Here is a 113324-nt window from a genome sequence, read left to right as displayed (position 1 = left end):
AGGTCTATGTCTTCGACAACCCGCAGCCGAATGCCTTTGCGACAGGGCGCAACCCGCAGAATGCAGCCGTTGCTGCTTCCACCGGACTGTTGCAGCGGCTCAGCCCGGAAGAGGTCGCAGGTGTCATGGCGCATGAGCTTGCCCATATCGAGAACCGTGACACGCTGACCATGACCATCACTGCCACACTGGCGGGTGCGATCTCGATGCTGTCGAACTTCGCATTCCTGTTTTCCAGCGGGCGTGACGATCGCAACAATCCGCTCGGCTTTGTCGGTGTCCTCGTCGCGATGATCGTCGCCCCCCTGGCGGCCATGCTGGTCCAGATGGCAATCAGCCGGACGCGCGAATATGCGGCCGACCGCCGCGGGGCGGAGATCTGCGGTCAGCCCCGCTGGCTCGCATCGGCCCTGCAGAAGATCGCCGGCGACGCGTCTCACATCGAGAACGTGGACGCGGAGCGCAATCCGGCGACCGCCCATATGTTCATCATCAATCCCTTGAACGGCCAGCGGATGGACAATCTCTTTTCGACCCATCCCAACACGCGCAATCGTATCGAAGCGCTCATGGCGATGAGCGATATCCGGCCTGGGGGATCGACGCCGCCGGAGGCCCCTGTTAAGGCAACGCGCACTGCGCGTTCTGTTCCGACCACCGGTTGGGGACGCGGTAAAGCCGAACCACCCAAGGGACCATGGTCTTGAACGACACATCGACGGGCAAACCGAAAAGCAAGCACAATGGCAACAGGAAGCATGGAGATCATGCCTCTCGGCAGCCTTTGAAGCCGGGGCTCGAAGCCCGAATTGCCGCAAGCCGGATCCTGGCAGCGGTGATCGATCGGAAAACGTCGCTCGACGGCATGCTGGATTCAGAGCATGGCAATCCTGCATTTTTGCCGTTGAACGATGCCGATCGCGGCCTCGTCAAGGCCATCCTTCAGAGCGCACTGCGCCATCTGCCGCGGATCGAGGCGATTATCGCGGAACTGCTCGACACTCCGCTGCCGGACGGTGCCCGCTCCCTTCATCATCTCCTGATCGTGGCCGCAGCGCAGATGCTCTATCTCGATGTGCCCGACCATTCGGCTGTTGATCTTGCTGTGGAGCAGGCCAATGGCGATCCCAGAAGCCGTCGTTTCTCGAAGCTGGTAAATGCCATCTTGCGCCGCATCGGTCGTGAGAAGGCGGAGCTTCTCGCTGCCGTGGATGATCTTCCCTGCATGCCGGATTGGTTCATGGCGCGCCTGACGGCAGTCTATGGCAATCAGCGAGCGCTTGCGATCGCTGCGTCCCAGCTGGAGTCCCCGACGATCGATTTGACCGTGAAGTCGGATGCAGCCGGCTGGGCTGCGCGGCTTGGCGGACAGGTTTTGCCGACCGGCAGTGTCCGTCTCGAGCGGTTTCGTGGCTCGGTGACCGCGCTCGAAGGTTTCGAGGATGGTGAGTGGTGGGTGCAGGATGCCGCCGCCGCCATCCCGGCAAAGGTGTTCGGTGATCTCACAGGAAAACGGGTTGCCGATCTTTGCGCCGCACCTGGCGGCAAGACGGCACAGCTGGTGCTCGCCGGCGGCGATGTTCTGGCCGTCGAGCAATCTAAGTCGCGCCTGAAGCGTCTGGAGTCCAATCTCCAGCGCTTGGGAGTTTCTGTCGAAATCCGGTGTGCGAACCTGCTCGACCTCGACGAGAACGAGACGTTCGATGCGATCCTGCTCGATACACCCTGTTCGTCGACCGGTACGACACGTCGCCACCCGGATGTACTCTGGACGAAGAGTGCGGCCGATATCGCCAAGCTTGCCGAGCTGCAGGAGAAGTTGCTGCGTCATGCGGTAACTCTGTTAAAGTCGGGTGGGCGTCTGGTCTTCTCCAACTGCTCCATTGACCCTTCTGAAGGCGAAGAGATCGTTGCCCGGGTGTTGGCAGAGATCCCCGACCTGCGCCTGCAGCCGATCGACCCGGCCGACTGGCCCGGGCTGGAAGCAGCGATCACCGCCAAGGGTGAATTCAGGACCACGCCCGACATGCTTCGAGAAAATGGCGGGCTTGATGGCTTCTACGCCGCGGTCATTGCTAAAATTTAACTAATATCTCAATAAACCTGTTGGGAAGTCTGCGTGAACGTGGACCGTTGCTCCGCATGACCGGGGCACGGCGATATGACTTGTCATTTCGTGCCCATCGCCAGGAGCCCGAAGGCCCCATCCCTTCGTATTGCTCGGGCTCGGACAACCGGAATGGCTGGATCATCATGATCTGGTGACAGGAACCATTATGCGAATCAATGATCGCGTCCGACTGATTTCGCTGCACGTCGCCGAAACCTGGCGACGCATGCGGCAGGCGGCTGCCATCGTTATGCCTTCGGCGGTGCAGCGCGGGGCTTTCCGCATAAACCGAGTCGTCGTGGCTCCGACAGATCTCAGGGCGATCGACTCGTTTGTGGCGGATGAGATCGTCAACGGTCGCTTTCCACTCGCCGGGCGTGTTCTGGATACCGAGGGTCAATCTCCCTTCGAACTGGAGCTGCCGTCCGTCCAGTTTGCACGCCGCCTGCACGGTTTTGGCTGGCTGCGCCATATTCGTGCCGACAAGACCGCTGCCGCCTGTGACAATGCGCGATGGATCACGGACCAGTGGATCAGCCTGCATGGCGGCCGTAGCAAGGGTGTCGCCTGGGACAATGAGGTCGTGTCCCGGCGGATCATCAGCTGGCTTTCACATTCACCGATCGTGCTGCACGAAGCCGACGCTGGCTTCTACCGTCGGTTCACGTCCTCACTTGGACAGCAGGTGCGCCACCTTCAGCGCCGTGCCGATTCGATGCCCGACGGCCTCCCGCGCCTCAAGGCGCGCATCGCGATCGCCATGGCGTCGATCGCAGCCGAGGCGCGTCCGGCGGCAGTCCGCCGCGCGGGACGGTTGCTTGATCTGGAGCTTGAACGGCAGGTTCTGGCGGATGGAAGCCATGTCTCCCGCAATCCGCAGGCCTCTGTCGATCTGCTTTTCGACCTTCTGCCGCTGCGCCAAAGCTACATCAACCTCGGACATGAGGTTCCCGCCAAGCTTATTCCGGTCATCGACCGCATGTACCCGGCCGTGCGCTTCTTCCGCCACAGCAGCGGCGATGTAGCTCTGTTCAACGGGGCGAGTTCGTCGCTGGCAACCGATCTCATGAGTGTTCTTAGATATGACGAGACGGCTGGGCAGCCCTTCAAGGCCTTGCCGCATGGGGGCTATCAGCGGCTTTCCGGTGGTGACACGACGATCCTGGTCGACACAGGCAAACCCCTCTCGGCACGGCTTTCGAGCACGGCCCACGCCGGTTGTCTCTCGTTCGAATTGTCCTCTGGACGAAACCGGTTCCTCATCAACAGCGGCTCACCGCGCTTTGCAGGGGAGCGTCTCCGCCAGCTGGCGCGTGCTACGGCTGCCCATAGCACCGTGTGCATTGGTGACGTTTCCTCGGCGCGGATCGCGCAGTCGTCCCGCCTCGGCACGATCATGCTGTCGGGCCCCTCTAAAATCGAGGTCGAACGACAGACCGGTCCCGATGGCAGTGACCGGCTGTCCGCACGGCACGACGGTTATGTGAAGCGCTTCGGTGTCCTGCATGAGCGAGAGATCCGCATCAACGAGCAGGGCACCAAGATCGCAGGTCGTGATCGTCTCCTCTTGCCGGACGGGTTGCCGACACCCAATCTGCCGGGTGCAGAGGTCATTGCGCGTTTCCATGTTCATCCGACGATCACCGTTGAGCGTTCCGACGATCGGAAGATCAGGCTCGTAGCTCCTGATGGCGAGAGCTGGTCCTTCTCCATCCCGGTCGGCGAAATCGCCATTGGTGAAGATGTCTTCTTCGCCGATGTTTCGGGCATCCGTCCGTCGCAGCAGCTGGAGATCGTCTTCGAGGGGCCGGAAATACGCTGGTTTCTCGCGCATCACGCCTGATGGCGGGCATCTTGCGGTTTCCTCACAGGTGAAGCTGTGCTAGGCGGCGGCATCGCGCCCGCTGCCGCATTTCCGGGCGCCCGCCAGCTCGGAGTGAACCATGGCCGTCGTTTCCAAAAAGATCCCCGCCCCTGACCTCGTGCGCGTGCGTACCGCACTCCTCTCGGTGTCCGACAAGACCGGTATCGTCGAATTCGCGCAGGCGCTGCACCAGCGCGGCGTACGTCTTCTGTCGACTGGCGGCACCCACAAGGCTCTTGCTGCGGCCGGCTTGCCGGTCATCGACGTCTCCGAGATCACGGGCTTCCCCGAGATCATGGATGGCCGCGTCAAGACGCTCCATCCGCTGGTCCATGGCGGTCTGCTGTCGATCCGGGATGATGCAGACCATGTCGAGGCAATGAAGGCGCATGGCATCGAGGCCATCGATCTCTCTGTGATCAATCTCTATCCGTTCGAACAGGTTCGCGCCGCCGGCGGTGACTATCCGACCACCGTTGAAAACATCGACATCGGTGGACCCGCCATGATCCGCGCTTCGGCGAAGAACCACGCCTATGTCACCGTCGTCACCGATGCTGCCGACTATGCCGAGGTGATTGCCGCGCTCTCCGAAAATGACGGCCAGACGACCTATGCGCTGCGTCAGCGGCTCGCGGCCAAAGCTTATGCCCGCACCGCCGCCTATGACACTGCGATCTCCAACTGGTTTGCAGAAGCGCTCGAGATCGAGATGCCTGCCTATCGGACCGTTGGCGGCGTCTTGAAGGAAAAGATGCGCTACGGCGAGAACCCGCATCAGAGCGCGGGCTTCTATGTCACCGGCGACAATCGCCCCGGCGTCGCAACCGCGACGCTGCTGCAGGGCAAGCAGCTTTCCTACAACAACATCAACGATACCGACGCGGCGTTCGAACTCGTCGCCGAGTTTCCGCCGGAAAACGGTCCAGCCTGCGCGATCATCAAGCATGCCAATCCTTGCGGCGTCGCCACAGGCGCGAGCCTGGTCGAGGCCTACAAGCGAGCGCTCGCCTGTGACAGCACCTCGGCGTTCGGCGGCATCATCGCGCTCAACCAGCTCCTCGACGCCGAGACCGCGCAGGAAATCGTCAAGCTCTTCACCGAAGTGATTATTGCGCCTGAAGTCACCGACGAGGCCAAGGCGATCATCGCCGCCAAGCCAAACCTGCGCTTGCTCACCACGGGCGCCCTGCCCGATCCGCGCGCCCGCGGCGTCATGGCCAAGACGGTCTCCGGTGGTCTGCTTGTGCAGAGCCGTGACAATGTCATGGTCGAGGATCTCGACCTCAAGGTGGTGACCAAGCGCGCGCCGACTGCGATCGAGCTTGAGGATATGAAGTTCGCCTTCAAGATCGCCAAGCATGTGAAGTCGAATGCCGTCATCTACGCCAAGGATGGCCAGACGGCCGGCATCGGCGCCGGCCAGATGAGCCGCGTCGATTCCGCCCGCATTGCAGCGCTGAAGGCCGAGGACGCCGCTAAGGCGCTTGGCCTGGCGGCACCGCTGACCAAGGGCTCGGCGGTTGCGTCAGAGGCCTTCTATCCCTTCGCTGACGGTCTTCTGGCCGCGATTGCTGCGGGTGCCACGGCTGTCATCCAGCCCGGTGGTTCAATGCGCGACGAAGAAGTGATTGCAGCTGCCGACGAACATGGCGTGGCGATGGTCTTTACCGGTGTTCGCCATTTCCGTCACTGAGCGGGCGCGATCGCGGATGAAATGAAAGGCCGGTGGGGCGATCCACCGGCCTTTTTTTTACAGGCTCGTCCCCTTGTCCGTTGCCGGGTAATTCGTCCTCAAGAGAAGGACGAGGCCGCCAATCAGAAAAACCAGCAGTGTGGCCATGCCGGCGCGTGGCGAGCCGGACCATGCGGTGACTACCGAAAAGGAGAGCGTCGCGAGGAAGCTCGTCGCCCGACCTGACAGGGAGTAGATGCCGAAATAACGGCCGGCTTCGTGCAGTTCGACGCTGCGGGCGAGATAGGAGCGGGACGAAGCCTGGACAGGGCCGAAGGACATACCAATCAACAGGCCGTAGAGGACGTAGGCCTTTTCGGCGGGGGTGGCGAACAGTCCGTCGGTACCTGTGATTGGCAGGCTCACCATCCCGAAGAGGGTGAAGTCGACGCCGGTCGAGATGATCCCGAAGGTGGCAATGATCAGCAATCCCACGCTCACCAGGACGACCACCTTGGAGCCAAGTGCCCTATCCACCCGACCGGCCACGAGGCAGCCGAAGATCGCGACGATATTGAGGATGATCCCGTAGATGCCGATTTCCATGGTCGACCAGCCGAACATGGCGGCAGCAAAGACACCGCCCAGCACGAGAAGTCCGTTGACGCCATCCTGATAGATCATCCGGGCGATGAGGAAACGCAGGATGTTGCTGCGATGGCGCAATTCGCCAAGTGTCGAGCGGATCTCGCGAAGACCCGACCGGACGGCCGCACCTAAAGGTTTGCCTTTCGCTGCATCCGGGGTGAAGAGAAACATCGGCAGGATGAAGATCAGATACCAGACGGCGGAAATCGGGCCGGTGATGCGAGCATCCTCGCCCGCTACCGGGTCGAGCCCGAACAGTGGATCGAGCCCCATCAGCGTCTTTCCGGTTGTCGGGTTGCCGGCAAGGAAGAGCACCACGAAGATCAGGACGATCATGCCGCCCATATAGCCCATGCCCCAGGCGATGTTGGACACCCGCCCGACATCCTGCTGGCTGACGAGGCGCGGCATCATGGAATCGTTGAAGACGATGGAAAATTCCGCCGCGATGCTGGCGAGGATCATCAACAACATCACCAAAGCGACGGGCGATCCCGGAGCGGCGGTCCAGAGAAGGGCGAGGCAGGCGATCTTGATCAGCGCGAAGAAGGCGATCCAGGGCTTTCGCGACCCGGACTCATCGGCAATCGATCCGAGAATGGGTGCTAGGATGGCGATGATGATGCCCGCAATCGTCGCCTGATTGCTCCAGGCCGTCTGGGCGCTCACCGGATCATCGGTCATCCGCGAGACGAAGTAGGGCCCGAAGATGAAGGTCGTGACGACGGTGAAGAAGGGTTGCGCTGCCCAGTCAAAAAACATCCAGCCACGGACACCCCTGTCGATGGGGCCGTGGCTGGTCTTCACGTCTTCACTTGTCGTCACAGGCACCCCCAGAGGCTCTAAAACCCCGGGACAGTGTCACCTCACGTGGTCCTGTGCAAGATCACCCAGAAGTCCGGCAGCGACCGCGAGCTTGGAAATGCTCGGTTCGCCGCTGTCGACGATCGAGGCCAGTTCCTTGCCGATCCGCTCGACACGGTTCTTATCGGTCGCGATCCATGCCTGAACCGGTTGTGGATCCTTGCCGTGGCTCGTCAGCGCCACACAGACGATCTGTCTGCGTGCCTGACCGATCCGGTCGAGGCTGCGCGTCAGGGCCAGACTGTCATAGTGGTCCGTCGTCTGGATCCTTCCGGCATTCTCGATGATGCGGCCGATACGGAAGGCCTCGGAGACAGCGAAGAAGCCGCGCATGGCTCCGGCGAAGTCAGCGCCGGTGCGTTCGGCAATCTGCAGGATCTCGGGTAGCAGTTGCATGGTCTGTAGATTGACGACTTCGGTTGCCAGGGCTTGCGGTGCGCCAGCTTCGATGAGCGCGGCGATCTGGTCGTCGAAGTGCTGGCGAAGGGCGGCCGGAACCGTCTTCTTGAACACGGGTGATGCCGAAGCCACCGCAGCCTTCAACTGCGTCACGGCATCGCCGATCGATCCCTTGACGAAGCCGGTGTCGATCAGCAGCCGGGTCATGGCCGCATAGATCTCCGAGATGATCGCATAGAGCCTGTTCTGCGTCTGCCCCGGGATGCGGGCGTCCAGTGCATCGATCTTGTCCCAGAGCGGCGTCAGACCGAGCGCCTCGCGGGTGACCAGTGCGGCCTTGACGACGGTGTCAGGAGAGCTCCCCGTCGCGTCGCAGACCGAAACGACAAAGCCGGGGCCGCCACGGTTGATGGCGTGGTTGGCGAGAACCGTCGCGATGATTTCACGGCGGAGGCGATGACCAGCGATGTCGCTCGCAAAGCTATCGCGCATGGCGGCCGGGAAGTAGTTGAACAGCGTTGCCTCGCAATAGCTGTCGTCCGGAAGATCCGACTCGATCAGCTGATCGAAGAGCACGATCTTCGCATAGGAGAGAAGCACGCCGATTTCCGGTCGGGTCAGCGCCTTACCCGAGACGTAGCGCTCTGCGACGCCTGCGGAATCCGGAAGTGTCTCGACCTTGCGGTTGAGGCGCCCCATGCCCTCCAGGTAATCCATGAGCCGGCTCAGCTCTTCGCGGTTGCCGGCTCCCTTGGCCTCGGTGAGCGAGATCGACAGCGACTGGAGGTAGTTGTTGCGGAGCACGAGTTCTGCCACTTCGTCCGTCATCTCGGCGAGCAGCACATTGCGCTTCTCCCGTGGCAGACGCCCTTCCAGCATGGCCGGGCTCAGGGCGATCTTGATGTTGACCTCGACGTCCGAGGAATTCACCCCAGCCGAGTTGTCGATCGCATCGGAATTGCAGCGGCCACCATTCAAGGCGTAGGCGATTCGGCCTTTCTGGGTGACGCCGAGGTTTGCACCTTCGCCGATGACCTTGGCGCGGACATCCGTAGCGCTGACACGGATCGCATCATTGGCGCGATCACCGACTTCGGCGTCGGTCTCCGCCGCCGCCTTGATGTAGGTGCCGATGCCGCCGAACCAGAGAAGATCAACCGGCGCCTTCAAGATCGCCGTCATGATGTCCATTGGCGTTGCGGTGGTCGTTGCAAGACCGATGGCCTCGGCCGCCTCCGGGGTGAGTTTGACGGATTTCTCGGCACGAGAGATGATCATCGCCCCGGCCGACAGGGTCGAGCGGTCGTAGTCCTGCCAACTGGAACGTGGCAGGTTGAACATCCGCTTGCGTTCGGCAAACGAGATGGCCGGATCGGGATTGGGATCGATGAAGATGTCGCGGTGGTCAAAGGCCGCGATCAGCCTGATCTGTTCCGACAGCAGCATGCCGTTGCCGAAGACGTCGCCCGACATGTCGCCGACGCCAGCCACGGTGAACGGCGTCTTCTGGATATCGGTATCGATTTCACGGAAGTGACGCTTGACCGTCTCCCAGGCGCCGCGGGCGGTGATGCCCATCTTCTTGTGGTCGTATCCGGCGGAACCGCCAGAGGCAAAGGCATCGTCGAGCCAGAAGCCCGCTTCCTGGGCCAGACCGTTCGCCGTATCCGAGAAGGTCGCCGTGCCCTTGTCGGCGGCAACGACGAAATAGGGATCATCGCCATCCGGCCGGAGGGTCTCCGCTGGCGGAACGATCTCACCAGCAACGATGTTGTCGGTGATCGACAGGAGGGTGCGAATGTAGGTCTTGTAGGCTTCCGTGCCGGCTGCGAACCAGGCTTCGCGGTTGGTCGCAGGCGGGAGCTGTTTGGGGAAGAAGCCGCCCTTCGCACCGACCGGCACGATCACGGCATTCTTGACTTGCTGCGCCTTGACGAGGCCAAGCACTTCCGTGCGGTAGTCCTGCGCGCGATCCGACCAGCGCAGACCGCCTCGGGCAACCTTGCCGAAGCGCAGATGGACGCCTTCGACCTCGACGCCGTAGATAAAGATTTCGCGGAAAGGACGCGGTTCGGGCAGGCCTTCCAGCTTGTGCGGATCGAACTTGAAGGCAAGCATCGGGCGATCGCTCTGTTGATAGCCCTTCTGGTAGAAATTGGTTCTGAGTGTCGCCTCGATCCCATTGATGTAGCGACGCACGATGCGGTCTTCATCAAGGATCTTGACGTCGTTCAGCTTGCTTTCCAGCGCGTCAAGCAGTTCTGCGTGGCGGGTCTTGCGGCTTTTCTCAGCCAGCGAGACATCGAAGCGGTTCTTGAAGAGTGTCACCAGGTCGGCTGCGATGGCCGGGTGTTTGGTCAGCGTTTCCGCCATGTAGGTCAGGGGATAGACCGCGCCGGCCTGCCGGAGATAGGCGGCATAGGCCCTCAGTACCGATGCTTCGCGGGCAGTGACGCTTGCCGCCAGGATCAGGCGGTTGAATGCGTCGTTATCGACCGCACCCGTAAAGGCCGCAAGAAAGGCCTCTTCAACCTGTGCCGCATGTTGCTTGATGTCGAAGTTTATCCCGTCTGGAACCTGCAGTTCCATGTCGTGGAGAACGACAACACTCTGGTCGTCGTCGGAGCGACCGATGCCGATGTCGAAGGTGCGCTCGCTGATCACCCGGAAACCGAGGTTTTCAAGCAGAGGCACACGACGGGACAAGGGCAGATGATCACCCATGTGGAAGATCTTGAGATAGAGAAGCGGGCCGCGCTCGTCCGTCACCTGGTGGAATTCGAGCGACAGCGGGGCTCCTGCGATGCAGGCCTTGATGTGCTTGAGATCGCTGACTGCCTCTTCGGGGGTAAAGGCTTCCTCGAATGCCTGCCCCACTTCAAGCGTCGGCGCGCCTTTGCCGGCAAGGGCCGCGAACCGATCCGCCCAGCGAGCAGTGATCTGGCGAACCGCCTCTTCAAGCGTCGCCTGGGGGATCTGCGGCGTCGTCCCTTCGCGTCGGCCGATGATGATGTGCACGCGGGCCACGCCGCCTTCGGGGAAGGCCGGATAGAAGGCTGAAACATGCCCCTTGTAGACGGACTGGAAGTAGAGGCCGATCTTCTCGCGGACCATGGAGTTGTAGTCTTCACGGGGGACGTAAACGATCAGGGAGACGAAGCGATCGAAATGGTCGATGCGCGGCAAGACGCGCACCCGCGGGCGTTCGGAAAGATCGTTGATCTGTTCGCAGAACTTTGCCAGCAGGTCGGGTGTGATCTGGAAGAGATCGTCGCGGGGATAGTTTTCCAGCGTGTTCTGCAGCATGCGGCCGGAATGGCTGCGGGGGTCGAAGTCGAAGTGCGAGACGACCTTCTCCACCTTGGCGCGCAAGAGCGGGATCTGATTGACCGAGCGCGTATAGGCGGTGGCTGTAAACAGGCCGACGATGCGGAGCTCGCCTGCGACCTTGCCGTTCGGTCCGAAGCGCTTGATGCCGACATAGTCCATGTAGGCGCGGCGGTGGACGACGGATTTGACATTCGCCTTGGTGACGATGAGGTAGTCGGGACCTTGCAGGAAGGCGAGGATCTCGGGGGTCGTCGTGACTTGGTTCTGCCCCTGGCGAAGCACGCGAACATCAGGGTCCGAGAGAATGCCGAGGCCGCTGCCCTTGTCGCGCTCAACGGTCGCTTCGGCTCCATCGCCCGAATAGGTGTATTCCCGCATGCCGAGGAAGGTGAAATTGTTGTTGCGGAGCCACTCGATGAAGGCAACCGCCTCGTCGCGCTCGGCTTCGGTCCGCCCGGCAGACAGGTCCCGAAGCTCGGAAAGCGCTGTTTCCAGCAGATTGAGCATCGGCTTCCAGTCAGTCGCCGCCATCTTGACCTGCGCCAGCACGTTCTGGAGCCGCCCTATCAAATCGGCGGACTGCTCCGCTGAGAGCGGCGCCAGATGAAGTTGAATATAGCTGACCTTGATCGCACCTTCCGGATCGGAGTCCGGGTTCGACAGCGAGATGTCACCGCGCGGTGTCACGGCAAGGATAGGATGGACCGCCATATAGATGTCGCGATAGTGGCTGGTCACTTCGCCCATCAGCGAATCGTAGAGGAAGGACTTGTTGTGGTCGACGATGGAGAGAACGCTGACCGGGATGCCGTTCGGGCTCACGCCCTTGATGGTATCGATGCTGATATGGGGTGTCGTGCGATCCCAACCCGCAATGTCATTTGCGGCTCTCGAAGCCGATCGCGCCAGCATCGACGCTTCGTAGCGATCCAGATCGTCGTTGCTCGCTCTTCCGAATATGACTTTGGGCGACACATGGGCGCCGCCCTGTTCTCGCGCCATCTTCTCCGCATTTTCCAGCAATTCGTCCCGCTTGCTGAACCCGGTCCTGCCCATGTACCCCTCCGTAAATCGCGCCTTTGCGCGTCATCTTCACGCAAATGGCTTGCAAAAGTATGTATGGAACAGAAATAGAAAAAAATCAGGCGAAAATATGCGGTCAAATTCGTAAAAATCAGGAAATTTTTGTACCATATGGTGCTTTTCCAGTTCGATTGCTGGGCGATAGGGTGAATCACACAAAATGCGCGAAATGAACAAGGGTGCAGTCATCGTCGTCTCGAGCCATGTTGTCCGCGGATCCGTCGGCAACAGAGCTGCCGTGTTCGCCCTGGAAGTCCTGGGTCGGCCAGTCTGGGCACTTCCGACAATCGTGCTTCCCTGGCATCCGGGACATGGTCCAGCGACGCGCCTACGATTTCCCGATGACGACTTCGACAGCGTGATCGATGACCTGATCAGGGCGCCCTGGCTCGGAGAGGTTTCCGCCATCTTGTCCGGATACTTCGGCAGCGCCCGCCAGCCAGCAGCCGTGGCCCGTCTCGTTGAGGCGGCCAAACAGAAAAACCCGGATCTGCTCTATGTCTGCGATCCCGTTATCGGCGATCTCGGGGGACTTTACGTGCCGGTCGAAACTGCAACGGCCATTCGAGAGCGGCTCATTCCCCTCGCCGATCTTGCGACACCCAATCGCTATGAACTGCAGTGGATGGCAGGACGTGAGCTGCCAAGCAATCAGGCGATCATCGAAGCGGCGGGCGATCTCGGACCGAAACGTATGCTGGTCACCTCCGCGGTGCCAATGATGGCCAAGGGGACAGGAAACCTCCTGCTCAGCGGTCGCTCGGCCCTGCTCGCCGAGCACCGGCTTATCGACAATCCGCCAAACGGTCTGGGCGATCTCCTGGCCGCCGTCTTTCTGGCGCGTCTTCTCGAAGGCATGGACGAAGAAAAGGCGCTGCAACTGGCGACGTCCAGTGTCTTCGAAATTCTGATGCAAACAGCCAAGCGTGGCGGTGACGAGCTGACCCTGGAGAGTGACGCATCCAGCCTTTCGACGCCCATCGCCATGGTACAGATGCGCCGCCTCTTGCATCCCGCCCTGCGGAGGCCCGGCAAAGGGTCCTGATTTCCCTGGCAATTCTCTGGCGGCACTCGGTTGCCAGGGCCGTTCACGCGCTGTAATCGGTAGGGATGAGCCATTTTCCCTCCGCACTTCTCAACGGTTACCGCAACTTCATGAGCGGCCGGTATCACGATCAGCGTGATCGCTATCGCGCGCTCGCCGAGCAGGGGCAAAAGCCCAATACGCTGGTGATTGCGTGCTGCGATTCCCGGGCTGCGCCCGAGGTAATCTTCGATTCCATTCCGGGCGAGCTCTTCGTTGTCCGTAATGTCGCCAACATGGTGCCGCCCTACGAGCCGGACGGACAGTACCACTCGACCTCGGCGGCCCTCGAATTCGCCGTTCAGGCCCTGCGTGTGCAGGACATCATCGTCATGGGCCACGGGCGATGCGGTGGTATTCGTGCAGCCCTCGACCCTAACGCAGAGCCGCTCTCACCGGGTGACTTCATCGGCAAATGGATGAATCTCGTCGCGCCCGCTGCCGAGCAGATCCAGGGTAACTCGACCATGACCCCCGCCGAGCGGCAGACGGCGCTTGAGCGCATCTCCATCCGCAATTCGATTGCCAATCTGCGGACATTCCCGTGTGTGAAGATCCTCGAGGAGCGCGGCAAGCTGCGCATCCACGGTGCCTGGTTCGACATCAGCAATGGGGAATTATGGGTCATGGACCCTAAGACGAAAGACTTTGAACGCCTCGGGGCAGAGCCTAATAGCTGATCACCCGGTCAGGCGCTTGTATCACCTGAAATGCGAAACGGCGGCTCGTGGCCGCCGTTTGCTTGTCGATTATTCGGCGTCGATCTGCGCGCCGATATAGGCAATTGCCTGCTGGTAGACGCCTGCGGCATTCCAGCCCTGGATGGCGGCGTAGTTCGGCTCACCCTGCTGATAGCCGGCGCCTGGCTGCCAGCCGTGGCCGCGCAAAAAGTTTGCGGTCGATGCTAGAGCGTCGGTGCGCGAACGGACCATGTCGATATGGCCATCGCCGTCGCCGTCGACACCGAAGCGAATGACGTTGCGCGGCAGAAACTGTGTCTGGCCGATTTCGCCGTGGGCTGCGCCCTTGGCGTTCACATCGAGGTTGCCAGCCTGAACGAGTTCCAGTGCTGCGTAGAACTGATCGGTAAAGAATGCGCTGCGGCGGCAATCGAAGGCGAGCGTGGCGACGGCTGAGAGGGTGTGCTCCTTGCCGAGGAATGAGCCGAATCCGGTCTCCATGCCCCAGATGGCGATCAGCGGACCGGCTGGTACGCCATAACGCTTCTCAAGCCGTGCGAAGAGAGCCGCGTTGTTCTTCTTCATCGTCTTGCCGCGGTTGATGATGGTCTGCCCGCCACGCTTCTGCATGAACTGGTCGAAGGACAGCTTGAAGCTCTTCTGACCGCGGTCGGCACTGATCGTGCTGCGGCTATAGTTGATGGAGGAGAAGACCCGGTCGAGCATGCGCGGGCTGAAACCCTGGGCGGCAGCCTGTTGCTTGAACGCGGCGCTCCAATCTTCAAAGCCTGCGGATGTGTTGCTGCAAGCAGCGGCGGCGGCGTGTTGCGTGCCGGCGAACAGCGCGACGACGGAAACGAGAGCCGCCGACAGAGTGGAAGTCAGTCGCATTGAAGCCTCATAACGGACTGTGGAGGGGCGATTCGGCCGAACCATGCCAGTGAAAGATGACTCTGTCATCCGGCGTTAGCTAATGTAGGGCCGCGAAGGTCTCAAATCGGATCACTTTCAGCTGAAAGCGCCGTGCGAGGCTTCCCGCGTTCAATCGGGAAGCCTCTGCTGCAATAGATCAAGCGGCTGCGCGGGGCTTGATCAAGCCGCGATTGACGAGCAGCTCGGCAATCTGGATGGCGTTGAGGGCTGCACCCTTGCGCAGGTTGTCAGAGACAACCCACATGTTGAGACCGTTCTCAACCGTCGCATCCTCGCGGATACGGGAGATATAGGTTGCATCTTCGCCGGCGCATTCGACGGGCGTGATGTAGCCGCCGTTTTCATGCTTGTCGATGACAAGGCAACCCGGAGCATCGCGCAGGATGTCGCGTGCCTGATCTGCGGTGATTTCATTCTCGAATTCGATGTTGACCGATTCCGAATGGCCGATGAAGACAGGAACGCGCACGGCTGTGCAGGTCACCTTGATCTTAGGATCGAGCATCTTCTTGGTTTCGGCCAGAACCTTCCATTCTTCCTTCGTGTAGCCGTCTTCCATGAAGCTATCGATGTGTGGAATAACGTTGAAGGCAATGCGCTTGGTGAACTTCTTCGATTCTACCGGATCGGCGACGAAGACGGCGCGGGTCTGCCGGAACAGCTCGTCCATGCCTTCCTTGCCGGCGCCTGATACGGACTGGTAGGTCGAGACGACGACGCGCTTGATCTTGGCGACATCATGCAGCGGCTTCAGAGCTACGACGAGCTGGGCGGTCGAGCAGTTCGGATTGGCGATGATGTTGCGCTTCTTGAAATCGACGATGGCGTCCGGATTGACTTCCGGAACGATCAGCGGAACGTCCGAATCGTAACGCCAGGCCGAGGAGTTGTCGATGACAACGCAGCCCTGCGCGCCGATCTTCGGCGACCACTTCTGGGAGATGGTGCCACCGGCCGACATCAGGCAAATGTCCGTGTCGGAGAAATCGTAATTGTCGAGGTTGGAAACCTTCAGGACCTTGTCACCGAAGGACACTTCCGTGCCCTGCGAGCGCGCCGAGGCAAGTGCCACGACTTCCGATACCGGAAAGCCGCGCTCCGAGAGGATGTTCAGCATTTCGCGCCCGACATTGCCGGTTGCGCCTACGACTGCAATCTTGAAACCCATGTCTATGCTCTCTTTCTGTCTCTCCTCGGGTGGTGAGGGGGAAGCTCGCGACGGGTGCGCAACCTTCCTTGTCCCCGGCCGTGCCGGGGAGAGAGCGGTGGCCGAAGACGTCAGACGGTTTTCGTCGTCGTTTTGGCCTTGGTCGTGGATGCAAGAGAAAGGCATGCGCCACCGGCAGCAGACTGCTGCAGGGGGTGGAAGACCGCAAAGGGTTGCCCGAAAGCGTGCATGGACCGAATTCCTCTTCGCGGCGAGGGATTACAAGGTTTTCAGCGCGAGTCAAGCCGACACACCCGCCGCTTCGGCGAAAAGCGAAGGTGGTGGGATCTATCGCAGTGTCACCGTGACACGCCGGCGCTTGTCTCGCCTGTCAGCACGTGGATAAAGAAGCAGGTTGACCGGAGTAGTTGCATGAAGCTCGAAATTCGCGATCTGATCCCTGACGACCTGCCGCAGGTGACTGCGATCTACGCAGACGCCGTGGTCAACGGAACCGCGAGCTATGAGCTCGTTCCGCCGGATCTCGAAGAGATGTCGGCGAGATTTGCCGCCCTCAAGGTCAAGGGCTATCCCTATCTCGCTGCGGTCGATGAAAAGGGAGCGCTTGCGGGCTATGCCTATGCTTCGGCCTTCAGAACCCGCCCCGCCTACAGATGGCTCGTCGAAGATTCCATCTACATCGCCCCCGCTGCCCGTGGCCGCGGTGTCGGGAGGGCCCTGCTCCGGGACTTGTTGACACACTGCGAGGCGCTGGGTTTTCGCCAAATGGTGGCGGTCATCGGCGGTGCGAGCGAGGCGTCGATGGCCGTGCACCGCAGTTTTGGCTTCGAGCCCGCCGGACGCCTGGTGGGAACCGGTTTCAAGCACGATTTGTGGCTCGACACCATTTTCATGCAGAAGGCGCTGGGCGAGGGCAATTCGACCATGCCCGATCTGTCGCGCTATCCCGGCACGATGCTTTGAGCCTCAGTCGAGGGCTTTCAGAGCCTTGTCGAAAACCTTGAGGACCTGGCGAAGGTCATGGCCGCGCTTCAGGATCCGGCCATCCGTTGCGATGACCGAAAATGCGCCCTGCTTGGCAGCAAGCTTCGGATTCTTTTCGATCCGGTAGAGCGGATATTCGCCTGACCTTTTGAAAACGGAAAAGACGGCGCGATCCTTGAGGTGATCGATCGCATAGTCGCGCCATTCACCCTCCCCGACCATGCGGCCATAGATCCAGAGGATCGCGTCCAGTTCGCGGCGATGGAACGTGACGGGAAGAGGGTCGAGGGATTGTCTGTACACGCCGAGATCGACTACGCCGGTGGCGCTTTTCTCGGCTCCCTCGTCTTCACGGCGCTGCCCTTCCGGCTGCTCTGTCATCAATGCTCCATGAGCTACGATTCATGACGGCTGGGTGACAGTGTGCCTGACATGCCCGAAATTGCAAGCTTATCGGGGTCCCGCGACCATGGTCTCAGCGCCCCCTGCTCAGGAATCGACTGAGCAGCAGCTCACGCAGCCGTGCGGCGATCGGCGACAGACGTTTGCCGTTCAAGGTGATCAGATGATAGGGCGTCACTTCGATCGGCGTGTCGAGCTTCAGCGTTGTCAGGTCGCCGACGGGCGTCTGGCGACAGAGAAGATCGGCGACTTCACGCGACATCGGAGCGATCGCGTTGGACGAAGCGAGCATCGCGATCATGACCAGAAGAGATGTGGTGTTGACGATGTTGCGCGGAATGGGGGCGCCTTCCTCGATGAAGACATTCTCGACCGCCTGGCGCAACGGGGTGCCGGGCGCCTGCATGACCCAGGGAAAATGGGCCATGTCGGAAATGTTCAGCCGGTCCACGTTTCCAAGCGGATGACTGCGGTGCACGACGATCTCCACCTCTTCCATGGTCGCGCCGTCGACATGGAACTGCCGCGCGTCGATGCCGGCCGGGATGCGCCCGAGAACGAAGTCGTATTGGCCCGATAGGAGATCGCGGATCATCTCGCCGCTGGGTGCGACGTCGACGTGGATGTCGACCGTGGACGCTTCAGCCTTCAACGCTCTGATGGCAGGGACGACATAGCCGACCGCTCCGCCGGTCACGGCGCCGATCCTGACCTTTCCCGTCAAGCCGCGCTGGATTGCTTCCACCTCGCGTGCGGCTTCGCGCATTTCCTCCAGTACGTTCTGTGCCCGGCGAGCAAGCGCACTGCCGACCGCCGTCGGCTCCATGCCTTTGGGCGTTCGAACGAAAATCGGTGACCCGACATAGCGTTCGATTTCGCCCAACATGCGGGAAGCCGCAGGCTGCGTCAGTGCAAGCTCCTGAGCAGCCAAGCTTAATTGCCCGAGCTCTGCGATCGAGCGGATCAGGTTCAGATGCTTTGGTTGCAATCGGTGGACATGAATTTCGGCCATAAAGGACATATCAACTATGGTATGAAGAAAGTCAAAATAATCATTTGATCGGTATATTGGCCACGATAAGACTCGCCACGGAGCTGGGGGCTGCTGCGTCAGCCGCTCGTTCTTGTTTCAGCGAGTAGCCAGGAGGAGCTTGGCCTCGCACGGTATGACCAGGGAGGTTACCATGAAGAAACTTGGCGCCCTGATTGCGTCGCTCGCAATCGGCATCGCATCATTCGCGCCCGCGTCCTTCGCACAGGACAAGGGCATGGTCGGCATTTCGATGCCGACGAAGACGTCGACCCGCTGGATCTCCGATGGCGAGACCATGGAAAAGCTGTTCCAGGACGCTGGCTACACGCCGGACCTGCAGTTTGCTGACGACGACATTCCGAACCAGCTGGCTCAGATCGAAAACATGGTAACCAAGGGTGCCAAGGTTCTCGTGATCGGCGCCATCGACGGCACCACGCTCTCCGACATCCTGCAGAAGGCTGCCGATGCTGGCGTCAAGGTCATCGCTTATGACCGCCTGATCCGTGACTCGGGCAATGTCGACTACTACGCAACCTTCGACAACTTCCAGGTCGGCGTTCTCCAGGCAACCAGCCTCGTTGATGGCCTCAAGGCCAAGTTCCCGGACACCAAGCCGTGGAACGTCGAACTGTTCGGCGGTTCGCCTGACGACAACAACGCCTTCTTCTTCTACGATGGCGCCATGTCGGTTCTGCAGCCGCTCATCGACAGCGGCGACATCGTGATCAAGTCCGGCCAGCAGGGCATGGACCAGGTCGGTACGCTGCGTTGGGACGGCACGGTCGCCCAGGCTCGTATGGAAAACCTGCTCTCCTCGACCTACACCGAAGACAAGCTGCATGGCGCTCTGTCTCCTTATGACGGTCTCTCCATCGGTATCCTGTCGGCTCTCAAGGGCGTAGGTTACGGTTCGGGCGACATGGCGATGCCGGTTGTTACCGGTCAGGACGCCGAGCTGCCCTCGATCAAGTCGATGCTTGCCGACGAGCAGTACTCGACCGTCTTCAAGGACACCCGCGAACTCGCCAAGGTTGCCGTCTCGATGGTTGAAGCCATCATGGAAGGCAAGGAGCCCGAGATCAACGACAGCGAAACCTACAACAACGGTGTCAAGGTCGTTCCGTCCTACCTGCTGAAGCCTGTCGCTCTCGACAAGGCCAATGCCAAGGACGTTCTGGTGAATGCCGGCTACTACACGGCCGATCAGATCGACAACTGATCCTTCGGATCGCATCCGGGTCCGCGATCCGTCGCGGACCCCTTTTCTATACGCATTGAGGGAGCTCGCGCCTCCGGCTCGATCCAGATAGGATCGCTGGCTTGGCGCAGGGAATTCTGTACATGGACAACATCATTCTCGAGATGCGCGGCATCACAAAGACATTCCCCGGCGTGAAGGCGTTGGACAATGTCAATTTCAAGGTGCGCGAGGGCGAGATCCACGCGCTGGTCGGCGAAAATGGCGCCGGCAAGTCCACGCTGATGAAGGTCCTGAGCGGCGTCTATCCTGCGGGCACCTATGACGGTGATATCTATTACGATGGCGAAGTCCGTCGTTTCGGCCGGATTTCCGACAGTGAGGAACTCGGCATCATCATCATTCACCAGGAGCTGGCGCTCGTGCCGCTCCTGTCGATCGCCGAGAATATATTCCTCGGCAACGAGATCGCCGACAAGGGCGTGATCCATTGGCCCCAGACCTTCGCGCGCACGAAAGAGCTGCTGAGGAAGGTCGGCCTGAAGGATTCGCCCTCCACGCGCATCACCGACATCGGCGTCGGCAAGCAGCAGCTGGTCGAAATCGCCAAGGCCCTGTCGAAGAAGGTCCGGTTGCTCATCCTCGACGAGCCAACCGCTTCGCTCAATGAAACGGATTCGGACGCGCTGCTGACGCTTCTGATGGAATTCCGCAAGCAGGGGATGACCTCGATCATCATCTCCCACAAGCTCAACGAAATCCGCAAGGTCGCCGACCAGATCACCATCATTCGTGATGGCGGCACTGTCGAGACGCTCGACTGTCACACGCAGGAAATCACGGAAGACCGGATCATCAAGGGCATGGTCGGCCGTGACATGGAAGACCGTTATCCGAAGCGCGTACCGAAGATCGGCGAGATGCTTCTCGAAGTGAAGAACTGGAACGTCTTCCACCAGAACCACCGTGATCGTCAGTTCCTGCACGATGTTGCCTTCAACGTTCGCGCGGGTGAGGTCGTCGGTATCGCCGGGCTCATGGGCGCCGGCCGCACCGAGACGGCAATGAGCATCTTCGGCAAGTCCTGGGGTCACAAGATCACCGGTGACGTCTGGATGCATGGCAAGCCGGTCGACGTTTCTACCATCCCGAAGGCGATCGGTGCGGGCCTTGCCTATGTGACGGAAGACCGCAAACATCTCGGTCTCGTCCTGCAGAGCAACATCAAGGAAAACACCACGCTCGCCAATCTCGATGGCGTGTCCAGCGGCACTGTCATTGACGATCGCAAGGAAGCCAAGGTGGCTGCCGATTACCGGCAGAAGCTCAGAATCCGGTCGCATTCGATCTATCAGGAAGCGGTCAACCTGTCTGGCGGCAACCAGCAGAAGGTCGTGCTGTCAAAGTGGTTGTTCACCAACCCCGAGATCCTGATCCTCGACGAGCCGACCCGCGGCATCGACGTTGGCGCAAAATTCGAAATCTACACCATCATCAACCAGCTTGCCGCCGAAGGTAAGGGCATTCTGATGATCTCATCTGAAATGCCGGAACTGCTCGGCACCTGCGACCGCATCTACGTCATGAACGAAGGTCGCATCGTCGCGGAACTGTCCAAGGAAGAAGCAAGCCAAGAGTCCATCATGCGTGCCATCATGCGCTCTGGGGAGAAATACTAATGGCCATCGACACAAGAACCGAAACCCCCAAGGTCTCCGTGGGCGACTACCTGCGCAACAACATCCGCGAATACGGACTGCTGCTGGCGCTCGTCGTCATCATGTTGCTGTTCCAGTTCCTGACCGACGGCGTTCTCTTCCGCCCGGTCAACATCACCAATCTGGTGTTGCAGAACTCGTTCATCGTCATCATGGCGCTCGGCATGCTGCTGATCATCGTGGCCGGGCATATCGACCTGTCGGTCGGCTCGATTGTCGCGTTCATCGGCGGCATATCGGCGATCATGCTGGTCAAATGGGGCTGGCATTTCTCCCTCGTCGTTCCGCTGTGTCTGATGCTCGGCGGCATCATGGGTGCCGCCCAGGGCTACTGGGTCGCCTATCAGAAGATCCCGTCCTTCATCGTGACGCTCGCCGGCATGCTTGTCTTTCGCGGTCTGACCTATGTCGTCCTGCAGGGACGCCCGATCGGTCCGTTCCCGAAGGAATTCACGCTGCTGTCGACCGGCTTCATCCCGGATTTCCTGCCGCTGACGGATGTTGCGACGACGGGTATTGCCAACCACGTCGCAATCATCGTTGTCGTGCTGCTCGTTGCTCTCGCGATCTTCAACGGCATGAAGCACCGCCGCCTGAACGATGAGCATGGCACCGAAAACGAACCCTTCGTGTTCTTCGCCGTGCAGATGGGCATCATCAGCGTTGTCGCGATCTTCCTCGGCTATCAGCTCGCGACCTATCGCGGTCTGCCGAACGTGCTCGTCGTCATGGGCATTCTAATTGCCCTCTATTCCTTCGTGACCACCCGCACGACCATTGGCCGTCGCATCTATGCGCTGGGCGGCAACGAGAAGGCCGCAAAGCTCTCCGGCATCAATACCGAACGCCTGGTGTTCCTGACCTTCGTCAACATGGGTGTTCTCGCAGCGCTCGCCGGCATGATCATTGCGGCGCGCCTCAATTCGGCGACGCCGAAGGCCGGTGTCGGCTTCGAACTCGACGTCATCGCGGCCTGCTTCATCGGCGGTGCTTCGGCATCCGGCGGCGTGGGCAAGATTACCGGTGCAGTCATCGGCGCCTTGATCATGGGTGTCATGAACAACGGCATGTCGATCATGGGTATCGGCATTGACTACCAGCAGCTCATCAAGGGCCTCGTGCTTTTGGCTGCTGTCTTCTTCGACGTTTACAACAAGAACAAAGCAGTCTGAGGATAGGCTTATGTTTCTCTCGCAATTGAAGGCTGGCGGCATCATTTGCCGCCAGGGTGAGGCTGCGCGCCTTGTCCCAGGATTTAACTCCACCTACGAACTGGCCAAGGCGGCGATAGCCGCCGGGACCACCGTGGCCGCCCTGATCGAAAAGCAGGGCCAAGGCGACACTGTCGACCTCGTCGCGCTTGCGGCCGAAGGCAAGCTCGATTGCCCGGTTCGTCATCCGGATCCGGCCCACATGTACCTGACCGGTACGGGTCTCACCCATACGGGTTCGGCATCGGCTCGCGACAACATGCATGCGGACACCGCCGGCATGAGCGACTCGATGAAGATGTTCCGCATGGGTCTGGAAGGCGGCAAGCCGAAGCCCGGCGAAACCGGCGTACAGCCCGAGTGGTTCTACAAGGGCAACGGTTTCAACGCCGTCGCACCCGGTGACGATCTCGTGTCGCCGTCGTTCGCTCTCGATGGTGGTGAGGAACCGGAAATGGCCGGCTATTATATCATCGGCGAAGACGGCACGGCGCATCGCCTGGGCTTCTCGGTTGCCAACGAATTCTCCGACCACGTGACCGAGAAGATCAACTACCTCTTCCTGGCCCATTCCAAGCTGCGTCCGGCCTCCTTTGGTCCGGAACTGCGCGTCGGCGCCCTCCCCGACCACGTCGAAGGCACCTCGCGCATCGTGCGCGCTGGCCAGACCGTGTGGGAGAAGCCCTTCCTCTCGGGCGAGGCAAACATGTCTCACACGATCGCGAACCTTGAATATCACCATTTCAAGTATGCGCTTTTCTGCCAGCCCGGCGACCTTCACATCCACATGTACGGCACGGCGACATTGTCCGTTGCAGACGGCTTCGTGACCCAGGAAGGCGATGTGTTCGAAATCGAGTCACCGCAATTCGGTCTTCCGCTGCGCAACCGCCTGGCAAAGGCAGCCGCAGAGACCGTCAAGGTGAAAATGCTCTGAGCGGATCGGTCAACCGACCCGCCCATTCAACAGAGACAGGACGATAGCCATGAGCAAGTTCAAACCGGCGGCCTGGCCGCGCCAACTGAGATCGCAGCACTGGTACGGGGGGACGTCCCGCGACACGATCTATCATCGTGGCTGGATGAAGAACCAGGGCCACCCGCACGACCTGTTCGACGGCCGTCCCGTCATCGGTATTCTCAACACATGGTCTGACCTCACCCCCTGCAACGGTCATCTGCGCGAACTGGCGGAGAAGGTTAAGGCTGGCGTTTGGGAAGCTGGTGGGTTTCCGGTCGAAGTTCCGGTCTTCTCGGCGTCGGAAAACACCTTCCGCCCGACAGCAATGATGTATCGCAACCTTGCGGCGCTTGCCGTCGAGGAAGCCATGCGCGGCCAGCCGATCGATGGTGCCGTGCTGCTCGTCGGCTGCGACAAGACAACCCCTTCGCTTGTTATGGGCGCCGCTTCGACCGACATTCCTTCGATCGTCGTGACTGGCGGTCCGATGCTGAACGGCTATTTCCGCGGCGAACGCGTCGGTTCCGGTACGCATCTGTGGAAGTTCTCCGAAGCCGTGAAGGCGGGTGAGATGACGCAGGAGGAATTCGTCGAGGCCGAAGCATCGATGTCGCGTTCCAGTGGTACCTGCAACACCATGGGTACCGCTTCGACCATGGCGTCGATGGTTGAAGCCCTCGGCATGGCGCTGTCCGGCAATGCCGCGATCCCGGCCGTCGACAGCCGCCGCAAGGTGATGGCGCAGCTTTCGGGCCGTCGCATCGTGCAGATGGTCAAGGATGATCTGAAGCCCTCCGACATCATGACGAAGGAAGCCTTCGAGAACGCGATCCGCGTCAATGGCGCCATCGGCGGCTCGACCAATGCCGTCGTGCATATCCTCGCGATGGCCGGCCGCGTCGGCGTCGATATTACGCTCGATGACTGGGATCGCCTCGGCCGCGACATCCCGACGATCGTCAACCTTATGCCGTCGGGCAAGTATCTGATGGAAGAGTTCTTCTATGCGGGTGGGCTGCCCGTCGTCATCAAGCGCCTCGGCGAAGCCGGCAAGCTCAACAAGGATGCGATCACCGTTTCGGGTGAAAGCATCTGGGACGAGGTCAAGGACGTTCGCAACTGGAACGAAGACGTCATCCTGCCGGTCGACAAGGCGCTCACCCAGCAGGGCGGTATCGTCGTTCTGCGCGGCAATCTGGCGCCCAAGGGCTGCGTGTTGAAGCCGTCGGCTGCCTCTCCGCACCTGATGAAGCATCGCGGCCGCGCCGTGGTCTTTGAAGACATCGACGACTACAAGGCGAAGATCAACGACGAGTCACTCGACATCGACGAAACCTGCGTCATGGTCCTCAAATACTGCGGTCCGCGCGGCTATCCGGGTATGGCGGAAGTCGGCAATATGGGTCTTCCGCCGAAGGTGCTCCGCAAGGGGATCACCGACATGGTCCGCATCTCCGATGCGCGCATGTCCGGTACCGCCTACGGCACTGTTCTGTTGCACACGTCGCCGGAAGCGGCGCGTGGTGGTCCGCTCGCCATCGTCAAGAATGGCGACTTCATCGAAGTCGATGTCGAAGCCCGTCGCGTGCATCTCGACATCTCGGACGAGGAAATGCAGCGCCGTCTCGCCGATTGGCGTCCGCCGGTCGAGCCGCCGGCAAGCGGCTATGCCAAGCTCTTCCATGATCACGTCGAGGGTGCCGATACCGGTGCGGACTTCGACTTCCTGAAGGGCTGCCGCGGTTCACCGGTCGGCAAGGACGCACACTGAGGGATATCACCATGGCAGAACGTATCCCGCTGGCGCTGGTCGGCATCGGCAAGATTGCCCGCGACCAGCATATTCCATCGATCGCAGGCGGTGACGACTTTGTCGTTGCCGCCGGCGTCAGCCGGCATGGCAAAGTTGACGGTGCGGAGAACTTCACCGATTTCGATGAGTTCTTGGCTACACGGCCGGACATCAAGGTCGTGTCGCTCTGCACGCCGCCTGAAGTCCGCTTCGACATGGCGAAGGCTGCTATTGCTGCCGGCCGCCATGTTCTGATGGAGAAGCCACCGGCGACCACTCTGGGCGAGGCAAATGCTCTCACCGAGCTTGCTGCCAAGGCTGGCGTGACGTTGTTCGCGACCTGGCACTCGCGCTTTGCCCTTGGTGTCGAGCCTGCCAAGCAATGGCTCGCAGACAAGGTCATCCAGTCGATCTCGATCGTCTGGAAGGAAGACGTACGTCGTTGGCATCCGGGCCAGGCCTGGATCTGGGAACCGGGTGGCTTTGGAGTCTTCGATCCTGGTATCAATGCGCTTTCCATCCTGACGGAGATCGTTCCCGGCCACATCATGGTCGAGAAGTCGGTTCTCGAATTCCCCGAAAACAAGAAGCAGCCGATCGCCGCTTCCATCGCCATGCGGACCGTCGAAGGGGCGCCGATTTCGGCCGAATTCGACTGGCGACAGGAAGGCCCGCAGACGTGGGACATCACAGTCCAGACGAATGCCGGCGAGTTGCGCCTTTCAAAGGGCGGCTCGGAACTCTATATCGGGGGTAAGGAACAGGCGTCCGGCCCGGACCGCGAATATGCGGGAATCTACGAACGCTTCGCCCACCTCATCCGCTCTCGCCAGAGCGACACCGACTATCAGCCGCTGCGCATCGTGGCGGATTCGTTCCTTTGCGGGGAACGAAAAGTCGTCGCTCACTTCGAAGACTGACATCAAAAGGAGGCCCATCCCATGGCCTATACACCGACTGGAAAACACCTGATCGCCGGCAACTGGGTTGCCAGCACGGATACTTTCACCTCGTCGCCTGCCACGGGCTCCTCCCACACCTTTTCCAAGGGCACGCCTGCCCTGGTCGATCAGGCTGTCAAGGCCGCCGAAGAGGCCTTCGAAACCTATGCCTATTCGACGCGCGAAGAGCGTGCCGCTTTCCTCGATGCCATCGCTGAGGAGATTGATGCACGCGGTGATGCCATCACCGAGATCGGCTCTCAGGAGACCGGCCTGCCGGAAGCCCGCCTGATCGGCGAGCGCGGCCGCACCACCGGTCAGCTGCGCCTGTTTGCCGCCCATATCCGCAAGGGTGATTATCTCGACCGCCGTCACGATGAAGCCCTGCCGGATCGCAAGCCGCTTCCTCGCTCGGACCTCAGGATGGTCCAGCGCCCGATCGGCCCGGTTGCCGTCTTCGGTGCCTCGAACTTCCCGCTCGCCTTCTCGACGGCTGGTGGCGATACGGCTGCAGCCCTTGCTGCCGGCTGCCCCGTCGTCGTCAAGGCGCATGATGCCCATCCGGGCACCGGCGAAATCGTGGCGTCCGCCATCGATGCCGCCATCAAGCGTTGCGGCGTGCATCCGGGCGTTTTCTCGCTCGTGCATGGCGGCAGCCGCGATGTCGGCCAGGCGCTGGTTCAGCACCCGCTGATCAAGGCGGTCGGGTTCACCGGTTCGCTCGGTGGTGGTCGCGCACTCTTCGATCTCTGCGCCCAGCGCCCGGAACCCATCCCTTTCTTCGGCGAGCTCGGCTCGGTCAACCCGATGTTCATGCTGCCCAAGGCTGTTGCCACCCGTGGCGAAGCCATCGCCAAGGGCTGGGTCGGTTCGCTTACCATGGGTGCCGGCCAGTTCTGCACGAACCCTGGTATCGTTGTGCTGCTGAAGGGCGCCAACGCCGACAAGTTCGTCGAGACGGCAACCGAGGCCCTTTCGGGTGTCGGACCGCAGACCATGCTGACCGACGGCATCGCCAAGGCCTATCGTGACGGTGCCACCCGCATCGCCGGTACCGAGGGCGTTCGCTCGGTACTCACCTCGACCTGCGACTTGCGCAACGCTACCCCTTACCTGTTCCAGACAACAGCCAAGGACTGGCTCGACAATCACGTGCTCGGCGAGGAAGTCTTCGGACCGCTCGGCCTGATCGTCATCGCGGAAAGCGAAGACGAAATGGTCGCCATGGCCCGCAGCCTCTCCGGCCAGTTGACGGCATCTCTGCATGTTGACGCCGGTGACGAAGCGCTTGGCAAGCGTCTGATGCCGATCCTGGAACGCAAGGCTGGCCGCGTGCTCGCCAACGGCTTCCCGACTGGCGTCGAAGTGGCCGATTCCATGGTTCATGGTGGCCCCTACCCGGCGTCCACGAACTTCGGCGCGACCTCGGTCGGTACACTGTCGATCCGCCGCTTCCTGCGGCCGGTCTGCTACCAGGACATCCCGGCGGCGCTTCTGCCGACCGATCTCGCCTGAGGACATCCCGTGACTGCATCAGCCTTTGCCGCGCTCGTCGATTGGGGCACCAGCAACCTCCGTCTCTGGCTCGTTGATAGCCAGGGCGCGGTCCTTGGTGAAAGGCAGTCACCCGAGGGAATGGGCAGCCTGGATAAGGCTGCCTATCCTGCCGTGTTGGAAGGGCATCTTTCCGCACTCGGCGCGCCATCGGATCTCCCGGTGGTGGTTGCCGGCATGGCCGGTGCCCGCACCGGCTGGCGGGAAGCACCCTATGTGGAAACGCCAGCGCCTCTGGTGGGCCTGTTCCAGCATGCGGTCCAGCCGGAGGGTGCCAAGCGTCCGGTCTATATCCTGCCTGGCGTTTGCCAGCGCGAGGGCGGTGCCTTTGACGTCATGCGCGGCGAGGAAACGCAGCTGGCCGGCGCGCTGGAGCAGGGCCTCGACAATGCCCTCTTCTGCCTGCCTGGAACCCATTCCAAATGGGCCTTGGTCGAGAACGGTCAGGTGAAACGCTTCTCGACCGTCATGACCGGTGAGCTGTTCAATCTGATTAGCCGGCAATCGATCCTGCGGCTTTCCGTTCCGGAAGACGGGGATGCGGAAGCTGATCCCGACATTTTCGACGCTGCCGTCGATCAGGCGCTGCAGCCCGGGTTTGCTCTGACCTCCGTGCTGTTTTCAATCCGTGCCGAAAGCCTGCTTGCGGGCCAAGGGGCAAAGGTCAATCCGGCAGCTCGCCTGTCTGGCCTTCTCATCGGTGCCGAGATCGCCGCCATCCGAGATGACCTTCTGGGCCACGGAAAGGCCTACCTGATCGGCACGGGAAAGCTGACGCGTCTTTATGCGCGCGCCATCACCACGGCCGGCGGTGAGCCTGTTCTGCTTGATGGCGGCCTGCTGGTGCGCCGTGGCCTGCTTGCCTCGGCGCTTTCGCTTTTCGATTATGAATTCAAGGACTGAACGATGACTGCCTCCGTTGCCTGGCCCGCCCTTCGCCGCAACCTCGTTGCCATCCTGCGCGGCATCAAGCCGACCGAGATCGAGGCAACCGTCGATGTTCTCATCGAGGCTGGCTTCGAAGCGATCGAAGTTCCGCTGAACTCGCCTGATCCCTTTGTCTCGATCGAAAAGGCGCGCAAGCGCGCCCCTGCAAACGTGCTGATCGGCGCCGGCACCGTTCTCGAGGTCTCGCAGGTCGACCGCCTTCATGACGTTGGCGGAAATCTGCTCGTCACCCCGAATGTCGAACCCGACGTTATCAGGCGTGCCGTCGCCCATGGCATGGTGGCAATGCCGGGCGTCTTTACGCCGACTGAAGCGCTTCTTGCCGCCAAGTCTGGTGCGTCGGCCCTCAAGTTTTTTCCGGCTAGTGTGCTTGGACCGGGCGGCATTTCCGCCATCAAGGCCATCCTGCCGTCGCATCTGCCGATCGGCGCGGTCGGCGGTGTCTCCGATTCCAACTTTGCCGATTACTGGAAAGTCGGCGTTCGTGCCTTCGGTCTTGGTTCCAGTCTCTACAAGCCGGGCGATGATGCCAAGCTGATTGGCGAGCGTGCGGTCAGAAGTGTGGAGGCCTACGACGCCCTGCAGGGCTAAGTGGGGACGACCTTATCTGCATTAAGAGCCCGTCCGCCTGCCGGACGGGCTTTTTTCGTTTCAACTTATAAATATCGCGTGTGACCGATATCACGCGTCAAATCAGATAAACGTGCCGCTGCCCAAATTTGAACATACCTGCGCCGTTTTTTGCGATATAGTATAACTAACTTGGTTGGCGCGGTGCGCCAAAAGGTCCGGTCTGGCGCATTGACCCCTTACCCCCAGCCCCCCAATGCTTCCGGGCCGGACCACACCAGGTTGTTTTCCCCTACAGCGTATTCGGCTTTACCATCATCATCGTCGCACCGACGATATGGGAGGGGTTTCCCTTTTCATCTGCCGTTTGCAGCAAGATCGCACAGCCGTCGCTCTTGTCGTCGCCCATGCGTCTGGCGGGCAGCGTAAGGTCCAGAGGCTTCCCGTCCCACATGCCGACGGTTTGCACATCGGTCACGCTGTGCCAGTAGTCCAGGTTCTGTCCGGTGTTTTCACCCTTCAGGACCTCGACGGTCTGATGCTGGCGGAAGTAGACAACGACAACATTGGCCTTGCCGTGACCAGCGCCGACGGAGATCGTCAACTGGTCGTCGTGCCGCGAGGCGCGTATGGGTACGAGCAGGCCATTGCCGGCAGACTGGAGCTTCTGGAGACGACGGTCGATATCCGTTGCGTCGGTACCCTTCAGGTGCTCTCGACCGTTGAGAACCGCTTGGGGCGTATAAACGCCGCTCCGGCCAAAAGCTTTCGCATAGGCATATTGCCGCTCGGTGTTCTCTGGCGTGGCAAGCGTATCGGCCCAGCCGAGATAATTCCAGTAATCGACGTGATAGGAGAGTGCCACCACTTCTCCCTGACGCACCAGTTTCTCAAAGGCGCGATCGGCAGGCGGGCAGGAACGACAGCCCTGCGAGGTGAAAAGCTCGACGACACCTTTCGGCTCGACAAATTCCTCGGCCGTGCTTTGGCCTGGAAAGAGGAACAGCATCGACGCAGCGAGGGCCACCATTGCCCATGCCGTGACCCATGCCGTTGTCTTGTCAGAATTCTTGTGCCGCATGCTATCGAGATGCCTTCACTTGAGTGCAGCACTGATAGCGCCAAGAGCGCCATGCGGGAAGTCACGATGGGGTGAAACTTTCGGCACCGACCGAGCGTGCTGGTGCATAAGGAAAGGCCGCCGGTTTCCCGACGGCCTCTCATGGTCTTGTGCCTCAGGCGATCAGGCGGCGAGATCGCGCAGAACGGTCTGCAGGATGCCACCATTGTTCATGTAGGTTACTTCGTCGAGCGTATCGATGCGGCAGAGCAGCGGAACATCCTTCACGGTGCCGTCGGAGTAGGTGATCTTGGCGATCTTCTTCTCGCGCGGCTTGATATCGCCTTCGAGACCTTCGATCGTTACCACCTCGTCACCCTTCAGGTTCAGCGAAGCCCAGGTCGTACCGTCCTCGAAGGTGAAGGGGACGATGCCCATGCCGACCAGGTTCGAGCGGTGGATACGCTCGAAGGACTGAGCGACCACGGCCTTGACGCCGAGCAGGTTGGTGCCCTTGGCAGCCCAGTCACGCGAAGAACCGTTGCCGTATTCGACGCCAGCGAAGATGACGAGCGGAACGCCTTCTGCCTTGTAGGCCATCGCCGCATCATAGATCGACAGCTCTTCCTTGGACGGATAGTGGATGGTGTAGCCACCTTCCTTGCCGTTCGGGCCGAGCATGTGATTGCGAATGCGGATGTTGGCGAAGGTGCCGCGCATCATGACTTCATGATTGCCACGGCGCGTGCCGTACTGGTTGAAGTCCGCCACACCTACGCCGTTGTCCGTCAGGTATGCACCTGCCGGAGACGCTGCCTTGATCGAGCCGGCCGGAGAGATGTGGTCGGTGGTGATCTTGTCGCCGAAGAGACCGAGGACGCGGGCGCCGTTGATGTTCTTCAGGCCCGAACCGGTCTTGCCCATGCCGACGAAGTAAGGCGGGTTCTGGACATAGGTCGACTTGTCATCCCAGGCATAGGTCTGACCGGCCGGGACCTGAACGGCCTGCCAGTTTTCGTCGCCCTTGAACACGTCGGCATACTTCGATTCGTAGAGTTCGCGCGTGACGTATTTCAGGATGAATTCCTGGATCTCGTGCGACGTCGGCCAGATGTCCTTGAGGAAGACCGGGTTGCCGTCCTGGTCTTCACCGAGCGGCTCGGTGGTCAGATCCTTCTGGACGGTGCCGGCAAGCGCGTAGGCGACGACCAGCGGCGGCGATGCCAGGTAGTTGGCCTGGACGTCCGGCGAGATGCGGCCTTCGAAGTTACGGTTACCCGAAAGTACGCCTGCGGTGATCAGGCCCTTGTCGTTGATCGTCTTCGAGATTGGCGCCGGCAGCGGGCCGGAATTGCCGATGCAGGTGGTGCAACCAAAGCCGACCAGGTTGAAGCCGAGGGCATCCAGGGAGGTCTGAAGGCCAGACTTGGCCAGATATTCGCCAACGACCTGAGATCCGGGCGCGAGTGAGGTCTTCACCCACGGCTTCGACTTCAGGCCCTTGGCAACGGCGTTGCGGGCGAGAAGGCCGGCCGCAATCAGAACGCTCGGGTTCGAGGTGTTGGTGCAGGAGGTGATTGCGGCAATCGCCACATCGCCATGGCCCAGGTCGAAGTCCGTGCCTTCAACCGCATAACGGTTGGAGAGCTGGCCGGGCTTCTTGTAATCACCCTCGAGAGCCGTTGCGAAGTTCGGAGCAATGGTTTCGAGCGGCAGGCGGCCTTCCGGACGCTTCGGGCCGGCCATGGACGGGACGACGTCGCCGAGGTCGAGTTCGAGCGTGTCGGTGAAGATTAGGTCCGAACCGTCGCTGTCGCGCCACATGCCTTGCGCCTTGGAATAGGCTTCAACGAGGGCAATACGGTCCTTGGTGCGGCCAGACATCGTCAGGTAGTTGATGGTTTCGCCGTCAACCGGGAAGAAGCCGCAGGTCGCACCATATTCCGGGCCCATATTGCCGATGGTCGCACGGTCGGCCAGCGTCATCGAATCAAGGCCGGGGCCGTAGAATTCGACGAACTTGGAAACAACGCCCTTCTTGCGCAGCATCTGCACGACGGTCAGGACGAGGTCGGTCGCGGTCACGCCTTCCTTGACCTTGCCGGTCAGCTTGAAGCCGATAACTTCAGGCAGCAGCATGGAAACCGGCTGGCCGAGCATGGCGGCTTCGGCTTCGATACCACCAACGCCCCAGCCGAGAACGCCGAGACCGTTGATCATCGTCGTGTGGCTGTCCGTGCCGACGCAGGTGTCCGGGTAGGCGGTGGTTTCGCCGTCCTCATCCTTGGTCCAGACGGTCTGGCCGAGGTATTCCAGATTGACCTGGTGACAGATGCCGGTGCCCGGGGGAACGACGCGGAAATTCTTGAACGCCTGCTGGCCCCACTTCAGGAAGCGGTAGCGCTCGCCGTTGCGCTCGTATTCGAGCTCGACGTTGCGGGCGAAGGCCGTCGGCGTACCGAATTCGTCGACGATGACAGAGTGGTCGATGACGAGGTCGACGGGAACCAGCGGATTGATCTTTTCCGGATCACCACCGAGATTGACCATGGCGTCGCGCATGGCGGCGAGGTCAACGACGGCAGGAACGCCGGTGAAGTCCTGCATCAGAACGCGGGCAGGGCGATATGCGATTTCCGCTTCGGCCAGCCCCTTGTTAACAAGCCATTCGGCGACGGCCTGAATGTCCTTCTTGGTGACCGAGCGGCCATCTTCGTTACGGAGAAGGTTCTCGAGAAGCACCTTCATCGAGTAAGGGAGCTTCGATACACCGGCAAGACCGTTCGCTTCGGCCTTCGGTATGCTGTAGTAGACATAGTCCTTGCCGTCGACGGTCAGGACCGACCGGCAATTGAAGCTGTCGAGAGATTTAGCCACGGATAGAAACCCCGCATATTCTGATAGCCAACACGATCGTGCGGACGCCTATGCACTTCATGCACATCAGGATGCGGGTACGACCATTTCCGCTGTCCGCACGTGAACATCGCTCCTCGCGATACTCAAGTTCGGCACAAGGATGAACTTCACGCCGGCCGCTGGCGTGGTTGCAGGTCTTATAGATAATTTCTAAGAAAGGCGCCAGACCGACGAAGGACGAAAACGGAATTTTTTATGAGGCAGGCCTCATCCTGCCAGAAGGCGACCATGATCAGGCTCGAAGCCGAAAATCTCTCAGCGCGCCGCGGCGAGGATCTGATTTTCGTTAATGTTTCCTTTAAGTTGGCTCCAGGAGAAGCGATGGTTCTGACGGGCCGAAACGGCTCCGGAAAATCGACGCTTCTGCGCGTCATTGCCGGACTGCTTCGTCCGGAGACAGGCCGGGCGGTCTGTGTCTCCGACGCGGACGGAGAGGCAAGGTCCGCCGGAGAATTCAGCCACTACCTCGGCCATCGAAACGGCATGAAACGCGAACTGACGGTTGCCGAGAACCTCGCCTTCTGGAAATCCTTCCTCGGCGATCTCGGCGGAGTGGGGCTCAGCGTGGAGGCTGCGGCTGCGGCCGTCGATCTCTCCGGCATCACGCATCTTCCGTACGGCTATCTTTCTGCCGGTCAGCAGCGGCGCTTCGCCATGGCGCGGCTTCTTGTCGCGCATCGACCGGTCTGGATCCTCGACGAGCCGACGGCCGCACTCGACCGCAAGGCGGACGCGATGTTCGAAGAGCTCGTGCGTCGTCACCGGGAAGCGGGCGGCATCGCCCTTGCCGCAACCCATCAGCCGCTCGGTATGGATGGAGCCCAGACGCTGGAGATGCTCGGCTTCGATGGCGTCGAACTGGAGTATTCCGCATGATGGCGCTTTTTCTCCGGGATCTGAAACTCTCCGTCCGTGCCGGCGGCGGCGCGATGATCGGTGTCCTGTTCTTCACCACGGTCGTTGCCGTCATCCCCTTCGGTGTGGGGCCGGATCTCAACCTCCTCTCGCGGATCGGACCTGCCATCGTTTGGATCGGGGCCCTGCTCTCTGCCCTGCTCGGCCTCGATCGGCTGTTCCAGGCCGAACGCGACGACGGGTCGCTCGACATTCTGCTGATGCAGGAAACACCGCTCGTGCTCACAGTGCTCGTCAAATGCCTGGCGCATTGGGTTGCGACCGGTCTGCCGCTCGTGATCGCCTCTCCCCTTCTCGGCCTTTTCATGAACATGGATGAGGTCGCCATCGGCGCCGTGATGCTGACACTGCTGGTCGGATCGCCGGCGATCACCTTCATCGGTGCGGCCGGTGCCGCGGTCGCCGTCGCCCTGCCCCGCGGTGGTCTGCTGGTGTCCATTCTCGTGCTGCCGCTTGCCGTCCCCGTGCTGATCTTCGGTGTCAGTGCGTCCTATGCGGCGGTGGAGGATCCCGCCCCTTTCCTGCCGCCCTTCATGTTCCTTTCGGCCATCACGCTTCTCTTTGCCGTGATCGGACCCGTGGGTGCGGCCGCGGCCTTGCGCAGTTCAGGCGATTGAGACAATTCGGCTTGACTAGGATCAATTGCAGGGCCGGCTGAGACAGGCTAGAACAAGGTATGACCGACAATAGCCTCGCCCTGACCAAGATTATCGATCTCGCCAACCCGACGCGATTTCTCGCTTTTGTCGAGCGGGCCCTGCCGTGGTTCGTCGGTATCACCGCGCTCCTCTTTGTCGTGGGGCTATACCTTGGTTTCACGTCCGAGACGGACTACCAGCAGGGCGATACCGTGCGCATCATGTATGTGCATGTGCCTGCCGCCTGGCTCTCGATGATGTGTTACTCCGTGATGGCGCTTTCGGCGATCGGGACGCTGGTCTGGCGTCATCCGCTGGCGGATGTCAGCCACAAGGCTGCTGCCCCGCTCGGAGCGGCCTTCACGCTGATTGCTCTCGTCACCGGTTCGCTGTGGGGCAAGCCCATGTGGGGCACCTGGTGGGTCTGGGATGCGCGCCTCACCTCGGTCTTCGTGCTGTTCCTGATGTATCTGGGCCTGATTGCGCTCAATCGCTCCATGGACGACCCGTCCAAGGCTGCGCGCGTCAGCGCCGTCCTGATCCTGGTCGGCTTCGTCAACATCCCGATCATCAAGTTCTCGGTCGACTGGTGGAACACGCTGCACCAGCCGGCCAGCGTGATGCGCCTTGATGGTCCGACCATCCATCCCGAGTTTCTCTGGCCGCTCCTCGTCATGGCTTTGGCCTTCACCCTCCTCTTTTTCACGCTGCATCTGATGGCGATGCGCAACGAGATCTGGCGCCGCCGCGTCGGCGCACAACGCCGCATGGCCGCGCGTCAGGCTGGCCGGGAACACCAGTCATGACTCACGGCTTCTACGTCATTGGATCTTATGTGCTGACTGCCGCGATCTGTCTAAGCTTGGCCGTCTGGATCTATCTCGATGGTCGGGCCCGACAAGCGGAACTCAAAGCACTGGAAGGACAGGGCATTCGCCGTCGTTCGGCCCCTGCTGGACAGGATACGTCGGCATGACCGAGCGTACCGAAACCGAAGCAGCCGGTTCCAAGGGGCGTGGGCGGTATCTGATCGCCGCCTTGCCGCTCGTGCTGTTTGCCGGTCTGGCTGCCGTCTTCATGACACAACTGCAGTCCGGACGGGATGTCTCCGAGATCCCGTCGGCGCTGATTGGGACCAAGGCACCGGTCCTCGACCTTGCCGCTCTTGAGGGCTCCGAGCTCCCGCCACTGACCACGGCTGCCATTTCCGGCAAGCTGACGCTGGTCAACGTCTTCGCATCGTGGTGCGTGCCGTGCCGGCAGGAGCATCCGATGCTCCTCGAGCTCTCCAGGGACCCGCGCGTCAATGTGGTTGGCATTAACTACAAGGACCGCAACGACAACGCGCTGCGGTTTCTTGGCGAACTCGGCAATCCCTACGATGCGATTGGGGTTGATCCCAATGGCAAGGCTGCCATCGATTGGGGCGTCTATGGCATTCCGGAAAGCTATCTCGTGGGAGCCGATGGCACGATCCTCTACAAGAAGGTCGGTCCCTTCGATCCGGAGAGCTTTCAGACGCAGCTGATGCCGGCGATCGAAAAGGCGCTTGCCGGCAGCTGAGCCTCCTCGATCAGAGAGCTCCCTGCCATGTCTTTACCGCCTCGATCGGCCAAACAAGCATGACGACGTTGAGCGTCAGGTTGTCCCGGATGATGATGGCCGTCAGGATTTCGAACGCGATCGTGAGCACTACCGTCAGCCAGATCGGCGCGCGCGCTGCAAAGAAGAAACCGGCGATCATCGCCACCATATCCATCCCGGAATTCAGGATGCTATCGCCGCTATAGCCGACCGCCATGGTGGCCGTCCGATAGCGGTCGATCACGATTGGCGAGTTCTCCAGGATTTCCCAGACGGCTTCGATCAGGGCTGCGAGCGCGAGCTTTGCGGTGAGCGGCTTTTTGCGCATCACAAGCCAGCCGAGGCCATAGAAGAGGAAACCATGGATGATGTGCGACGGCGTGTACCAGTCGAACAGGTGCTGAGAATTGCCGGGCGTATTCACGCCCGCTTCGAAGAGCTTCACATAGCCGCATTCGCAGATCCAGAGCCGTCCCATGAGATACTGGGAGACAACCTGAACGAGGATGATGACGAAGGTCACCGCCAGCCAGAAACGCGTCGTCGAGTTCCCGCCCGCCTGGCTGGTCGTATCGGTCATTCCGCTTCCTTCTCTTCCAGCGAGTGCTTCATGATCAGCGGCATCTGGGCGAGCGTAAAGAGGATGGTGATCGGCATGGTGCCCCAGACCTTGAAGCTGACCCAGACATCATCCGAAAAATTCCGCCATACGACCTCGTTCAACACAGCGAGGAAGAGGAAGAAGATGCCCCAGCGGAGCGTCAGCTTCCGCCAGCCTTCCGCGTCCAGTTGGAAGGCAGCGTTGAAGACGTAACCGAGAAGCGAGGTGCCGAAGGCGAGGCCGCCGAGCAAAACAACGCCGAAGAGCGTGTTGACGATGGTCGGCTTCATCTTGATGAAGGTGTCGTCCTGCAGCCAGATCGACAGGCCGCCGAAGACCATGACGACGACGCCTGAGACAAAGGGCATCACCGGCAGGTGCTTGAAGACGATCTTCGAAATGATCAGCGAGATCACAGTTGCGACCATGAAAAGGGCGGTCGCGATCAGGAGCGGTCCGCCGATTGCGGTCAGTTCCGGAAAGGTTCTGGCGAGCCATTCGCCGCGCAGGTTGCCGAAGAAGAAGATCAGGAGCGGCCCGAGTTCGAGCGCCATCTTCAACACGGGGTTCTGCTTTTCGGCCTTGGAGGCGTGGGTATCTGTCGATGTATCCGACATGGTGTCAGTTCCTAACGTTTCCGGCGCTCAGCGCGCGATGCCGGCGATGGCGCTGGCGAAGTCTTCCGCCTCGAAGGGTTCGAGGTCGTCGATGCCTTCGCCGACGCCGATGAAATAGACGGGCAGTTTGTGCTTGGCTGCGATGGCAACCAGGATGCCGCCGCGTGCCGTGCCGTCGAGTTTGGTCATGATTAGGCCGTTGACCCCCGCAATGTTGCGGAAGATCTCGACTTGCTGCAGGGCATTCTGGCCTGTTGTCGCGTCGAGCGTCTGCAGCACCGTATGCGGCGCATCCGGATCGAGCTTGCCGAGAACGCGGACGATCTTTTCGAGTTCCGCCATCAGCTCTGCCTTGTTCTGCAGGCGGCCGGCGGTGTCGATGATCAGCACGTCGGCTTTGTCAGCCCTGGCTTTCTCGAATGCTTCATAGGCGAGGCCTGCGGCATCGGCGCCGAGTTTGGTGCCGATAAAGGTCGACCCGGTGCGATCGGCCCAGATCTTCAGCTGCTCGATGGCGGCTGCGCGGAAGGTATCGCCTGCGGCCAGCATCACCTTCAGTCCAGAACCGGAGAGCTTTGCCGCAAGCTTGCCGATCGTGGTCGTCTTGCCCGTGCCGTTGACACCAACGACGAGAATGACATGCGGCTTATGGCTGAGATCGAGTGCGAGCGGTTTGGCGACCGGCTTCAGCACCTTGACGATCTCCGAGGCCATGATCTTGGTGACGTCCTCGCCGGTCACATCCTTGCCGTAGCGCTCGGAGGCGAGCGTGTCGGTGACGCGCAGGGCCGTTTCGACCCCAAGGTCGGCCTGGATCAGCAGGTCTTCCAGCTCCTCCAGCGTCTCGTCGTCCAGCTTGCGCTTGGTGAAGAGCGCGGTGATCTGACCCGTCAGCTGCGAGGAGGTGCGGAAGAGGCCGGCCTTCAGGCGCTGGAACCAGCTCAGTTTTTCCGTCGGGGCAGGGGCTTCGGGCTCCAGAGCTCTCGCCTCAGCTGTCGCGAAACCTTTGGGCAGAACGGGGACAACGGGCTCCGACGCTAAATCCGAGACGGCCGCAGATTCCCCTTCTGCTTCCGGCTCGTCGGCCGTCACGGCCTGAGCTTCTTCTTCCTCGGCTTCCGCCTCGAGCAGTTCGAGCGGCACCATGGAGAGATCTTCGGATGACAGATCATCCGCCGGCCCACCAGCCGTTTCCATCTCTTCCGCGAGAACCGGATCCGTGGCCAAGGGCAAGTCTTCCAACCGGTCCTTCGGCTCACTTTCGGCCGAAATCGCAGCCTTTTCCTCCGGCGTCAGCTCCGTTGGCGCAACGGGCGCTTCTGCGGGCTTCTCCTTGCCGAAGGTGAAGACTTTCTTGATGAAGCCGAGGGCCATGGTCACTCTATTCCGTCTCTCAGGCAGCCGCGTCAGCCGCTGCCGATGCAATCGTCAGATGGCGGCCGTTATGGCCGCCAATCGAGACCTCGACGAGGCTGCCGGGGTTCATGCCGGGCGCTGCAACGAGGGTGAAGTCTTCCGTATGCGCCATTTCGTTGCGCTCGACCAGCAGCTTCTGCCGGGTCCCAACACAGGCGGCAAGATGCACAGCCTGCAATCTGTCGGCCACGGCCCGAAGCTCTGCCGCCCGCGCCTTGACGAGTGCCCGGTCCATCTGCGGCATGCGGGCCGCCGGTGTGCCGGGGCGAGGGCTGTAGGGAAAGACATGCAGGTGCGCGATGCCGATCTCCTCGGCGAGGCGCGCCGAGTTTGCCGCCATCGCCTCAGTTTCCGTCGGGAAACCGGCGATCATGTCGGCGCCAAAGGCAAAGCCGGGGCGCAGGCGCCGGACCTGTTCGGCAAAGGCAACCGCATCGGCGCGCGAATGCCGTCGCTTCATGCGCTTCAGGATCATGTCGTCGCCATGCTGCAGGGACAGATGCAGATGCGGCATGAAACGCGGCTCGTCGGCGATCAGGTCGAAGAGATGGCTGTCCGCCTCGATGCTGTCGATCGAGGAGAGGCGCAGCCGCAGGATCTCCGGCACCTGCTTCAGCAGTGTCTTGGCAAGAAGACCGAGCGTCGGATTGCCGGGTAAGTCCGCGCCATAGCTTGTCGCGTCCACCCCCGTCAGCACCACCTCGCGATAGCCGTTCTCGACGAGCTTGCGCGCCTGCTCGACGACGGCGCCCATCGGCACGGAGCGCGAATTGCCACGGCCATAGGGGATGATGCAGAAGGTGCAGCGGTGATCGCAGCCATTCTGCACCTGCAGGAAGCCGCGCACATGGCCGTCGATATGCGCCACCATCTGCGGTGCCGTCTCGGTCACGCTCATGATGTCGTTCACGGCGATCTTCTCTTCCGCCGAGACACCGAAATCCGGCAGCCGGCGGTAATGCTCGGCCTTGAGCTTCTCTTCGTTGCCCAACACGGCGTCGACCTCGGGCATATCAGCGAAGTTTTTCGCTTCGGTCTGGGCCGCGCAACCCGTGACGATGATGCGAGCTTCCGGGTTTTCCCGGCGTGCCCGGCGGATTGCCTGGCGGGCCTGGCGCACGGCCTCGGAGGTGACCGCACAAGTGTTTACAAGGATGGCATTGTTCAGCCCGGCCTTGGCCGCTTCCGCCTTCATGACCTCGGATTCGTAAGTGTTGAGGCGACAGCCGAAGGTGATGACCTCGACGGCGCCGTGTCGCGCGGAGGTCACTGGGTGGCGGCCTCTGCCTCGGTACTGGCATCGCGCTGCCAGCTGCCGGTCGCCGGATCCATCATGCCCGACCATTCCCATTCGGCAGGGCCGGTCATGACGACCTTGTCGTCGGCGCGCCAGTCGATGGTCAGCGCGCCGCGATTGGGGCTCGACGCCACCGTGATCATCACCTTGCGCTCGGTGCGGCCTGTGCGCGCAGCGGACACGCCGGCGGCGCAGGCGGCAGAGCCGCAGGCGAGCGTCAGGCCGGCGCCGCGTTCCCAGGTGCGGGTTACCATTGATGTCTTCGAGGTGACCTGAGCCAGCGTGATATTGGCCTTTTCCGGGAAGATCGGATGGTTTTCGAGAAGCGGCCCGAAGCGTTCCAGATCATAGCTCATCGGATCGCGATCGACCCAGAAGACGGCATGGGGATTGCCCATCGACATGGCCGAGGGCGAATGCAGGATCGGCGCGTCGATCGGGCCGATCTGCAGCTCGATGCGGCTGGTGTCGTGGAATTCTTCCGAGAGCGGGATCTTGTCCCAGGCAAAGACCGGCTTGCCCATGTCGACGGAGATCGTGCCATCCGCATGCTCGACGGCGTTCAGAATGCCGGCGATGGTCTGGAAGGTGAAGCTCTTGCGGCCGGTTTCGCTGGCAAGTGCCTGCACCACACAGCGTGTGCCATTGCCGCATGCCTGCGCCTTCGAGCCATCGCAGTTCAGGATGTCGATATAGGCGTCGGTACCGTCGACCTTTGGATCATGGATGGCCATGATCTGGTCGAAGGCGGTCGCGGGGTCGGCGGCGAGCGCGACTGCGGCAGCCGGGGTCACCCGGTCGGTGCGACCGCGCATGTCGACGACCAGGATCTTGTTGCCAAGCCCGTTCATCCTAGCGAATTCGACCCGATCCGACATCGTCACTCCATACAACTGCACTTTCAGCCTATATGGCGGAAATACAGCCAAATTACCAGTAGAGCGACCAAAACCGCGCAACCATAGTCAACGCCATGGCTCGGTCACTTCAAGCCATTCCCGAGTTCGTGCCTCGGGATCGGTATGCAAGGTGATGTCTGTTACCACCGCCGCACTGTCGGCGCTCGCTGCAAAGACGCCGGGAAGCCGGTCGGGTCGAAGCCCGCCAATGGCGACCAGGGGCAGGGGAGCGATCTTTTCTTTCCACACCGTCAGCCGTTGCAGGCCCTGCGGAGCCCAGGGCATCTTTTTCAGGATCGTCGGATACACCGGGCCGAGGGCGACATAATCAGGCCTGGCGGCGAGCGCCGTTTCCAGCTCCGCCTCGTCATGGGTCGAGAGGCCGAGTTTCAGGCCCGCGCTGCGGATGGCTGCGAGATCTGCCGTTGCCAGATCCTCCTGACCGAGATGGACGAAGTCGCAGCCCTCGTCGATGGCGATCTGCCAGAAGTCGTTGATTACAAGCTGGCAGCCATGGTCGACGCAGCATTGCCGGGCGCGGCGTATGTGCTGGCGAAGAGCGCCGTCATCGGCGTCCTTCATCCGCAGCTGAACCAGCTTCACACCCCGCGGTACAAGCCGCTCGATCCAGTCGGCGCTGTCAACGATGAGGTAGAAGGGATCGAGCTTCATGCGAAGACTCCCTTTCCGATCACGGGGGTAGATGGCACGGCCATGTCGCGCGGTTCCAGCATGCCTGATTTATAGGCGATGTGTCCGGCCTTGATCGCCTTGGCAAAGGCCTCGGCCATATCAGCCGGATCACCCGCACTGGCAACAGCGGTGTTGAGCAGCACGGCGTCATAGCCAAGTTCCATCACAACAGTCGCATGGGACGGGCGACCGATGCCGGCATCGACGATCAGCGGTACGTCCGGAAATTCCGACCGCATGGATTTGAGCGCCGGCAGATTCTGCGGGCCCATGGCGCTGCCGATCGGGGCGCACCAGGGCATCAGCACGCGGCATCCGGCGGCAAGAAGTTTCTCCCCGACCACCAGATCGTCTGTCGTGTAGGGGAAAACCTCGAAGCCCTCGGTAACAAGGATCTTCGCCGCGTCCACCAGTTCGAAAACGTCAGGCTGCAGGGTGTCGTGATGGCCGATCACCTCAAGCTTGATCCAGCTGGTGCCAAAGACCTCGCGCGCCATCTTTGCCGTCAGCACTGCTTCGCGGGCGCTGTGGCAGCCGGCGGTGTTGGGCAAGACATGAACGCCGAGATCGTGGATCAGCTGGAAGAATGCCCCGCCCGTTTTGCCGCCGGCAGTTTCCCGGCGCAGCGAGACGGTGACGATCTCGGTTTTCGATCGCCGTACGGCCTCTGCCAGTATCGCGGGCGAGGGGTAGCGCGCGGTTCCGAGCAGGAGGTGTGAGGTGACGGTCTTGCCATAGAGTTCGAAGGTCATCTCAGCCTCCCTGCATGGGCGAGAGGATCTCGATCCGGTCGCCATCGTTCAGTGCCTGCGACGATCGCTCCTCTCGGTGAACCAGCTCGCCATTGACAGCGGTTGCCAGCCAGTCGCCCTCGAAGTTGAGCTTGGCGAGCAGATCGGCGAGGTTGCCTGCATCCAGCTCCAGAACTTCTCCGTTGACAGTGAGCTTCATGCGGTCCTCCTTCTCTCGGATGTGTGGATTGTGATGAGCCTCTCCGCCGCCTCACGCGCCAGTGCCGGCGCGAGCAGAAAGCCGTGGCGGTGCATGCCGGCGACTGCCAGTCCTTCAGACGTCTTGATGAGGCGGGGCACATTGTCCGGGAAAGCCGGGCGGATGCCGGTGCCGGTTTCCACGATGCGCGCCTCGGCAAAGGCCGGGTGCAGCGCATAGGCGGTGTTGAGCAGTTCCATCATCGAACGCGCCGTGATCGGCCCGTCATCGTCAGTCTCGATCATGGTCGCGCCCAGCATGAAGTGCCCGTTGCCGCGCGGCACGATGTAGAGGGGGTGGCGGGGATGCAGGAGGCGTACGGGGCGGGAGAGGGTGACCTCTGCCGTCTCCAGATAAAGCATCTCGCCGCGCACGCCGCGCAGGCCTTGGATCTCACCGATCGCCTGCGGCCCCCGGCAATCCACGACGCTCGCATAGTCTCCCGCATCACCCGCCCCCTCCCCGAAGCGGAAGGAGACACCGAGCTGCCGCGCTGCCTGATAAAGACCCCGCAAGGCTTGGCGCGGATCGAGATGGGCCTCCTCCGAAAAGAAGAGGCCGGTGCCGAAACGCCCTTTGAGATCCGGCTCAAGGTCTGCGATCTCTTCCTCGCCCAGCCAGCGATGGCCGCGCGTGCGGCTCGCAAAGCGCTTGAGGTCGGCGAGATCGCGGGGATTGGCCAGCACCAGCGTGCCGCCGCGCTGGACGAGACCGGGCACGGCCTCGTCCCACCAGTCGGCAGCGGCAAGGCCTGATGTCAGCACGATTTCTTCCGCCGCCTCCCGCTCGCAATAGGGGGCGAGCATGCCGCCCGCCCAATGGGAGGCGCCAAGCCCGATATCGGCCCGGCGCTCCACGACCTCGACGGCTAAGCCTCTTCGGCCCAGCTCCAGCGCGGTGGCAAGTCCGGCCACGCCCGCCCCCTTTACGAGGACGGTCATGGTTGCTCTCCCGTATCCAGCGCTGCGATCTCGTCTGCCGTCATATAGAGATCGCCGCCGGCGCGGTATTTCTCCGCCATGGCGGTCAGGCCCTCCTTCTGGGCCTCGGCGCGGATGTCATGCGAGATGCGCATCGAGCAGAATTTCGGCCCGCACATCGAGCAGAAATGCGCGACCTTGTGCGCCTCCTTTGGCAGGGTTTCGTCATGGAAGGCGCGCGCGGTTTCCGGATCGAGCGACAGGTTGAACTGGTCTTCCCAGCGGAATTCGAAGCGGGCGCGGGACAGGGCATCATCGCGCAGCTGCGCTGCCGGATGACCCTTGGCAAGGTCGGCGGCATGGGCCGCGATCTTGTAGGTGATAACGCCCGTCTTCACGTCGTCGCGGTCGGGCAGACCCAGATGCTCCTTCGGCGTGACATAGCAGAGCATCGCCGTGCCGAACCAGCCGATCATCGCCGCCCCGATGCCGGAGGTGATGTGGTCGTAACCGGGTGCGATATCCGTCGTCAGCGGCCCCAGCGTATAGAAGGGGGCCTCGCCGCAGGTCTTCAGCTGCTTGTCCATGTTCTCCTTGATCTTGTGCATGGGAACATGGCCGGGGCCTTCGATCATCACCTGGCAATCCTTCTCCCAGGCGATCTTGGTCAGCTCACCCAGCGTCTCCAGTTCGGCAAACTGGGCGGCATCATTGGCATCGGCAATCGATCCGGGCCGCAAGCCATCGCCGAGCGAGAAGGAGACATCGTAAGCGCGGCAGATGTCGCAGATCTCCTCGAAATGCTCGTAGAGGAAGCTCTCCTTGTGATGATGCAGACACCACTTGGCCATGATCGAGCCGCCGCGCGAGACAATGCCCGTCACCCGATTCACCGTGAGCGGGATGTAATGCAGCCGCACCCCGGCGTGGATAGTGAAATAGTCGACCCCCTGTTCGGCCTGCTCGATCAGCGTGTCGCGATAGACCTCCCAGGTCAGATCCTCGGCTATGCCGCCGACCTTTTCCAGCGCCTGGTAGAGCGGCACGGTGCCGATTGGTACGGGCGAATTGCGGATGATCCAGTCGCGGATGTTGTGAATGTTGCGGCCGGTCGAGAGATCCATGACCGTGTCGGCCCCCCAGCGGATCGCCCAGACCATCTTCTCGACTTCCTTGGCCATGGAGGAGGTGACGGCCGAGTTGCCGATATTGGCGTTGATCTTCACCAGGAAATTCCGGCCGATGATCATCGGCTCGAGTTCCGGATGATTGATGTTGGCGGGAATGATCGCCCGGCCAAGGGCGATCTCCTGGCGGACGAATTCCGGCGTCACGTGATCCGGGATCGCGGCACCGAAGCTTTCGCCGTCGCGAACGAGCGCTTCTTTCATCGCCTTGCGGCCGAGGTTTTCCCGGATCGCCACATATTCCATTTCCGGCGTGATGACGCCGGCGCGGGCATAGGCGAGTTGCGTGACGGCATTGCCGCCCGTGGCACGAAGCGGCTGATGTTTCACGGGAAACGCCGGGGTCAGCTTGTCGGCAGAGACAAAGCCGTTGTCCTCTGGTCTGATGTCCCTGCCAGTATAGGCCTCCACATCGCCACGCTGCCTGACCCAATCGAGACGGCGGCGGGCAAGGCCCTGGTCGATGGCGATAGTGGCTTGCGCATCAGTGTAGGGTCCCGATGAGTCGTAGACATTGACCGGTGGTTCGCCCGAAGTCGGATGCAGCGCGATCTGGCGTAGGGGTACGCGAATGTCCGGATGGATGTCTCCTGCTAAGAAGATCTTCGTCGAGGCGGGGAGCGGCCCGGTGGTGACGTCGGGCTTTGGGAAGTTAGGGGCAATGTTCATCATGGAGCTCCAAGTGTTCAGGTTGGAGACCCAGTCATGTCAGCCGGAATGATGGAAAGACGCCACGGGATTCGGGTTTACGAATCGTCGTTTGCAGCGCTTGCACCGTCCCTACGCCAGTATGAACTGGATCAGGTTCAACGGGTCACCGCGCTGCCATTTTGGCGTAGCAATATCTCAGCCCCTTGTCGGGACACCCCTGGTGAATGCTTTAAGTTTGGCCAAAAGCGGCCGGTCTGTCAACGCGGAAGGTGAGCCTCAGGCGCTGGCGCGAGGCACCTCGAACTGCTGGCCGGGTCGCAATCCCTTGAAGCGCTCATTGCCGATGCCGGCCGCAGACATGGCCACGCCGAGTGCCTTCGGCGGATCGTCTATGCCTTCATTGGTCAGCTGGAAGGTGCCGAAATGGTGGCCGATGCCGAAGGCCGCACCGCTTAAGCGGAAGCCTTCGATCGCTTCCTCCGGGTTCTGGTGCTGCGCCTTCATGAACCAGCGGGGCTCGTAGGCACCGATCGGCATGATGGCGAGCCTGATGTCGCCATGCTTGGCGCGGATCTCGCGATAATGCTTACCCTCGGCATAGCCGGTATCACCGATGTGATAGATCTTGCCGCCCGGGGTCTCGATGACGAAGGCAGCCCAGAGCGCCATGCGCCGGTCGCCCATGCCGCGCGCCGACCAGTGATGGCAGGGCTCACAATGGATGGCCACGCCCTTGCCGATCTCGACCCGGTCACCCCAATCCATGACATCAGCCAACATGCCCGGCATGTCGTCGCGCATGATGATGTCGTTGCCGAGGGGGGTGACGATGCGCGGATTGTCCCGTCTGAAGAGGCGCCTCAGTGTCGCCGTGTCGAGATGGTCATAGTGATTGTGGGTGACAATCACGATGTCGATCTTTGGCAAGTCGTCGAAGGTGACACCCGGCGGATTGTTACGCTTCGGTCCGGCAAAGGAGACGGGGCTTGCGCGTTCCGACCAGACCGGATCGGTCAGGATGTTCAAGCCGGCCGTCTGGATGAGAAGCGTCGCGTGGCCGACCATGGTGACGACGAGCTGTCTGCCCTCGACGCGTGGTTCCGGCTTCGTCGTCACGACGTCGGCAGCCTGGGCCGGTCTTGGCCACTCGATCTTGCCGCCGCCGAACTGCCAGCGGAGCAGATCGGAGAAGCCACGCGGCTCTTCGCCGCCCGGGTTGAAGAATACCTTGCCGTCGAAGTGATCCGAGATGGGACCGGAATAATAACGATTGCCCGCCTGCGCCTCGCGCATGCCGAGACCTCCCATCGTAGCGGCAACGAGGCCGAAGCCCGACCATTTGAGAAAGCTGCGTCTGTTCATGGCTTACCCATATGTGGTTTTGTCAATTCTACGGCAATAGCGCTGCCGCAGATTGCTGGATGCAGTGGATCTCCCGAAAAATCGGGGCTTTGCTTGACTTCCCGACCGTTTTCCTGTTTATCCGCCGCAATCTGCGAAGAGACGAGCACTCCGAGCCGCCGACCGGGACCCGTTAAGGTATAAAGAGATCCCGGAGGTCAACACCCGACAGCGCGTTGCGCCCTCGGGTGCTTTTTGGCTTTGCGTCTTGTTTTCCGCGCGGAGAAGACCGAGGTTTCGGGTGTCCGAAACCATGCAAGGAAGAGCCGATGTTTGAGAACCTCCAGGACCGTCTTGGATCCATTCTGAATGGACTGACCGGCCGTGGCGCACTGTCCGAGGCGGATGTCTCGGCTGCTCTGCGCGAGGTCCGTCGTGCCCTTCTGGAGGCCGACGTCGCTCTCGAAGTGGTCCGCGCGTTCACCGACAAGGTGCGTGAAAAGGCTGTTGGCGCCGCTGTCCTGAAGTCGATCAAGCCCGGGCAGATGGTCGTCAAGATCGTCCATGACGAGCTGGTCGAGATGCTCGGCACCGAAGGTGTTTCGATCGACCTCAATGCCGCCGCTCCCGTCGTCATCATGATGGTCGGCCTGCAGGGTTCGGGTAAAACCACCACCACCGGCAAGATCGCCAAACGCCTGACGGATCGCGACAAGAAGAAGGTCCTGATGGCCTCGCTCGACACGCGTCGTCCGGCCGCCCAGGAACAGCTTCGCCAGCTCGGTGTCCAGACCGGCGTCGACACACTGCCTGTTATTGCCGGCCAGTCGCCGACCGATATTGCCAGCCGCGCCGTTCAGGCCGCGAAGCTCGGCGGCCATGATATTGTTATTCTCGACACCGCCGGCCGGACGCATATCGACGAGCCGCTGATGATGGAGATGGCCGAGATCAAGGCTCGCTCCAAGCCGCATGAGATCCTGCTCGTCGCCGACTCGCTGACCGGTCAGGACGCCGTCAATCTGGCCCGCAACTTTGACGAACGTGTCGGCATCACCGGCCTCGTTCTGACCCGCATGGACGGCGATGGCCGCGGCGGTGCGGCCCTTTCGATGCGTGCCGTCACCGGCAAGCCGATCAAGCTGATCGGTGTCGGCGAAAAGATGACGGAACTCGACGAGTTCCATCCCCGCCGTATCGCCGACCGGATCCTCGGCATGGGCGACATCGTCTCGCTCGTCGAAAAGGCTGCCGAGAACATCGACGCGGACAAAGCCCGCGCCATGGCCGAGAAGATGGCCAAGGGCAAGTTCGACCTCAACGACCTCGCCGAGCAGATCAAGCAGATGCAGGCCATGGGCGGCATGGGCGGGATCATGGGCATGATGCCGGGCATGGCCGGCATGAAGGACAAGATCTCGGCCGCCGGCCTCGATGACAAGGTGTTCAAGCGCCAGCTCGCCATCATCTCCTCGATGACCAAGGCCGAGCGCGCCAATCCTGACGTTTTGAAGCATTCCCGCAAGAAGCGCATCGCGGCCGGCTCCGGCACCGATGCCTCCGACATCAACAAGCTCTTGAAGATGCATCGCCAGATGGCCGACATGATGAAAGCCATGGGCGGCAAGAAGGGCGGCGGCATGATGAAGCAGATGATGGGCGGTCTCGCTTCGAAGATGGGCCTTGGCGGTGGTATGGGCGGCATGGGCATGCCGGATCTGTCGAAGATGGATCCGAAGCAGCTCGAGGCGCTCGCCAAGCAGGCGGAAGCGGCCGGCATGAAGCCTGGCAGCTTGCCCGGTCTGGGTGCTGGTGGCCTGCCGGGTCTGGGTGGTCCGAAGCTTCCCGGCCTCGGTGGTGGCGGTTTCTCGGGCCTTCCAGGCCTGCCGAAGAAGAAGTGAGAGGGCGCCGATGATTGATCCGTCCGTCAAGGAACAGCTTTCCGGCTATCGCCAGTCGATCGACAATATCGATGCGGCGCTGGTCCATATGTTGGCGGAGCGCTTCCGCTGCACCAAGGCCGTCGGCGTTTTGAAAGCCAAGTACGATTTGCCGCCGGCCGACCCGGCGCGCGAGGAATACCAGATCGAACGCCTTCGCGGCTTAGCGAAGGATGCTCATCTGGATCCGGATTTCGCCGAGAAGTTCTTGAACTTCATCATCAAGGAAGTCATCCGGCATCATGAAGCCATTGCCGCCGAACATGGCGGTGCAACCGAAAAGACCGCCTGACGGCGGCCTCAACAAGAACAGGTTCGCCACGGCGGCCCGAACTAAAAACATCAAGGAGTAATACCATGTCCCTCAAGATTCGTCTCGCCCGCGGTGGTTCCAAGAAGCGCCCGTACTACCAGATCGTCGTTGCCGACGCCCGCGCACCGCGCGATGGCCGTTTCCTCGACCGCGTCGGTTCCTGGAACCCGATGCTCGGCAAGGACAACGAAAAGCGCGTCGAGCTGGACGCAGACGCCATCAAGGCCTGGGTTGCCAAGGGCGCCCAGCCGACCGACCGCGTTCTGCGCTTCATGGCTGAAGCCGGTCTCGCCGAGCGCGCCACCCGCAACAACCCGAACAAGGCAAAGCCGGGCAAGCGGGCACAGGAACGCACTGCCGAGCGCGCCCAGAAGGCCGCTGACGCTGCTGCTGCCGCTTCGGAAGCCGCTGCAGAATAATCGGCATAAAGTCGTTTTTAGCGGGCGGTGGGGCATCCCACCGCCCGTTTTTGCGTTTTCTTTCCGGTCGCTTCCGCCTAATACCAAGTGTCAATGATAGGAACCGATAGGATGGCTTATTGTGGGTTTCTGGCTAGGCGCGGCGCGGGGCGATGCTGTCGCATCGGCCAAGCGGCGCAACAACGCCAGAGGCCCACAATAAGCCACCTTTGGTCGGCTTCCCGCCCGTTCTAGCGTCGTCGAGCTCCTCGACCGATGCGCCAGCATCGCTCTTCGGACCTCTCCTAGCCAGAAAGGGCGGTCGAGCCGATCCTATGGGTTCCTATCATCGACACTTGGTATTAAAGGAATGTCGAACCGAGGCGTGTGCAGGACCATTCCCACTCATGAGCAAGCTTGAAAATCCGATACTGATGGCCGTGATCGGTTCCGCCCAAGGGCTCCGGGGCGAGGTGCGGGTCAAGACCTTCACCGAGGATCCGCTCGGTCTCGGTGACTATGGCGTCCTCTATGCGGCTGACGGGCGAAAGTTCGAGATCCTCGACATCCGTGACGGCAAGACGGTTGCTGTCGTGCGTTTCCGCGGGGTCAACGATCGCAATGCCGCCGAAGCGCTGAACGGCACCGAGCTTTTTGTCGACCGTGATGCGCTGCCGGATGACGATCTTGACGAGGACGAATTCTACTATGCCGATCTCGAAGGCCTCGAGGTCTATGACGCCGAGAACAATCACTACGGCGCGGTCACTGCCGTCTATGACTTCGGCGCCGGCGATCTGCTCGAGTTGAAGGGCCCCGGCAAGCGTCCCGTGCTCATCCCTTTTTCCGAAGCCGCTGTGCTCGAGATCGATCTCGAAGGCGGACGCCTGCTTGTCGATCCGATTGCAGCGGGTCTGAAGGACGACGGGGAAGAGAAGCCCTACGGCAATGCTGGCGGCAAGCCGCGGCCGAACAATGGCCGCTGACCGTACCATGCCCTTCAAGGCCTCCATCCTGACACTCTACCCGGACATGTTTCCGGGTCATCTCGGGCTGGCCCTGGCGGGCCGGGCGCTGGAGCGCGGTGACTGGGCGATCGAATCCGTCCAGATCCGCGAATTCGCCGAGGACAAACATCGCAGCGTCGACGATACGCCGTCGGGCGGTGGTGCCGGCATGGTGCTGCGTCCCGATGTTCTGGCGCGTGCCGTCGACTCCATAGCCGACGATGGACGTCCTCGCTTGCTGATGAGCCCGCGGGGTCGGCCGCTGACGCAGGAGCGCGTCCGGGAACTCGCCCAAGGCGAGGGCGTAGTGATCGTCTGCGGTCGTTTTGAAGGCGTTGATCAGAGGGTGATCGATGCGCGGCAGCTCGAAGAAGTCTCGATCGGCGATTATATCCTCTCGGGTGGCGAGCCCGCGGCGCTCACGCTCCTCGATGCGGTGGTGCGCATCCTGCCTGGCGTGATGGGTAACCAGTTGTCCGGCGTGCATGAGAGCTTTGAGGGTGGTCTGCTCGAACATCCGCAATATACGCGTCCGCAGATCTTCGAGGGGCGGGAGATTCCTGAAGTGCTCACATCGGGAAATCATGCCGCCATTGAAAAATGGCGACACGAGCAGGCAGTGAAGCTCACCGGCGAACGGCGCCCTGACCTGTTGCCCGATCAGCCGGTCAGGAAGTAATAGGCGGCAAGCCCCAGACCTGCGGCGACCACGATCCAGCGCAAAACAGCCTGCGGGACCTTTCTGGCCATCGCCACGCCTGCATAGCCGCCGGCGGCCACGGCCGGGATCATGATCAGAGCATGAAGCCAGGAGAGTGCGCCCGCACCGACGAACACCACGATCGCGACGGCTGCGATGACGATCGACAGGAAGTTTTTCAATGCGTTGAGACGGTGATAGTCGCCGCCGCTCGCCAGCCCCAGTGATGCCAGCATCATGATGCCCATGCCGGCGCCGAAGAAGCCGCCGTAGAAGGACGTCACACCCTGCAGCACAAGCCCGAGGGGGCTAGCCGGATGGCTCTCCCCTTGTGTCTTCGGCCTCAACTTCGGGCCAGCGGCGAAGATGACGGTCGCGACAAGCAGCAACCAGGGCACCATGGTTCGGAAGGCGGGATTGGAGAGCGAAATCAGGAACAGCGCGCCCCCGAGAGCCCCAACGGCCGAAACGGCAGCGAGGACCCAGACCCCGCGTCCCATGGCCCGCAATTCCTTGCCATAGGCGAGCGTCGATGTGATGTAGCCGGGGATCTGAGTGACCGATGAGGTGGCGTTGGCGCTGATCGGCGGAAGGCCGACAAGCGTCAGTGCGCCGAAAGTGAGGAAGGTCCCGCCGCCGGCGATCGCATTGACTGCGCCAGACAGGAAGCCCGCTGCAAAGAGCAGGGCGATCAAAGCCATCGACATGTGTACCATTTCCTCCATGCTGAGGAAGACGTGATAGGAGGAGAGTTCCTGCGCCGCAAGGCTTCGCGCCATATCGCCCATGTAAAAATTCGCAGCGTTAGGGGTGACAAGCGGAGCGTCTTGGTGTATTGGCCGCGTCGGAAATGGGCTCTTCGCCCGTCTGCCACAACAAAGAACTGTGCATTCGCTCCGGCCCATCAAGGCCAATATCCTGCGGCAAAGTCCTGGGGATCATCGTTGAGCGCTCTGGCTGATTCAGAAGAAACCGAGGTTAGACATGAACATCATTCAGCAGCTGGAAGCCGAACAGGCCGCCAAGATCGAAGCCAAGCGCAAGCTCCCGGAATTCTCTCCCGGCGACACGCTCCGCGTCAACGTCACCGTCAAGGAAGGCAACCGTACCCGTGTACAGGCCTATGAAGGCGTTTGCATCGCGCGTTCGGGCGGCGGCATCAACGAAAGCTTCACCGTTCGCAAGATCTCCTACGGCGAAGGCGTCGAGCGCGTATTCCCGGTCTACTCGCCGCTGGTCGAAAGCGTCGAAATCGTCCGCCGCGGTAAGGTCCGTCGCGCCAAGCTCTACTACCTGCGCGATCGTCGCGGCAAGTCGGCTCGTATCGTCGAGAACACCGGCACCCGCGCCCGCAAGCTGAACGACGCCGAGCGCGCCGCCGTTGCCGAGGAAAAGGCACGTCTGGAAGCCGAGAAGGTTGCAGCAGCACAGGCACTGGCCGCCGAAAAGGCAGCAGCCGAAGCCGCTGAAAAGGCCGCTGCCGCTGAAGCTGCAGCCGCTGCCGAAGCTTCTGCCGAATAAGCAGCTGCAAGCTTGCAATATCACGAAAGGCTCCGGTTTCCGGAGCCTTTTTTCGTTTGGGCTGTCCGTTAGAGACTGACGCTGATTGCGCCGCCGGCAACGATCAGGCAGGCAAGAAGCCGTCGGACGGTGAGGGGCTCGCCTAGGAGAAGGGCGCCAATCAATACGGCGAAGACGACACTTGTTTCCCTGACCGCCGTGACAAGCCCTGCTGGTGCATAGGCATAGGCGACAACGACAAGGCCGTAGGCCAACATGGCGACAACGCCTCCAGCGGCCGCCTTCCAAGTCAGCGGCGAGCGCAGATCGATGGTCAGTCCCCGTCGTGTCACGGCAAAGGCAATCGTGATCATGATGCCAAAAAGAAACAGTACCCAGAACGCATAGGCGATGGGTTGTTCGACCAGCTTCACACCGCGCGAGTCGACGGTCGAATAGCAGGCGATGATCAGGCCTGTCGTCAGGGCAAAGAGAATGGATGAGGTCGCAGCTCGGGTCTTGCCAAGCGACAGGCTCATGATGCCGGTCGCAATCATAACGACGCCGAGGGTCTGCCACGGCCCCAACACTTCGCCGAAGAAGAGAAAGCCGCCGAGTGTCACGAGGAGAGGAACGGTGCCGCGAACGATCGGGTAGACCTGGCCGAGTTCCCCATGGCGGTAAGCCGCCACGAGGAACAGGCTATAGCCCACCTGAAGGCTTGCCGAGAGCAGGATGTATGGCCATGCGGCTGCCCCCGGCACAGGAACCGTAAAAAGCAGGGGAAGGGTAATGATACTGCCCGCCAGGCTCATCACGGTGATCGACCAGAGACGGTCTGCTCCTGTCCGCAGGAAGGCGTTCCAACTGGCGTGCAAGATCGCGGCGATCAGCGCTAGCCCCACGGCAACAGCACTCACGACCGCGGCCTGCGGATCGAGTTGACGAATTCACTGGTTTTCATGAGAGACCCGCAAGCGGCGTATGACAGTTTTGTGACGTTGCGGACGATAGCTGCTTCGGGCGCCTTTGCAACCGGCCGGCAAAAAGAAACCGCCCGCTTTTCAGCGGGCGGCGAAGATCAAGTCCATCTTGTCTCGCGCTTACTTGAAGCTGCGAATGTCGACGAAGTGACCCGCTACAGCGGCGGCGGCTGCCATTGCCGGCGATACGAGGTGCGTGCGACCCTTGAAGCCCTGGCGGCCTTCGAAGTTGCGGTTGGACGTCGATGCGCAACGCTCGCCCGGCTTCAAGCGGTCGTCGTTCATGGCGAGGCACATCGAGCAGCCCGGCTCGCGCCAGTCGAAGCCGGCGGCCTTGAAGATCTTGTCGAGGCCTTCCGCTTCAGCCTGTTCCTTCACCAGACCGGAGCCCGGAACGATCATGGCAGATACGGTGGATGCCACCTGTTTGCCTTCGACGACCTTGGCCACTTCGCGCAGGTCCTCGATACGACCGTTGGTGCAGGAGCCGATGAAGACGCGGTCGATGGCGATGTCGGTGATCTTGGTGCCCGGCTTCAGGCCCATATAGTCGAGCGCGCGCCACTTTGAGGTGCGCTTGTTTTCATCGGCGATGTCGTCGGGGTTGGGAACGACGCCTTCGACGGAGACTACGTCTTCCGGCGAAGAGCCCCACGACACGATCGGCGGCAGATTGGCGGCATCGAGCACGACGACGCGATCGAAATGCGCGCCTTCGTCGGACTTCAGCGTCTTCCAGTAGGCAAGCGCCTGCTCGAGGGCTTCGCCCTTGGGCGCGCGCGGCTTGTCCTTGATGTATTCGAAGGTCTTTTCGTCAGGCGCGATGAGACCGGCGCGGGCGCCGCCCTCGATCGTCATGTTGCAGACGGTCATGCGACCTTCCATCGACAGCGCCTCGATGGCTTCGCCGGCGAATTCGATGACGTGGCCGGTGCCGCCGGCCGTGCCGATCTCTCCGATGATGGCGAGGATGATGTCCTTCGCTGTTACGCCTTCGGGCAACTTCCCGTCGACGCGCACCAGCATGTTCTTCGCCTTCTTCTGGATCAGCGTCTGGGTCGCGAGCACGTGCTCGACCTCGGACGTGCCGATGCCATGCGCGAGTGCACCGAAAGCGCCATGCGTCGAAGTATGGCTGTCACCGCAGACGATGGTCATGCCCGGCAGGGTGAAGCCCTGTTCGGGGCCGACGATATGCACGATGCCCTGGCGCTTGTCGGAAGCCGAGTAGTATTCGACGCCGAACTCGGCTGCGTTGGTGGCAAGCGCCTCGACCTGGATGCGGCTTTCCTCGTTCTTGATGCCGAGGTGGCGGTCCGGCGAGGTCGGCACGTTGTGGTCGACGACGGCGAGCGTCTTCTGCGGCGCGCGAACCTTGCGGCCTGCCATGCGCAGACCTTCGAAGGCCTGCGGAGAGGTCACTTCGTGAACGAGGTGACGGTCGATGTAGAGAAGACAGGTGCCATCGTCCTGACGATCGACGACGTGGTCGTCCCAGATCTTGTCGTAAAGGGTGCGAGGTGCGCTCATGGGTGAGTTCCATCCAGACTGAGTATAAAGGGATTTCTTGAAGTGTGAGGTCTTATCGCGCCGGTCTTCCGGTCGCAGGAGCTCAGCCGCGAAGGCTCGCAAGGGCCCCTTGAACGCGCGCGAAGAAGCGTGCCGGCAGACGCTTGTGGTCCTGCAGCACAATAAACTGGTTCGCGAGGCATCCGAATTTCGATCCCATGACCGGGGTCATACCAGTTTTCGCATTTGTCGGCAATTGCTTCGAGCGCCCCATGACATGCGACTGTCATGAAGCTTTCTTGCAAGCATGATTGATCTTCGTCACTATCGAACTCCATTCGGAACCGGCGCCATGAACGAAGAGATCCACCGCATCAAGACCGAACTCCTCGACAGCTTCGACGAGGAGCTGGAACAGCAGCTGGACGAGGATCGCCTCGACCAGCTCGTCGCCGATGGCATGTCCGAGCCGATGATCGACCGGAGGGTGTACTTCCGCGAACTTTTCCGGCTGCAGCACGAACTGGTCCGTCTGCAGGACTGGGTGCAGTACAAGAAGCTGAAAATGGTCGTGCTGTTCGAGGGACGCGATTCGGCCGGTAAGGGTGGGGCGATCAAACGCGTGACCCAGCGGCTCAATCCGCGTGTCTGCCGGGTCGTTGCCCTGCCGGCACCCACCGAGCGCGAGCGTAGCCAGTGGTATTTCCAGCGTTACGTGCAGCATCTGCCAACGGCCGGCGAAATGGTCCTCTTCGACCGCTCCTGGTACAATCGGGCCGGTGTCGAGCGGGTCATGGGTTTCTGCACACCAGACGAGCTCGAAGAGTTCTTCCGCTCCGTCCCGGAATTCGAGCGCATGCTGGTGCGCTCTGGGATCATTCTCGTCAAATACTGGTTCTCGATCACCGATGAAGAGCAGGAATTCCGCTTCCGGATGCGGATCAACGATCCCTTGAAGCAGTGGAAGCTGTCGCCGATGGACCTCGAAAGCCGGGTTCATTGGGAAAGCTATACCCGCGCCAAAGAAGAGATGCTGGAACGCACGCATATTCCGGAGGCACCCTGGTGGGTCGTCCAGGCCGTCGACAAGAAGAAGGCGCGTCTCAACATGATCGCGCATCTGCTTACGCAGGTGCCTTACGAACATGTACCCAAGGAAGCGATCGAGCTTCCCGCCCGGGTGCGCCATGAGGACTATATCCGCCATCCGGTTCCAGCGGACATGTATGTCCCTGAAACCTACTGACGGTTCATGCAGGCTGAAATTCGCGCGTCTGCTGAAAGAACAGGTGGCTGAAGGCTGACGGGGGAAGTTGCCCCGTCGCTTCGAAATACTTCTGGAGCACCAGCAAGGAGATCTTGCGTTCGGTCTTTCGATCGCAGAACGAGGCGACATGGGCATTGGCATTGGCCACGATGTCCTGCGCCCAAAGCGGATCCCGTTCCAGCGCCGCAATCTTGTCTTCGAGATCGCTGAAATCGGCGCGCACCTCGACGAAGTGGCGGTCGGGGATCAGGCCGCCTTCCATGAACCATGTCTCGTAGCGCCCCTTCGGCATGACGCAAACACTGCGGGATGCCATGATCCATTTCAGGTTGGTGGCGACATCGAAGCCCTCGATGGACAGGATATAGCGGTAACCCATCTGTTGTCGCGGGCTGAGGAAAGCTTTGGCCTCAAGACCGTCTTTTGCTTCTCCGACATGGCCGACATCAGCGAACTCGCTCTGCTGATGGCGGCGCAGCAGTTCCAGGCGCAGCGGATTGTTGAGCGCTCCACGCCAGACGGCCATCGGCTTTTTCTTCTCCCAGGGCGTCTCGTCCGAGCAAAGCCGGAAATGCCTGAGCTTGTCCAGGTTCAGAAGCACGGAGTTTCCGTTCTCCCCGTCGCTCGGGCGGCTCTTGACGAGGTTTGGCGCGTTCGGAACCCAGGTCACGTCGCCGAAGAGATAGTTGACCTTCAGTCGGCAGGGAAAGTAGCGCAGATACTCGTCCAGATCGAAGTAATAGCGGCTCTGGGCCCAGTCCACCGCATTCAGCCTCGTGCCGGGTTCGACGGAACAATGGGGCAATCTGTTGTAGTAGTTCGCCCTTCGCATCCACTCTTCGAGTTCGGGTGATGCCTCCAGGTCACCAAGGACATGCCTGCACCTTTGCAGGTACCATTCGCGCGGCACGGCGTGTCGTGTGATGCCGGCTGCATAGTAGCGCACGCGGTTTATGGCATTTGCCGTTTGTTCGAGCGCCGGCAGCTTCATCGATGTCGCTCCCTCATGCGCTGTTCAAATCCTCGCAGGAGGATCGAAAGGCCGATCGTCAGGACAAGATAGACATAGGCCACGATCGAATAGGTCTCGAAGAAGCGAAACGAACCGGAGGCATAGACCTTGCCCATCTGGGTGATGTCGGCGACCCCGAGAACCGATACGAGGGACGAATCCTTCACCATGGCGACGAAATCGTTCGACAGCGGGGGGAAGATGACCCGGATTGCCTGCGGGAAGACCACCAGCCGAAAGCGCTGGCTGCGGCTCAAGCCAAGCGCCTTGGCCGCCTCGATCTGTCCCTTGTCGATCGACTGGATCCCGGCGCGAAAGATTTCGGCGATGAAGGCCGAATAGCCGATCATCAGCGCAATAATCGCGCGCCACATCAGGGAGATGTCACGCACCACCATCGGCTCGGCAATGCCCGCCGATACGAGGGGTGACGTTACGAGGTTGTACAGTGCGACGAAGCCGGGCGCACCAACGAACGCGATATAGAAGAGCAAGACGATGATCGGAATGCCGCGCACCACTTCGACGTAGAACCGGGCAATCTGGCGCAGGACAAGGCTGTCCGACATTCCCATGAGTGCAATCAGCAGGCCGAGCGCCGTGGCCAGGGCAAAGCCGATCAGCGTGACGAAGATCGTCACCCAGAGACCCTTGGCAACCGTGTTGAAGACCTGAGCATAGAGGTCGCTGACGAAGATCACGACGGCGAGGGCTGCCGCCAGCACAAGGAAGGCGATCAGCCACCAGGGCCGATCGCCTTTCTGGTCACCCTGGGGAAGGGTCTGAAATGCCATCAGTCACCCGCCTTCAGGTCGCAGGGACGGACGCGGTTCATTCGCCCATCTTGTAGTCTAGGAACCACTTCTTGTTCAGCGTCTCGATGGTGCCGTCGGCCTTCATCGCGGCGATCGCGGCATTGACGGGCGCGACGAGTTCGGAGCCCTTCGGGAAGATGAAGCCGAAGTCTTCCGAACCGAGCGGACCACCGACGAGCTTGAGCCCGCCATTAGAAGCATCGACATAACCCTTGCCGGCGGTGCCGTCCGTCAGCACGACGTCGACGTCACCGGTCTTCAATGCCTGGACAGTCGCGCCGAAGGTCTCGAACAGCTTGATGCGCGGGTTCTGCTCGTTGCCGTCGAGGATCTCATAAACGGCCGTGTAGAAGGGGGTCGTGCCCGGCTGTGCACCGACAAGACCGTCTTCAACGGCGGCAAAGCTCTTGCCGTCGGTAAACCGGCTCTCGTCACCGCGAACCAGCATGAACTGCTCAGAGCGCATGTAGGGCTCTGAGAAATCCACCTTCTCCTTGCGGTCTTCCTTGATCGTGATGCCGGTCATACCGATCTGAAACTGGTTGTCCGACACGGCCTGAATCATCGCATCCCAGGAGGTGTTCTGATACTCGACCGTGAAATTCAGCCGCTTGGCGATCTCGTTCATCGCGTCATATTCCCAGCCGATCTGCTGGCCGGACTTCGGGTCGACGAACTGCAATGGCGGATAGGCATTCTCCGTCACCACGACCACCGTCTTGCCGCCGAGATCCGGCAGGTCAGTGGCGTTGGCCGAAAGAGGCAGCAGGGCAAGGGCGGAGAGACCGGCAAGGACAGCGCGGCGGAGCAGCATGGAAATCTCCCGAATTGTGGCAGCGCACAGTGTCACATCTTGTTCAGGGATGGCAAGAAGCGCCCCTACAGGAGGGCATCTCCGGCTCCTTGTTCTTGTGGAGCGATCTCGTGGCGGTTCTGTTTTGCAGACCTCGGCTGAAAAAACTGCCTTCTACCTGCATCGGGCAGCAAGCGGTATCACCGGATGATCTTCCCTTGCTGTCTTCGAGGATGAAACCATGATCAAGCAATTGGCCGTTCTTGCCGTTAACCTCAGTCTCTTTTCACCTTTGACCTATCCCTCCCCGGCTTTTGCTCAGGAAGCTGTGGTTGCCGCTGCCGACAAGGAAGCTCTGTTCACGAGCCCCGATCCACAGCTGCATGCCAACAAGCAGGTCGTCTATCACATCATGCGCGACCTCCTGGAGGCCGGGCACTGGGATCAGGCCGACCGCTTCTTGACCGAGCGCTACCTCCAGCACAATCCGAACGTCGCGTCGGGCCGCGATACCGTTGTCGCGTTTTTCACAGAGGTCCTGAAAGTCGAGAAGAAGCCGCTCCCCGAGAAACTGTCGACCCCTGTGGCTTTCGTCACAGCCGAGGGCGATCTGGTGACCGTCGGCATCGTCCGCGAGGAGAAAGATCCCAAGGATCCGTCGAAAACCTATACCACCACCTGGTATGACACCTGGCGGATCGTCGACGGCAAGGCCGACGAGCACTGGGACTCGGCCGTCAAACAGTGAACGGCAAACGGGCCGCCTCCTTTTCGGGAGGCGGCCCGTCTCACGTCGATCCGCAGTGTCTCACGTGAATCAGAAGGTTGCCGTCTTCGGATCCGGTCCGAGACGGGCGCCCGCATCGTCGAGACCGTTCAACGTTTCCAGGTCTTCCGCTGACAATTTGAAGTCGAAGACCTTGAAGTTTTCGCTGATCCGCGACGGGGTGACCGATTTCGGAATGACCACAAGGCCGTTGTCGATATGCCAGCGGATGATGACCTGAGCCGGCGTGCGACCGAGCTTGGCGGCGATATCAGCAATGGCAGGGTGTCCAAGAAGCTTGCCCTGGCCCAGCGGGCTCCACGACTGCGTGGCGATGCCATGCTTCTCGTGGAAGGCGCGCGCCTCGCGCTGCTGGAAGTCCGGATGAAGTTCGATCTGGTTGATGACCGGGGTTACGCCAGTCTCGGCGATGATCTTCTCAATGTGCTCCGGATAGAAATTGGACACGCCGATGGACTTCGCCCGTCCTTCTTCCCTCAGCTTCACGAATGCCTTCCAGGTGTCGACGAAGAGGCCCCGATGAGCAGAAGGCCAATGGATGAGATAGAGGTCGACATAATCGGTTCCCAGCCGTTTCAGGCTGGCATCGAAGGCTTTCAGCGTCTGCTCGTAGCCTTGTTCGGTGTTCCAGAGCTTGGTCGTGAGATAGATTTCCGCCCGGTCGATCCCGGACTGGCGGATGCCTTCGCCGACGCCCTCTTCATTCTCATAGACGGCGGCCGTGTCGACATGGCGATAGCCGGCCGACAGCGCGGCCTTGACGGCGGGGGCTGCTTCGTCGTTCGGGGTCTGCCAGACGCCTAAGCCCACCTGGGGAATGCGGGCGCCGTCGTTCAGGGCAATATGCGTCTGGTCTGTCATCAATATCTCCAGATGTGTCATTCGATGCGCTTGGCGCGAAATCGTTGGCGGTCACGAAGAGGCGCAAAAAAGCGCCGTCCGCCTCTTTTGTATCTAGGATGCTCCGTCATCGGTGAAAGGGCCGAACCGCCCAAAAGCCCTTAATCTCGGTTCAAAGAACCTGAAGCGTAGTGCGGGGGCCGAGATGCGGGAGCAGGCGCCGCATATCCCGAGGGCTGATGGCGACGCAGCCCTCCGTCGGAGTGTAACCGGGTCTTGCGATGTGAAAGAAGATTGCAGAGCCACATCTGCGCTTGCGGCTTCGCAGGTTCCAGTCGAGCACGATGCAGACATCATACAGCTCGTCGGTCCGCTGCAGTGTTTCATGACTGGGTTTGAAGGGCGCGCGGACGGGGCGATTGTAGTTCGGGTCGCCGACTGCGTCGCACCAGAGCATGTCGGATGATGATCGGCGCATGCTCAACAGGCTGGACGGCCATGGCCCACTGTCACCCCGGCGATAGGCAAAGAGCAGAGGCATGACCGCGATCGGTGTCGCGCCATCGCCCTCACGCTTGCGACTGGTGCGGCCGCCGCGCCCGAGGGCCGCTCGAAAGGTCAATGATCCCGCCTGAAGAATAGCCTGTCTTTGATTGCCGGGAGCGGGGCGGACCAACAGTCGTTTGACTTCTGAGCCTGCGATTTTCGCTGTCTTCCGCCTCTTGGTCACGACTTTTTGCCTTGTTCGTGAATATTGTTGTATTCATAGCCCTTAAACGGCTGCGAGTAAGGCTTACATCCAGTGTACTTGGGCAGCAAGATCCCAAGCACGGGACCAAACTGGAAGGATGACGGATGACGACGCGGACCATTCTGCTTGTAGATGATGACGACGATCTGAGGCAGATCCTGGTCGAGCAGCTCTCGCTCTACGAAGAGTTTGCGCTCATGCAGGAAAGCAATGCGACCCGCGCCATGCAGACGGCAAAAACCGCCCAGATCGATCTGATGATCATGGATGTCGGGCTGCCGGACATGGATGGCCGCGAAGCGGTCAAGCTCCTGCGCAAGGGCGGCTTCAAGTCGCCGGTCATCATGCTGACAGGCCACGACACGGATTCCGATACGATCCTCGGCCTCGAAGCGGGCGCCAACGACTACGTCACCAAGCCCTTCCGCTTCGCCGTTCTGCTCGCTCGTATCCGCGCGCAATTGCGCCAGTTCGAGCAGAGCGAGGACGCGACGTTCGGGGTCGGTCCCTATCTCTTCAAGCCGAGCCAGAAACTGCTGACGACCGAAGACGGCAAGAAGATCCGCCTGACGGAAAAGGAATCGGCAATCATCCGCTACCTCTATCGTGCCGGCCAGAAAGTGGTGACGCGCGATGTTCTGCTCGAAGAGGTCTGGGGTTACAATTCCGGCGTGACGACCCATACGCTCGAAACCCATGTCTACCGGCTTCGCCAGAAGATCGAGCGCGATCCCTCGAATGCCGAAATCCTGGTCACCGAAAACGGCGGCTACAAGATCGTTCCCTGAACGACGGATCAGAATGCGACGGGGATGAAGGCGACCTCTGTGTCGTTTTCATCCCCGTTTTGCGTTATGGACTGACAGCGGGCGTATCGACGATGCCCGATCGGACCAGGAAACGTAATGTCACTCAGCGACGATATCGAGCTTCTGTCGGCTCTGCCTCTCTTTTCCGGTGTGGACAAGGATCAGCTGCGTCTGATCGCCTTCGGTGCCGAGCACAGGCAGGTTGCAGCGGGGCAGGCTCTCTTCCGGGAAAAGGCGCCGGCAGAATGTGCCTATGTCGTCGTTCGCGGCGAGATCGAGCTCTATGTGATCGGCCGGGATGGAAAGCCGCATCTGGAAGCCCGGGTCGGTCCCGGGATCATGTTGTCCGAGCTCGCCCTGATCACCATGGTGGAGCGCAAATACACTGCGGTTGCGGTCGAGGATGTCGACGTCATCAGGATCACCCGGACGCTCTTCCACCGACTGCTTGAGGAATATCCGCAGATGGCGCGCCAGGTCGAGGGGCGGATCAAGCAGTCGCTTGCGGCTCTGATCGATGGCGCGGAAGCGCTGGCGCCGAAATTCTCCTAGATAGCCGACTTTATATCGCCTGCTATGGATTCTGGAAGCGGGCCGTTACGGGTACATGGTCCGAAGGCTGGTTCCATCCACGCGCTTCCTTGAGGATATCGACGCGCGACAGAAGTGGTGCGAGATCGGAAGAGGACCAGATGTGATCGAGACGGCGGCCTCGGTCTGCTGCGGCCCAATCCTTCGCCCGATAGCTCCACCAGGTGTAGAGCTTCTCCGAAGCCGGCACGTGCTGGCGCATCAGGTCGACCCATTTGCCCTGACGCATGATGGCGAGCAAGCCTTCCGTTTCGACCGGCGTATGGCTGACGATCTTGAGCATCTGCTTGTGGGACCAGACATCGTGTTCCAGCGGCGCGATGTTCAGATCGCCGACCAGAATGGTGCCCGTGTTCGGTTCCGCCTCGGCGGACAGGGCCTTCATCTCCTCGATGAAGTCGAGCTTGTGCCCGAATTTCGGGTTGATCTCGCGGTTCGGCTCGTCGCCGCCGGCCGGCACATAGAAGTTGTGCAGGCGGATCCGCCGCCCTGCCCATTCGAAGACTGCCGAGATGTGCCGGCTGTCGCCGACGCCGCAGTAATCCTGCCGATGATCTTCGGCCAAAGGCAGTTTCGAGCAGATTGCTACCCCGTGGTAGCCCTTCTGCCCATGGATCACGATGTTGGAATAGCCGAGTTCTGCGATCTCCGCTGCCGGGAACTGGTCGTTCTGGCACTTGATTTCCTGCAGGCACAGGATGTCCGGATTTTCACGCTTGAGGAAGTCCTGGACGATCGGCAGGCGCAGACGCACCGAGTTGATGTTCCAGGTCGTGATTGCGAGTGTCATCGTGGCCGCCTTGAATGTTCCCCCGGCTTCTTAGGAGGTTCAGGTGCCCATGAACAGGAAAAGGCGGCTGATCCCTTGCGATCTACCGCCTTCTCCACAGGTCGAAACAGAATGTCTCAGCCGCCGCGTCTCTGGCCATGTACTTCGGCATAGGGAATTTCAAAGACGCTCGGGTCGAACTGCACGCCATTCTGAACATTGAAGATCATCACCGACGTATCCTTTTTCTGCACGTCGGTGATCGTCCACTGGCGCAGTTCGTAGGACTTCGGATCGAACATCAGTGTGATCGTCGAATCGCCGAAGATCGTCCGGTCGCCGAGCACGATCGTCGTCAGGTCCGCTTCCTGCTTGACGTCGCGGACCATCTGGTTGCTGAGATCGATCCGGTTGGCGAGAAGCAGGCTGAGCGGCGTCTTGTTGAGTGGGTAGAGATCCCAGGTCTTCAGCTTGGTATTACCGATGACGACATTCTTGCCATCGGAAATCACGCGCATCGGCGACGGCTGTTCATAGTTGAAGCGCAGCTTGCCCGGACGTTCGATGAAGAACTTGCCGCCTGTCTGCTCGCCACGCGGACCGAATTGGACGAATTCGCCCATCATGGTGCTCACGCTCGAGAAATGGTCGGCGATCTGCTGGGCCGCGCCCGCCTGTGCGAATGCGGGGAACGGCAGAGCGGCGCAAGCCATCATCGCAGCCGTACCCAGCACGAACTGGCGGCGGCTGGCCAACATCGGGAGGCGGGCGCCGCGTTCCTTGATTTCTTTCATGCGATACTCCTTCATATGCTCTCGGTCTCGCCGAAAAAGGCGGCGGCTTCATGACCGTTATCGCCTGTGCCGCTGCGGCAACTCGTCCGCATGTCCGCTTGTTCCATTCCGGAACCGATTGATGCCTTACTCTTCGGTCGGTACCAGAATTTCGCGTTTGCCGGCATGGTTGGCAGGACCGATGATGCCCTCCTTCTCCATGCGCTCGATCAGGGACGCGGCACGGTTATAGCCGATGCCAAGACGACGCTGGACATAGGAGGTCGACGCCTTGCCGTCACGCAGGACAATGGCGACCGCCTGATCATAGGGATCGTCCGATTCACCGAGGTTGCCGGTTCCAACAGGACCGCCGCCATCTTCGCCATCCTCGTCATCGTCGACGGTGATTGCTTCGAGATATTGCGGCGAGCCTTGGGTCTTGAGGTAAGCAACGATTTCTTCGACCTCATGGTCGGAGACAAAGGGACCGTGGACACGCTGGATGCGGCCGCCGCCGGCCATGTAGAGCATGTCGCCCATGCCGAGCAGCTGTTCGGCCCCCTGCTCGCCGAGAATGGTGCGGCTGTCGATCTTCGACGTTACCTGGAAGGAAATACGGGTCGGGAAGTTCGCCTTGATCGTACCGGTGATGACGTCGACCGATGGGCGCTGGGTTGCCATGATCACGTGGATGCCGGCCGCACGGGCCATCTGTGCAAGCCGCTGAACGGCGCCTTCGATGTCCTTGCCGGCCACCATCATCAGGTCTGCCATTTCGTCGATGATGACGACGATATAGGGCAGTGGCTGCAGGTCGAATTCTTCCGTCTCGTAGATCGCTTCGCCCGTCTGGCGGTCAAAGCCGGTCTGCACGGTGCGGGTCAGGACCTCGCCCTTTTCGAGCGCCTGAGCGACACGGGCGTTGAAGCCGTCGATGTTGCGAACGCCGATCTTCGACATCTTCTTGTAGCGCTCTTCCATCTCGCGGACGGTCCATTTGAGCGCTACCACGGCCTTCTTCGGATCCGTGACAACAGGAGAGAGAAGATGCGGGATGCCGTCATAGACGGAGAGTTCCAGCATCTTCGGATCGATCATGATCAGGCGGCATTGCTCCGGCGTCATCTTGTAGAGGAGCGACAGGATCATCGTGTTGATGGCAACCGACTTACCCGAACCGGTGGTGCCGGCGACGAGCAGATGCGGCATCTTGGCGAGGTCGGCGATGACGGGTTCGCCGCCGATCGTCTTGCCGAGTGCCATGGCAAGCTTTGCCTTGTTGCCGTCGAAGTCGCGGCTGCCGATCAGTTCGCGCAGGTAGACGGTCTCGCGGGTCTGGTTGGGCAATTCGATGCCGATCGCGTTGCGACCGGGGACCACGGCAACACGGGCGGCAATTGCGCTCATCGAACGTGCAATGTCGTCGGCAAGGCCGATGACGCGCGACGACTTGATGCCGGGTGCCGGCTCGAGCTCGTAGAGCGTGACGACAGGGCCGGGCCGGACATGGATGATCTCGCCCTTGACGCCGAAGTCGTCGAGAACGCCCTCGAGCAGGCGGGCATTGTGCTCCAGCGCCTCGGCAGACAGCGTGGCGTCGCGTGTAATGGCGCGCGGCTCGGCAAGAAGATGGACCGAGGGCAGCTGGAAACCTTCGGGACGTAGAAGCGAGCCTTGCGCGTCGCGCTCCATGCGGGGGCCCGGCTTGGGACGTGCGGCGGGTGCCGCAACGCGCGGCGAGGCTCCGGCAGGCTTTGCCGGCGCCGATCGCACGCCGTCGTCGGAAAGGATGCCGGCCGGCCGCGGCAGATCGTCGAGACCGAAATCGTCTTCGTCGTCATCGAAGTGCCCAGCCGACATGGGCGGCGGGGATACGATCGAGCGGCCGGTCGGGCGCAGAGGTGCGCCATCCAGGGAGGGTTCGACGCGGGCATTGAGCGGTGGTGCCTTGGCGCGCACCGGCTCGTTGAGTGTCCCGAATTCGTCATCGTTGAAATCATAGGGCTGTTCGAAATCGCGCTCGCGACGATCGCTGGACTTCAGGCCGAACAGGCGTCGGACGCGGGCGCGCGTCGTGTACCAGTTGTGAGTTACCGCACCCATGACCAGAGCGATCGGGCCTTCGCGTTCGTCGTCTTCCTCTTCGTCTTCGAAGACGGGTGCCTTTGGCTTGGCGCGGACGAGCGGAGCGACAGGCTCCTCGTCATCCGCCGGCTCGGCAGCCTTGCCGACAATGCCGGCCGCAAACAGCATCAGCCAGGTCGCCGGCAGGGCCAGCACCGCACCCAGGATCATCGCGAATGTCGACGTCGGATAGGCGCCGATGAAGAGTGCCGGAAAGCGCAGGATGAGATCGCCGAGCACGCCGCCTGTTCCACTTGGCAGGGGCCAGGTCTGCGGCGGCGGAAAGCAGCCGACGGCGGCAGCCGCAACCAGGGCGCCTGCAACCCAGGCACCGAGACGGGCCGGGATGCGGGTCACACGGCGTCCGCCGATGAGGGCGAAGGACCAGGCAAGCACCGGCAGGAGCGCCAGAAGACTACCCAGCCCGAAGAACTGCATCATCAGGTCGGCAAAGACTGCGCCGGACAGTCCGAGGATATTGGTCGGCGGATTGTCTGTCGCATAGGAGAGGCTCGGATCCGAGACGTTCCAGGTGGCGAGCGCCGCGACTGCAAGCACCAGAAGGAGAAACAGCCCAAAGCCGGTCAGTGCCAGGATCTGGCGCAGCATGAAGGCTGACAACGCCGAGCGTGTCGAGTGCTCCGGAAGCGTTGCTGAATGGCTTCTGCTCATGGGGTCTCTGTCCGTCCTGTTGCCGGTGATGCCTTCGATCCCCGCCCAAGACGGAGATCGCCAGCTGCTAGACTACAGGATCGAGGGTTAATGCTGCATTAACCATGCGTGACGGGAAGCCGTCGTCAATTCTCCATAAAAAACGCCCGGGTGATGAGACCCGGGCGCTGCCGCATTTGAACTGCAAGGATCCGAGGGATCTTAGCTGTGGTAGGCTGCTTCGCCATGCGAGGCGAGGTCGAGGCCTTCGCGCTCGGCTTCAACCGGCACACGCAGACCGACGATCAGATCGACCAGCTTGTAGAGGATGATCGAGCCAATGCCGCACCACAGAATGGTGACGACGACAGCATAGATCTGGGTCATGACCTGGCCGCCCATGGTCACGCCTTCAGCGTAGCCGATGCCGCCAAGCGAAGCGGAAGCGAAGACGCCGGTTGCGATGGCGCCAAAGAGGCCACCGATACCGTGAACGCCGAAGACGTCTGCGGTGTCGTCATAGCCGAACTTGTTCTTCACAACGGCGACGAAGAAGTAGCAGAGCGGCGAAACCATGAGACCCATGACGATCGCGCCCATCGGGCCGGCGATGCCGGCTGCCGGGGTGATCGCAACGAGGCCGGAGATCATGCCGGAAGCTGCGCCGAGCATCGAAGCCTTGCCACGGGTGAAGGTTTCAACCAGGCACCAGGAGACGACAGCGGCTGCGGTCGCGATGAAGGTGTTGACGGTCGCCAGCATGGCGCCACCAGAGGCTTCGAGGTTGGAGCCTGCGTTGAAGCCGAACCAGCCGACCCAGAGCATGGCTGCACCGACGAGCGTCAGCGTCATCGAATGCGGAGCCATCATGTCCTTGCCATAGCCCGTGCGCTTGCCCAGCATGATCGCACCGATCAAACCAGCCACGCCGGCATTGATGTGAACGACGGTGCCGCCAGCGAAGTCGAGTGCACCCCAGCCGAAGATCAGGCCGTTGGCATCCCAGACCATGTGAGCGACCGGCAAGTAGACCAAGGTGACCCAGAGCAGGCAGAAGAGCACTGCTGCGGAGAACTTGATGCGTTCCGCAAAGGCGCCGACGATAAGGGCCGGCGTGATGGCGGCGAAGGTCATCTGGAACATGATGAAGATGTATTCCGGAATGACGGCATCAGAGAAGGTGGCTGCCGTGCTTTCCGGCGTAACGCCGGAGAGGAACAACTTGGCGAAGCCGCCGAAATAAGGGCTTTCCGAGCCGCCGAAGGCGAACGAGTAACCGTAGATCACCCAGGCAAGCATTACGGTCGAACCGATGACGGTGCACTGCATGAGAACCGAGAGCATGTTCTTGGCGCGAACCAGACCGCCATAGAAGAGAGCCAGACCCGGGATCAGCATGAACAGGACGAGGATGGTGCAGAGGAACATGAAGGCGGTATCGCCCTTGTCCGGAACCGGAGCTGCAGCAACTGCTTCGGCTGCAGCGGGCGCTGCTTCCTGCGCGAAGGCGACAACCGGCGCCAGCACTGCTGCGGACGCGGCGCCAAGGCGCACGAGATTGGAATTCAGATTGGCAAATGACATCAGTAACAACTCCCCTTACAGCCGTTCTTACAGCGCTTCGGTATTGGTTTCGCCGGTGCGGATCCGCACGGCCTGATCGATCGCATAGACAAAGATCTTGCCATCGCCGATCTGGCCGGTCTTGGCAGCAGAAGCGATCGCTTCGACGGCCTTGTCGGCGAGCTCGGACGAGACTGCGATCTCGATCTTCAGTTTCGGCAGAAAGCTGACGGCGTATTCGGTGCCGCGGTAGATTTCAGTGTGCCCCTTCTGGCGTCCATAGCCCTTGACCTCGGTCACGGTCAGGCCCTGGATCCCCACAGCCGTCAAGGCCTCGCGTACCTCGTCCAGCTTGAACGGCTTGATGATAGCCATCACAATCTTCATCTGGTTTCCCATCCTTTGCTTGTCCTCGGCTCGGAGCCGACTCTCCTTGCCGCCCGCAGCAACATTCGCGCAGCGACTGGACAATGACATTCAAAAGGCGTGCCAGATTCAGAATTGCCTATAAGTTATTGAAATCTAAAGACTATGAAAAACGCAGCCAATAAACAGGCAAATGAATGCGCAATGGGCGCACATAAATTGTGCAGAATATCACGAATGGCTTAAATCTAGTCATTTGCCCGTTTGCGGATCAGCCCCTCCTGGGCCACCGAGGCAACCAGCCGTCCGTCGCGGGTGAAGATGCTGCCGCGGGTCATTCCGCGCGCGCCTGCCGCACTGGGGCTGTCTTGCGTGTAGAGTAGCCAGTCATCCAGCCGGCAGGGACGGTGGAACCACATGGCATGGTCGAGACTGGCGACCTGCAGTTCGGGGTCGAAGATCGACGTGCCGTGCGCATAGAGCGAGGTGTCGAGCAGGGTCATGTCCGAGAGATACGCAAGGATTGCCGCCTGATAATGCCTGTCGTCGGGCACGAGGCCGGATGCGCGAACCCAGATATGGGCCTCCGGTTCCAGTTTTTCCCGGGACAGATAGTGGGTCAGCGATGTCGGGCGGATCTCGATCGGCCGCTCGCGGCCCCAGTATGTCTTCACCGTATCCGGCGCCTGGGCGAGGAAGGCAGCGCGAAACTCCGCTTCGCCCATCAGCTGTTCCGGTGCGGCGACGTCCGGGATCTTCACCTGGTGATCAAAGCCCGGTTCCTCCACCTGGAAGGAGGCCGACATGGAAAAGATCGCCTTGCCATGCTGGATCGCGACAACGCGGCGCGTGGTGAAGGAAGAGCCGTCGCGGATGCGCTCGACCTGATAGACGATCGGGATGGAGGGATCGCCCGGGCGCATGAAATAGGCGTGGAGCGAATGCACGATGCGGTCGGGGTCGACGCAGCGCTGTGCCGCCATCAGGGCCTGTGCGATGACCAGGCCACCGAACACGCGCTGCCAGCCGTTCTGCGGACTGCTACCGCGAAACAGGTTTTCCTCCAGCTTTTCCAGATCGAGACGCTCGATCAGGTCTTGCATTGGTTTGGTCTGGCCAGATGGCTGCGACATATTGCATTGCTCCGCTTATAGGCACCCGTTCAAGGCTGATCTATATAGGTGTCATCAGGTCTACAAGAACAAAGGAATTTGCCATGCTGGATGTGCTCGTCGTCGGCGGTGGCTATGTCGGTCTTTCCGCTGCAGTCGCAATCAAGCAGGCGGCCCCGCATCTCGCCGTCGAGGTTGTCGAAGCGGCGCCCGAGGACGCGTGGAAGAAGGACCCGAGGGCCTCGGCGATCATTGCGGCTGCGACCAAGATGCTCGATGTTTTCGGGCTCTGGGACCAGATCGAGCCGGATGCGCAGCCGATCAACCGGATGATCGTGACCGATTCGAAAACGTCCGATCCCGTGCGCCCGGTCTTCCTGACCTTTGATGGTGCCGTCGAAGACGGTCAGCCCTTCGCGCACATGATCCCGAATGTCAGCATGGTCGCAGCATTGCGCCAGGCCTGCGAGGAACGCGGCATCACCATTCGGCATGGATTGCGGGCAACCGGCTTTCGCGATACCGGACCGAGTGCCGAACTGACGCTCTCGGATGGCAGCGTCGTTTCGTCACGCCTCGTCATTGCCTGCGACGGCGTGCGATCCAAGCTGCGCGATCTCGCCGGCATCAAGACCGTCACCTGGAAGTATGGCCAATCCGGCATCGTCACCACCGTGGAGCACGAGCGGCCGCATGACGGCGTTGCAGAAGAGCACTTCCTGCCGGCCGGTCCGTTTGCCATCCTGCCGCTGAAGGGCAACCGTTCGTCTCTGGTCTGGACGGAGCGGACTGATGATGCCGACCGGCTCGTCGCCTCCGATGACCTGTTGTTCGAGGCCGAGCTCGAGCGCCGCTTCGGCCACAAACTCGGCACCATCCGTGCGACACCGGATCGTCGGGCCTTCCCGCTCGGTCTGACCCTTGCCCGCGCCTTCATCGCGCCGCGTCTGGCGCTTGCCGGCGACGCGGCGCATGGCATCCATCCCATCTCCGGTCAGGGCCTCAATCTCGGCTTCAAGGACGTCGCGGCACTTGCGGAGACGATCGTTGAGGCCGACCGCCTGGGTCTCGATATCGGCTCGGTCAATGTGCTCGAGCGCTACCAGATCTGGCGGCGTTTCGACACGTTCCGCATGGGGGTCACAACGGATGTGCTGAACCGTTTGTTCTCGAACGACGTGACACCGATCCGGGTGCTGCGCGATTTCGGCCTTGGCGTCGTTGATCGGATCCCGGGCCTGAAGACCTACTTCATTCGCGAGGCTGCGGGCACGTCCGGGCATGCCGGGCCGCGGCTTCTGGGCGGCCAGAGCATCTGAGCGCTCATTTCCGGATCTGGTAAAGGGGCAGGCCCGTTCAGGCGGGCATCTCCAGCTTGCGGGCTTCCGAAACCAGCATGATCGGTATTCCGTCGCGGATGGGGTAGGCGAGGCGCGCCTTCTCAGAGACGAGTTCGCTCTTCTCCCGGTCCCATTTCAGGGTCCCCTGCGTCAAAGGACAGACCAGAAGTTCGAGCATCTTCGGATCGATGAGGCTGGTCGGATTATCGGCCATGGGTCACTGCAACATGGTATCGGAATCACCGAAGGTCCGGGCGAGGACAATTTCGGTAATCGCGATCAGGGTCTCGGCACGCGTCTTCAGGTCGGGCGCCTCCAGAAGCGCCTGTTTTTCAGGCGGGCCAAACGGCGACATCATCGACAGGGAGTTCACCAGCGTCAGGTTCGATGCGCGCTCGACGCTTTCCCAATCGGCTTCGAGCTTGTTTGCCTCCAGATAGGCCTTGAAAGCCGCCAGGAGGCCGATGCGGTTGACCTGTCCCTCGTCTTCTCCCGAACTCAGATCGGCGACGAAGGGGGCTATCTGGAAGCTGCGGAAGGGCTTGCTGGTCGTCACCTCGTCCATCAGCCGGAAACGACACACCCCTGCCAGCGACACGATGTAGCGGCCATCGCCGGTTTCGGTGAAGGAGGTAATCCTGCCAAGGCAGCCGACGGGCGCCAGTTGCGGGCGCTCGGGCAGAATGTTGGCCTGCACCTCCGACATCGCCGGCTGGATCATGCCGATCAGTCGGTTGCCGGAAAGCGCCGCATCCAGCATCGCGAGGTATCGCGGTTCAAAGACGTTCAGCGGCAGCTGGCCGCCGGGCAGCAGCAGCACCCCTGAGATGGGGAAGACCGGTACCGTCTCGGGAAGGTCACCAGCCGTCAGATATCGGGCATTTCCCACTTGCATCGAAGCACATCCTGTCCGGAAAATTCCGGCGTTCGTTCTTGCTTCTATCTGGGTCGCGCCAGCCAAAACTCAAGGCCGGCGGCGGCTCACGAAAAGAGGATCGAGGAGAGTTTGCGCCGCGCCATGATGGTGGCCGGATCCTTCGGACCCCAGACCTCGAAGAATTGCAGCAGCTGTTTGCGCGCACCATCGTCCTCGAAGGTGCGGTCGCGCTTCATGATCAGCAGCAGATGTTCTGCGGCTTCCTCGCGGCGACCTTCGACATTGCGGATCTTGGCGAGCTTCAAGCGCGCCTCGTGATCGTCCGGGTTCAGCGACAGCGTATGCTCCAGCGCCACGGGATCACCGAGCTTGCGTGCCTCGTCGATCTGATCCAGCCGCGTGAGGACGGCCTGGATTTCGGCGGCCTTGGCCAGATCTTCGGGCAACTGGCTGACCAGTTCGCGGGCGCGCTGGTGCTGGTTCGCCCCGATCATGCAGTCGGCAAGCCCGGCAATCGCCTTTGTGTTGTCGGGGTCCGCCTGGAGGATCGCGGCAAACAGCTGGGCGGCACCATCGATATCTCCAGCTGCAAGCAAGCCTGCGGCTTCTTCGAGCACGGCGGCAATTTCAGCTGCCTGGTCGGCACCAGCCGGACCTGCCACCTTGTCGATGAAGGCCTTCACCTGGCTCTCAGGCAGCGCGCCCATGAAGCCATCGGCCGGACGGCCGTTGACGAAGGCAACGACGGCCGGGATTGACTGGATGCCGAGCTGGCCGGCAACCGAGGGATGGTCATCGATGTTCATCTTGACGAGCTTGACGCGTCCACCGGCTTCGGTGACGGCCTTTTCGATGATGGGGGTCAACTGCTTGCACGGACCGCACCAGGGGGCCCAGAAATCGACGAGAACCGGCTGGTTGCGCGATTCGTCCATGACGTCGCGGGCGAAGTTCGCCGTCGTCGTATCCTTGATCAGGTCGCCTGCTGCGGGCGTGCCTTGAGGAGCGCCACCGAACTCCGCCTTGGCCGTCATGGTCTGGTTGCCGTAGCTGCCGTAAGGGTTGCCATAGTCGCTCATCTTCTCGCATCTCCCGCCTGTTGCGCAGCCTTTGGGGAGGCTGACGTTCTTGCCGTTAAGATCGTATGTCAGCCCGAGACTTTCAAGACAAGCGGCGTGTGGCCGGTTGCCTCCATGAAGCGGATGAGGTCATCCCGGCCGATCGATGTCGTCGCGTCGTTGGAGAGCGGATGGCAATTGATGATGTCATGCTCCATCAGATCCTTGTCGAGGATGAAGGTGACATTCTTGTCCGTATCGTTGATCGCACCGAAGGCCGTCACCGAGCCCGGAACGACGCCGAGATACTCCATCAGCTTTTCCGGCTTGCCGAAGGACACCTTACTGGCAGCCCCGATGATCGTGTGCACCGTCTTCAGGTCCACCGATGCGTTCTCCTCGACCGTCAGCAGGAAGAAGTTGTCCTTCTTGTCCTTGACGAACAGGTTTTTGGTATGGCCGCCGGGGATCTCGTCGCGCAGCGAGACCGATTCCGCGACGGTGAAAACCGGCGGGTGGGTCTTCGTCTTGTGGGCGATCCCGAGTTCGTCGAGGAAACGAAAGAGGTCTTCGGCGGTTTTGGCTGTCGTCATGGCTGTTCTCACTCTGAATCGTCGGGGGCCTTGAGCTCCCACTATCGGATTTCCAGTTTAGCAATAGGTCCAGGACCGACGTTTCGCAATCTTTCGTACGCCGCAAAAGCCCGGAAAAGCTGAGCTTTCTCAGGTCGTTGCGCCCTTTCTCGATTTTTTTCGCGACGATCCGTCATTTCCCTGTTGCATTTGAAAATCGGTTGGGCCATATAGCGCCCGTCGCCGCAAGACGGACGGCCCACGATCCAGACACTACCCCAGGATCGAGGTTATGAGCGGGTGTAGCTCAGGGGTAGAGCACAACCTTGCCAAGGTTGGGGTCGAGCGTTCGAATCGCTTCACCCGCTCCATTCTTTCTTCAGGCAGTGACAGACGTCGTGGGATTTGTGGCGCCTTTGCGCGTCGCGTCGAAACGCGTTACCGGCCGCAGGTTGCCCCGCAGCCGGTTTTTTTCATTCAGGCTTTCGAGAAGACGTAATCCGTTTCCTGGCGCAGGACTTCGCCCGGCCGCAGTACCGCGTTCGGGAAGTTCGCATGGTTGATTGCATCCGGCCAGACCTGGGTTTCCATGCAAAAGCCGGCAAAGGCGCCGTAGCGGCGGCCGTCAAGGCCGGGAACGGCTGGAGCGACCTTGCCGCCGGCGTAGAACTGCACGCCAGGTTCCGTTGTCAGGATCTCCATGGTCACGCCGGAATTGACGCTACGCGCCAGGGAGACGCTGCGCTTGGCGACCCGGCTGCTCGAGAAGCAGAAATTGTGGTCGTAGCCGAGCTGTTCGCCCTCGACTTCGAGCCGGATCGGCCGCATCTCGCGGAAGTCGAAAGCAGTGTTCTCGACCGGCCTGATTTCTCCGGTGGGGATCAGCCGCTCGTCGACAGGCGTATAGTGATCGGCCGCGATCATCAGATCATGGCCGAGGATGTCCGCACGGCCATCGAGATTGAAATAGGCGTGGTGGCAGACATTGGCGATCGTCGGCTTGTCGGTCACTGTTTCATAGAGGGCAGAGAAGGTGCCGCCATCCTTCAGCGCAAAACTCGCACGGGTGCGCGTGGTCCCCGGATAGCCGGCGCGACCGTCCGGATCGGTCACCTCCATCACGACAAAATCGCCGCCATGATCGAGGATCGTCCAGTTCTGTCGGCCCATGCCGTCAGAGCCGCCATGCAGGTGGGAGATCCCCTTCTCGTTGAGCTCGAGCTGATAGTCGACGCCATCAAGGGTGAAGCGGCCGTTGCCAATACGGTTGGCGCAGCGTCCGGGTGTCGCGCCGAAATAAGGGGAATGGTCGAGATAGCCGGCGAGATCCTCGAAGCCGAGCACCAGTGGTGCATCGTGTCCCTCCAGACGCAGATCCTGCAGGACTGCACCAAAGGTGATGATCGAGGCTGTCAGGCCTCCACCCTTCAGCACCACCTTCTCGACCGCCTCGCCCGTGGGCATCACGCCGAATATCGTCTTCGTCATCCTGTCGTTTCCTCGCCTTAATTCATCACAGTCTTTTGTCTGTCGGTCATCGCGCCAATTCGCGGGCTGCAGCCTCCAGGCCGCCCAGCGTCAGCGGATACATCCGGTCGCCGATCAGCCAGCGAATCAGGCCGACGGACATCGTATAGTCCCAGTTCGCCTGCGGAAGCGGATTGATCCAGAGATGCCGGCGGAAGTGATCGGTCAATCGCGTCATCCAGGCCGCCCCGCTTTCGGTGTTCCAGTGCTCGACCGACCCGCCCGGATGGGTGACCTCGTAGGGGCTCATCGCCGCGTCGCCGACGAAGATCAGCCGGTAGTCGGCGCCGAACGTTCTGATGACGTCTGATGTCGGAATCGTATCGGCGTGGCGGCGCTGATTGTCCTTCCAGACGCGCTCATAGGGGCAGTTGTGGAAGTAGAAATACTCCATGTGCCGGAATTCCGAACGCGCAGCGGAAAACAGTTCCTCAACCTCGCGGACATGATCGTCCATCGAGCCGCCGATATCGAAGAACATCAGCAGCTTCACGGCATTGCGTCGCTCGGGTTGGGTCTTCACGTCGAGATAGCCGTGCTCTGCGGTCGAGCGAATGGTGCCGGAGAGATCCAGTTCTTCCGTTGCTCCCTCGCGCACAAAGCGGCGCAGCCGTCGAAGCGCCACCTTGATGTTGCGGGTGCCGAGTTCGACGCGGTCGTCGAGATTGCGGAATTCGCGCTGGTCCCACACCTTCACTGCGCGTCTGTGCCGGCTTTCCTCCTGGCCGATGCGCACACCTTCCGGATTGTAGCCATGGGCGCCGAAGGGCGAGGTGCCGGCCGTGCCGATCCACTTGTTGCCGCCCTGGTGGCGCTCCTTCTGCTCTGCCAGCCGCTCTTTCAGTGTTTCCATCAGCTTGTCGAAGCCGCCAAGCGCTTCGATCAGCTTCTTGTCCTCGTCCGAAAGGTGTCTTTCGGCGATCTTGCGCAGCCAGTCTTCGGGGATCGTCTGACGATCGACGCCTTCTGCTGCGCCCTCGCTCAGGATGCCACCGAAGATCTCGGAGAAAACCCGGTCGAATCGGTCGATGAAGCGCTCGTCCTTCACCAGGGTGGTGCGGGCGAGATAATAGAAACCTTCGGGATCGAAGTCGACCAGACCTGACTGCAGGCCTTCGAGCAGCGCCAGGTATTCCCGCAGGGTCACGGGAACCTTCTCTTCTTTCAGACGCAGAAAAAACGGCAGAAACATCGGATGACAATGGCTCGGTTCATCGGCGGCGGCATCCTGTCATAGCGGACCCCGCCTGTCCTGGCAAAATCCGCTCCCGTCCCCCGTGCCGCTGTCAGCCAGCCAGATCCTTGCCGATCTCGTTCAGATCGTATGGCGTCATCTGGTAGATCTCGTTGATCCAGTTGCCGAACAGAAGATGCGCGTGGCCGCGCCAGCGGTTGAGCGGTGTCAGCGTGTCGTCGTTGTGCGGGAAATAGTTGTGCGGCAGCTTGATCGGGATGCCCGATGACTTGTCGCGGAAATACTCGTCGCCCAGCGAGGTCGAGTCATATTCGACATGGTTGAACATGTAGAGCCGTTTGGCCCGTTTCTCCTGCACCAGGCACACACCCATCTCATCGGATTCGAGCAGGATCTCCAGTTCCGGCACCTTCTCGATGTCTTGGCGACGCACTTCCGTCCAGCGCGAGACTGGCACCTGAAAATCATCAGAGAAGCCGTTCAGGTACACCGAAGAAGGCGCCAGGTTGCGGTGGCGATAGACGCCGAAAGCCTTTTCCTTCAGCGCATGCTTCGGCACCCTGTGGAAGTGGTAGATCGCTGCCATGCCGCCCCAGCAGACATTCATGGTCGAATGCACGTTGGTCTCGGTCCAATCAAGGATATCTTCCAATTCCGGCCAGTAGGTCACTTCCTCGAAGGGCAAGGTCTCGACAGGTGCGCCGGTGATGATGAAGCCGTCGAACTTGCGGTCCTTTACCTCGTCCCAGGTCTGGTAGAAGGAAAGAAGATGTTCTTCCGGCGTGTTCTTCGCCTTGTGGCCGCCGACCCGCACCAGCGTCAGCTCCACCTGCAGCGGTGAGGCACCGATCAGCCGGGCGAACTGCACCTCGGTCTTGATCTTGTTCGGCATGAGGTTGAGCAGGCCGATCTGCAACGGGCGAATGTCCTGGCGAATGGCCATGGTTTCGGTCATGACCCGCACGCCCTCATGCACGAGGGTTTCAAAGGCGGGCAGCGTATCGGGGATCCTGATCGGCATCTTACTCTCGACTTTCCTTGTCACGGCGGTTTCAGACCGCGGAAACAAAAATACCGGCAGCTTTTATATCGCCACCGGTCCTTGGAAAGTCTTCAAACTCGCCTCGGCCCTTTAGCGACTTATTTTACGTGGCTGCAAGCCGGCCGGCCAAATCACCACGGAACACGAGGCCTTTTACGCCTGTCGGGGTTGCGAATCAATGGGGAAGGCGATGGAGGCGTTGGTGCCTCCCCCCTTGCGGCTTTGCCCCTCATCCGCCTCCTGAGCTTGTCGAAGGGCGGGCACCTTCTCCCCGCAAGCGGGGAGAAGGCGGAGACATCAACCGCCTGCACCCCCCTCTCCCCGCCTGCGGGGAGAGGGCAGGGTGAGGGGCAAAGCCACAAGCTCAGCGCCTACTTCCGAGAAAAGGGGGACGACTTTCGCGAATCCCTCAGCAAAATCAACAAAACAAAGTTTTTTCATCCCCGCCCATTTCCACGCCCTTACCCTAGTCCCCGTCCCGCCCTCGGATACACCTGACGATGCGATGTCAGGCGAGGCGGGATCGGCGCCGGGAGTGACGACTGTCGCAGGCCAGATCTCCCGGCCCGCTGCAACGGTCTCCCTCCGGACGTGGGGTTGGATACTAAGGTGACGGGGTCGGATGCCTCTTCACCGGATACCCCGATCGGAAGGACGTGCCTCAGAGGCACACAGACAAGGCGCCAATGCTGTCGCGAACATCCAGACAGCGGGGCGAACAAAACGGCGGGGATGATGGCCGAGGTCGATGACCAAGGCTTCATCCCCCGGGCGAGGGTCCCGGTCGGATTGGTGCACCATCCGGCGGGAACCTCCCGGGCCACCGGCCAGGCTGAAGCGTCATCTCGTATGATGCCGCAGCCGGACCCGCGCCCGGTCAATCTTCGCTCATCCTCGGGTTAAACCCGAGGACGAGGACCGAAGACCGTCGCCGCCTTGCCAGAGAGACGCATGCAGCGGGACAAAACGCCGAACGGGGCGCCGGAAGGAGCCACATTACTTACTTAGACAGGTTGCTTCTGGCGCCTCGTCCGAGACAAATTTCAGCCTACCCGGAGGGAGCGATCCCGACCGGCGGCGAAGCTTGGGGTTTTTGACAAATTGGTTTTTCCCTCTCCCCCTTGTGGGAGAGGTTACAAAATCGAGGGCTTAGCCCGATCAGGGCTAAACCTCAGATTTTGTTGGTGAGGGGATCGGTGATGGTGGCACGACGAACGGACCCCCTCTCTCGCGATTTCTGATGTTTAGGTGGCTTGCGCTCGCCTAATTCATCGAAATCGCTTTCTCCCCCACCAAGGGGGAGATGGGCATCACCAGCGGATCACTGCTCGCCGAGCTTCATCGATGGATCGTATTCCTTGCCATGCACCGTCTTCACCACGGCCTGGCCGCAATACAGCTTGTTCTCGGCGGCGTTGAAGGTGTGGCTCGGCGATCCGTGAAGCTCCCAGCCCTTGTTGAGCGCGTCGGTGACGCGGTGGCAGAAGCTCGAATCGTCTGGACCTGTAAGGAAACGATAGACTTTCATGGCTTGTCCTTTCTGGCGGTGATCAGTTCGACCTTGGCGAGAAGGCGGGTGGCCTCCTCGGCATGCAGTCGTTCGATCATGCGCCCATCGATGTTGATAACGTTGAGGCCCGCATGGGCCGGGTCGGAGAAGGCGTCGGCGACGAGACGGGCCTCGGCAATCGCGGCATCCGAGGGGCCGAAATGGCGATTGGCGGCTTCGATCTGCGCCGGATGGATCAGCATCTTGCCGTCGAAGCCCATGGCCCTCCCTTGAGCGCATTCATCCGAGAAGGCTTCGAGGTCGTGGAAATCGTTCGATACGCTGTCGATGACGTCGAGCCCATAGGCGCGGGCGGCGAGTACGACCTGCATCAGATAGGGCACCAGATAGGTGCGTCCGGGGGCTGCCGGAATGCCGGTCGCCTTGCGCAGGTCGTTCAGCCCAACGACGAAGGCGTCGAGCCGGCTGTCGCTGGTGCGCCCCGAAGAGGCAATCGCTGCGGCGTTGAGCACACCGCGCGGCGTTTCGATCATTGCCCAGATCCTGAGACCTTCCGCCGCATCCTGTTCGCCGAGCAGATCCGCCACGTCTTGCACAGCGACCGGTTCCTCGACCTTCGGCAACAGCACGGCGTCGGGAAGGCACTGCAAGACGAGCCTCATGTCTTCGCGGAAGTGCGGTGTGTCTGAGGCATTGATCCTGACGATGCGCTCGCGATGGCCGAGATCGGAATTTTGCAGGAATTCCAGAAGCTTATGCCGGGCGTCGGCCTTTCGATCCTCAGCAACGGAATCCTCGAGATCGAAGATGACGGCATCGCAATCGAGGGTCGTCACCTTGTCGAGGGCGCGGTCGTTGATCGCGGGCACCGTCAGCACGGATCGGCGAAGGCGGGACGGGTGGTGAAAGCGAAAGGAGGAGGCCTCTGATGTCATGGCCGAGTTCTGGCAAGCTTTGGCCGCCCACGCAAGATGACAATTGGGTGAAAGGCCCTTGCAAACCCTTGGGATAAGGACCACCTTGGTACCTGCGAAAGGACACGATCATGCAGAACATCCGCTCCGCCGCCTATGCCCTTGTTGGCCTCGCTTTTGTCGGCCTTGCCGCCGCCTTTGCGGTGTCGCTCACTCTGGTGATTGGCGCACTCCTGACAGTCACGCTCGGCGCCCGCATGCTGATGGGCAAGACGAAGCGTGCACCTGCTTACGTGAAAGCCAAGCGTCGCGATGACGTCCGCGTCTGGAACGACGGCAAGGGTACGATCATCGATCTCTGATCTGACCGTAGGCCGGTCCAGCATCTCACCTGTCCAGCGGGTGAGATGTCACTGTCGCGCGGAAAACAGCGATAGAGCCTCCTCAAGATTCTCCTTCAAATTTCTGCGGTTTTGCTCTATGGGCGAGGCATCAAACGCGCATTAGCCAGATCGAAGGCAGACTGATGGACAAGTTCGTAAAGCTCACCGGTGTCGCGGCACCGCTTCCGGTCGTCAATGTCGACACGGACATGATCATCCCCAAGGATTACCTGAAGACGATCAAGCGCACCGGTCTCGGTACCGGGCTGTTCGCCGAAGCTCGTTACAAGGAAGACGGTTCGGAGAACGCGGATTTCGTTCTCAACAAGCCGGCCTATCGCAATGCGCAGATCCTCGTCGCAGGCGATAACTTCGGTTGCGGCTCCTCGCGCGAGCATGCCCCGTGGGCGCTTCTCGACTTCGGTATCCGCTGCGTGATCTCCACGTCGTTCGCCGACATCTTCTACAACAACTGTTTCAAGAACGGCATCCTGCCAATCGTCGTCAGCCAGTCCGATCTGGACAAGCTGATGGATGATGCCTCGCGCGGTTCCAACGCCGTGCTGACCGTCGACCTGGAATCCCAGGAGATCACCGGTCCGGATGGTGGCAAGATCGCGTTCGAAATCGACGCGTTCAAGCGCCACTGCCTGCTGAACGGCCTCGACGATATCGGCCTGACACTTGAGAAGGCAACGAGCATCTCGACCTTCGAACAGTCCAACGCCGCCCATCGCCCCTGGGCCTGAGCCTTGCTCAAGCACTGAATTGATGAAGCCGGGCTCGCGCCCGGCTTTTTCTTTGGCCTTAGAGGAAACGGGCCCGCCAGGCTTCAAGCGCTGCAAGCGAGACGCCGATCCCGCCGCAGACCTCGATCAGCGGCGCTTTGAAGCGCTTCAGCTGCTCGGCATGCACGTCGGCGACAGCCAATGCCGCACCGCAAGCGGGCTCGACGAGGATCCGCTGCGCATCGGCGAATTTCAGGCAGGCCTCGACAGCCTCGGCGTCGGTCACCGTGACGCTTTCGATCGGATGCGTTTCGAGAAGCTCGAAGACATGTTGTGCGACCTGTCGCGCGCCGAGCGAATTGGCAATCGAGGTGATGGCCGGCAGCGTCACACGTTCCCCGGCGAGAACGGCAGCGTTCAGGGAAGCGGCGCCTTCCGTCTCGACCGCAAAGACGGGGATGTCGCGCAGCCCGTTGCGTCGCAACCCTTCGACGATGCCGGCAAGCAGGCCGCCACCGCCGACGCTCGTCACCACGCAATCGAACTCGGCACCTGATTTGACCACCTCGTCGATCAGGGTCGCATGACCTTCCCAGAGAAGCGGATGGTCATAGGGATGGACGTAAGCGGCCTGGCGTTTGGCCGCGAGTGCCACCGCATGGGCATTCGCCTCGTCGAAGACGGACCCGTGGACCAAGACCTTGGCACCTGTCGCGGCAATTCGCGTGCGAACCTCGGCGGACGTGGTTTCCGGCACGACGATCGTCACCGGGACGCCGAGCGCCTTGCCGGCAACGGCGGCGGCAATGCCTGCATTACCGCCAGAGGCGCAGAAGATTTCCTTCGCCCCCTTGGCGACCTCGTGCTGGCAGAGCAGTCCCACCCCACGCAGCTTGAAGCTGCCGGAAGGTTGCAAGGCATCAAGCTTCAGCCAGAGAGGCAAGCCGCTCGCGCTGTAGTCGGCGGCCGTGCGGAGGAGTGGCGTTTCGATATGAAGGGGAGAAAGCGGCATGGGGCACTCGGGGATGCTGGAGGGATGCAGATCTTTTGGACCTCGGAAACAACCGGGTCAACCGGGAAGCCCTTGCTTGGAATGGCCGGAACCGTACCGTTTCCGCCCTATCTCGCTTGAAATGACCCTGACCCGCGCGTAAGACACCGCGACTTCTTTTTCGAGTGGAGGGTTTCCATGACGGCTCGCAATCTTCTTCTTCTCCCCGGCGACGGCATCGGCCCCGAGGCCATGGCCGAAGTTCGCAAGATCATCGGTTACATGAACGAGGCGCAGGGCGCCGGCTTCGTCACCGACGAAGGCCTTGTCGGCGGTTCGGCTTATGACGCGCATGGAGCCGCGATCTCGGAAGAAGACATGGCCAAGGCGCTTGCCGCCGATGCCGTTCTCTTCGGTGCCGTCGGCGGCCCGAAGTGGGATGACGTGCCTTACGAAGTCCGCCCGGAAGCCGGCCTGTTGCGTCTGCGCAAGGATCTCGAACTCTTCGCCAACCTGCGTCCCGCCATCTGCTATCCGGCGCTCGCCAATGCCTCGTCGCTGAAGCCGGAGCTCGTTGAGGGTCTCGACATCCTCATCGTCCGCGAGCTGACTGGTGGTGTCTACTTCGGCGAGCCGAAGACCATCACCGATCTCGGCAATGGCCAGAAGCGCGCCGTCGATACGCAGGTCTACGACACCTACGAAATCGAGCGCATCGCCGCCGTCGCCTTCGAACTCGCACGGACCCGCAACAATGCCGTCTGCTCGATGGAAAAGCGCAACGTCATGAAGTCGGGCGTCTTGTGGAACCAGGTCGTGACAGCGACGCACAAGGAGAAGTTCTCCGACGTCAAGCTCGACCACATGCTGGCCGATGCCGGTGGCATGCAGCTGGTCCGCGCGCCGAAGCAGTTCGACGTCATCGTCACCGACAACCTGTTCGGCGACATGCTCTCCGACGTTGCCGCCATGCTGACCGGTTCGCTCGGCATGCTGCCGTCCGCTTCGCTCGGCGCCCCGGATGCCAAGACCGGCAAGCGCAAGGCGCTTTACGAGCCGGTGCACGGCTCGGCACCCGATATCGCCGGAAAGGGCATCGCCAATCCGATCGCGATGATCGCCTCGTTTGCCATGTGCCTGCGCTACTCCTTCAACATGGTCACCGAGGCCGATCGCCTTGAGAAGGCGATTGCCATCGTGCTCGACAAGGGCATCCGCACCGGTGACATCATGGCCGACGGTTGCCGTCAGGTCGGCACGGTCGAAATGGGCGATGCGATCCTTGAGGAGTTCAAAGCTCTTTCCGCCTGAACCAGACCATTTGAATTCTGATCCGACGGCGCGGGGCAACCCGCGCCGTTTTGCGTTTCCCGATCACCGCACTCAGCTCGGCGCCCTCTTTCTCTCACTTCACCGTGATCCCCCCTGTTCGACAGAAGGTCGCACCCCGTGCGGCAATCCGATGCCGTACACGGCCCGTAATAGTGGTCAGACAAGCAGATGAGAGTGATGCAACCACCGCCCTGTTCGACATTGTTGGAACCTGACCGAGACTGAACCGTTCAGCAAACAATGCCGGCAAATAGGCCTGCGAGAGGCCAGCGGTCCCCAGAGACCATGGAGATGTTCGATGAAAGCCACATCCGCTGACAGACACATCATAAAGTATGCCATGTCACAGCCCTATCTTGAGCGCGAGGAAGAGCTCGACCTTGCGATCCGCTGGAAGGAAAATGACGATCAGGGTGCGCGCAACCGCATCGCCCAGGCGCATATGCGTCTGGTCATTGCCATGGCTTCCAAGTTCCGTGGCTTCGGTCTGCCGCTCAACGATCTGATCCAGGAAGGCTATATCGGCCTTCTCGAAGCGGCTGCCCGCTTCGACCCTGGTCGCGAAGTGCGCTTCTCGACCTATGCCGGCTGGTGGATCCGGGCCTCGATGCAGGACTATATCCTGCGCAACTGGTCGATCGTCCGCGGTGGCACCAGCTCCAGTCAGAAAGCGCTGTTCTTCAACCTGCGTCGCCTGCGCGCCAAGCTCGCCCAGGGCGACAATCGCCTCTCTGATCAGGCCATCCATCAGGAAATCGCCACCGCCCTTGGCGTTAGCCTGTCCGACGTTCAGTCGATGGACGCCCGCTTGTCCGGCAATGACGCCTCGCTGCAGACGCCTGTCGCTGGTCGCAATGGCGAAGGCACCGAACAGCTCGAGATGCTGGAGAGCAACGAGGCGCTGCCGGACGAGCAGGTCACGTCCATCATCGATGGCGAGCGCTGGAATGGCTGGCTCAAGGATGCGATGAACCGCCTCAACGAGCGCGAAAGCCGGATCATCAAGGCGCGGCGTCTCACGGAAGATGGCGCAACGCTGGAAGAACTCGGCGCCGAGCTCGGGATTTCCAAGGAACGTGTCCGCCAGATCGAAACGCGAGCGCTTGAGAAGCTGAAACTTGCGCTGACCGACAAGGCACCATCGGCCGCGGCGCGATATGAAATGGCGTATTGAGCCAATCACAAATCACAAGCAAAAAAGCCGGCCTTCGAGCCGGCTTTTTTGCTGGTCTGAGTCTGGTGATGTTACTCGGAGATGATCTTGACGCGCATGCCCGGCGTGACCGTGGAGGTCGGGCCGAGTGCGTTGATCAGCCGGAACAGTTCAAGCTTGCGATCGGTGCCCATCATACGTGCCGACAAGGTTCCGACCGAGTCGTTGGAACCGACCGTCACCACACGGACGCGAAGCGGCTTCAGCGAGGCTGCTTCCTGTGGCGTGATCCGGCGGAAGGAGGCACGCAGCTGAGCGGCTGTGGTTTCCAGAGCCGGACTGCCCTTGGGCACGGCCGTCAGGAAGCGGAAGATCTGCGGCCCGATCCGGATGACGGTGATGTCGAAATCCCAGCGATCGGCGGAGGCGCGGGCTGTTGCCGCTTCCAATCCGTTGACGCTGATGGTCCGGATTGTATCGGGCAGAAGACCGGTGACCCAGCCGCTCGAGATATAGTTTGGCAGGCTGATCTTTTGACTGTCGGCCACGCCGTCGAAACGGATGGCCACATCGCCAGGTCCGGTGGCGAGGACGGCCTCGACCTTGTTGTCGATCTGGAAGCCCTGGGGCACGTCGAAGCGGATGCCGAGCTGGCCATGCAGGAAGGTCTGGCCACGGACGAAGCCTTCCTGGGGACTGTCGCCATAGAGCAGGCCGTCGATGCCGTTCAGATAATACTCGCGGCCTGTTTCGCCATGGCTGCCCTCCGGCCCGAAGGCGCGGGCATGGCGCTTAGCAAGTTCCACACGCTGCGGGGCGTTCGGATGGCTCGAGAGGAAGTCCAGGCTCTGGTCGGCATCGGGATCAACCGAGCTGAACTGGCTGTAGCGGGCCATGGAATCGAGGAAGCGGGCCGCAGCATAGGGATCATAGCCGGCTTCACCCAGCGTGCGCACGCCGATGACGTCGGCCTGCAGCTCCTGCTGGCGCGAGAAGGCGGCGAGGCGCAGCTTGCCGCGGGCCAGCGCCTGCTTGCCGGCGAGATCGCTCGACAGAACCTCGGCGACGACGCGGCTCGCAATGACTTCTGCCTCTTCGCGACGCTGGCGTTCGATGCCGTGATTGGCGGTCACATGCGCCATTTCATGGCTGAGAACGGCTGCCACTTCCGACGCGTCGTTGGCGAGCGCCAGGAGGCCGCGCGTCACGTAAAGATAGCCGCCCGGCAGCGCAAAGGCGTTGATCGCCGGCGAATTGAGGATGGTGATGCGATAGGACTGATTCGGGTTTTCCGAGACCGCCGTTAGCGCACCGGCAATGCGGGCGACGAGGCGTTCGGTCTTGGCGTCCGAATATTCGCCGCCATAGGATGCGACGATGCGGGGGTGCTCGCGGGCACCCATCTGAGCGCGCGGATCGCCTTTCTGCACTTCGTCGACGATCTGCGGATTGCTGGAAGGCGAAACGGATGGCTCGTAGGCCTGCTCGAACAGCGACTGGCAGGAGGATAGGACGAGACCCGCCGAGACGAGCACGGCAACACTCGACGCAAACCTGAAAGGCCGGCGCCGCAGATCTGTTTCTGCAGCTATCGCGCTGTTCCGGCTCAAAAACTGCATCCTGCCCCTTCACCCTGTTCCCGAACGATCGCCAAGCTGGCGATATCCGGGTGCAGCATCCAATTGCCTTCAGCCGATATCCGCATTCTGCTGATCCGGCAGCATTCCACATAGTGCGAAAACACCACTCGCTCCAGAAGATAGTCACGCCGAGGCAAATGACCAATGGTCTTGCTGCAGGAACAACTATTCCAAACGCGCATGGCAGGCGCGGGCGACCAAATTAAGGCGATTCGGGTGCAATCCGGGCCGGACCGAGGAAGTCGCGCACGGCTGTGACTTCTGTTCTCGCGAGAAAATCGGACTTGGACGCATTCACCACCACATGGCCGTTTTCGAGAAAGACGACCTGATCCGCCAAGCGAACGACGTCGCGCGGATCGTGGGTGACGAGCAGGATGGTGGCAGATGTTTCGGCATGGAGTTCTGCGAGAAGGTCAACCATTGTGCTCCGCAGACCCGGATCGAGTGCGGCGAAGGGTTCGTCGAGGAGCAGGATCGGGCGGCTGCGGACCAAGGCGCGAGCGAAGGCTGCCCGTTGCCGCTCTCCGCCCGAGAGCGAACCCGGCAGCCGCCGCTCGTAGCCTGCAAGGCCGACCCGCACCAGAGCGTCGGAGACCGCCTTGCGGTCCGCGGTGGTCAAACGCAGGCCAGGATGGATGCCGAGGCCGATATTGGTGAAGAGGTCGAGGTGGGCAAAGAGGTTGTTGTCCTGAAAGACCAGCGAGACCGGACGCTCCGCCGGCGCCAGATCCGTCACATCACGACCAGCTATTTCGATCCGGCCCGTGTGGGGTTGCTCAAAGCCGGAGACGAGGTTGAGCAGGGTCGACTTGCCGGATCCGGACGGGCCGACAATGGCAGTGATCTTGCCGGTATCGAAAGCGAAATCGAAGTGAAAGTCGCTTTGGCCGAGTGTGAGTTGCACCCCATCGAGGCGGATTGCCGTCGAAGTCTTATCGCGCATCGGGGGCCTCCCGTTCACTTGCCTGACGTCTTCCCGGCGCCCCGAGGAGCGCGAGGAGGAGACACAGCATTCCGAGCAATAGGGCAAGCCCGTCAGCATCGGTGCTGCGGTAGCTTCCCATAGACGCATAGATGAGGGCGGGTAGTGTCATGATGTTTTCCGAGCCGAACAGGGCGACTGCTCCGAGATCTCCCAAGGAAAGTGCCATGGAGAAGGCGAGCGCGGTCAGAAATGGCCGTTTCAGCTCCGGCCAGTCGACGCGGCGCAGACGCTGAGCGACGGACAGGCCGAGGCTTTCGGCAAGGCGCCCCGTGCGCGACCGGTGCTCGCGATAGGCCGGCTCCAGCACGCGCACGGTGAACGGCAGGGCCATCAGGGCATTGATGCCGGCGACGATCAAGGGGGCAAAGCTTGCGATCTCACCGCTCGATCGGAGCGCGAGGAACCAGCCGGTGGCAAGCACGCTCGTCGGGATAAGCAGAACCAGCGATGACAGCGAGGCAAGCGCGATCGACATGAGGCGATTGCCGACATTCCGGTTTCGCTGCGTGTCGATTTCGGTCCTTGCTGCGACCGCGCCAAAGGCAAGCAGTGTCGCCGTAACGCCTGATACGAGCGCCACCAGCAGGCTGGTCAGAGCTGCCTGCTGGAAGGCCGATTGCGATATCAGCCGAGCGAGGTCTGCCTGTAGTCCCGAGATGACGACCTGGCCAAGCGGCAGGATGAGAAAGAGGCCGGCCAGCGAAAGCAGCAGCGCGTCGATCAAACGGACGAGCGGGCGCCGGCCATCGAAACGGGGGAAACGTCGTCCACTGGTGACACCGGTGTCGGAGGCCGCCGGCAGGAGGCTGAGGCCGATGAGGATCACGCCAGTGACCGTGATCTGCAGCAGCGCTAGGGATACGGCGCGCTCCGGATTGAAGTCGAAGCGGAGAGCCTGGTAGATGGCGACTTCGATCGTTGTGGCGGCAGGGCCCCCGCCGAAGATTAGAACCAGCGTGAAGCTCGTCACGCAGAGCATGAAGATCAGGCCTGCGGCCCCCGGGATGACGCGCGCCAAGACGGGCCACTCGATGAAGCGGAAGGTGGCGATCGGCGACAGGCCGAGGCTTGCCGACATCCGCCAGTATTCGGCCGGCACGCGCTCCAGGGCGGAGAGCATCAGTCGTGTTGCAAGCGGCAGGTTGAAGAACACATGGGCAATCAGAATTCCGGTCAGGCCGTAGACCGAGATAGGCTGCGAGAGACCGAGGCCAGTCAGGACATCGTTGACGATGCCGTTGCGGCCGAAAATACCGATCAGACCCAATGCGCCGATCAGAACGGGAAGACCCATGGGAACTGCCATCAGGCGGATCAGCCAGATCCGTCCGGGAAAATCCGGCTGACGGGCGAGCGCGCTGACAACAGGCAAGGCAAGGCCGACAGAGAGGAGCGTCGACAGGAAGGCCTGCCAGAGGGTGAATGACAGCACCGAACGGACGACGGGATCGCCGAAGGCCTGCAGGATGCCGCTGGTCATTCTCCCTGCGAGCAGTGCGGAGAGGGCGATGCCGACGAAAGCCGCCACGGCCAGCAAAACCAAAAGGCCGCCCGCGAATGCGGGCAGCCTCTGACGTCTCGACTGGTGAAGCGGTCGGAGCATCCGGTCTTACTTCAGCGTCATGGCCTTCAGCCATTCGTCGATCCACGCCTGGCGGTTTGCGGCGACCTCTGCCGGGCTCATCAGGAAAGTGGTCTTCGGCTGGACGAGCTTGCCGAATGCCTCCGGCAGGGGCTCGGAGGTTGCGGCCACCGGCATCATCCAGTTGTTGGTCGGGATGGTGTCCTGGAAACCGGGTTCAAGCATGAAGGCGAGGAACTGGCGGGCGAGTTCCTTTTCCGGCGCATTCTTAACAAGGCCGGCGACCTCGATCTGGATGTAATGCCCTTCGGAGAACTCTGCCGCCTGATAGCGGTCGGTCTCTTCGGCGACCATGTGATAGGCCGGCGAAGTCGTGTAGGAGAGCACCATCGGCGCTTCGCCCTTGGTAAACAGGCCATAGGCTTCCGACCAGCCCGGCGTAACGGTCAGGACGCGATCCTTGAGCTTGGCCCAGGCTTCTGGCGCCTGGTCACCATAGACCGACTTGACCCAGAGCAGCAGGCCAAGGCCCGGCGTCGAGGTGCGTGGATCCTGGATGACGATCTTCTGGGACGGGTCGCCCTCGACCAAGTCCTTCAGGCTCGTCGGCGGGGTTTTGATGACCTCGGTGTCGTAGATCACGGCGAAATGGCCGTAGTCATAGGGCAGGAAGACATCGTCGCTGAAGCCGCCAGGCACCTGAACATTGGCGGCATCAACGGCATGGGCTTCGAAGAGGCCGGTCTGCTTGGCTTCCTCGACGAGATTGGTGTCGAGGCCGAGCACGACATCGGCCTTCGAGGTCTCGCCTTCGAGCTTGAGACGGGTCAGCAGCGCCACGCCATCGGCGACGCCGACGAAATTGACGGTGCAGTCGCACGTCTGTTCGAAAGCTTCCTTGACCTTGGGCCCCGGACCCCATTCGGAGACGAAGCTCTCATAAGTGTAGACGGTCAGCGTCTTGTCGGCGGCGAGCGTCGGGGAGACGATGCCGATCATGGCGGCTGCAACGCCGCCGATAAACAGGGAAACAGTCGTGGGTCGCATGGCGCCCTCCTCCTTCATCATCATTGCTGTCGGGATAGCGCGCTTTGCGATCGACGCGTCTAATCCCTCCGCCGGTGTTAACCGGATCAGGTTCCGCGGGTTGGCTGACGCCTCTCAGCATTCCGGTCCCGAAGGATCGAAAGGCACCCCGTTAGAGCACTGTGGAGATAGCGCGACTGGTACGGTTCTGCAAGGACCCGCACCCTTAGCACGAGACTGGAAAATGGAAGATGGAGGGGCAGGAGGGAGGGTGCCCGATGGAGGGCAAGACAGAGGAGGGCCTCAGCCTTCCAATTCCTCGCGCAACATTTCGAGCTCCAGCCATTCCTCTTCCATGCGCGTGATGTCGGCACGCAGCTTTTCCATTTCGGCGGCGAGCTTGTTGAACGTCGCCGGATCCTTGGTGAAGAGGTTGGGATCAGCCATCCTGGCTTCGCGCGTGGCGATCTCCTTTTCGGCCTTTTCCATTTCCTTCGGCAGGTTTTCGAGCGCGAATTTCTGCTTGAAGGACAGCTTGCCCTTGCTGTTTGCGCTGCCGGCCGACTTGCCGCCCGAGGCTTCCTGCGCCTTGGCTTTCTCGGCCTTTTCAACGCGTTTGCGTTCGTCCTCGACGCCCTTGCGCTGGGCTAGCATGTCGGAATAGCCGCCGGCATATTCGATCCACCGACCATCGGGTGCGTCGGGGTTGGCCGGTGCGATGGTCGAGGTCACGGTGCGGTCGAGGAAGTCACGGTCATGGCTGACCAGGATCACGGTGCCGGAATAGCCAGCGACGATTTCCTGCAGCAGATCGAGGGTCTCGATGTCGAGGTCGTTGGTCGGTTCGTCGAGGATCAAGAGGTTCGAGGGCTTGGCCATGATCCGCGCCAGCATCAGGCGGGCGCGCTCGCCGCCGGAGAGGTTGCGGATTGGAGTGCGGGCCTGTTCCGGCTGGAAGAGGAAGTCCTTCATGTAGCCGGTGACATGCTTCTGCTCACCATTGACCAGAAGGTTGTCGCCACGGCCGTCGGTCAGGTAATGGGCAAGCGTGTCATCCGGGTTCAGGTCCTCGCGCTTCTGGTCGAGAACCGCAATCTCCAGATTGGTGCCGAGCTTGACTAGGCCTTCATCCGGTTCCAGCTGGCCAGTCAGCATCTTCAGAAGCGTCGTCTTGCCGGCGCCGTTCGGGCCGATCAGACCGATGCAATCGCCGCGATGGACACGGATCGAGAAGGGCGCAACGATGGTGCGATCGCCATAGGTCTTGATGATCTTGTCGGCCTCGATGACGAGCTTGCCGCTTTCCTTGCCTTCCGTCGCCGATGCCTGAATCGTACCCTGTGGGCCCTTGTGTCCACGGTAGTTGGCGCGCAGAGCCTGCAGATTGCCAAGGCGACGCATGTTGCGCTTGCGGCGGGCGGTGACGCCGTAGCGCAGCCAGTGTTCTTCGCGCTCGATCTGGCGACCCAGCTTGTGCTGTTCGATCTCTTCCTCTTCGAGCACCTGGTCACGCCATTCTTCGAAATGGGCAAAGCCGCGATTGAGCCTTCGCGACTGGCCGCGATCGAGCCAGACGGTGGCGGTCGAGATCTTTTCGAGGAAACGTCTGTCGTGTGAAATCAGGACAAGCGCGCTGCGGCTCTTCGACAATTCGCCTTCCAGCCATTCGATGGTCGGCAGGTCGAGATGGTTGGTCGGCTCGTCGAGCATCAGTATGTCTGGCTCGGGCGCGAGCACGCGGGCAAGGGCTGCGCGGCGGGCTTCCCCACCGGAGAGACGGGTCGGATCTTCCTGGCCTGTCAGGCCGAGATGTTCGAGCAGGTAGGTGACGCGATAGGGATCGTCGCCCGGTCCCAATCCCGCCTCGGCATAGGCCTGGACCGTTGCATAACCCGCAAAATCCGGCGCCTGCTCCAGGTAGCGGATGGTCGAGGACGGATGGCGGAAAACTTCGCCGGACTGTGCTTCGACGAGGCCGGCGGCAATCTTCATCAGCGTTGATTTGCCAGAACCGTTGCGACCGACCAGGCAGATGCGGTCGCCAGGCTCCACCTGCAGGCCGGCACCGGCAAGCAAAGGCGTTCCGCCGAAGGAGAGTTGGATATCGTCAAGTTTCAGAATGGGAGGTGCCAAGGCATCAGGCTCCTGAAAGATCGTAGGGGCGGGCCAGCAGGATCGCCCGGCCGCGGGAGAGTGAGACCGAGATCGGTCCTTCGGCGATATTGGATATCGTGCGCGACGAGCCGAAGGGTACGCTGAAGTCCTGCAAAGGATAGCGTGCGTTGCGGATCGTCAGTCCTTCGAGGGTGGTGAAGCCGAGCACCGAAAAAAGCGCGCCTTTGGGCATTTCGAGCGCCAGTTCGCTGTCCTCGGCGAAGGGATAGGCCTCTTCCTCGCCAGAGGTCAGGACCACCTCGTAACCGTCGTCGACGAGGCCGAGGGCGTTCAGATAATGTTGCAGCGCGTGATCGGACCGTTCGCCACCAAGCGCGCCGACGAAGATCAGCCGGGTGGCGCCGCGCGCTATTGCTTCCGCAACCGCGATTTCCCCGTCAGTGACGGCCTTTGCCGCCGGATAGCTGCGACGTTCCACGGTCGGAAAACGGGCGATCAATTCGCTGTCGCTGCTGTCGAAGTCTCCGACCCAGAGTTCTGGAGTGACGCCGAGGTTCACTGCATGGCGCATGCCGCCATCGGCCGCGATCACGCGGCTTCCTTCGGTCAGCGCCCGCAGGCGGTCGGTAACGGCGAGGCTTCCGCCGAGAAGAAGGGTGAAAGAGGTCGAGGTCATGCGCCAGCCCTTAGCGCATCTTCGCCAAAAAGGGAAAGGCGAATGCGTCGCAGACTGCGCTTGGCTGCTTGTCGAACGGCTCCCCGGACCAGCCGTTTCGGGCACAGTCCGGGTCGAGCGATTTCAACGCTTCTTGGGAGAAGCGGCTTCTGCACTCTTGATCTGCGTGGTGAAGGTCGAAACCGGGGTCGCCGCCGGCTTGGCCTTGTCCTGCTTCGGCTTTCTTACTTCGCGGTTCGAACGCTGTTGGCCTTTAGCCATGATGTGCTTTCCTTTTTCGGGGTGTTTGCAGGAGCCGTCGTCCGGGCGGATGCCTTGCTGCGGCTGGGATCAATATCCGTTTCTGCGATGCAGCGATCAAAGCTCTCGCTTTCGAAGCGGACGCGGTACTGGCGGCTTCCCCCGGTCTCGGGAAGGGTCGCCAGCACCTTGCAGGAGCCATTGCTGCGGGCGAGGCGGACGGGGCCATCTTTCAGCGTCACTGTGTCGCCGATGGAATACAGGTGTCTGGTCATGGGGATCTCCTGCAGCTGGGAGGCTGCGGTCGGGACAGAGATCCTTCTGACTTGCGGGTCGGACAAAACGTCCCGCCGGTCTAAAGGAGCCTGCCGTTATACGAGGCATTGCGGCCGGACCAATTGGTCCAGACTGCGAATATGGGGTCGAGGAGAAGGTCGGTGATGTCCGGAGCCCGAAATTCCGTCCTTGCGGATGGGGCACTTGCAGACGGACACGCATCAGCGTTCATGGAATACAGCCTGTCAGATTGCCGGGAAAATACAAGCTATTTCTGGTAAGCGGGCTAAAGCCGCACCTGTGCTTGCGCCCGGTCAGATGCGTCATTACGTTGCCGCCGACGATGAACGAGGCGCAGATACGATGCAGTTTCAGGGTACCGCGGACTATGTGGCAGACAAGGATCTGATGATTGCGGTCAATGCCGCGATCCGGCTGGAGCGGCCTTTGCTCGTAAAGGGAGAACCGGGAACCGGCAAGACCGAGCTTGCCCGACAGGTGGCCGCGGCGCTCGGGCTCGATATCCTGGAGTGGAACGTCAAATCGACCACCAAGGCGCAGCAGGGGCTCTATGAGTATGATGCCGTTTCGCGCCTGCGTGACAGCCAGCTCGGCGATGAGCGCGTCAATGACGTGAAGAACTACATCCGCAAGGGCAAGCTCTGGCAGGCCTTTGCCACGGACACAAAATGCGTGCTGTTGATCGATGAGATCGACAAGGCGGATATCGAGTTTCCCAACGATCTGCTGCAGGAACTCGACCGGATGGAATTCCACGTCTACGAGACCGGGGAGACGGTCAGCGCAAAGATCCGGCCGATCGTCATCATCACCTCGAACAACGAGAAGGAACTGCCGGACGCCTTCCTGCGGCGCTGCTTCTTCCACTACATCCGCTTTCCCGATGCAGAAACGCTGGAGCGGATCGTCGAGGTTCACTATCCCGGGATCAAGAAGACGTTGCTGCGCAACGCGCTGACCCAGTTTTTCGAGATCCGCGAGACCCCCGGGCTGAAGAAGAAGCCGTCCACATCGGAGGCGCTCGACTGGATCCGGTTGCTCGTGGCAGAGGACGTCGACCCTGCCGATCTGCGCGGTGAGGCAAAGAATGCCTTGCCGAAGCTGCATGGCGCGCTTCTGAAGAACGAGCAGGATGTGCATCTCTTCGAACGTCTCGCCTTCATGGCGCGCCGCGATCGCTGAGTTCGCGGTTGCGCGGAGACGCTAAGAGCCGCGGTAGTGTAAATTCTGACGAACGAAAAAAGCCCCGCAAGCGGGGCTTTCTGGAAGAGTGGGTGGCGCTTTACTCGGCAGCGTCGGCGGAATCCGCGTTGAGCTGACCGTATTTTTCTTCGCCGATCTTGGAGAGAAGCTCGAGCTGGGTCTCCAGGAAGTCGATATGGCCTTCCTCGTCGATCAACAGCTGTTCGAAGATCTTCATCGAGACATAGTCGCCGGCCTGGTAACAGATGTCGCGCGAGGCCTTGTAGGAGGTGCGGGCGTCGTATTCGCCGGCGAGGTCGGCTTCGAGCACTTCCTTGACGTTCTGGCCGATGCGCAGCGGCGCAACGGTCTGGAGGTTCGGATGGCCTTCGAGGAAGATGATCCGATCGATGATCTTGTCGGCGTGCTGCATTTCCTCGATCGACTCGGCCCGCTCTTTCTTGGCGAGCTTCGTGTAGCCCCAATCGTTGAGCAGGCGGTAGTGCAGCCAGTACTGATTGACCGCGCCGAGTTCGAGGAACAGCGCTTCGTTGAGCCGTTCAATGACCTTCGGATCACCCTTCATAATATTCGTCCCTTGTATGAATTGAATGGTGCAACTCTAGCGCCAGCGCTGTCGCCTGTCGAGCCCTTTTTAGAAGTATTCTAATTCTTGGGGGTGGCACGCAGGTTTCAGTGGCCAGATCGACAGGGCAGGTTCAATCCGCGTAGCGTCTGAGAACTGGTGCGTGACGGGTGGGGGAATCGTTCTGGTGGCCTAGTGAGCGGCTGATGCCGATGCAGGCGTCTCAGCCGGCAGCGCGTCGGGCCGTCGACGTAGCCTGGCGCCGTTCGGCCAGCGCGGCCTTCTGCTCTTCGTGGAACTGCTTGAGGCGTTCCATGAAGTTGATGACCTTGGTTTCTTCGGTCTGACGAAGGGCGTGATATTCTTCGGTGGTGCGAATGATCAGATCGACGACATTCGGAAAACAGCCGCAGCAACGGCCGCGCTTGTTCATGGCGTGGTAAACCTTGCCCGGAACAATCAACTGCCAACAGTCTTCGTCCAGCATCTCGTTGATGACTGACTTGATGTCTTTGTCGGTGATGTAATTGCAGCTGCAGACCAGCATGGCCGGGGCACTCGTCAAACATGACATTCACTCTCGCCTTTGTCGTAAACCAGATGGCCTTTGTCAAGAAAAATCGCGGATAGGGTATCAGATGTGATCGCTCCTCGAGGTGTCGCACCGTCAATGGAAGTTGCGTCCTTTCGGCATCAGGTCCGCCATGGCGCTGCGGCGAGGATGGCCGGGCGGAGGGGCTGCGGCTATGGGGGGACGCGGGACCTTTTCCCGTTTCCCCTGTCGCTGATCGACGCCCGGGCGACGAACTTCATCCGCATGGGCGAGCGTGTCGAAAGTCTTGAGCTCTTCGAGCAGCAGACCGAGCCTGGAGCTTGCGTCGACCAAATGGTCTGCGACCACATGGATGACGCCATGCGCCTTCTGCAGGCGTCCGCGCAGGGCCACCAGCCGCGCGCCCATGACGATCGGCCGGTAACGTTCGAACACCTTCGGCCAGACGATGACATTGGCTGTACCCGTCTCATCCTCCAGCGTCATGAAGATGACACCCTTGGCCGAACCGGGTCGCTGACGGACCAGGACTAGGCCGGCAATCTCAACCTTGGCGCCATGGGAAAGACTTTCGAGATCGGTTGCCGATTTGAGGCCGGCCCGCTGCATGGCCTGACGAAGGAATGAAACGGGATGCGCCTTCAGGGAGAAGGTCAGGCTGCGGTAATCACTCAAGACCTCTTCGCCCGGCAACATGCGGGGGAGGATCATTTCGGCCTCGTGCTGCAGATTTTCCTGTGGGGCGGCCTCGAAGAGCGGCAGGACTTCGATGGCCGCCTCTCCATCCAGGGCCTGAGCCGCCCAGAGCGCCTCGCGACGCGACAGTCCAAGGGAGGAAAAGCAGTCGGCATCGGCGAGTTTTTCGATGACGGGGCGGGCAAGTCGCGTGCGCAGCCACAGGTCGCGAACGGAATCATAACCCGCACCCCGTCTTGCAACGAGGATATCCATGGCCTCCTTCGGTATGCCCTTGATCTGGCGAAATCCGATGCGAACTGCCTTTTTCGACCTGATCACGCCGGCCATGGACCGATGACGGCTGGCGATGCGGGCCGGATCGAAATCGTCCGCCTTTTCCCCTTCGAGCAGGCAGTCCCAGGTCGAGTGGTTGATGTCGACCGGGCGGATATCGACGCCGTGATCGCGGGCATCGCGCACGAGTTGGGCGGGGGCGTAAAAGCCCATGGGCTGTGAATTCAGGATCGCGGCACAGAAGACATCCGGATAGAAGGCCTTGAACCAGCAGGAGACATAGACGAGCAGGGCGAAGGAGGCGGCATGGCTTTCGGGGAAGCCGTATTCGCCGAAGCCTTCGATCTGGCTGAAGCAGCGGGCGGCAAAATCCGGATCGTAGCCATTGGCCACCATTCCCTCGATCATGCGTTTCTGGAAGCTGGAGACCTGGCCGGTGCGGCGAAAGGTGGCCATGGCACGGCGCAGCTTGTCGGCTTCTCCCGGGGTGAAGCCCGCAGCCGTAATGGCGATCTGCATCGCCTGTTCCTGGAAAAGGGGTACGCCCAGCGTGCGCTCCAGGACGGTGCGCAGTTCTTCGCTCGGATAGTCGATGGGTCGGCCCGCGAGTTTGTCCGCACGTCGCTTGAGATAGGGATGGACCATGTTGCCCTGGATCGGGCCTGGGCGGACGATGGCGACCTCGATCACCAGATCGTAGAACTCGCGCGGTTTCAGCCGGGGCAGCATGCTCATCTGGGCCCGGCTTTCGATCTGGAAGACGCCGATCGTGTCGGCGCGGCAGATCATGTCATAGACCTCAGGGCACTGGTCCTGATTGACTGAGGCCAGCGTCTCGTGACGATCGTAATGAATGGCCAGCAGCTTGAAGGCCTTGGCGAGGCAGGTCAGCATGCCGAGCGCGAGAACGTCGATCTTCAGGATCTTCAACGTGTCGAGATCGTCCTTGTCCCATTCAACCATGTAGCGGCCATCGGCCGTGTTCATGATCGGAACGACCTCGTCGAGGCGGTCGCGGGTGATGACGAAGCCGCCGACATGCTGGGAGAGGTGGCGGGGAAAGCCCTGCAAGGCCTGGGCGTAATCAAGCACGCGCCGGGTCGTGGCATCCTTGAGGTCGAGGCCTGCAGCCTTTGCCTGCTCCTCGGTGAAATCGCTTGTCCACCAGCCCCAGATCGAACCGGCAAGGGCGGACTGCACATCCTCGGACATGCCAAAGGCCTTGGCCACTTCGCGGCCGGCAGACCGGGCGCGATAGCTGATGACGGCCGCCGTCAGGGCGGCATGCTGTCGACCATAGGTTTCGTAGATGAAGCGGATCACGTCCTCCCGCTTCTCATGCTCGAAATCGACATCGATATCCGGCGGCTCGTCGCGTTCCGTCGAGATGAAGCGGTCGAACAGCAGCGTCGTCTTCTGCGGGTCGACTTCCGTGATGCCGAGGCAGAAACAGACGGCGGAATTGGCGGCCGAACCCCGGCCCTGGCAGAGAATGCCTGCCTCTCTGGCGTGACAGACAATCCGGTAGACGGTCAGGAAGTAGGGTTCGTAGCGCTTCTCCGCGATCAGTTTCAGTTCGTAGTCGAGGAGCCCGAGGACCTTTTGAGGAATACCCCCCGGATAGCGGTTGCGCGCGCCTTGATAGGTCAGCCGCCGGAGGGCCAGAGGCGGAGATTCTCCGTCGAAGATCTCATCGGGGTACTGGTGCGACAACTCATCGAGAGAAAACTGAAGCCGGCTAAAGAAGTTGATATTGTTGTCCAGGGCCTCCGGCCAGGCTCTCAGCAACCGGGCCATTTCCTCTGGGCTTTTCAGGTGTCGTTCGGCATGCGCGTGCAGGCGGAGCCCGGCTTCGGCAATCGTCACATGCTCGCGGATTGCGACGACCACATCGGCAATCGGCTTGCGCTCGGGGGCATGGTAAAGGGCATCGTTGGTGGCGATCAGGGGAAGACCGAGCCGTTTCGAAATCCCATTCAGCTCCGCGAAGTTCCTCTGGTCGGCGCCATCGTGACGGGGAATGAGGGCGAGATACAGACGATCCGCCAGGCGAGGGCGGAGAGAGGCGAGCCGGCTTTCGAAGGTTTCGACATCGGCATGGCTCGACAACGGAGGTGGCATGGCGATGAACAGAAGATCCTCGCACCATGCCAGAAGATCCTTTTCCCATAGCGTGCAAACCCCCTTTTTCGAGCGCAGATTTCCCTCGCTCAGCAAACGGCAGAGATTGCCCCATCCCTTGCGGCTCAAGGGATAGGCGAGAAGTTCAGGCGTTTCGTCGTCGAAGACGAGGCGGGCGCCGGGGCGGAATTCGAGACCATTCAATTTTGCAGCGGCATGCAGGCGGACAACACCGGCGACCGTGTTGCGATCGGCGAGGCCAAGGCCCGAAAGGCCCAGAAACAGCGCTCGTTCCACCAGTTCCTCGGCATGGGATGCGCCGTCGAGGAAGGAGAAATTGCTGCGCAATCCGATTTCGTAAAACCTCTGCATCGTCACGGATCCTGCCTCACGCGAAGAAGCCCTGAAGGAACCAGCTCGGCGTCACGGTCCGTCGCTCATAAAGACCCTCGCGATACAGCCAGAAGCGCTGGCCGTCCGTATCCTCGATGCGGAAATAATCGCGTGGCGGAGCATCTTCGCCATCGGACCACCATTCCGGCGCCAGGCGCTCCGGGCCTTCGGCCCTGAGGATACGCCGTTGGACACGGCGCCAGCGAAAGCTGGCCGGTGGACCATCCGGGACCACGGACATGACCTCGACCTCTTCAGGTCGATGGAGGAGGCGCAAGGGACGCAGGGCACGCGCCGATCTCGCCGTCGTCCGAGATCGAGACAAAGAGAGATCTGCCGCCTTGAGCGCATCGGCGGCCGGGGCGTGTGTGGATGCTCTTTCCGGCCAGTGGCTGGCAAGCGGCACGGGCAGGCGAAGCGCCCTTTCTCCAAGGCGGGCGGCCACCTGATCGAGGAAGCGCGTGAGATCTTCGCTGCCGTCTTCCTCGTCGGCAAGGGCGGACTGGCGGACTTCAAAGGCTTCGCTCAGGAGGACGTTGAGGCGCACGAGTTCGAAGCCGAAGCCGGCATCAAGCTCGTCATGGATGACGGAAAGGCGTTCCTCGAACAAGGCCCGGATGCGGCCTGGATCACGCAAGGGGGCGGAGGCCCCGACCTCGATCCGAAAGACCTTGCCATCGATCCGGAAAACCAGAAGTTCGAACAGACGGCCCCCTTCGCCACGGGCTTCAAGCGAGGTTTTCAAACCGGCAGCCAGGCGGCCGGCGAGATCGAGGACCTGATCTTCGGTCATGATCGGTTCCGCGAGACGCCTTTCGGCCGACAAGAGCGGCAAATGGCGTCGCGGCGAAATGGGCTCGCCTTCGCGTCCAAGCGCCTGATCGAGACGTAGGATCGGACCTGCACCGAAACGACGGGTGATCGGTGCGCGCGGGGCTGTGAGAAGATCCCCTATTGTCTTCAAGCCGACCCGGGCGAGATTCATGACGATCTGCGGTTCGAGCCGGAGGGCGGCGATCGGTAGGGGGGCGAGTGCTGTTGCAGCCTCGCATGGTGCGACGCGCCGGGCGCCGTCAAAACGGCTGCAGGCACGGGCGAGGCCAGGGGTCGGGCCGACTGCGATCTTGACCGCAAGGCCGAAGGCGGTCATGCGGCGATCAACATCCTCGATCAGCCGTTCTTCGCCGCCGAAAAGATGGGCGCAGCCGGTGATGTCCAGCATCAGCCCGTCATCACCGTCGAGCGCCACCAGCGGCGTGTAGCGGTCACACCAGTCGGCGATGGCATCGAGAAGAGCGCGGTCGGCGGCCGGATCCGCTTCGATCACGTCGAGATCCGCACAGATGGCCCGGGCTTCCGCCAGTCCTTGTCCGATCCGCAGGCCGTAGCCTTCGGCCATGTCATCCAGTGCGGTGATCCGCATGGCATTGGCGGAACGACCGGCGCATGCCAGTGGCGCCCGGTCAGGATGCGCGGTCGAGCCGGGGTGCAAACGCCACGAGAGACCCCAGCGCCGCCGGGCGATGCGATCGGTCGGGAGCCTTGGGAAAAAGAGCGAGAGAATGCGGCGATCCAAGGCTTGCGGGTTCGGGCTGCTCGAAAAGTTGAAAGCGGCGGTCATCGGAATTCCACTCCAGAATGAGTTCGGGTGAGCCCGGAATGCGGGATTTCTCAGGGGTTATGCGAAAGACTGATGACCCGATGCTGCCGCCCAGCAGGGACCCGTCGGCGAGAGATCGCGCCGCCGCCGGCGCGGGTTCGACAAACAGGCGAAGAAGAGCGCTCGAGGCCTCTTCCTCGCCCGCCTGGCGGAGGATCAACAGCCTGCCACCGGTGGCGCGCGCCTTGAGGCTCAAGCGCCGGCTCTCGGTGAGGCCGAATTTCTTCGGATTGCCCTGTACTTCCAGGAGCACGGTGGAAAAGGCGCGGGAGGCAAGGGCTGCCTCGGCCAGCCAGAGCGCGTCCTCGACCCTGCGAGGCAGGGCATGCACCAAGGCGGTCGACGACAGGCCGAAATCGAGGAGGCCAGGACCATAGGCGAGACCCGCTTCCCGGACGACCTGGGGATCGGCGATGAAGAGGAGGCGCTGCCTCTGCGTCTGATTGTTCTCCGCGGCCATCAGAGCAAGGGCGAGCCCGAAACCGGTCACGGTTCCCGCCTGTTGCAGCCTCTGTCCCCTCACTTCGATCAACGTTCCCCGGGCGAGGCTGTCACCCACAATGCTGCCGAAGAGATCCTGGTGTTCGAGCCTCTCATTCACGGCCCTCTGTTTCGTTTCCACGCGCGTAGGCTGGACCGTCAGACGCGCGGCATGGTCGGGCTTTCCCTCGATCCGGGCAATCGCCTCTCGCAAGGCAAAAAGCGTCTCGCGCGCCTGAGGGCTCTCGCCCATGACGATGTCTCCTGATGAATTGTTCTCTATTTGTTCCTATGGATTCCAGAGCTTCGCGGAAGAGTCAACCGGATTCAAATGAGAATTTATTCCTCGGTTGAATTCACTCTCGAAATACCGTCGCAAACATCCTATATCTGCGGGCAGTAAGGAGTATTCATGGCCCGCATAGACCAGAGCGAGGATTGGCGCGAACGACACGCCCCGACGATCAGCACATTCGAGTCGCTGGCGATCGAGGCCTATGGGCACCTGCCGCAGGAGTTCCGCGACCTCAGCCGCGATCTCATCATCGAGATCGCCGATTTTCCGACCGATGAAGTGTTCGAGGATATGGCGCTTGAGACGCCCTTCGACCTGCTAGGCCTGTTCGAAGGGCGCGGGATTTCCGAGCGTTTTTCGATGGAGACCGGCATGATGCCGAACCGCATCATCCTCTATCGCCGCCCCATCCTCGATTACTGGGCCGAAAACGAGGAGACGCTGGGCGACATCATCACCCATGTGCTGATCCATGAGATCGGCCATCATTTCGGCCTTTCCGATGATGACATGGAGCGGATCGAGGAAAGCGCCGAAGAGGCCGCCGCTGCTGAGCGGTAGGTCCGGCTATCAATTCTTGCCTGTGTGCCCGAAGCGGGCCCGGTAGGCGGCGGGGCTGGTTTGCAGCCGGGTGCGGAAATGATGGCGCAGGGTCGCCGGTGTGCCGAAGCCCGATGCGACGGCGATGTCGTCGAGTGACAGGGTTGCCCTGCGTTCCAGAAGATCGCAGGCATGGCGCAGTCGGCGGGTTAGCAGGAATTCGCCGGGGCTGTGACCTGTGAGATCGCGGAAGCGGCGCTGGAAGGTCCGGTTGCTCATCCCGGCCCGTGCTGCCATCTCGGCCAGTGTCACCTCGCGCTGCAGATTGGCCTCGATCCAGTCGATCAGCGGCCCCATCCGCTGTCCTTCGCGTTCCTGGGGCACCGGCCTTACGATGAATTGCGCCTGCCCCCCTTCCCGATGCGGCGGGACCACAAGACGGCGGGCAACGCTGTTGGCGGCTTCAGTGCCGAAATCGCGGCGGACGACATGCAGGCACAGATCGATGCCGGCGGCACTGCCCGCAGCCGTCAAGATCTGACCCTCGTCGACATAGAGCACATCGGGATCGAGATGGATTTCGGGATGTCTTTGCGAAATCGTGTCGGCATAGCGCCAGTGGGTCGTGGCTTTCCGGCCGTCAAGCAGGCCGGTCGCGGCCAGCACCGCCACGCCTGAACACAGCGACATCAGGCGCGCTCCCCCGGCATGCGCCACGCATAACGCCTCGATCAACGATACCGGAACAGGCTCGTCGATCCCGCGCCAGCCGGGCACGACGATCAGATCAGCCTCCTTGAGGAGTTCCAGCCCACCTGAAGCGCTGACCGTCAGACCGCCGGCGGCGCGCAGAGGCCCTGGCTCGATCGCCGCCGTTGCGTGACGATACCAGTCCTCTCCCATTTCCGGTCGCGCAAGGCCGAAGACCTCAATGGCAACCCCGAATTCGAAGGTGCAGAGGCCGTCATAGGCGAGTGTGACGACGCGTGGTCCTTTAAGCGGCGAGGATGGACAAGGGGATGCCGATGTCATTGGCGTAATCTTTACGCATGTTGTCATTCACGCCAGTTTTCCGAATTCCCGGGAAAAGGCAAGTTCTAGATAACAACGACCGAACAGGAGCCTGCCATGCCAAGCCTCGTCAGCGAAATTCCCGCCGCCGATCCCGCCCTTGTCGCCCAGCATTATCAGGCGCGGCTCGCCTTCGAGACCGACTGCTGGGATGTGCATGAGGTGATGAGCGGCGGCGAGGCGGACTTTGTGCTTCTCGACGTGCGCGGACCGAAACTGTTCGAAAGGGGGCATGTGCCAGGCGCGATCAATCTGCCGCATGGCAAGATGACCGAGCGGAAGATGGCGGAATGGCCCTTGGATACGCTGTTCGTTGTCTATTGCGCCGGACCGCATTGCAACGGCACGGATCGCGCGGCGCTCAGGCTTGCGCGGCTCGGGTGCCAGGTCAAGGTGATGATCGGTGGCATGACCGGCTGGGCGGATGAAGGGTTTGAGATCGCAACCGGCGTCTGAACGGATGGGCGGCGTTTCTCACCCCGCCAGATGGGCGAACTCGGCGACGACCTCTTCGTAAACGCGGCGTTTGAAGGGAACGATCAGGCCTGGAAGCTCCTGCATCGGTTTCCAGTCCCAGGCGTCGAATTCTGCCTGATGGCCACCCGGCGGTGGGTTGATGGCGATTTCGCTTTCGTCGCCTTCGAAGCGGAAGGCGAACCAGCGCTGGGTCTGGCCGCGGAACTTGCCGCGCAGGCCAATCCCGATCAAATGCGCCGGCAGGTCGTAATTGATCCAGCGACCGGCTTCGGCGAGCAGGGAGACGGATTTCATGCCGGTCTCCTCATAAAGCTCGCGCATGGCGGCCGGTAGCGGATCTTCGCCTGGATCGATCCCACCCTGCGGCATCTGCCAGAGTTGCGGCGAACCGTCATATTCCGAATTGCCTTCGGAGAGGCGGCGTCCCGCCCAGACGAGACCCTCGCGGTTTAACACCATGATCCCGACACAGGGGCGATAGGGCAGGTCTTCAGCCTTCACCTGGGGCTTGGTCGATTGGGGCTCGGTCATGATATCCTCAGGGGCTGTTGTCGTTGGCGAGCACCGAAACGCCGACGAATTCGATGCCGCGGGCGACTGCTTCATTACGCCATTCGGCGACCGCTGCAATGGTCTCGTCGAAGGCCGCACCGACGCCGATCGCCTGGCCGTTGCGCCGCGCAATACGCTCCAGTTCATCGAGCTTCGCCAGGATCGCCTGGCGATCCACCTGCGCGTCGATCATCACATCCGAATAGGCATGCGGGAAGCCGATCGCCTTGGCGAAATCACCCGACAGCGAGCGCGCGGTGGAGCCGTCATCGAGGAACATCAGCCCGCGCTTGCCGATATCGCGCATGACAGGGTCCATGGCCTTGTCGTCGGCGAGGAAGCGGGCGCCCATATAGTTCATGATGCCGGTGTAGTTGGTGATCTGCGCCATGGCCTGATGCAGGTTGGCGATATTGGTCTCTGCCGTCTTCTCGGCCAGCAACGCGCCGCGCCCCGGATCGTTGGCCGGATAATCGAAGGGCTCCATCGGCACCTGAAGAACGATCTCGTGTCCCTTGCGGCGCGCCTCCTGCATCCAGCGCTGCAGGCTGTTGCCCGTTGCGGCGAAAGCGAGGGTGATGTCCTCGGGCAGTTCGCGGATCGCCTTCTGGCTGCCGGTCTGGCTGAGGCCGATGCCGCCAATGACGATCGCGATCCGTGTGCCGCGTGCGCCGGACCAGGGCCTTGCATAGAAATCGACCGGGCGGAGGCCGGAAGTAGACACGGCAGGAAGTTCGCCCGCATCGGTAAGTTCGATCAGGTCTTCATTGGGCTGGCCGGCCAGTCGCGGATCCTGGGTCGATGCGGTACCGATGATCACCGGTCCCTGTCGACCCGTCGGGCTGAAGGTCGTGACGACATTGCCGTCTTCTGTCGTGGTGCGGCGGAGCACGGCTCCGTCGTTCGGACCGCTCCTGACGATGCCGGCTGCCTCATTCTGCGGTTCACTGCTTGCCGGGGTGTCTGGAGCCTCGGCGGTTTCCGGTGGTGCAGGGGCGAGATTGATCGGCGGGACCGCGCGCAGGTTTGCCGGGGACAGGGCCGTCCATGCGGAAAAGCCTGCAAGGGAGACAACGGCAAGAACAGACGCAAGACTGGACAAAGCAGAACTGCCTTTGCCTGGCTTCTTGTCCTTGCGCTCCTGTCCGAGCGGTGCATGAAGATCCATGCGATACTTCCAGTGATGTCGGCAGTCCGGATACAGAAAGACCGCCCGCGTATCAGGGATACGCGGGCGGTCGGATCAGATACTTACTGCAGCGCGGCCTTCTGCGGATCGGCGGGGAAGGCCGGATCGGTCTTCACGCCACGCAGCAGGTCGAGTGCATGGTTGAGCTGGACGTCGTCCTTGGCTTCCGGCGGCACGTAAGCAACCGAGCCGGAGCCTTCCTCGTTCTCGTTCTGGCCCTTGATATGGCCAGGAAGAGAGGATTCGCCTTCGGTCCGCACCTTGCCCTGAAGCTCTTCCGGAAGCGGCTGCTCGACCTTGATGTCGGGCTCGATGCCGGTTCCCTGGATCGAGCTGCCGGACGGGGTGTAGTAGAGTGCCGTCGTCAGGCGCAGTGCGCCCTTGTCGCCCATCGGGATGATGGTCTGCACGGAACCCTTGCCGAAGGAGCGGGTGCCGAGCACGGTCGCACGCTTCAGGTCCTGCAGCGCGCCGGCCACGATTTCCGATGCTGATGCCGAACCGCCATTGATAAGCACGACCACCGGCTTTCCGTCAGCCAGATCGCCTGCGGTGGCGTTGAAGCGACGGGTATCCTGCGGATCGCGCGAACGGGTCGAAACCACTTCGCCACGCTCCAGGAAAGCGTCGGAGACGTAGATTGCCTGATCGAGCAGGCCACCCGGGTTGAGACGCAGGTCAAGGACATAGCCCTTCAACTTGTCTTCCGGGACTTCCTTCTTGATCTTCTCGATGGCGGCTTCAAGGTCGTCATAGGTCTTCTCGGTAAACGAGATGACGCGGAGATAGCCGACATCGCCCTCGACGCGCGACTTGACGGCGCGGATCGCAATAATTTCGCGGGTCACGGTGATGTCCAACGGCTTGTCGGCACCCTCGCGCAGGATGGTAAGCTTGATCGGTGTATTAACTGCACCGCGCATCTTCTCGACGGCTTCCTCAAGCTTGAGGCCGCGAACGGATTCGCCGTTGATCTCCGAGATGAAGTCGCCTGCGAGGATCCCGGCCTTGGAGCCGGGCGTGTCGTCGATCGGCGTGATGACCTTGACGAGTTCCTCTTCCATCGTGACTTCGATGCCGATGCCGCCAAATTCACCGCGCGTCTGGGTCTGCATGTCCGCCGCATCCTTGGCGTTCATGTAGACGGAGTGCGGATCCAGCGAGGTCAGCATGCCGTTGATGGCACTTTCAACCAGCTTGTTCTCGTCCGGCGGTGTCACGTATTGGGCGCGAATGCGCTCAAAGACATCGCCGAAGATCGACAGTTCACGATAGGTGGAATTGCCCGCAGCCTGAGCCGGAACACCCGCCGAATAAATGACGCTCATCGCGGTTGCGCCCATCAATGCGCCGACGAGGAGAAGAGAGACCCTACGTATCATTCTGTGCCTTTCCAGAATCGCCTCCGGCCCACCAGGGACGGGAATCAACCGGTTTACCGTCTTTCCGAAGTTCAATGTAAAGCGTCGGCCGATCGGTTTCCAGCGCCAATACTGTCGCGCTTGCCACTCTTTTCTCACCCATGGTCGCCAGAGGCTCCCCAGAGAGGACGAACTTGCCTTGGCTCGTGCTGATCCGGTCCATGCCGGACAGCACCATATGATAGCCGTCGCCCGTATTTAGAATGATCATCTGGCCGTAGCTTCGGAAATTTCCAGCAAACACTACCCATGCATCCGCCGGTGCGGTCACGAGCGCTCCTGGCTGTGAGGCAATGACCATGCCCTGAGCCTGGTGCCCTGTCCCGTCCGGGTCACCGAACTGACGCAGGGTTTCGCCGGCAGCCGGCAATTCCAGTTTCTGCTTCAGATCATTGAACGGATATGCTGGCGCAATGCGGTTTTTATCGGGCAATCCAGACTGCGCGAGCTCCAGCGCGCGGGCCTTCTGCTCGTCGCTCATCTGGCTGCGTCGTGCCTCTTCGGCGCGGGCAAGTTCTGCCGCCTGGCGCACCGAGGTGATCTCGCTTTCGAGCGACTGGATCAGGGCCTCCATCGTTGAGGCACGCTCGGCAAGTGCCTCCGATTGCTTGCGTTCTGCCTGCAGCTGCAGCGAATTCGTGCGGGCGAGCCGATCGTTTTCGACGACGAGAAGATCCATCCGCCGCTCTTCTTCCTGACGGTTGGCGATGGCCGCGACAAGGCTGTCCATCTCCTGCTTCCCCGCATTCCTGAGCGCGATCAACTCTTCGAGATCGGCGGCCAGCTTGTCCGTTTCATGGCGAATGCCGGGGACGACCGCACCCAGAAGGATCGCTGTGCGAACGGAGCCGAGTGCGTCCTCGGGACTGACCAGCAGGGCTGGCGGCGGATTGCGACCCATCCGCTGGAGAGCAGCCAGGACTTCCGCCAGCGTCGCCCGACGCTCCCGGAAGGAGCCTCGGATCTCATCTTCACGCAGGCCAATATCGGCGAGCCGCTTCTCGCCCTCGCTGATCTGATTTTCGATGTCCTTGCGGCGTTGGGCCGATTCGATCAGCGCCGTCTTCAGGCTCTCCGAGGTCTTTTCCAGCTCCGCGATGCTGTTCTCGAGTTCGGTCGCCTTTTCTTCCGACAGCTTCATGCTGGCGGCGATTTCCTGCAATTCCGAGCTCACCTGATCGCGTTTGGAACGCAGTTCGAGGGCTGGATCAGTCGCTGGACCTGATACGACACGGTCGCCCGTGGTCGCCTGCGCCGGCGGCAGCGCGCCAGTGGTGGTACCAGTATCCGCAGGCGTGTTCTGTTGCGCATGGGTCGAAAGGGGGGATGCCGACGCCAGGAGTGCCGCCAGAACAAAGGCCGCCGCCAAGCCAACCTTGCGGCGGCTGCCGTCGATCAGACGTGCATTGTCATTGGCTGCAGTGGGCAAAGGCTTCATCCGGTTCGGCGGGAAAATACGCTGATTTGCGAACAAGGCAAAGGTATGCCGCGCCGATCGTGATCAGCGCCTCAAACACGGTGATAGGGATGTCCCGTCAGGATGGTCACGGCCCGGTAAAGCTGCTCGGCAATCAGGATGCGGACCAGCTGATGTGGCCAGGTCAGTTTGCCAAGATTGAGGACGAGGCGGGCGCGATCACGGAGGTCCGGGTCGATGCCATCGGCGCCGCCGATGACGAAGGCCATGTCGCGCTGGCCGTTGTCGGCCGCATCACCGACGAATTTCGCAAATTCGGCACTGTCGAAGGCCTTGCCGCGCTCGTCGAGGACGACAATCAGCGCGCCGTCGGGGATCTGGCGGGAAAGCTCCTGGGCTTCCTCGCGCTTTCTCGTGTCGGCATTGCCGGCGCGGCTTTCGTTCAGCTCCACGGAGCGCGTGAATTCCAGGCCGCATTGCGGTCCGGCCTTGGCGAAGCGGTCCAGATAGCGGGACGCGAGTTCCTTCTCCGGACCGGCCTTCAGCCGGCCCACGGCATAGATGCCAATTTTCATGCGGGCAGTCCCAGTTTCAGGTCACGAAACCATCTCTATCGGCAGCAAGAGCACTGCCGTGTCAATCCGGCTTCGTGACCGTCCTTGAAGACGGCCGGCCGTTTTCAGTGCAGGCGATCCTCGATATCCGGCGTGGCCCACATCCTTTCCAGGTTGTAGACCTCACGAATTTCGGGTCGGAACACATGAACGATGATGTCTCCCGTGTCGATCAGGACCCAATCCCCATTCTCAAGGCCTTCGACGCGGGCTGAACCCAGGCCTTCGTCCTTCAAATCGGAAATGAGGTGTTCGCTGATCGCCGAGACATGACGGTTCGAGCGTCCGGATACGACCACCATGTAGTCGCCCAGCGCCGATTTTCCGGCAATGTCGATAGAGACGATGTCTTCTGCTTTCGAGTCCTCGAGGCTTGCGAGGACCAGCTCAAGCGCACGGGCTGCAGCATCGGCGCCACGTTCCATGCTCTTCGGGATGGCGCGGGAGGCGCGTCCCTTGGTGTGTACTGTTGTCAGAGTTCGTCCTTTCCTTGGCAAAACAGAACAGCACGTCTGCGATTCTCATAACTGAGATCGCAGACAAAAGGTGGCATCGATCCATTAAACTTTCAAGGCATGGTCGCAGATGCGCGTGCTTCGCGCCGTTGTCGTCATTGTCGCACGGTGCCGGCTGCCGCTCGGATCGCCGACGAGCTCAGCGTCGAGCGTGGCCCATGAATGAAGGTCCAGGCCGGCGCCCGCTTCTGCCACAGCACGCCAGCATCCTCCTCATCGACACGTGCATAGTCGAAGGTGCGGGCCATCTTCGAGGAGAGATAGGCGAGCGTCGAGCCGGGTCGGTCGATCACGGCGATCGGGAAGGTGGTGGCGATCTTCTGCCAGCGCTGCCAGCGATGGAAACCGGCGAGATTGTCGGCCCCCATGATCCAGACGAAATGGGCATGTGGATTGCGAGTACGGATGAACTCGAGCGTGCGTGCGGTGTAACTCGTTCCGAGCGTTTTCTCGAAGGCGGTAACTTTGATGCGCGGATCCGTGGCCAAATGCTCGCAGGCCTTCAGGCGCTCTGCGAGAGGCATCAGCTCCGTTCGGCTCTTCAACGGGTTGCCCGGTGTCACGAGCCACCAGAGCTGGTCAAGACCCAGACGCCGCAAGGCAATCTCGGCCACCAGCAGGTGTCCCGGATGCGGCGGGTTGAAGGAGCCGCCGAAGAGGCCGATCACCATGCCGCGCTCGACATGCGGCATCACGATATGGCGATGGGCGAGCGCCGTTTCCGCCACGTCAGGGACGAACCTGGCCGGTGCCGCGGACGCGGTACTTGAAGGATGTCAGCTGCTCGACGCCCACGGGCCCGCGCGCATGCATTTTTCCGGTCGCGATGCCGATCTCGGCGCCCATGCCGAATTCGCCGCCATCGGCAAACTGGGTCGATGCGTTGTGTAGCAGGATGGCGGAATCGATCTCGTTGAAGAAGCGTTCGACGACGGCTGGGTCTTCGGCGATCACGGCTTCGGTGTGGTTCGAAGAATAGCGAGCGATATGATCGATGGCGCCACTGATGCCGTCGACCACGGCGACGGAAATGATCGCGTCGAGATATTCCGTGCGCCAGTCCTCTTCTGTTGCCGGCTTGAAGCCTGGCATGACCCGGAGCACTGTCGCGGAGGCGCGGACTTCGCAGCCCGCTTCGGTCAGCGCCTCGATCAGGGGCTGCAGATGGGTACCGATTGCGGCACTGTCGATCAGCAGGGTTTCAGCCGAACCGCAGATACCGGTGCGGCGCATCTTGGCGTTGACGACGATCTTCTTCGCCATCTCCAGATCGGCGGAGCCGTCGACATAGACATGGCACAGACCTTCGAGGTGGGCGAAGACCGGCACGCGGGCCTCTTGCTGCACGCGCGCAACGAGGCTTTTTCCCCCGCGCGGCACGATTACGTCGATCGATCCTTCGAGGCCGGATAACAGCGCGCCGACGGCGGCACGATCGGTGGTCGGCACAAGCTGGATGGCGTCAGCGGGCAGGCCGGCGGAGAGAAGGCCCTTCACCAGGCAGGCATGGATAGCGCGCGACGAATTGGCCGAATCCGAGCCGCCGCGCAGGATCACGGCATTGCCGGCCTTCAGGCAAAGGGCTCCGGCATCGGCTGTGACGTTGGGGCGGCTTTCGTAGATCACGCCGATGACGCCAAGCGGCGTGCGAACGCGCTCGATATGCAGGCCGTTGGGACGGTCCCATTCGGTGATGACAGTGCCGACGGGGTCGGCCAGTTCGGCAATCTCGCGCATCGACCGGGCGATCGCGGCGATACGATCAGAATTCAAGGTGAGCCGGTCGATGAAGGATGCGGCAAGGCCTGACTCTGCCGCATCCTTGAGATCGATCGCATTGGCCGCGAGAATGTCAGCCTCGGCCGTCATCAAGGCGTCGGCCATGGCGAGAAGTGCCTGGTTCTTCGCTTCGGTCGATGCGACAGCCAGCGGTCTTGCTGCCGCGCGGGCGCGGCGGCCGATGTCGAGCATCAGGCCTTCGACGGAGTTCTGGTTCGACACGGTATCATGCATGGGCGGCATCCTTCCGGTCACCGGCTGCGGCTTCGCGCTGGCCGAGTTCGGTCATGACGAGGTCGTCGCGATGGATCATCGCAGCGCGACCGGCATAACCGAGGATATTCTCGATCTCGTTAGATTTGCGGCCGCAGATGCGGCGCGCTTCATCGGCGTCGTAACCCGCCAGACCGCGAGCGATCTCGCGACCTTCGATCGTGACGATTGAAACCGTATCACCGCGATGGAAGGCGCCGGAGACGGAGTGGACACCGGCCGGCAATAGACTCTTGCCCGAGCGCAGCGCGCCTTCGGCGCCGTTGTCGACCTGAATCGTTCCCGCCGGCTGGAGCTGACCTGCGATCCAGGTCTTGCGTGCCGTCACGGGCGACTTGGAGGCCGCAAACCAGGAATGGCGGGCTCCGTTCTCGATCGATGACAGCGGGTTCATCGTCTTGCCGGAAGCGATGATCATGGCGCAACCGGCGCTGGTCGCGATCTTGCCGGCATCGATCTTGGTGCGCATGCCTCCACGGGAGAGTTCGGAGGCAGCCCCTCCGGCCATGGCTTCGATTGCGGGCGTGATTTCCTCGATCGTGTCGAGGAACTGTGCCTCAGGATCGAGGTGCGGCGGGGCCGTATAGAGGCCGTCGATATCGGAGAGCAGCACAAGCAGGTCGGCACCGGCCATGGTCGCTACTCGGGCTGCCAGGCGGTCGTTATCGCCGTAGCGGATTTCGGTCGTGGCGACGGTGTCGTTCTCGTTGATGATCGGGATGGCGCCGATCTTCAAGAGCTGGCTGAGGGTGGCGCGGGCGTTCAGATAGCGCCGGCGTTCCTCGGTGTCGCCGAGCGTCAGCAGGATCTGTCCGGCGACGATCTGGTGGCGAGACAGGCTCTCCGACCAATGACGGGCAAGCGCGATCTGGCCAACCGCAGCACAGGCTTGGCTCTCCTCAAGCTTGAGGGCGCCGGAGGGCATGTCGAGCACGGTGCGGCCGAGCGCAATAGCGCCCGAGGAGACGACGAGAACGTCGGTCCCACGGGCTTTCAGGGCTGCGATATCGTCACAGATCGCATCGAGCCATTGCTTGCGGATCCCGGAACCGCGATCGACCAGAAGGGCGGATCCGATCTTGATGACGACCCGCTTGACGCGGGAGAGCGAGCGGAGCCGGGTGGACATCAATCGTCGCCTTCTCCGTCGTCGAGGCCGGCTTCCAGATTTCCGTCGTCACCCCGCTTGCGGCGGTTCTTCTCGCGCTTTTCGGGCAGGGGCTGGTTGCCCTGGGCAGCGACGATGACATCGCGCAGGGCCCGCAGTGCATCCGTCATGCCCTTGCCGGTGATGGCCGAGAGCAGAAGCGGTGTCTGGCCGCAGGCCTTTTTCAATTCCGCCGACTTCTTCTTCAGTTCCGCTTCGTCGAGCACGTCGATCTGCGAGAGGGCAACGATTTCCGGCTTGTCATCCAGGCCGCCGCCATAGGCATCGAGCTCATAGCGCACCGTCTTGTAGGCCTTGCCGACCTCTTCTTCCTGAGCGGAAACGAGATGCAGGAGAACACGGGTGCGCTCCACATGGCCGAGGAAACGGTCGCCGATGCCGACACCTTCATGGGCGCCTTCGATCAGGCCCGGAATATCGGCGAGGATGAACTCGCGTTCGTCGATGGTTGCAACGCCGAGGTTGGGGTGCAATGTCGTGAAGGGATAGTTGGCGATCTTCGGCCGGGCACGGGTGACGGATGCCAGGAATGTCGACTTGCCGGCATTGGGCAGCCCGACGAGACCAGCATCGGCGATCAGCTTCAGCCGCAGCCAGACGGTCTTTTCCTCACCTTCGAGGCC

At 61.4% G+C, this 113324-nt stretch carries 106 protein-coding genes, 1 tRNA gene and 3 riboswitches (2 of these 110 only partly in view); of the genes, 40 read left to right on the top strand and 67 right to left on the bottom strand.

Going from position 1 to position 113324, the window contains the following annotated elements; translation table 11 throughout:
• The 4 genes from htpX to purH form a co-directional block, all read left to right on the top strand.
• Nucleotides 1-707 carry the 3' portion of a zinc metalloprotease HtpX gene (gene htpX / locus BW978_RS17150; protein ID WP_076397039.1) on the top strand. The gene continues 256 nt to the left of window position 1, outside the view, so the window shows 707 of its 963 coding nt (coding positions 257-963); its start codon lies beyond the left edge, outside the window; the stop codon is at nucleotides 705-707.
• Nucleotides 698-2086, top strand: coding sequence for an RsmB/NOP family class I SAM-dependent RNA methyltransferase (locus BW978_RS17145; protein WP_076397038.1), 1389 nt, complete (start codon nucleotides 698-700; stop codon nucleotides 2084-2086). The genes htpX and BW978_RS17145 overlap by 10 nt, the downstream gene beginning before the upstream one ends.
• Nucleotides 2087-2276: 190 nt before the next feature.
• On the top strand, nucleotides 2277-3953 hold the full coding sequence (locus tag BW978_RS17140; protein ID WP_076397037.1) for a heparinase II/III family protein: 1677 nt from the start codon (nucleotides 2277-2279) through the stop codon (nucleotides 3951-3953).
• A 100-nt stretch (nucleotides 3954-4053) separates the two neighbouring features.
• Entirely contained in the window at nucleotides 4054-5670 is a 1617-nt protein-coding gene (purH, locus tag BW978_RS17135; protein WP_076397036.1) for a bifunctional phosphoribosylaminoimidazolecarboxamide formyltransferase/IMP cyclohydrolase, read from the top strand.
• 57 nt (nucleotides 5671-5727) lie between these two features.
• Here purH and BW978_RS17130 read toward each other — a convergent pair whose 3' ends face one another.
• Entirely contained in the window at nucleotides 5728-7059 is a 1332-nt protein-coding gene (locus tag BW978_RS17130) for an MFS transporter (protein ID WP_244551989.1), read from the bottom strand.
• A gap of 99 nt (nucleotides 7060-7158) precedes the next feature.
• The gene (locus BW978_RS17125) at nucleotides 7159-11946 is read right to left on the bottom strand and encodes an NAD-glutamate dehydrogenase (protein ID WP_076397035.1); all 4788 of its coding nucleotides are present in this window, start codon (nucleotides 11944-11946) and stop codon (nucleotides 7159-7161) included.
• Nucleotides 11947-12133: 187 nt separating this feature from the next.
• Here BW978_RS17125 and pdxY point away from each other — a divergent pair, with 187 nt between their 5' ends.
• Nucleotides 12134-13018 (top strand): pyridoxal kinase PdxY, encoded by an 885-nt coding sequence (gene pdxY / locus BW978_RS17120; protein WP_076397034.1) that lies wholly within the window; start codon nucleotides 12134-12136, stop codon nucleotides 13016-13018.
• Between the two features lie 65 nt (nucleotides 13019-13083).
• On the top strand, nucleotides 13084-13737 hold the full coding sequence (locus BW978_RS17115; protein ID WP_076397033.1) for a carbonic anhydrase: 654 nt from the start codon (nucleotides 13084-13086) through the stop codon (nucleotides 13735-13737).
• A gap of 69 nt (nucleotides 13738-13806) precedes the next feature.
• On the opposite strand, the gene BW978_RS17110 is transcribed toward BW978_RS17115, so the two are convergent.
• The gene (locus BW978_RS17110) at nucleotides 13807-14628 is read right to left on the bottom strand and encodes a lytic murein transglycosylase (RefSeq protein ID WP_076397032.1); all 822 of its coding nucleotides are present in this window, start codon (nucleotides 14626-14628) and stop codon (nucleotides 13807-13809) included.
• Between the two features lie 178 nt (nucleotides 14629-14806).
• On the bottom strand, nucleotides 14807-15838 hold the full coding sequence (locus BW978_RS17105; RefSeq protein ID WP_076397031.1) for an aspartate-semialdehyde dehydrogenase: 1032 nt from the start codon (nucleotides 15836-15838) through the stop codon (nucleotides 14807-14809).
• 411 nt (nucleotides 15839-16249) lie between these two features.
• On the opposite strand from BW978_RS17105, the gene BW978_RS17100 reads away from it, so the two are divergent.
• A complete protein-coding gene (locus tag BW978_RS17100) occupies nucleotides 16250-16801 on the top strand; it encodes a GNAT family N-acetyltransferase (protein ID WP_076397030.1) in 552 nt (183 codons plus the stop codon).
• Between the two features lie 3 nt (nucleotides 16802-16804).
• Here the strand turns inward: BW978_RS17100 and BW978_RS17095 are convergent, their stop codons facing one another.
• A complete protein-coding gene (locus tag BW978_RS17095) occupies nucleotides 16805-17203 on the bottom strand; it encodes a DUF2794 domain-containing protein (RefSeq protein WP_076397029.1) in 399 nt (132 codons plus the stop codon).
• A 94-nt stretch (nucleotides 17204-17297) separates the two neighbouring features.
• Nucleotides 17298-18236, bottom strand: a complete 939-nt coding sequence (locus BW978_RS17090; RefSeq protein WP_083697622.1) for a LysR family transcriptional regulator — start codon at nucleotides 18234-18236, stop codon at nucleotides 17298-17300.
• Between the two features lie 172 nt (nucleotides 18237-18408).
• Here BW978_RS17090 and chvE point away from each other — a divergent pair, with 172 nt between their 5' ends.
• From chvE to BW978_RS17045, 9 genes are all read left to right on the top strand, one after another.
• A complete protein-coding gene (gene chvE / locus BW978_RS17085) occupies nucleotides 18409-19479 on the top strand; it encodes a multiple monosaccharide ABC transporter substrate-binding protein (protein ID WP_076397027.1) in 1071 nt (356 codons plus the stop codon).
• Nucleotides 19480-19601: 122 nt separating this feature from the next.
• Nucleotides 19602-21137: a multiple monosaccharide ABC transporter ATP-binding protein gene (gene mmsA / locus BW978_RS17080; protein WP_076397026.1), complete on the top strand. Its 1536-nt coding sequence runs from the start codon at nucleotides 19602-19604 to the stop codon at nucleotides 21135-21137.
• Nucleotides 21137-22348, top strand: a complete 1212-nt coding sequence (mmsB, locus tag BW978_RS17075; RefSeq protein WP_076397025.1) for a multiple monosaccharide ABC transporter permease — start codon at nucleotides 21137-21139, stop codon at nucleotides 22346-22348. The genes mmsA and mmsB overlap by 1 nt, the downstream gene beginning before the upstream one ends.
• A 10-nt stretch (nucleotides 22349-22358) precedes the next feature.
• Nucleotides 22359-23324 (top strand): AraD1 family protein, encoded by a 966-nt coding sequence (gene araD1, locus BW978_RS17070; RefSeq protein WP_076397024.1) that lies wholly within the window; start codon nucleotides 22359-22361, stop codon nucleotides 23322-23324.
• A 49-nt stretch (nucleotides 23325-23373) separates the two neighbouring features.
• Complete coding sequence (araD, locus tag BW978_RS17065; RefSeq protein WP_076397023.1) at nucleotides 23374-25119, top strand: L-arabinonate dehydratase; 1746 nt, start codon at nucleotides 23374-23376, stop codon at nucleotides 25117-25119.
• Between the two features lie 11 nt (nucleotides 25120-25130).
• On the top strand, nucleotides 25131-26060 hold the full coding sequence (locus BW978_RS17060; protein WP_076397022.1) for a Gfo/Idh/MocA family protein: 930 nt from the start codon (nucleotides 25131-25133) through the stop codon (nucleotides 26058-26060).
• A 21-nt stretch (nucleotides 26061-26081) separates the two neighbouring features.
• The gene (locus BW978_RS17055) at nucleotides 26082-27596 is read left to right on the top strand and encodes an aldehyde dehydrogenase (NADP(+)) (protein WP_076397021.1); all 1515 of its coding nucleotides are present in this window, start codon (nucleotides 26082-26084) and stop codon (nucleotides 27594-27596) included.
• Between the two features lie 9 nt (nucleotides 27597-27605).
• Entirely contained in the window at nucleotides 27606-28538 is a 933-nt protein-coding gene (locus tag BW978_RS17050; protein ID WP_076397020.1) for a 2-dehydro-3-deoxygalactonokinase, read from the top strand.
• 3 nt (nucleotides 28539-28541) lie between these two features.
• The gene (locus BW978_RS17045) at nucleotides 28542-29174 is read left to right on the top strand and encodes a 2-dehydro-3-deoxy-6-phosphogalactonate aldolase (RefSeq protein WP_076397019.1); all 633 of its coding nucleotides are present in this window, start codon (nucleotides 28542-28544) and stop codon (nucleotides 29172-29174) included.
• Nucleotides 29175-29445: 271 nt separating this feature from the next.
• Here the strand turns inward: BW978_RS17045 and BW978_RS17040 are convergent, their stop codons facing one another.
• Together BW978_RS17040 and acnA are read right to left on the bottom strand one after the other, a co-directional pair.
• Nucleotides 29446-30162, bottom strand: a complete 717-nt coding sequence (locus BW978_RS17040; RefSeq protein WP_244551988.1) for a DUF1223 domain-containing protein — start codon at nucleotides 30160-30162, stop codon at nucleotides 29446-29448.
• Between the two features lie 234 nt (nucleotides 30163-30396).
• The gene (gene acnA / locus BW978_RS17035; protein ID WP_076397017.1) at nucleotides 30397-33090 is read right to left on the bottom strand and encodes an aconitate hydratase AcnA; all 2694 of its coding nucleotides are present in this window, start codon (nucleotides 33088-33090) and stop codon (nucleotides 30397-30399) included.
• 273 nt (nucleotides 33091-33363) lie between these two features.
• On the opposite strand from acnA, the gene ccmA reads away from it, so the two are divergent.
• Genes ccmA through BW978_RS17010 form a run of 5 tightly spaced genes read left to right on the top strand, consistent with a single transcriptional unit; the run spans nucleotide 33364 to nucleotide 36248 of the window.
• On the top strand, nucleotides 33364-34008 hold the full coding sequence (gene ccmA / locus BW978_RS17030; RefSeq protein ID WP_076397125.1) for a heme ABC exporter ATP-binding protein CcmA: 645 nt from the start codon (nucleotides 33364-33366) through the stop codon (nucleotides 34006-34008).
• A complete protein-coding gene (ccmB, locus tag BW978_RS17025) occupies nucleotides 34005-34664 on the top strand; it encodes a heme exporter protein CcmB (RefSeq protein WP_054150054.1) in 660 nt (219 codons plus the stop codon). The genes ccmA and ccmB overlap by 4 nt, the downstream gene beginning before the upstream one ends.
• A 59-nt stretch (nucleotides 34665-34723) precedes the next feature.
• A complete protein-coding gene (locus BW978_RS17020; RefSeq protein WP_076397016.1) occupies nucleotides 34724-35491 on the top strand; it encodes a heme ABC transporter permease in 768 nt (255 codons plus the stop codon).
• Nucleotides 35488-35661: a heme exporter protein CcmD gene (gene ccmD / locus BW978_RS17015; protein WP_076397015.1), complete on the top strand. Its 174-nt coding sequence runs from the start codon at nucleotides 35488-35490 to the stop codon at nucleotides 35659-35661. The genes BW978_RS17020 and ccmD overlap by 4 nt, the downstream gene beginning before the upstream one ends.
• Nucleotides 35658-36248 carry a DsbE family thiol:disulfide interchange protein gene (locus BW978_RS17010; protein WP_076397014.1) on the top strand — a complete coding sequence of 197 codons (591 nt, stop codon included), beginning with the start codon at nucleotides 35658-35660 and terminating at the stop codon, nucleotides 36246-36248. Before ccmD ends, BW978_RS17010 begins: the two co-directional genes overlap by 4 nt.
• Nucleotides 36249-36258: 10 nt before the next feature.
• Here BW978_RS17010 and BW978_RS17005 read toward each other — a convergent pair whose 3' ends face one another.
• The 11 genes from BW978_RS17005 to BW978_RS16955 all read right to left on the bottom strand — a co-directional run bounded on the left by BW978_RS17005 (nucleotide 36259) and on the right by BW978_RS16955 (nucleotide 46902).
• A complete protein-coding gene (locus tag BW978_RS17005) occupies nucleotides 36259-36849 on the bottom strand; it encodes a DUF2585 domain-containing protein (protein ID WP_076397013.1) in 591 nt (196 codons plus the stop codon).
• Complete coding sequence (locus BW978_RS17000; RefSeq protein ID WP_076397012.1) at nucleotides 36846-37487, bottom strand: septation protein A; 642 nt, start codon at nucleotides 37485-37487, stop codon at nucleotides 36846-36848. Before BW978_RS17000 ends, BW978_RS17005 begins: the two co-directional genes overlap by 4 nt.
• Nucleotides 37488-37514: 27 nt before the next feature.
• Nucleotides 37515-38861, bottom strand: a complete 1347-nt coding sequence (ftsY, locus tag BW978_RS16995; protein WP_076397011.1) for a signal recognition particle-docking protein FtsY — start codon at nucleotides 38859-38861, stop codon at nucleotides 37515-37517.
• Nucleotides 38862-38880: 19 nt separating this feature from the next.
• Nucleotides 38881-40173: a tRNA (N(6)-L-threonylcarbamoyladenosine(37)-C(2))-methylthiotransferase MtaB gene (gene mtaB / locus BW978_RS16990; RefSeq protein ID WP_076397010.1), complete on the bottom strand. Its 1293-nt coding sequence runs from the start codon at nucleotides 40171-40173 to the stop codon at nucleotides 38881-38883.
• A complete protein-coding gene (gene dapF, locus BW978_RS16985) occupies nucleotides 40170-41078 on the bottom strand; it encodes a diaminopimelate epimerase (protein ID WP_076397009.1) in 909 nt (302 codons plus the stop codon). Before dapF ends, mtaB begins: the two co-directional genes overlap by 4 nt.
• An 87-nt stretch (nucleotides 41079-41165) precedes the next feature.
• On the bottom strand, nucleotides 41166-41771 hold the full coding sequence (locus BW978_RS16980; RefSeq protein ID WP_076397008.1) for a thiamine phosphate synthase: 606 nt from the start codon (nucleotides 41769-41771) through the stop codon (nucleotides 41166-41168).
• Entirely contained in the window at nucleotides 41768-42544 is a 777-nt protein-coding gene (locus BW978_RS16975; RefSeq protein ID WP_076397007.1) for a thiazole synthase, read from the bottom strand. The genes BW978_RS16980 and BW978_RS16975 overlap by 4 nt, the downstream gene beginning before the upstream one ends.
• Nucleotide 42545: 1 nt before the next feature.
• On the bottom strand, nucleotides 42546-42743 hold the full coding sequence (gene thiS, locus BW978_RS16970) for a sulfur carrier protein ThiS (protein WP_076397006.1): 198 nt from the start codon (nucleotides 42741-42743) through the stop codon (nucleotides 42546-42548).
• Nucleotides 42740-43723, bottom strand: coding sequence for a glycine oxidase ThiO (thiO, locus tag BW978_RS16965; protein WP_076397005.1), 984 nt, complete (start codon nucleotides 43721-43723; stop codon nucleotides 42740-42742). The genes thiS and thiO overlap by 4 nt, the downstream gene beginning before the upstream one ends.
• A complete protein-coding gene (gene thiC / locus BW978_RS16960) occupies nucleotides 43720-45558 on the bottom strand; it encodes a phosphomethylpyrimidine synthase ThiC (RefSeq protein WP_076397124.1) in 1839 nt (612 codons plus the stop codon). Before thiC ends, thiO begins: the two co-directional genes overlap by 4 nt.
• A 90-nt stretch (nucleotides 45559-45648) precedes the next feature.
• A riboswitch (TPP riboswitch) is annotated at nucleotides 45649-45769 on the bottom strand.
• A 47-nt stretch (nucleotides 45770-45816) separates the two neighbouring features.
• Nucleotides 45817-46902, bottom strand: a complete 1086-nt coding sequence (locus BW978_RS16955; RefSeq protein ID WP_076397004.1) for an MBL fold metallo-hydrolase — start codon at nucleotides 46900-46902, stop codon at nucleotides 45817-45819.
• Nucleotides 46903-47210: 308 nt separating this feature from the next.
• Between BW978_RS16955 and ffh the strand changes: the two genes are divergently transcribed.
• The 5 genes from ffh to trmD all read left to right on the top strand — a co-directional run bounded on the left by ffh (nucleotide 47211) and on the right by trmD (nucleotide 51218).
• On the top strand, nucleotides 47211-48782 hold the full coding sequence (ffh, locus tag BW978_RS16950) for a signal recognition particle protein (RefSeq protein ID WP_076397003.1): 1572 nt from the start codon (nucleotides 47211-47213) through the stop codon (nucleotides 48780-48782).
• Between the two features lie 10 nt (nucleotides 48783-48792).
• On the top strand, nucleotides 48793-49113 hold the full coding sequence (locus BW978_RS16945; RefSeq protein WP_076397002.1) for a chorismate mutase: 321 nt from the start codon (nucleotides 48793-48795) through the stop codon (nucleotides 49111-49113).
• Nucleotides 49114-49178: 65 nt separating this feature from the next.
• Entirely contained in the window at nucleotides 49179-49553 is a 375-nt protein-coding gene (gene rpsP / locus BW978_RS16940) for a 30S ribosomal protein S16 (protein ID WP_076397001.1), read from the top strand.
• A gap of 386 nt (nucleotides 49554-49939) precedes the next feature.
• Nucleotides 49940-50518, top strand: a complete 579-nt coding sequence (gene rimM, locus BW978_RS16935) for a ribosome maturation factor RimM (protein ID WP_076397000.1) — start codon at nucleotides 49940-49942, stop codon at nucleotides 50516-50518.
• 7 nt (nucleotides 50519-50525) lie between these two features.
• Entirely contained in the window at nucleotides 50526-51218 is a 693-nt protein-coding gene (gene trmD / locus BW978_RS16930; protein ID WP_076397122.1) for a tRNA (guanosine(37)-N1)-methyltransferase TrmD, read from the top strand.
• Here the strand turns inward: trmD and BW978_RS16925 are convergent.
• Nucleotides 51200-51946: a sulfite exporter TauE/SafE family protein gene (locus tag BW978_RS16925; RefSeq protein ID WP_076397123.1), complete on the bottom strand. Its 747-nt coding sequence runs from the start codon at nucleotides 51944-51946 to the stop codon at nucleotides 51200-51202. The two genes, trmD and BW978_RS16925, sit on opposite strands and share 19 nt — an antisense overlap.
• A gap of 277 nt (nucleotides 51947-52223) precedes the next feature.
• Here BW978_RS16925 and rplS point away from each other — a divergent pair, with 277 nt between their 5' ends.
• Nucleotides 52224-52760, top strand: coding sequence for a 50S ribosomal protein L19 (rplS, locus tag BW978_RS16920; RefSeq protein ID WP_006724279.1), 537 nt, complete (start codon nucleotides 52224-52226; stop codon nucleotides 52758-52760).
• 68 nt (nucleotides 52761-52828) lie between these two features.
• Here the strand turns inward: rplS and BW978_RS16915 are convergent, their stop codons facing one another.
• Both BW978_RS16915 and leuC read right to left on the bottom strand, forming a co-directional pair.
• Nucleotides 52829-53659, bottom strand: coding sequence for a DMT family transporter (locus tag BW978_RS16915; RefSeq protein ID WP_076396999.1), 831 nt, complete (start codon nucleotides 53657-53659; stop codon nucleotides 52829-52831).
• Between the two features lie 183 nt (nucleotides 53660-53842).
• Nucleotides 53843-55252 (bottom strand): 3-isopropylmalate dehydratase large subunit, encoded by a 1410-nt coding sequence (gene leuC, locus BW978_RS16910; RefSeq protein ID WP_076396998.1) that lies wholly within the window; start codon nucleotides 55250-55252, stop codon nucleotides 53843-53845.
• 331 nt (nucleotides 55253-55583) lie between these two features.
• Between leuC and ppk2 the strand changes: the two genes are divergently transcribed.
• Entirely contained in the window at nucleotides 55584-56477 is an 894-nt protein-coding gene (gene ppk2 / locus BW978_RS16905; RefSeq protein WP_076397121.1) for a polyphosphate kinase 2, read from the top strand.
• Between the two features lie 4 nt (nucleotides 56478-56481).
• Here ppk2 and BW978_RS16900 read toward each other — a convergent pair whose 3' ends face one another.
• Genes BW978_RS16900 through BW978_RS16890 form a run of 3 tightly spaced genes read right to left on the bottom strand, consistent with a single transcriptional unit; the run spans nucleotide 56482 to nucleotide 59139 of the window.
• Nucleotides 56482-57489 carry a glycosyl transferase family 90 gene (locus tag BW978_RS16900; RefSeq protein WP_076396997.1) on the bottom strand — a complete coding sequence of 336 codons (1008 nt, stop codon included), beginning with the start codon at nucleotides 57487-57489 and terminating at the stop codon, nucleotides 56482-56484.
• Complete coding sequence (locus tag BW978_RS16895) at nucleotides 57486-58304, bottom strand: amino acid ABC transporter permease (RefSeq protein WP_076396996.1); 819 nt, start codon at nucleotides 58302-58304, stop codon at nucleotides 57486-57488. The genes BW978_RS16900 and BW978_RS16895 overlap by 4 nt, the downstream gene beginning before the upstream one ends.
• A 37-nt stretch (nucleotides 58305-58341) precedes the next feature.
• Entirely contained in the window at nucleotides 58342-59139 is a 798-nt protein-coding gene (locus tag BW978_RS16890; RefSeq protein WP_076396995.1) for a transporter substrate-binding domain-containing protein, read from the bottom strand.
• 220 nt (nucleotides 59140-59359) lie between these two features.
• Here BW978_RS16890 and BW978_RS16885 point away from each other — a divergent pair, with 220 nt between their 5' ends.
• Entirely contained in the window at nucleotides 59360-59866 is a 507-nt protein-coding gene (locus BW978_RS16885; protein ID WP_083697619.1) for a nuclear transport factor 2 family protein, read from the top strand.
• A 69-nt stretch (nucleotides 59867-59935) separates the two neighbouring features.
• Here BW978_RS16885 and BW978_RS16880 read toward each other — a convergent pair whose 3' ends face one another.
• Together BW978_RS16880 and BW978_RS16875 are read right to left on the bottom strand one after the other, a co-directional pair.
• On the bottom strand, nucleotides 59936-60766 hold the full coding sequence (locus BW978_RS16880; RefSeq protein WP_076396994.1) for an aldo/keto reductase: 831 nt from the start codon (nucleotides 60764-60766) through the stop codon (nucleotides 59936-59938).
• Between the two features lie 151 nt (nucleotides 60767-60917).
• Nucleotides 60918-61448, bottom strand: coding sequence for a L,D-transpeptidase family protein (locus BW978_RS16875; RefSeq protein ID WP_076397119.1), 531 nt, complete (start codon nucleotides 61446-61448; stop codon nucleotides 60918-60920).
• Between the two features lie 152 nt (nucleotides 61449-61600).
• Between BW978_RS16875 and BW978_RS16870 the strand changes: the two genes are divergently transcribed.
• Nucleotides 61601-62284, top strand: coding sequence for a response regulator transcription factor (locus BW978_RS16870; RefSeq protein ID WP_076396993.1), 684 nt, complete (start codon nucleotides 61601-61603; stop codon nucleotides 62282-62284).
• 117 nt (nucleotides 62285-62401) lie between these two features.
• Nucleotides 62402-62857: a cyclic nucleotide-binding domain-containing protein gene (locus tag BW978_RS16865; RefSeq protein WP_076396992.1), complete on the top strand. Its 456-nt coding sequence runs from the start codon at nucleotides 62402-62404 to the stop codon at nucleotides 62855-62857.
• 22 nt (nucleotides 62858-62879) lie between these two features.
• Here the strand turns inward: BW978_RS16865 and BW978_RS16860 are convergent, their stop codons facing one another.
• From BW978_RS16860 to tesB, 6 genes are all read right to left on the bottom strand, one after another.
• Entirely contained in the window at nucleotides 62880-63686 is an 807-nt protein-coding gene (locus tag BW978_RS16860; RefSeq protein ID WP_076396991.1) for an exodeoxyribonuclease III, read from the bottom strand.
• Nucleotides 63687-63802: 116 nt separating this feature from the next.
• The gene (locus BW978_RS16855; RefSeq protein WP_076396990.1) at nucleotides 63803-64459 is read right to left on the bottom strand and encodes an outer membrane lipoprotein carrier protein LolA; all 657 of its coding nucleotides are present in this window, start codon (nucleotides 64457-64459) and stop codon (nucleotides 63803-63805) included.
• Between the two features lie 126 nt (nucleotides 64460-64585).
• Nucleotides 64586-67237 (bottom strand): FtsK/SpoIIIE family DNA translocase, encoded by a 2652-nt coding sequence (locus tag BW978_RS16850; protein WP_076396989.1) that lies wholly within the window; start codon nucleotides 67235-67237, stop codon nucleotides 64586-64588.
• 201 nt (nucleotides 67238-67438) lie between these two features.
• Nucleotides 67439-68800 (bottom strand): ammonium transporter, encoded by a 1362-nt coding sequence (locus BW978_RS16845; RefSeq protein WP_076396988.1) that lies wholly within the window; start codon nucleotides 68798-68800, stop codon nucleotides 67439-67441.
• 27 nt (nucleotides 68801-68827) lie between these two features.
• The gene (locus BW978_RS16840) at nucleotides 68828-69178 is read right to left on the bottom strand and encodes a P-II family nitrogen regulator (RefSeq protein ID WP_076396987.1); all 351 of its coding nucleotides are present in this window, start codon (nucleotides 69176-69178) and stop codon (nucleotides 68828-68830) included.
• Between the two features lie 215 nt (nucleotides 69179-69393).
• Nucleotides 69394-70278, bottom strand: a complete 885-nt coding sequence (gene tesB, locus BW978_RS16835) for an acyl-CoA thioesterase II (RefSeq protein WP_076396986.1) — start codon at nucleotides 70276-70278, stop codon at nucleotides 69394-69396.
• A 53-nt stretch (nucleotides 70279-70331) separates the two neighbouring features.
• Between tesB and BW978_RS16830 the strand changes: the two genes are divergently transcribed.
• Nucleotides 70332-71576, top strand: a complete 1245-nt coding sequence (locus BW978_RS16830) for a ubiquinone biosynthesis hydroxylase (protein WP_280173598.1) — start codon at nucleotides 70332-70334, stop codon at nucleotides 71574-71576.
• 37 nt (nucleotides 71577-71613) lie between these two features.
• Here BW978_RS16830 and BW978_RS16825 read toward each other — a convergent pair whose 3' ends face one another.
• From BW978_RS16825 to BW978_RS16810, 4 genes are all read right to left on the bottom strand, one after another.
• Nucleotides 71614-71811 (bottom strand): Trm112 family protein, encoded by a 198-nt coding sequence (locus tag BW978_RS16825; RefSeq protein ID WP_054149805.1) that lies wholly within the window; start codon nucleotides 71809-71811, stop codon nucleotides 71614-71616.
• 3 nt (nucleotides 71812-71814) lie between these two features.
• Nucleotides 71815-72492 (bottom strand): LON peptidase substrate-binding domain-containing protein, encoded by a 678-nt coding sequence (locus BW978_RS16820; RefSeq protein WP_076396985.1) that lies wholly within the window; start codon nucleotides 72490-72492, stop codon nucleotides 71815-71817.
• A gap of 86 nt (nucleotides 72493-72578) precedes the next feature.
• Complete coding sequence (gene trxA / locus BW978_RS16815; protein WP_076396984.1) at nucleotides 72579-73553, bottom strand: thioredoxin; 975 nt, start codon at nucleotides 73551-73553, stop codon at nucleotides 72579-72581.
• A 68-nt stretch (nucleotides 73554-73621) separates the two neighbouring features.
• Nucleotides 73622-74125, bottom strand: coding sequence for a prolyl-tRNA synthetase associated domain-containing protein (locus tag BW978_RS16810; protein WP_076396983.1), 504 nt, complete (start codon nucleotides 74123-74125; stop codon nucleotides 73622-73624).
• A 275-nt stretch (nucleotides 74126-74400) separates the two neighbouring features.
• On the opposite strand from BW978_RS16810, the gene BW978_RS16805 reads away from it, so the two are divergent.
• A tRNA-Gly gene (locus BW978_RS16805) sits at nucleotides 74401-74475 on the top strand.
• A 106-nt stretch (nucleotides 74476-74581) separates the two neighbouring features.
• Here the strand turns inward: BW978_RS16805 and BW978_RS16800 are convergent.
• The 5 genes from BW978_RS16800 to BW978_RS16780 form a co-directional block, all read right to left on the bottom strand.
• The gene (locus BW978_RS16800; RefSeq protein ID WP_076396982.1) at nucleotides 74582-75592 is read right to left on the bottom strand and encodes an aldose epimerase family protein; all 1011 of its coding nucleotides are present in this window, start codon (nucleotides 75590-75592) and stop codon (nucleotides 74582-74584) included.
• Between the two features lie 46 nt (nucleotides 75593-75638).
• Nucleotides 75639-76823: a vWA domain-containing protein gene (locus BW978_RS16795; protein ID WP_076396981.1), complete on the bottom strand. Its 1185-nt coding sequence runs from the start codon at nucleotides 76821-76823 to the stop codon at nucleotides 75639-75641.
• A gap of 94 nt (nucleotides 76824-76917) precedes the next feature.
• Nucleotides 76918-77847 carry a homoserine O-acetyltransferase MetA gene (gene metA / locus BW978_RS16790; RefSeq protein ID WP_076396980.1) on the bottom strand — a complete coding sequence of 310 codons (930 nt, stop codon included), beginning with the start codon at nucleotides 77845-77847 and terminating at the stop codon, nucleotides 76918-76920.
• A 91-nt stretch (nucleotides 77848-77938) separates the two neighbouring features.
• Nucleotides 77939-78016, bottom strand: a riboswitch (SAM riboswitch).
• Nucleotides 78017-79189: 1173 nt separating this feature from the next.
• The gene (locus tag BW978_RS16785) at nucleotides 79190-79396 is read right to left on the bottom strand and encodes a DUF1737 domain-containing protein (protein WP_069042784.1); all 207 of its coding nucleotides are present in this window, start codon (nucleotides 79394-79396) and stop codon (nucleotides 79190-79192) included.
• Nucleotides 79393-80313, bottom strand: coding sequence for an HpcH/HpaI aldolase/citrate lyase family protein (locus BW978_RS16780; protein ID WP_076396979.1), 921 nt, complete (start codon nucleotides 80311-80313; stop codon nucleotides 79393-79395). The genes BW978_RS16785 and BW978_RS16780 overlap by 4 nt, the downstream gene beginning before the upstream one ends.
• A gap of 110 nt (nucleotides 80314-80423) precedes the next feature.
• Between BW978_RS16780 and BW978_RS16775 the strand changes: the two genes are divergently transcribed.
• Together BW978_RS16775 and leuD are read left to right on the top strand one after the other, a co-directional pair.
• A complete protein-coding gene (locus tag BW978_RS16775) occupies nucleotides 80424-80654 on the top strand; it encodes a hypothetical protein (protein ID WP_054151356.1) in 231 nt (76 codons plus the stop codon).
• A 164-nt stretch (nucleotides 80655-80818) separates the two neighbouring features.
• A complete protein-coding gene (gene leuD, locus BW978_RS16770) occupies nucleotides 80819-81424 on the top strand; it encodes a 3-isopropylmalate dehydratase small subunit (protein WP_076396978.1) in 606 nt (201 codons plus the stop codon).
• Between the two features lie 58 nt (nucleotides 81425-81482).
• On the opposite strand, the gene BW978_RS16765 is transcribed toward leuD, so the two are convergent.
• On the bottom strand, nucleotides 81483-82415 hold the full coding sequence (locus BW978_RS16765; RefSeq protein WP_076396977.1) for a pyridoxal-phosphate dependent enzyme: 933 nt from the start codon (nucleotides 82413-82415) through the stop codon (nucleotides 81483-81485).
• A gap of 177 nt (nucleotides 82416-82592) precedes the next feature.
• Between BW978_RS16765 and leuB the strand changes: the two genes are divergently transcribed.
• Complete coding sequence (gene leuB / locus BW978_RS16760) at nucleotides 82593-83705, top strand: 3-isopropylmalate dehydrogenase (RefSeq protein ID WP_076396976.1); 1113 nt, start codon at nucleotides 82593-82595, stop codon at nucleotides 83703-83705.
• 319 nt (nucleotides 83706-84024) lie between these two features.
• The gene (locus BW978_RS16755) at nucleotides 84025-84900 is read left to right on the top strand and encodes an RNA polymerase factor sigma-32 (protein ID WP_076396975.1); all 876 of its coding nucleotides are present in this window, start codon (nucleotides 84025-84027) and stop codon (nucleotides 84898-84900) included.
• A gap of 71 nt (nucleotides 84901-84971) precedes the next feature.
• Here the strand turns inward: BW978_RS16755 and BW978_RS16750 are convergent, their stop codons facing one another.
• The 8 genes from BW978_RS16750 to BW978_RS16720 all read right to left on the bottom strand — a co-directional run bounded on the left by BW978_RS16750 (nucleotide 84972) and on the right by BW978_RS16720 (nucleotide 93421).
• Nucleotides 84972-86498 (bottom strand): M48 family metalloprotease, encoded by a 1527-nt coding sequence (locus tag BW978_RS16750; protein ID WP_076396974.1) that lies wholly within the window; start codon nucleotides 86496-86498, stop codon nucleotides 84972-84974.
• A 223-nt stretch (nucleotides 86499-86721) separates the two neighbouring features.
• Nucleotides 86722-87465, bottom strand: a complete 744-nt coding sequence (gene thiQ / locus BW978_RS16745; protein WP_076396973.1) for a thiamine ABC transporter ATP-binding protein — start codon at nucleotides 87463-87465, stop codon at nucleotides 86722-86724.
• The gene (gene thiP / locus BW978_RS16740; RefSeq protein WP_076396972.1) at nucleotides 87455-89110 is read right to left on the bottom strand and encodes a thiamine/thiamine pyrophosphate ABC transporter permease; all 1656 of its coding nucleotides are present in this window, start codon (nucleotides 89108-89110) and stop codon (nucleotides 87455-87457) included. Before thiP ends, thiQ begins: the two co-directional genes overlap by 11 nt.
• A gap of 6 nt (nucleotides 89111-89116) precedes the next feature.
• Nucleotides 89117-90088 carry a thiamine ABC transporter substrate binding subunit gene (thiB, locus tag BW978_RS16735; RefSeq protein ID WP_076397117.1) on the bottom strand — a complete coding sequence of 324 codons (972 nt, stop codon included), beginning with the start codon at nucleotides 90086-90088 and terminating at the stop codon, nucleotides 89117-89119.
• Nucleotides 90089-90182: 94 nt separating this feature from the next.
• Nucleotides 90183-90297: riboswitch (TPP riboswitch) on the bottom strand.
• A gap of 121 nt (nucleotides 90298-90418) precedes the next feature.
• Nucleotides 90419-92248 carry an ABC-F family ATP-binding cassette domain-containing protein gene (locus tag BW978_RS16730; RefSeq protein WP_076396971.1) on the bottom strand — a complete coding sequence of 610 codons (1830 nt, stop codon included), beginning with the start codon at nucleotides 92246-92248 and terminating at the stop codon, nucleotides 90419-90421.
• 4 nt (nucleotides 92249-92252) lie between these two features.
• Nucleotides 92253-92906, bottom strand: coding sequence for a thiamine diphosphokinase (locus BW978_RS16725; RefSeq protein WP_076396970.1), 654 nt, complete (start codon nucleotides 92904-92906; stop codon nucleotides 92253-92255).
• Between the two features lie 123 nt (nucleotides 92907-93029).
• Nucleotides 93030-93167: a hypothetical protein gene (locus tag BW978_RS23605; RefSeq protein ID WP_167494915.1), complete on the bottom strand. Its 138-nt coding sequence runs from the start codon at nucleotides 93165-93167 to the stop codon at nucleotides 93030-93032.
• Entirely contained in the window at nucleotides 93131-93421 is a 291-nt protein-coding gene (locus tag BW978_RS16720; protein WP_054150233.1) for a hypothetical protein, read from the bottom strand. The genes BW978_RS23605 and BW978_RS16720 overlap by 37 nt, the downstream gene beginning before the upstream one ends.
• 364 nt (nucleotides 93422-93785) lie before the next feature.
• On the opposite strand from BW978_RS16720, the gene BW978_RS16715 reads away from it, so the two are divergent.
• The gene (locus tag BW978_RS16715) at nucleotides 93786-94625 is read left to right on the top strand and encodes an AAA family ATPase (RefSeq protein WP_076397116.1); all 840 of its coding nucleotides are present in this window, start codon (nucleotides 93786-93788) and stop codon (nucleotides 94623-94625) included.
• Between the two features lie 100 nt (nucleotides 94626-94725).
• Here BW978_RS16715 and bfr read toward each other — a convergent pair whose 3' ends face one another.
• The 5 genes from bfr to BW978_RS23600 all read right to left on the bottom strand — a co-directional run bounded on the left by bfr (nucleotide 94726) and on the right by BW978_RS23600 (nucleotide 101643).
• The gene (gene bfr / locus BW978_RS16710; protein ID WP_054150235.1) at nucleotides 94726-95211 is read right to left on the bottom strand and encodes a bacterioferritin; all 486 of its coding nucleotides are present in this window, start codon (nucleotides 95209-95211) and stop codon (nucleotides 94726-94728) included.
• Between the two features lie 223 nt (nucleotides 95212-95434).
• Nucleotides 95435-95758 (bottom strand): (2Fe-2S)-binding protein, encoded by a 324-nt coding sequence (locus BW978_RS16705; RefSeq protein ID WP_076396969.1) that lies wholly within the window; start codon nucleotides 95756-95758, stop codon nucleotides 95435-95437.
• Between the two features lie 120 nt (nucleotides 95759-95878).
• Complete coding sequence (locus BW978_RS16700) at nucleotides 95879-99229, bottom strand: error-prone DNA polymerase (RefSeq protein ID WP_076396968.1); 3351 nt, start codon at nucleotides 99227-99229, stop codon at nucleotides 95879-95881.
• 16 nt (nucleotides 99230-99245) lie between these two features.
• A complete protein-coding gene (locus tag BW978_RS16695; protein WP_175616900.1) occupies nucleotides 99246-100826 on the bottom strand; it encodes a Y-family DNA polymerase in 1581 nt (526 codons plus the stop codon).
• Complete coding sequence (locus BW978_RS23600; protein WP_175616897.1) at nucleotides 100714-101643, bottom strand: hypothetical protein; 930 nt, start codon at nucleotides 101641-101643, stop codon at nucleotides 100714-100716. Before BW978_RS23600 ends, BW978_RS16695 begins: the two co-directional genes overlap by 113 nt.
• A gap of 159 nt (nucleotides 101644-101802) precedes the next feature.
• Between BW978_RS23600 and BW978_RS16690 the strand changes: the two genes are divergently transcribed.
• Entirely contained in the window at nucleotides 101803-102246 is a 444-nt protein-coding gene (locus BW978_RS16690; protein WP_054150240.1) for a metallopeptidase family protein, read from the top strand.
• A 9-nt stretch (nucleotides 102247-102255) separates the two neighbouring features.
• On the opposite strand, the gene ftrA is transcribed toward BW978_RS16690, so the two are convergent.
• Nucleotides 102256-103284 carry a transcriptional regulator FtrA gene (gene ftrA, locus BW978_RS16685; RefSeq protein WP_076396966.1) on the bottom strand — a complete coding sequence of 343 codons (1029 nt, stop codon included), beginning with the start codon at nucleotides 103282-103284 and terminating at the stop codon, nucleotides 102256-102258.
• 69 nt (nucleotides 103285-103353) lie between these two features.
• Here ftrA and BW978_RS16680 point away from each other — a divergent pair, with 69 nt between their 5' ends.
• The gene (locus BW978_RS16680; RefSeq protein ID WP_076396965.1) at nucleotides 103354-103752 is read left to right on the top strand and encodes a rhodanese-like domain-containing protein; all 399 of its coding nucleotides are present in this window, start codon (nucleotides 103354-103356) and stop codon (nucleotides 103750-103752) included.
• Between the two features lie 18 nt (nucleotides 103753-103770).
• Here BW978_RS16680 and BW978_RS16675 read toward each other — a convergent pair whose 3' ends face one another.
• The 10 genes from BW978_RS16675 to obgE all read right to left on the bottom strand — a co-directional run.
• Nucleotides 103771-104304 (bottom strand): RNA pyrophosphohydrolase, encoded by a 534-nt coding sequence (locus BW978_RS16675; RefSeq protein WP_076396964.1) that lies wholly within the window; start codon nucleotides 104302-104304, stop codon nucleotides 103771-103773.
• Nucleotides 104305-104311: 7 nt separating this feature from the next.
• A complete protein-coding gene (locus BW978_RS16670) occupies nucleotides 104312-105493 on the bottom strand; it encodes a divergent polysaccharide deacetylase family protein (protein WP_076396963.1) in 1182 nt (393 codons plus the stop codon).
• 83 nt (nucleotides 105494-105576) lie between these two features.
• Nucleotides 105577-106896, bottom strand: coding sequence for a S41 family peptidase (locus BW978_RS16665; protein WP_076396962.1), 1320 nt, complete (start codon nucleotides 106894-106896; stop codon nucleotides 105577-105579).
• Entirely contained in the window at nucleotides 106886-108373 is a 1488-nt protein-coding gene (locus tag BW978_RS16660) for a murein hydrolase activator EnvC family protein (RefSeq protein WP_244551979.1), read from the bottom strand. Before BW978_RS16660 ends, BW978_RS16665 begins: the two co-directional genes overlap by 11 nt.
• A 71-nt stretch (nucleotides 108374-108444) precedes the next feature.
• Entirely contained in the window at nucleotides 108445-108927 is a 483-nt protein-coding gene (gene rlmH, locus BW978_RS16655) for a 23S rRNA (pseudouridine(1915)-N(3))-methyltransferase RlmH (RefSeq protein WP_006724334.1), read from the bottom strand.
• A 104-nt stretch (nucleotides 108928-109031) separates the two neighbouring features.
• On the bottom strand, nucleotides 109032-109391 hold the full coding sequence (rsfS, locus tag BW978_RS16650; protein ID WP_236759261.1) for a ribosome silencing factor: 360 nt from the start codon (nucleotides 109389-109391) through the stop codon (nucleotides 109032-109034).
• Nucleotides 109392-109576: 185 nt separating this feature from the next.
• Entirely contained in the window at nucleotides 109577-110173 is a 597-nt protein-coding gene (locus tag BW978_RS16645) for a nicotinate-nucleotide adenylyltransferase (protein ID WP_076397114.1), read from the bottom strand.
• Nucleotides 110174-110210: 37 nt separating this feature from the next.
• The gene (locus BW978_RS16640; RefSeq protein WP_076396961.1) at nucleotides 110211-111494 is read right to left on the bottom strand and encodes a glutamate-5-semialdehyde dehydrogenase; all 1284 of its coding nucleotides are present in this window, start codon (nucleotides 111492-111494) and stop codon (nucleotides 110211-110213) included.
• Nucleotides 111487-112662 (bottom strand): glutamate 5-kinase, encoded by a 1176-nt coding sequence (proB, locus tag BW978_RS16635; RefSeq protein WP_076396960.1) that lies wholly within the window; start codon nucleotides 112660-112662, stop codon nucleotides 111487-111489. The genes BW978_RS16640 and proB overlap by 8 nt, the downstream gene beginning before the upstream one ends.
• A protein-coding gene (gene obgE, locus BW978_RS16630) for a GTPase ObgE (protein WP_076396959.1) crosses the window boundary here: on the bottom strand, nucleotides 112662-113324 show its 3' portion. 429 nt of this gene lie beyond the right edge of the window; only the last 663 of its 1092 coding nucleotides appear in the window; its start codon lies beyond the right edge, outside the window; its stop codon occupies nucleotides 112662-112664. Before obgE ends, proB begins: the two co-directional genes overlap by 1 nt.

This window comes from Rhizobium sp. RU33A, from assembly GCF_900156055.1.
Taxonomy (GTDB): Bacteria; Pseudomonadota; Alphaproteobacteria; order Rhizobiales; family Rhizobiaceae; genus Allorhizobium.
This window is presented reverse-complemented; position numbering and strand designations above follow the sequence as displayed.

Bases quoted from the DNA above. Each gene is read 5' to 3' on its own strand.
- BW978_RS17145 (WP_076397038.1), top strand. From the start codon at position 698: ATGGTCTTGAACGACACATCGACGGGCAAACCGAAAAGCAAGCACAAT.
- BW978_RS17140 (WP_076397037.1), top strand. From the start codon at position 2,277: ATGCGAATCAATGATCGCGTCCGACTGATTTCGCTGCACGTCGCCGAA.
- purH (WP_076397036.1), top strand. From the start codon at position 4,054: ATGGCCGTCGTTTCCAAAAAGATCCCCGCCCCTGACCTCGTGCGCGTG.
- BW978_RS17130 (WP_244551989.1), bottom strand. From the start codon at position 7,059: ATGTTTTTTGACTGGGCAGCGCAACCCTTCTTCACCGTCGTCACGACC.
- BW978_RS17125 (WP_076397035.1), bottom strand. From the start codon at position 11,946: ATGGGCAGGACCGGGTTCAGCAAGCGGGACGAATTGCTGGAAAATGCG.
- pdxY (WP_076397034.1), top strand. From the start codon at position 12,134: ATGCGCGAAATGAACAAGGGTGCAGTCATCGTCGTCTCGAGCCATGTT.
- BW978_RS17115 (WP_076397033.1), top strand. From the start codon at position 13,084: ATGAGCCATTTTCCCTCCGCACTTCTCAACGGTTACCGCAACTTCATG.
- BW978_RS17110 (WP_076397032.1), bottom strand. From the start codon at position 14,628: ATGCGACTGACTTCCACTCTGTCGGCGGCTCTCGTTTCCGTCGTCGCG.
- BW978_RS17105 (WP_076397031.1), bottom strand. From the start codon at position 15,838: ATGGGTTTCAAGATTGCAGTCGTAGGCGCAACCGGCAATGTCGGGCGC.
- BW978_RS17100 (WP_076397030.1), top strand. From the start codon at position 16,250: ATGAAGCTCGAAATTCGCGATCTGATCCCTGACGACCTGCCGCAGGTG.
- BW978_RS17095 (WP_076397029.1), bottom strand. From the start codon at position 17,203: ATGACAGAGCAGCCGGAAGGGCAGCGCCGTGAAGACGAGGGAGCCGAG.
- BW978_RS17090 (WP_083697622.1), bottom strand. From the start codon at position 18,236: ATGGCCGAAATTCATGTCCACCGATTGCAACCAAAGCATCTGAACCTG.
- chvE (WP_076397027.1), top strand. From the start codon at position 18,409: ATGAAGAAACTTGGCGCCCTGATTGCGTCGCTCGCAATCGGCATCGCA.
- mmsA (WP_076397026.1), top strand. From the start codon at position 19,602: ATGGACAACATCATTCTCGAGATGCGCGGCATCACAAAGACATTCCCC.
- mmsB (WP_076397025.1), top strand. From the start codon at position 21,137: ATGGCCATCGACACAAGAACCGAAACCCCCAAGGTCTCCGTGGGCGAC.
- araD1 (WP_076397024.1), top strand. From the start codon at position 22,359: ATGTTTCTCTCGCAATTGAAGGCTGGCGGCATCATTTGCCGCCAGGGT.
- araD (WP_076397023.1), top strand. From the start codon at position 23,374: ATGAGCAAGTTCAAACCGGCGGCCTGGCCGCGCCAACTGAGATCGCAG.
- BW978_RS17060 (WP_076397022.1), top strand. From the start codon at position 25,131: ATGGCAGAACGTATCCCGCTGGCGCTGGTCGGCATCGGCAAGATTGCC.
- BW978_RS17055 (WP_076397021.1), top strand. From the start codon at position 26,082: ATGGCCTATACACCGACTGGAAAACACCTGATCGCCGGCAACTGGGTT.
- BW978_RS17045 (WP_076397019.1), top strand. From the start codon at position 28,542: ATGACTGCCTCCGTTGCCTGGCCCGCCCTTCGCCGCAACCTCGTTGCC.
- BW978_RS17040 (WP_244551988.1), bottom strand. From the start codon at position 30,162: ATGCTGTTCCTCTTTCCAGGCCAAAGCACGGCCGAGGAATTTGTCGAG.
- ccmB (WP_054150054.1), top strand. From the start codon at position 34,005: ATGATGGCGCTTTTTCTCCGGGATCTGAAACTCTCCGTCCGTGCCGGC.
- BW978_RS17020 (WP_076397016.1), top strand. From the start codon at position 34,724: ATGACCGACAATAGCCTCGCCCTGACCAAGATTATCGATCTCGCCAAC.
- ccmD (WP_076397015.1), top strand. From the start codon at position 35,488: ATGACTCACGGCTTCTACGTCATTGGATCTTATGTGCTGACTGCCGCG.
- BW978_RS17010 (WP_076397014.1), top strand. From the start codon at position 35,658: ATGACCGAGCGTACCGAAACCGAAGCAGCCGGTTCCAAGGGGCGTGGG.
- BW978_RS17005 (WP_076397013.1), bottom strand. From the start codon at position 36,849: ATGACCGATACGACCAGCCAGGCGGGCGGGAACTCGACGACGCGTTTC.
- BW978_RS17000 (WP_076397012.1), bottom strand. From the start codon at position 37,487: ATGTCGGATACATCGACAGATACCCACGCCTCCAAGGCCGAAAAGCAG.
- ftsY (WP_076397011.1), bottom strand. From the start codon at position 38,861: ATGGCCCTCGGCTTCATCAAGAAAGTCTTCACCTTCGGCAAGGAGAAG.
- dapF (WP_076397009.1), bottom strand. From the start codon at position 41,078: ATGTCGGATCGGGTCGAATTCGCTAGGATGAACGGGCTTGGCAACAAG.
- BW978_RS16980 (WP_076397008.1), bottom strand. From the start codon at position 41,771: ATGAAGCTCGATCCCTTCTACCTCATCGTTGACAGCGCCGACTGGATC.
- BW978_RS16975 (WP_076397007.1), bottom strand. From the start codon at position 42,544: ATGACCTTCGAACTCTATGGCAAGACCGTCACCTCACACCTCCTGCTC.
- thiS (WP_076397006.1), bottom strand. From the start codon at position 42,743: ATGAAGCTCACTGTCAACGGAGAAGTTCTGGAGCTGGATGCAGGCAAC.
- thiO (WP_076397005.1), bottom strand. From the start codon at position 43,723: ATGACCGTCCTCGTAAAGGGGGCGGGCGTGGCCGGACTTGCCACCGCG.
- thiC (WP_076397124.1), bottom strand. From the start codon at position 45,558: ATGAACATTGCCCCTAACTTCCCAAAGCCCGACGTCACCACCGGGCCG.
- BW978_RS16955 (WP_076397004.1), bottom strand. From the start codon at position 46,902: ATGAACAGACGCAGCTTTCTCAAATGGTCGGGCTTCGGCCTCGTTGCC.
- ffh (WP_076397003.1), top strand. From the start codon at position 47,211: ATGTTTGAGAACCTCCAGGACCGTCTTGGATCCATTCTGAATGGACTG.
- BW978_RS16945 (WP_076397002.1), top strand. From the start codon at position 48,793: ATGATTGATCCGTCCGTCAAGGAACAGCTTTCCGGCTATCGCCAGTCG.
- rpsP (WP_076397001.1), top strand. From the start codon at position 49,179: ATGTCCCTCAAGATTCGTCTCGCCCGCGGTGGTTCCAAGAAGCGCCCG.
- rimM (WP_076397000.1), top strand. From the start codon at position 49,940: ATGAGCAAGCTTGAAAATCCGATACTGATGGCCGTGATCGGTTCCGCC.
- trmD (WP_076397122.1), top strand. From the start codon at position 50,526: ATGCCCTTCAAGGCCTCCATCCTGACACTCTACCCGGACATGTTTCCG.
- BW978_RS16925 (WP_076397123.1), bottom strand. From the start codon at position 51,946: ATGTCGATGGCTTTGATCGCCCTGCTCTTTGCAGCGGGCTTCCTGTCT.
- rplS (WP_006724279.1), top strand. From the start codon at position 52,224: ATGAACATCATTCAGCAGCTGGAAGCCGAACAGGCCGCCAAGATCGAA.
- leuC (WP_076396998.1), bottom strand. From the start codon at position 55,252: ATGAGCGCACCTCGCACCCTTTACGACAAGATCTGGGACGACCACGTC.
- ppk2 (WP_076397121.1), top strand. From the start codon at position 55,584: ATGAACGAAGAGATCCACCGCATCAAGACCGAACTCCTCGACAGCTTC.
- BW978_RS16900 (WP_076396997.1), bottom strand. From the start codon at position 57,489: ATGAAGCTGCCGGCGCTCGAACAAACGGCAAATGCCATAAACCGCGTG.
- BW978_RS16895 (WP_076396996.1), bottom strand. From the start codon at position 58,304: ATGGCATTTCAGACCCTTCCCCAGGGTGACCAGAAAGGCGATCGGCCC.
- BW978_RS16890 (WP_076396995.1), bottom strand. From the start codon at position 59,139: ATGCTGCTCCGCCGCGCTGTCCTTGCCGGTCTCTCCGCCCTTGCCCTG.
- BW978_RS16885 (WP_083697619.1), top strand. From the start codon at position 59,360: ATGATCAAGCAATTGGCCGTTCTTGCCGTTAACCTCAGTCTCTTTTCA.
- BW978_RS16880 (WP_076396994.1), bottom strand. From the start codon at position 60,766: ATGACAGACCAGACGCATATTGCCCTGAACGACGGCGCCCGCATTCCC.
- BW978_RS16870 (WP_076396993.1), top strand. From the start codon at position 61,601: ATGACGACGCGGACCATTCTGCTTGTAGATGATGACGACGATCTGAGG.
- BW978_RS16865 (WP_076396992.1), top strand. From the start codon at position 62,402: ATGTCACTCAGCGACGATATCGAGCTTCTGTCGGCTCTGCCTCTCTTT.
- BW978_RS16860 (WP_076396991.1), bottom strand. From the start codon at position 63,686: ATGACACTCGCAATCACGACCTGGAACATCAACTCGGTGCGTCTGCGC.
- BW978_RS16855 (WP_076396990.1), bottom strand. From the start codon at position 64,459: ATGAAAGAAATCAAGGAACGCGGCGCCCGCCTCCCGATGTTGGCCAGC.
- BW978_RS16850 (WP_076396989.1), bottom strand. From the start codon at position 67,237: ATGAGCAGAAGCCATTCAGCAACGCTTCCGGAGCACTCGACACGCTCG.
- BW978_RS16845 (WP_076396988.1), bottom strand. From the start codon at position 68,800: ATGTCATTTGCCAATCTGAATTCCAATCTCGTGCGCCTTGGCGCCGCG.
- BW978_RS16840 (WP_076396987.1), bottom strand. From the start codon at position 69,178: ATGGGAAACCAGATGAAGATTGTGATGGCTATCATCAAGCCGTTCAAG.
- tesB (WP_076396986.1), bottom strand. From the start codon at position 70,278: ATGTCGCAGCCATCTGGCCAGACCAAACCAATGCAAGACCTGATCGAG.
- BW978_RS16825 (WP_054149805.1), bottom strand. From the start codon at position 71,811: ATGGCCGATAATCCGACCAGCCTCATCGATCCGAAGATGCTCGAACTT.
- BW978_RS16820 (WP_076396985.1), bottom strand. From the start codon at position 72,492: ATGCAAGTGGGAAATGCCCGATATCTGACGGCTGGTGACCTTCCCGAG.
- trxA (WP_076396984.1), bottom strand. From the start codon at position 73,553: ATGAGCGACTATGGCAACCCTTACGGCAGCTACGGCAACCAGACCATG.
- BW978_RS16810 (WP_076396983.1), bottom strand. From the start codon at position 74,125: ATGACGACAGCCAAAACCGCCGAAGACCTCTTTCGTTTCCTCGACGAA.
- BW978_RS16800 (WP_076396982.1), bottom strand. From the start codon at position 75,592: ATGACGAAGACGATATTCGGCGTGATGCCCACGGGCGAGGCGGTCGAG.
- BW978_RS16795 (WP_076396981.1), bottom strand. From the start codon at position 76,823: ATGTTTCTGCCGTTTTTTCTGCGTCTGAAAGAAGAGAAGGTTCCCGTG.
- metA (WP_076396980.1), bottom strand. From the start codon at position 77,847: ATGCCGATCAGGATCCCCGATACGCTGCCCGCCTTTGAAACCCTCGTG.
- BW978_RS16785 (WP_069042784.1), bottom strand. From the start codon at position 79,396: ATGAAAGTCTATCGTTTCCTTACAGGTCCAGACGATTCGAGCTTCTGC.
- BW978_RS16780 (WP_076396979.1), bottom strand. From the start codon at position 80,313: ATGACATCAGAGGCCTCCTCCTTTCGCTTTCACCACCCGTCCCGCCTT.
- BW978_RS16775 (WP_054151356.1), top strand. From the start codon at position 80,424: ATGCAGAACATCCGCTCCGCCGCCTATGCCCTTGTTGGCCTCGCTTTT.
- leuD (WP_076396978.1), top strand. From the start codon at position 80,819: ATGGACAAGTTCGTAAAGCTCACCGGTGTCGCGGCACCGCTTCCGGTC.
- BW978_RS16765 (WP_076396977.1), bottom strand. From the start codon at position 82,415: ATGCCGCTTTCTCCCCTTCATATCGAAACGCCACTCCTCCGCACGGCC.
- leuB (WP_076396976.1), top strand. From the start codon at position 82,593: ATGACGGCTCGCAATCTTCTTCTTCTCCCCGGCGACGGCATCGGCCCC.
- BW978_RS16755 (WP_076396975.1), top strand. From the start codon at position 84,025: ATGAAAGCCACATCCGCTGACAGACACATCATAAAGTATGCCATGTCA.
- BW978_RS16750 (WP_076396974.1), bottom strand. From the start codon at position 86,498: ATGCAGTTTTTGAGCCGGAACAGCGCGATAGCTGCAGAAACAGATCTG.
- thiQ (WP_076396973.1), bottom strand. From the start codon at position 87,465: ATGCGCGATAAGACTTCGACGGCAATCCGCCTCGATGGGGTGCAACTC.
- thiP (WP_076396972.1), bottom strand. From the start codon at position 89,110: ATGCTCCGACCGCTTCACCAGTCGAGACGTCAGAGGCTGCCCGCATTC.
- thiB (WP_076397117.1), bottom strand. From the start codon at position 90,088: ATGATCGGCATCGTCTCCCCGACGCTCGCCGCCGACAAGACGCTGACC.
- BW978_RS16725 (WP_076396970.1), bottom strand. From the start codon at position 92,906: ATGACCTCGACCTCTTTCACCCTTCTTCTCGGCGGAAGCCTCGCCGTT.
- BW978_RS23605 (WP_167494915.1), bottom strand. From the start codon at position 93,167: ATGGCTAAAGGCCAACAGCGTTCGAACCGCGAAGTAAGAAAGCCGAAG.
- BW978_RS16720 (WP_054150233.1), bottom strand. From the start codon at position 93,421: ATGACCAGACACCTGTATTCCATCGGCGACACAGTGACGCTGAAAGAT.
- BW978_RS16715 (WP_076397116.1), top strand. From the start codon at position 93,786: ATGCAGTTTCAGGGTACCGCGGACTATGTGGCAGACAAGGATCTGATG.
- bfr (WP_054150235.1), bottom strand. From the start codon at position 95,211: ATGAAGGGTGATCCGAAGGTCATTGAACGGCTCAACGAAGCGCTGTTC.
- BW978_RS16705 (WP_076396969.1), bottom strand. From the start codon at position 95,758: ATGCTGGTCTGCAGCTGCAATTACATCACCGACAAAGACATCAAGTCA.
- BW978_RS16700 (WP_076396968.1), bottom strand. From the start codon at position 99,229: ATGCAGAGGTTTTACGAAATCGGATTGCGCAGCAATTTCTCCTTCCTC.
- BW978_RS23600 (WP_175616897.1), bottom strand. From the start codon at position 101,643: ATGGGCGAGAGCCCTCAGGCGCGCGAGACGCTTTTTGCCTTGCGAGAG.
- BW978_RS16690 (WP_054150240.1), top strand. From the start codon at position 101,803: ATGGCCCGCATAGACCAGAGCGAGGATTGGCGCGAACGACACGCCCCG.
- ftrA (WP_076396966.1), bottom strand. From the start codon at position 103,284: ATGACAACATGCGTAAAGATTACGCCAATGACATCGGCATCCCCTTGT.
- BW978_RS16680 (WP_076396965.1), top strand. From the start codon at position 103,354: ATGCCAAGCCTCGTCAGCGAAATTCCCGCCGCCGATCCCGCCCTTGTC.
- BW978_RS16675 (WP_076396964.1), bottom strand. From the start codon at position 104,304: ATGACCGAGCCCCAATCGACCAAGCCCCAGGTGAAGGCTGAAGACCTG.
- BW978_RS16670 (WP_076396963.1), bottom strand. From the start codon at position 105,493: ATGGATCTTCATGCACCGCTCGGACAGGAGCGCAAGGACAAGAAGCCA.
- BW978_RS16665 (WP_076396962.1), bottom strand. From the start codon at position 106,896: ATGATACGTAGGGTCTCTCTTCTCCTCGTCGGCGCATTGATGGGCGCA.
- BW978_RS16660 (WP_244551979.1), bottom strand. From the start codon at position 108,373: ATGAAGCCTTTGCCCACTGCAGCCAATGACAATGCACGTCTGATCGAC.
- rlmH (WP_006724334.1), bottom strand. From the start codon at position 108,927: ATGAAAATTGGCATCTATGCCGTGGGCCGGCTGAAGGCCGGTCCGGAG.
- rsfS (WP_236759261.1), bottom strand. From the start codon at position 109,391: ATGGAACGTGGCGCCGATGCTGCAGCCCGTGCGCTTGAGCTGGTCCTC.
- BW978_RS16645 (WP_076397114.1), bottom strand. From the start codon at position 110,173: ATGCCGCATGTCGAGCGCGGCATGGTGATCGGCCTCTTCGGCGGCTCC.
- BW978_RS16640 (WP_076396961.1), bottom strand. From the start codon at position 111,494: ATGCATGATACCGTGTCGAACCAGAACTCCGTCGAAGGCCTGATGCTC.
- proB (WP_076396960.1), bottom strand. From the start codon at position 112,662: ATGTCCACCCGGCTCCGCTCGCTCTCCCGCGTCAAGCGGGTCGTCATC.